Origin of the sequence: Micromonospora sp. NPDC005254 (assembly GCF_042872525.1) — a bacterium.
In the GTDB taxonomy this organism is placed as follows: Bacteria; Actinomycetota; Actinomycetes; order Mycobacteriales; family Micromonosporaceae; genus Micromonospora.
Map to the genome: position 1 here is coordinate 431,500 of NZ_JBIAKM010000006.1, position 92,517 is coordinate 524,016.

General features: G+C 71.1%; 78 protein-coding genes and 1 pseudogene (1 of these 79 only partly in view). 50 read left to right on the forward strand and 29 right to left on the reverse strand.

Going from position 1 to position 92,517, the window contains the following annotated elements; all coding sequences use genetic code 11:
* The 3 genes from ACFYPR_RS20945 to ACFYPR_RS20955 all read left to right on the forward strand — a co-directional run.
* Positions 1–952 carry the 3' end of a S8 family serine peptidase gene (locus ACFYPR_RS20945; protein ID WP_387261765.1) on the forward strand. Its footprint begins 3,461 nt before the window's first position, so only the last 952 of its 4,413 coding nucleotides appear in the window; its start codon lies off the left edge, out of view; its stop codon occupies positions 950–952.
* 220 nt (positions 953–1,172) lie between these two features.
* Positions 1,173–2,351: a helix-turn-helix transcriptional regulator gene (locus tag ACFYPR_RS20950; RefSeq protein ID WP_354861846.1), complete on the forward strand. Its 1,179-nt coding sequence runs from the start codon at positions 1,173–1,175 to the stop codon at positions 2,349–2,351.
* Between the two features lie 265 nt (positions 2,352–2,616).
* On the forward strand, positions 2,617–2,883 hold the full coding sequence (locus tag ACFYPR_RS20955; protein ID WP_387261768.1) for a hypothetical protein: 267 nt from the start codon (positions 2,617–2,619) through the stop codon (positions 2,881–2,883).
* Between the two features lie 179 nt (positions 2,884–3,062).
* Here ACFYPR_RS20955 and ACFYPR_RS20960 read toward each other — a convergent pair whose 3' ends face one another.
* A complete protein-coding gene (locus ACFYPR_RS20960; protein WP_355066443.1) occupies positions 3,063–3,563 on the reverse strand; it encodes a winged helix-turn-helix domain-containing protein in 501 nt (166 codons plus the stop codon).
* Between the two features lie 567 nt (positions 3,564–4,130).
* Between ACFYPR_RS20960 and ACFYPR_RS20965 the strand changes: the two genes are divergently transcribed.
* A complete protein-coding gene (locus ACFYPR_RS20965) occupies positions 4,131–5,000 on the forward strand; it encodes an LLM class F420-dependent oxidoreductase (protein WP_355066444.1) in 870 nt (289 codons plus the stop codon).
* A gap of 126 nt (positions 5,001–5,126) precedes the next feature.
* Here ACFYPR_RS20965 and ACFYPR_RS20970 read toward each other — a convergent pair whose 3' ends face one another.
* A complete protein-coding gene (locus tag ACFYPR_RS20970; protein ID WP_387261772.1) occupies positions 5,127–7,388 on the reverse strand; it encodes a catalase in 2,262 nt (753 codons plus the stop codon).
* 183 nt (positions 7,389–7,571) lie between these two features.
* Between ACFYPR_RS20970 and ACFYPR_RS20975 the strand changes: the two genes are divergently transcribed.
* The 12 genes and pseudogenes from ACFYPR_RS20975 to ACFYPR_RS21030 form a co-directional block, all read left to right on the forward strand.
* Positions 7,572–8,468 carry an alpha/beta hydrolase family protein gene (locus ACFYPR_RS20975; protein ID WP_387261775.1) on the forward strand — a complete coding sequence of 299 codons (897 nt, stop codon included), beginning with the start codon at positions 7,572–7,574 and terminating at the stop codon, positions 8,466–8,468.
* Positions 8,469–8,599: 131 nt separating this feature from the next.
* On the forward strand, positions 8,600–9,382 hold the full coding sequence (locus ACFYPR_RS20980; protein WP_387261778.1) for an ABC transporter ATP-binding protein: 783 nt from the start codon (positions 8,600–8,602) through the stop codon (positions 9,380–9,382).
* Positions 9,383–9,440: 58 nt separating this feature from the next.
* Entirely contained in the window at positions 9,441–10,163 is a 723-nt protein-coding gene (locus tag ACFYPR_RS20985; RefSeq protein WP_354861834.1) for an ABC transporter ATP-binding protein, read from the forward strand.
* A gap of 28 nt (positions 10,164–10,191) precedes the next feature.
* Positions 10,192–11,070 (forward strand): branched-chain amino acid ABC transporter permease, encoded by an 879-nt coding sequence (locus ACFYPR_RS20990; protein ID WP_355066448.1) that lies wholly within the window; start codon positions 10,192–10,194, stop codon positions 11,068–11,070.
* Positions 11,067–12,182, forward strand: a complete 1,116-nt coding sequence (locus ACFYPR_RS20995) for a branched-chain amino acid ABC transporter permease (protein WP_354861831.1) — start codon at positions 11,067–11,069, stop codon at positions 12,180–12,182. Before ACFYPR_RS20990 ends, ACFYPR_RS20995 begins: the two co-directional genes overlap by 4 nt.
* A gap of 84 nt (positions 12,183–12,266) precedes the next feature.
* Positions 12,267–13,553: an ABC transporter substrate-binding protein gene (locus ACFYPR_RS21000; protein WP_387261781.1), complete on the forward strand. Its 1,287-nt coding sequence runs from the start codon at positions 12,267–12,269 to the stop codon at positions 13,551–13,553.
* Between the two features lie 133 nt (positions 13,554–13,686).
* On the forward strand, positions 13,687–14,454 hold the full coding sequence (locus tag ACFYPR_RS21005; protein WP_387261784.1) for an SDR family oxidoreductase: 768 nt from the start codon (positions 13,687–13,689) through the stop codon (positions 14,452–14,454).
* A 94-nt stretch (positions 14,455–14,548) separates the two neighbouring features.
* Complete coding sequence (locus ACFYPR_RS21010) at positions 14,549–15,160, forward strand: TetR/AcrR family transcriptional regulator (protein WP_387185359.1); 612 nt, start codon at positions 14,549–14,551, stop codon at positions 15,158–15,160.
* A gap of 53 nt (positions 15,161–15,213) precedes the next feature.
* Positions 15,214–18,000, forward strand: coding sequence for an AAA family ATPase (locus ACFYPR_RS21015; RefSeq protein WP_387261787.1), 2,787 nt, complete (start codon positions 15,214–15,216; stop codon positions 17,998–18,000).
* 60 nt (positions 18,001–18,060) lie between these two features.
* Entirely contained in the window at positions 18,061–19,209 is a 1,149-nt protein-coding gene (locus ACFYPR_RS21020) for an acyl-CoA dehydrogenase family protein (protein ID WP_354861153.1), read from the forward strand.
* 16 nt (positions 19,210–19,225) lie between these two features.
* Positions 19,226–19,690, forward strand: a complete 465-nt coding sequence (locus ACFYPR_RS21025; RefSeq protein ID WP_354861155.1) for a MaoC family dehydratase — start codon at positions 19,226–19,228, stop codon at positions 19,688–19,690.
* 129 nt (positions 19,691–19,819) lie between these two features.
* Positions 19,820–20,080 (forward strand): annotated as a pseudogene (locus ACFYPR_RS21030) (helix-turn-helix domain-containing protein); the annotation flags it as partial.
* Between the two features lie 288 nt (positions 20,081–20,368).
* On the opposite strand, the gene ACFYPR_RS21035 reads toward ACFYPR_RS21030, so the two are convergent.
* Positions 20,369–21,025 (reverse strand): hypothetical protein, encoded by a 657-nt coding sequence (locus ACFYPR_RS21035; RefSeq protein ID WP_387261791.1) that lies wholly within the window; start codon positions 21,023–21,025, stop codon positions 20,369–20,371.
* Between the two features lie 247 nt (positions 21,026–21,272).
* Complete coding sequence (locus ACFYPR_RS21040; RefSeq protein ID WP_363940309.1) at positions 21,273–21,689, reverse strand: VOC family protein; 417 nt, start codon at positions 21,687–21,689, stop codon at positions 21,273–21,275.
* Between the two features lie 73 nt (positions 21,690–21,762).
* On the opposite strand from ACFYPR_RS21040, the gene ACFYPR_RS21045 reads away from it, so the two are divergent.
* From ACFYPR_RS21045 to ACFYPR_RS21055, 3 genes are all read left to right on the forward strand, one after another.
* The gene (locus ACFYPR_RS21045) at positions 21,763–22,437 is read left to right on the forward strand and encodes a hypothetical protein (protein WP_355066456.1); all 675 of its coding nucleotides are present in this window, start codon (positions 21,763–21,765) and stop codon (positions 22,435–22,437) included.
* Positions 22,438–22,826: 389 nt separating this feature from the next.
* The gene (locus ACFYPR_RS21050) at positions 22,827–23,210 is read left to right on the forward strand and encodes a hypothetical protein (RefSeq protein ID WP_363940311.1); all 384 of its coding nucleotides are present in this window, start codon (positions 22,827–22,829) and stop codon (positions 23,208–23,210) included.
* A 641-nt stretch (positions 23,211–23,851) separates the two neighbouring features.
* Positions 23,852–24,598: a DUF6193 family natural product biosynthesis protein gene (locus ACFYPR_RS21055; RefSeq protein ID WP_387185342.1), complete on the forward strand. Its 747-nt coding sequence runs from the start codon at positions 23,852–23,854 to the stop codon at positions 24,596–24,598.
* A gap of 154 nt (positions 24,599–24,752) precedes the next feature.
* On the opposite strand, the gene ACFYPR_RS21060 is transcribed toward ACFYPR_RS21055, so the two are convergent.
* The 3 genes from ACFYPR_RS21060 to ACFYPR_RS21070 all read right to left on the reverse strand — a co-directional run bounded on the left by ACFYPR_RS21060 (position 24,753) and on the right by ACFYPR_RS21070 (position 28,278).
* Positions 24,753–25,952, reverse strand: coding sequence for a cellulose binding domain-containing protein (locus ACFYPR_RS21060; RefSeq protein ID WP_363938613.1), 1,200 nt, complete (start codon positions 25,950–25,952; stop codon positions 24,753–24,755).
* Positions 25,953–26,218: 266 nt separating this feature from the next.
* Entirely contained in the window at positions 26,219–27,229 is a 1,011-nt protein-coding gene (locus tag ACFYPR_RS21065; protein WP_387261794.1) for an acetylxylan esterase, read from the reverse strand.
* A 14-nt stretch (positions 27,230–27,243) separates the two neighbouring features.
* Positions 27,244–28,278, reverse strand: a complete 1,035-nt coding sequence (locus ACFYPR_RS21070; RefSeq protein WP_387261797.1) for a LacI family DNA-binding transcriptional regulator — start codon at positions 28,276–28,278, stop codon at positions 27,244–27,246.
* A 315-nt stretch (positions 28,279–28,593) separates the two neighbouring features.
* On the opposite strand from ACFYPR_RS21070, the gene ACFYPR_RS21075 reads away from it, so the two are divergent.
* The 6 genes from ACFYPR_RS21075 (at position 28,594) to ACFYPR_RS21100 (ending at position 37,675) form a co-directional block, all read left to right on the forward strand.
* Positions 28,594–30,984, forward strand: a complete 2,391-nt coding sequence (locus ACFYPR_RS21075) for a glycoside hydrolase family 3 N-terminal domain-containing protein (RefSeq protein ID WP_387261800.1) — start codon at positions 28,594–28,596, stop codon at positions 30,982–30,984.
* A 9-nt stretch (positions 30,985–30,993) separates the two neighbouring features.
* On the forward strand, positions 30,994–31,986 hold the full coding sequence (locus tag ACFYPR_RS21080; RefSeq protein WP_354861172.1) for an ABC transporter permease subunit: 993 nt from the start codon (positions 30,994–30,996) through the stop codon (positions 31,984–31,986).
* Positions 31,983–32,921: a carbohydrate ABC transporter permease gene (locus tag ACFYPR_RS21085; protein ID WP_354861174.1), complete on the forward strand. Its 939-nt coding sequence runs from the start codon at positions 31,983–31,985 to the stop codon at positions 32,919–32,921. The genes ACFYPR_RS21080 and ACFYPR_RS21085 overlap by 4 nt, the downstream gene beginning before the upstream one ends.
* A 45-nt stretch (positions 32,922–32,966) precedes the next feature.
* Positions 32,967–34,610 (forward strand): extracellular solute-binding protein, encoded by a 1,644-nt coding sequence (locus ACFYPR_RS21090; RefSeq protein WP_355066464.1) that lies wholly within the window; start codon positions 32,967–32,969, stop codon positions 34,608–34,610.
* Positions 34,611–34,806: 196 nt separating this feature from the next.
* Entirely contained in the window at positions 34,807–35,493 is a 687-nt protein-coding gene (locus tag ACFYPR_RS21095) for a hypothetical protein (protein ID WP_387261803.1), read from the forward strand.
* A gap of 43 nt (positions 35,494–35,536) precedes the next feature.
* Positions 35,537–37,675 (forward strand): alpha-glucuronidase, encoded by a 2,139-nt coding sequence (locus ACFYPR_RS21100; RefSeq protein ID WP_387261806.1) that lies wholly within the window; start codon positions 35,537–35,539, stop codon positions 37,673–37,675.
* Positions 37,676–37,721: 46 nt separating this feature from the next.
* Here ACFYPR_RS21100 and manD read toward each other — a convergent pair whose 3' ends face one another.
* Positions 37,722–38,930: a D-mannonate dehydratase ManD gene (gene manD / locus ACFYPR_RS21105; RefSeq protein WP_354862453.1), complete on the reverse strand. Its 1,209-nt coding sequence runs from the start codon at positions 38,928–38,930 to the stop codon at positions 37,722–37,724.
* A gap of 295 nt (positions 38,931–39,225) precedes the next feature.
* Between manD and ACFYPR_RS21110 the strand changes: the two genes are divergently transcribed.
* Both ACFYPR_RS21110 and ACFYPR_RS21115 read left to right on the forward strand, forming a co-directional pair.
* Positions 39,226–40,599: a PHB depolymerase family esterase gene (locus ACFYPR_RS21110; RefSeq protein WP_387185317.1), complete on the forward strand. Its 1,374-nt coding sequence runs from the start codon at positions 39,226–39,228 to the stop codon at positions 40,597–40,599.
* A gap of 33 nt (positions 40,600–40,632) precedes the next feature.
* On the forward strand, positions 40,633–42,042 hold the full coding sequence (locus ACFYPR_RS21115; protein ID WP_387261808.1) for an endo-1,4-beta-xylanase: 1,410 nt from the start codon (positions 40,633–40,635) through the stop codon (positions 42,040–42,042).
* A gap of 156 nt (positions 42,043–42,198) precedes the next feature.
* On the opposite strand, the gene sthA is transcribed toward ACFYPR_RS21115, so the two are convergent.
* From sthA to ACFYPR_RS21135, 4 genes are read right to left on the reverse strand one after another with little or no spacing between them, the layout of a single operon-like run.
* Positions 42,199–43,602, reverse strand: coding sequence for a Si-specific NAD(P)(+) transhydrogenase (gene sthA / locus ACFYPR_RS21120; protein WP_387185311.1), 1,404 nt, complete (start codon positions 43,600–43,602; stop codon positions 42,199–42,201).
* Between the two features lie 53 nt (positions 43,603–43,655).
* Entirely contained in the window at positions 43,656–43,787 is a 132-nt protein-coding gene (locus ACFYPR_RS21125; protein ID WP_354862445.1) for a hypothetical protein, read from the reverse strand.
* A 37-nt stretch (positions 43,788–43,824) separates the two neighbouring features.
* Positions 43,825–44,463 (reverse strand): response regulator transcription factor, encoded by a 639-nt coding sequence (locus tag ACFYPR_RS21130; RefSeq protein ID WP_354862443.1) that lies wholly within the window; start codon positions 44,461–44,463, stop codon positions 43,825–43,827.
* A complete protein-coding gene (locus ACFYPR_RS21135) occupies positions 44,460–45,662 on the reverse strand; it encodes a histidine kinase (protein WP_363940457.1) in 1,203 nt (400 codons plus the stop codon). The genes ACFYPR_RS21130 and ACFYPR_RS21135 overlap by 4 nt, the downstream gene beginning before the upstream one ends.
* A gap of 147 nt (positions 45,663–45,809) precedes the next feature.
* Between ACFYPR_RS21135 and ACFYPR_RS21140 the strand changes: the two genes are divergently transcribed.
* Positions 45,810–46,568, forward strand: a complete 759-nt coding sequence (locus ACFYPR_RS21140; RefSeq protein WP_387261812.1) for an ABC transporter ATP-binding protein — start codon at positions 45,810–45,812, stop codon at positions 46,566–46,568.
* On the forward strand, positions 46,565–49,099 hold the full coding sequence (locus ACFYPR_RS21145) for an FtsX-like permease family protein (RefSeq protein WP_387261814.1): 2,535 nt from the start codon (positions 46,565–46,567) through the stop codon (positions 49,097–49,099). Before ACFYPR_RS21140 ends, ACFYPR_RS21145 begins: the two co-directional genes overlap by 4 nt.
* A gap of 165 nt (positions 49,100–49,264) precedes the next feature.
* Here ACFYPR_RS21145 and ACFYPR_RS21150 read toward each other — a convergent pair whose 3' ends face one another.
* Together ACFYPR_RS21150 and ACFYPR_RS21155 are read right to left on the reverse strand one after the other, a co-directional pair.
* Positions 49,265–50,128 (reverse strand): alginate lyase family protein, encoded by an 864-nt coding sequence (locus tag ACFYPR_RS21150; protein WP_387261885.1) that lies wholly within the window; start codon positions 50,126–50,128, stop codon positions 49,265–49,267.
* Between the two features lie 123 nt (positions 50,129–50,251).
* Complete coding sequence (locus tag ACFYPR_RS21155; protein WP_354859095.1) at positions 50,252–50,674, reverse strand: DUF2000 domain-containing protein; 423 nt, start codon at positions 50,672–50,674, stop codon at positions 50,252–50,254.
* A gap of 50 nt (positions 50,675–50,724) precedes the next feature.
* Between ACFYPR_RS21155 and ACFYPR_RS21160 the strand changes: the two genes are divergently transcribed.
* Positions 50,725–51,552, forward strand: coding sequence for an AraC family transcriptional regulator (locus ACFYPR_RS21160; RefSeq protein ID WP_355137716.1), 828 nt, complete (start codon positions 50,725–50,727; stop codon positions 51,550–51,552).
* 85 nt (positions 51,553–51,637) lie between these two features.
* Here ACFYPR_RS21160 and ACFYPR_RS21165 read toward each other — a convergent pair whose 3' ends face one another.
* From ACFYPR_RS21165 to ACFYPR_RS21185, 5 genes are read right to left on the reverse strand one after another with little or no spacing between them, the layout of a single operon-like run.
* On the reverse strand, positions 51,638–52,603 hold the full coding sequence (locus tag ACFYPR_RS21165; protein WP_354859101.1) for a zinc-binding alcohol dehydrogenase family protein: 966 nt from the start codon (positions 52,601–52,603) through the stop codon (positions 51,638–51,640).
* Positions 52,600–52,962 (reverse strand): hypothetical protein, encoded by a 363-nt coding sequence (locus ACFYPR_RS21170; RefSeq protein ID WP_363942725.1) that lies wholly within the window; start codon positions 52,960–52,962, stop codon positions 52,600–52,602. The genes ACFYPR_RS21165 and ACFYPR_RS21170 overlap by 4 nt, the downstream gene beginning before the upstream one ends.
* Complete coding sequence (locus tag ACFYPR_RS21175; RefSeq protein WP_139583672.1) at positions 52,959–53,822, reverse strand: extradiol ring-cleavage dioxygenase; 864 nt, start codon at positions 53,820–53,822, stop codon at positions 52,959–52,961. Before ACFYPR_RS21175 ends, ACFYPR_RS21170 begins: the two co-directional genes overlap by 4 nt.
* A gap of 32 nt (positions 53,823–53,854) precedes the next feature.
* Positions 53,855–54,625 (reverse strand): citryl-CoA lyase, encoded by a 771-nt coding sequence (locus ACFYPR_RS21180; RefSeq protein WP_354859107.1) that lies wholly within the window; start codon positions 54,623–54,625, stop codon positions 53,855–53,857.
* Positions 54,610–55,746 (reverse strand): CoA transferase, encoded by a 1,137-nt coding sequence (locus ACFYPR_RS21185; RefSeq protein WP_354859109.1) that lies wholly within the window; start codon positions 55,744–55,746, stop codon positions 54,610–54,612. Before ACFYPR_RS21185 ends, ACFYPR_RS21180 begins: the two co-directional genes overlap by 16 nt.
* 195 nt (positions 55,747–55,941) lie before the next feature.
* Here ACFYPR_RS21185 and ACFYPR_RS21190 point away from each other — a divergent pair, with 195 nt between their 5' ends.
* The 4 genes from ACFYPR_RS21190 to ACFYPR_RS21205 all read left to right on the forward strand — a co-directional run bounded on the left by ACFYPR_RS21190 (position 55,942) and on the right by ACFYPR_RS21205 (position 60,207).
* Positions 55,942–57,378: an amidohydrolase family protein gene (locus ACFYPR_RS21190; RefSeq protein ID WP_387261817.1), complete on the forward strand. Its 1,437-nt coding sequence runs from the start codon at positions 55,942–55,944 to the stop codon at positions 57,376–57,378.
* Between the two features lie 3 nt (positions 57,379–57,381).
* Positions 57,382–58,185, forward strand: coding sequence for an IclR family transcriptional regulator C-terminal domain-containing protein (locus ACFYPR_RS21195; RefSeq protein WP_354859114.1), 804 nt, complete (start codon positions 57,382–57,384; stop codon positions 58,183–58,185).
* Between the two features lie 76 nt (positions 58,186–58,261).
* Complete coding sequence (locus ACFYPR_RS21200; protein WP_354859169.1) at positions 58,262–58,846, forward strand: DinB family protein; 585 nt, start codon at positions 58,262–58,264, stop codon at positions 58,844–58,846.
* Between the two features lie 110 nt (positions 58,847–58,956).
* Positions 58,957–60,207, forward strand: coding sequence for a DUF222 domain-containing protein (locus tag ACFYPR_RS21205; protein WP_387261821.1), 1,251 nt, complete (start codon positions 58,957–58,959; stop codon positions 60,205–60,207).
* Between the two features lie 13 nt (positions 60,208–60,220).
* Here ACFYPR_RS21205 and ACFYPR_RS21210 read toward each other — a convergent pair whose 3' ends face one another.
* Positions 60,221–60,475, reverse strand: a complete 255-nt coding sequence (locus tag ACFYPR_RS21210; protein WP_387261823.1) for a hypothetical protein — start codon at positions 60,473–60,475, stop codon at positions 60,221–60,223.
* A gap of 143 nt (positions 60,476–60,618) precedes the next feature.
* Between ACFYPR_RS21210 and ACFYPR_RS21215 the strand changes: the two genes are divergently transcribed.
* Complete coding sequence (locus tag ACFYPR_RS21215) at positions 60,619–62,199, forward strand: DHA2 family efflux MFS transporter permease subunit (protein ID WP_354859121.1); 1,581 nt, start codon at positions 60,619–60,621, stop codon at positions 62,197–62,199.
* 54 nt (positions 62,200–62,253) lie between these two features.
* On the opposite strand, the gene ACFYPR_RS21220 is transcribed toward ACFYPR_RS21215, so the two are convergent.
* Entirely contained in the window at positions 62,254–62,424 is a 171-nt protein-coding gene (locus tag ACFYPR_RS21220) for a DUF5709 domain-containing protein (protein ID WP_387261826.1), read from the reverse strand.
* Between ACFYPR_RS21220 and ACFYPR_RS21225 the strand changes: the two genes are divergently transcribed.
* Positions 62,401–63,144, forward strand: coding sequence for a YqjF family protein (locus ACFYPR_RS21225; RefSeq protein WP_387261829.1), 744 nt, complete (start codon positions 62,401–62,403; stop codon positions 63,142–63,144). The genes ACFYPR_RS21220 and ACFYPR_RS21225 overlap by 24 nt on opposite strands.
* A gap of 19 nt (positions 63,145–63,163) precedes the next feature.
* Here the strand turns inward: ACFYPR_RS21225 and ACFYPR_RS21230 are convergent, their stop codons facing one another.
* Positions 63,164–64,141: an aldo/keto reductase gene (locus ACFYPR_RS21230; protein ID WP_387261831.1), complete on the reverse strand. Its 978-nt coding sequence runs from the start codon at positions 64,139–64,141 to the stop codon at positions 63,164–63,166.
* A 138-nt stretch (positions 64,142–64,279) separates the two neighbouring features.
* Here ACFYPR_RS21230 and ACFYPR_RS21235 point away from each other — a divergent pair, with 138 nt between their 5' ends.
* From ACFYPR_RS21235 to ACFYPR_RS21270, 8 genes are all read left to right on the forward strand, one after another.
* Positions 64,280–64,750, forward strand: coding sequence for a dihydrofolate reductase family protein (locus ACFYPR_RS21235; RefSeq protein WP_387261833.1), 471 nt, complete (start codon positions 64,280–64,282; stop codon positions 64,748–64,750).
* A 161-nt stretch (positions 64,751–64,911) separates the two neighbouring features.
* Positions 64,912–65,775 carry a hypothetical protein gene (locus ACFYPR_RS21240; RefSeq protein WP_387261836.1) on the forward strand — a complete coding sequence of 288 codons (864 nt, stop codon included), beginning with the start codon at positions 64,912–64,914 and terminating at the stop codon, positions 65,773–65,775.
* Positions 65,776–65,893: 118 nt separating this feature from the next.
* Positions 65,894–67,294 (forward strand): cellulase family glycosylhydrolase, encoded by a 1,401-nt coding sequence (locus ACFYPR_RS21245; RefSeq protein ID WP_387261837.1) that lies wholly within the window; start codon positions 65,894–65,896, stop codon positions 67,292–67,294.
* 252 nt (positions 67,295–67,546) lie between these two features.
* Positions 67,547–70,213, forward strand: a complete 2,667-nt coding sequence (locus ACFYPR_RS21250; protein ID WP_387261888.1) for a glutamate--cysteine ligase — start codon at positions 67,547–67,549, stop codon at positions 70,211–70,213.
* Positions 70,214–70,311: 98 nt separating this feature from the next.
* Positions 70,312–72,090 (forward strand): N-acetylglutaminylglutamine amidotransferase, encoded by a 1,779-nt coding sequence (locus tag ACFYPR_RS21255; RefSeq protein WP_354859142.1) that lies wholly within the window; start codon positions 70,312–70,314, stop codon positions 72,088–72,090.
* Positions 72,091–73,926 carry a S9 family peptidase gene (locus tag ACFYPR_RS21260; RefSeq protein ID WP_387261839.1) on the forward strand — a complete coding sequence of 612 codons (1,836 nt, stop codon included), beginning with the start codon at positions 72,091–72,093 and terminating at the stop codon, positions 73,924–73,926. It begins immediately after the preceding gene.
* 17 nt (positions 73,927–73,943) lie between these two features.
* Positions 73,944–74,486, forward strand: coding sequence for a hypothetical protein (locus tag ACFYPR_RS21265; protein ID WP_354859146.1), 543 nt, complete (start codon positions 73,944–73,946; stop codon positions 74,484–74,486).
* A gap of 71 nt (positions 74,487–74,557) precedes the next feature.
* Positions 74,558–75,112: a dihydrofolate reductase family protein gene (locus tag ACFYPR_RS21270; RefSeq protein ID WP_354859149.1), complete on the forward strand. Its 555-nt coding sequence runs from the start codon at positions 74,558–74,560 to the stop codon at positions 75,110–75,112.
* A gap of 36 nt (positions 75,113–75,148) precedes the next feature.
* Here the strand turns inward: ACFYPR_RS21270 and ACFYPR_RS21275 are convergent, their stop codons facing one another.
* On the reverse strand, positions 75,149–78,190 hold the full coding sequence (locus tag ACFYPR_RS21275) for a BTAD domain-containing putative transcriptional regulator (RefSeq protein ID WP_387261842.1): 3,042 nt from the start codon (positions 78,188–78,190) through the stop codon (positions 75,149–75,151).
* A 59-nt stretch (positions 78,191–78,249) separates the two neighbouring features.
* On the opposite strand from ACFYPR_RS21275, the gene ACFYPR_RS21280 reads away from it, so the two are divergent.
* Entirely contained in the window at positions 78,250–79,017 is a 768-nt protein-coding gene (locus ACFYPR_RS21280) for an alpha/beta fold hydrolase (protein WP_387261845.1), read from the forward strand.
* A 130-nt stretch (positions 79,018–79,147) separates the two neighbouring features.
* Here the strand turns inward: ACFYPR_RS21280 and ACFYPR_RS21285 are convergent, their stop codons facing one another.
* Both ACFYPR_RS21285 and ACFYPR_RS21290 read right to left on the reverse strand, forming a co-directional pair.
* Positions 79,148–79,336, reverse strand: a complete 189-nt coding sequence (locus ACFYPR_RS21285) for a hypothetical protein (protein ID WP_354859154.1) — start codon at positions 79,334–79,336, stop codon at positions 79,148–79,150.
* 137 nt (positions 79,337–79,473) lie between these two features.
* On the reverse strand, positions 79,474–80,415 hold the full coding sequence (locus ACFYPR_RS21290; RefSeq protein WP_387261848.1) for a GlxA family transcriptional regulator: 942 nt from the start codon (positions 80,413–80,415) through the stop codon (positions 79,474–79,476).
* A gap of 53 nt (positions 80,416–80,468) precedes the next feature.
* Between ACFYPR_RS21290 and ACFYPR_RS21295 the strand changes: the two genes are divergently transcribed.
* Together ACFYPR_RS21295 and ACFYPR_RS21300 are read left to right on the forward strand one after the other, a co-directional pair.
* A complete protein-coding gene (locus ACFYPR_RS21295; RefSeq protein WP_354859158.1) occupies positions 80,469–81,065 on the forward strand; it encodes a DJ-1/PfpI family protein in 597 nt (198 codons plus the stop codon).
* Positions 81,058–81,294 carry a hypothetical protein gene (locus ACFYPR_RS21300; RefSeq protein WP_354859160.1) on the forward strand — a complete coding sequence of 79 codons (237 nt, stop codon included), beginning with the start codon at positions 81,058–81,060 and terminating at the stop codon, positions 81,292–81,294. Before ACFYPR_RS21295 ends, ACFYPR_RS21300 begins: the two co-directional genes overlap by 8 nt.
* Positions 81,295–81,309: 15 nt before the next feature.
* Here the strand turns inward: ACFYPR_RS21300 and ACFYPR_RS21305 are convergent, their stop codons facing one another.
* Positions 81,310–81,951 carry a GNAT family N-acetyltransferase gene (locus tag ACFYPR_RS21305; RefSeq protein ID WP_387261851.1) on the reverse strand — a complete coding sequence of 214 codons (642 nt, stop codon included), beginning with the start codon at positions 81,949–81,951 and terminating at the stop codon, positions 81,310–81,312.
* A gap of 171 nt (positions 81,952–82,122) precedes the next feature.
* Between ACFYPR_RS21305 and ACFYPR_RS21310 the strand changes: the two genes are divergently transcribed.
* Both ACFYPR_RS21310 and ACFYPR_RS21315 read left to right on the forward strand, forming a co-directional pair.
* Entirely contained in the window at positions 82,123–83,976 is a 1,854-nt protein-coding gene (locus tag ACFYPR_RS21310; protein ID WP_387261854.1) for an adenylyl cyclase, read from the forward strand.
* Positions 83,977–84,410: 434 nt separating this feature from the next.
* On the forward strand, positions 84,411–84,974 hold the full coding sequence (locus ACFYPR_RS21315; protein ID WP_387261857.1) for a hypothetical protein: 564 nt from the start codon (positions 84,411–84,413) through the stop codon (positions 84,972–84,974).
* Between the two features lie 68 nt (positions 84,975–85,042).
* Here the strand turns inward: ACFYPR_RS21315 and ACFYPR_RS21320 are convergent, their stop codons facing one another.
* The gene (locus tag ACFYPR_RS21320; RefSeq protein WP_387261860.1) at positions 85,043–86,317 is read right to left on the reverse strand and encodes a rod shape-determining protein MreC; all 1,275 of its coding nucleotides are present in this window, start codon (positions 86,315–86,317) and stop codon (positions 85,043–85,045) included.
* A complete protein-coding gene (locus ACFYPR_RS21325) occupies positions 86,310–86,831 on the reverse strand; it encodes a SigE family RNA polymerase sigma factor (protein WP_387261863.1) in 522 nt (173 codons plus the stop codon). Before ACFYPR_RS21325 ends, ACFYPR_RS21320 begins: the two co-directional genes overlap by 8 nt.
* 735 nt (positions 86,832–87,566) lie before the next feature.
* On the opposite strand from ACFYPR_RS21325, the gene ACFYPR_RS21330 reads away from it, so the two are divergent.
* Complete coding sequence (locus ACFYPR_RS21330) at positions 87,567–89,954, forward strand: discoidin domain-containing protein (RefSeq protein WP_387261866.1); 2,388 nt, start codon at positions 87,567–87,569, stop codon at positions 89,952–89,954.
* Positions 89,955–90,244: 290 nt separating this feature from the next.
* Here ACFYPR_RS21330 and ACFYPR_RS21335 read toward each other — a convergent pair whose 3' ends face one another.
* Positions 90,245–92,170: an ATP-dependent endonuclease gene (locus ACFYPR_RS21335; RefSeq protein WP_387261869.1), complete on the reverse strand. Its 1,926-nt coding sequence runs from the start codon at positions 92,168–92,170 to the stop codon at positions 90,245–90,247.
* Between the last annotated feature and the right edge of the window lie 347 nt (positions 92,171–92,517).

Below are 92,517 nucleotides of genomic sequence, written 5' to 3' on the forward strand. Positions count from 1 at the left end.
GGCATGTCTGCCGATGTCGAACACGGTGGTCCGCTACGACCCGGGCACCGACGCCTGGGAGACGCTGGCGAACTACCCGAAGTCGGTGGCCTTCGCCTCCTGCGGCGGGATCGACGGCGTTCTCTACTGCACTGGCGGCAACGACGGCACCGCGGCGCAGAAGGCCAGCTACGCCTACGACCCGGGTGCCAACACGTGGACCGCCATCGCCGACGCGCCGACGGACAACTGGGCCAGCTCGTACGCGGTGGCCAGCGGCAAGCTCCTCGTCGTGGGCGGTTCGCAGGGCGGCGCCATCAGCAACGCCGGCTTCGCCTACGACCCGGCCACCAGCTCGTGGTCGAACCTGCCGAACGCCAACACCGCCCGGTACCGGGGTGGCGCGGCGTGTGGCTTCTACAAGATCGGTGGCTCGTCGGGCAGCTTCAACGCGGCACCGGACAGTGAGGTGCTGCCGGGCTTCGAGGGGTGCGTCGAGGCGGCGGCCGACGTCAGCTGGATGACGATCGACAAGTCGACGGTCACCCTCGCGCCGGGTGAGAAGGTCACGGTCACCGTCGGGATGACGGCGAACGTGGACCAGCCGGGCACCTACTCGGGTGCGGTCACGATCAAGGAGAACACACCGTACTCGGTGGCGCCGGTGGCGGTGACCATGACGGCGACGCCCCCGAAGACCTGGGGCAAGCTGATGGGCACGGTGACCGGGACCAGTTGCCAGGGCGCGACCTCGCCGATTGCCGGCGCGGTCGTCCAGGTCGACTCGTGGGCGATGTCGTGGACGTTCGCGACCGACAGCGCCGGCAAGTACGCCTACTGGGTGGACCGTCGGAACAACCCGCTCACGATGATCGTCGCCAAGGACGGCTGGAAGCCCCAGACCCGTCAGACGAAGATCAGCACCACCACTCCCGCGGTGGAGAACTTCGCGTTGGCGCCCATCCGGTGCTGACACCTGAGCGGTAGCACCACCGATCCGGCCCGCCTGGTCCTCGACCAGGCGGGCCGGACCAGCTTCGATCGGCCGGTCAGGAGCGCTCCTGGCGAGCCGGTCGTTGCGCTACAGCGATGGGTGACCGGACGCGATACTGCGGGTAGCGTGAGCGCTGGTGGTGCCGCCGGTTGTAGCGGTGGGCGGCCCACCCCCCAGACCGCTACCTGGGAGCACAGCCATGACGTCCCACGTCGACCCGCGCTTCGGCAACACGCTTCGTCAGCTCCGCGAGCAGTCCGGGCTGTCCCTGCGGGCCCTCGGTCAGCTCACCCACCGGGGCAAGAGCCACCTGCACGAACTTGAGGCCGGCAGCAAGGCACCCACCGTGGAAACCGCCCAGCACCTTGACCAGGCACTGCACGCCAACGGTGCTCTTGTCCGCCTCGTGCGCGCGCCCGTCGACCACGAAGCCGAAGCCGACGAACTGCTCCGGCGGGTCGCTGCTTGCGACGTCAGCGCCGAAACCCTCGCCCGCATCGAGCGAGGCGTGGACGACCTCGCCAGCCTGTACCCCACGACCGCGCCGGTCGACCTGCTGCCGATGGTGCGTCAGCACCTCGCCTATGTCACCCGACTACTCGGCGGCCGGGTCACCCTCGCCCAGCAACGGCGTCTCGTCGTCGCGGGCGGCTGGCTGGCCGTACTGAGGGCCACCGTGCACATCGACCTGCAACAGCCGGGCGCCGCCGCCGCGCACCTCACCGCGGCATCCGGGCTCGCCGGCCACGCCGAGCATCCGGAGATTCAGGGTTGGTGTCTGGAGACGCGGGCGTGGGAGGTGCTGACCCTCGGCGACTACCGGGGTGCCCTGGACCTGTCGCGGCAGGCGCAACAGGTGGCGCCTGTCGGCAGCTCCGCGCACATTCAGGCGACCGCGCAGGAGGCGCGGGCATGGGCGCGGATGGGCGCGGTCCGTGAGACGCGTCGGGCACTGGACCGGGTGGAACGCTTGACTGCGAACCTGCCTGTCCCGGAACGGGCGGAGCACCACTACCGGTACGACCCGGCAAAGGCTGAGGCGTACGCGGCGACGACGCTGGCGTGGGCAGGTGACCCCGCCGCCGAGCGGGTCGCGCGGTCCGTGCTGGCCCACCTGGATCCGCGCGGCGACGGCGGTGAGCGGCCCCGGCGGGCGGCATCGGCTCGACTGGACCTCGGGCTGGCGTTGGTGACCGCCGGACGACCGGATGAGGCGTCGGTGTTCGCCGCGGAGGCGGTCGCGTCGGGGCGAGTGGTGCCGTCGAATTGGTGGCGGGCGCGGGAGGTGTTGCGCCGGGTCGAGCGGACGGGCGCACCGGAGGCTGCCGACCTGCGTGACGTGTACGAGCAGTTCGACCGGACCAGCACGGGCGAGTAGCGGACAGGATCGGTTGACGGCGGACAGCCGCGTCCTCCTGACCGCAGGCAACCCTCCGTAGCGTCATGTTTACGGGATCAGTGGCCGGTGTGCTGTCGGACGTGATGTGGGCGCTCAGCGCCGCCGGTCCCGCCAGGGAGGGCAGGGGCGCCGTGCCGGATATGACCGGCCGACTCTGCTCCGGAGGCGAGGGGCGAGCGATGATCCGCAAACTGGTATCCACTCTGACCGGCCGACCAGCTCACCACTACGACGGGTCGGTCCGGTGACCGCCCGGAAGATGCCCGGCCCCGGCACCCGGATGTCGGTGCGGCCTACCGAGTGGCAGCCCAGCCCTGGCATCGAGGGCCAGACACACCACGACATCGTCATCGTGTCCGTCCACGAATCTCATGACCCGCGCTTCGCCTGGGTGTACGGCCACGGCCCGGACTGTGCGTGGGAGTCCGCCGACTGCTCGCAGCCGTTCTGCTTCGAGGTGCTGGTCAGCGTCGACGTTCTTGCCGCCGCAGCGGCCGGTGCGAGGCCATGACCGCCCCCACGCTCGCCCGGTTGGAGGCGCGATGGCGGCGGACCCTCATCGAGCACCAGGCCGTTGCCGGTCGCTGCCCGGTCTGCGGGACGCGGGGCCGCTGCCGGGAGTGGGCGGAGGCGTTCGGTCAGCTCGTCGCCCACGACCTGTTTCTCCCCGGTGCTCGTCGGCGCGGTGTGTCAGACGGGGGCGAGCCGGAAGCCGACGCCGCGGACCGCGTGGATCGTGGCGGCGGCGTCCAGCCGGGCGAGCTTGCGGCGCACCCGACGGACGACCGAATGCATGTCGGACCCACGGCCGAGGTGCCGGTTGCCCCAGACCTTGAGGTGCAGTCGCTCGTAGGTCCAGATCTGCCCGGGAGCGTCGACGAGGCAGAGCAGGACGTCGTGTTCCAGCCGGGTCAGGTCGATCTCCTGATCGCGCCAGCACACCACCCGGCGGTCGGAGTCGACGCTCAGATCCGGCGGCGGCTGCGGGCGTGGCGCGGCCTCCGTGCGCACGGCCGGGACGGGAGGAGGTACGGGGGGCAGCTCGCCCACCCCGAGGAACTCCCGTGCCTGGTCGACGTTCGAGACGATCAGGAAGGCGTCGGTCCCGCCGAGCAGACGGGCCAACTGCCGGCGCTCAGCCGGCGAGGACGCGATGCCGATGACCAGCGAGGCGACCGGAATTCCCTGCATTGCCCAACCCCTTCCGGTTCCCCACGAACACTCCGGATGGTTTTCGCACCGCCGAGGACGACCATCGATCGGCGTCCTGACCCTAGTGGTGGCTCGTCTCGGCTGGGTAAAACATGGTTGCATGTAAGCATGTGAATGACGGTCGAGGTCACAGCCGTGCGGACGGCTTGGCGACAACAAGGGGGGTTCGGAGAGCGGGATCGCCGCTTTTTTCCAATGGTGACCGGCGGTTGTGACAGAACGAAGACAATCCACGGACGGCGTCCGGACCTGGCGGGACGAGCATGGTCGACGTGTCCCACGGATCGTCGTACCCCGTCGGTCGGTCGTCGCCCGGCTCCGCGCGGGCGCTGTCGTCCGGCTCCGCGCGGGCGCTGCCGTCCGGTCGCGTCGCCGCGCCGCCCGGTCTCCGGCTGCTCGGAGCTGCCGTCTGCTTCCTGCTCGCCCGGGTGCTCACCGGCGTGCTGTTCGTCCGGCGGGTCGCTGGACACCGACCAGACCATCTTCGCGGCGAAGCGTCGGGCACGCGGCCGACCACTACTAGGCTCGATCGCGGAGGTGCCGAACATGAAGCTCGGGCTGCACTACTGGACTTTCTCGACTCCGGCCGATCCGGCCGCCATCGCGCCGACCCTCACCGAGGCGGCGACCATCGCCGACCAGGCCGGCGTGGCCTCGTTCACGGTCATGGACCACTTCTTCCAGATGGAGGCGCTGGCCCCGGCCGAGGAGCCGATGTTGGAGGCGTACACGACGTTGGGCTTCGTCGCGGCGCAGACCCGTCGAATGACGCTCGGTGTGCTGGTCACGGGCGTGATGTACCGCTATCCGGGGCTGCTGGCCAAGACCGTGACGACCCTCGACGTGCTCTCCGGGGGCCGGGCCCGGCTCGGCATCGGGGCGTCCTGGTACGAGCGGGAGCAGCGCGGGCTCGGCGTGCCAGTGGTGCCGGTCGCCGAGCGGTTCGAGCGGCTGGAGGAGACGCTGCGGATCTGCCGGCAGATGTTCAGCGACGACAACGGGCCGTTCGACGGGCGGCACTACCAGCTCACGGAGACGATCAACTCGCCCCAGCCGTTGCGCCGTCCGCACCCGCCCATCATGATCGGCGGCAGCGGCGAGAAGAAGACGCTGCTGCTGGTCGCCCGGTACGCCGATGCCTGCAACCTGTTCGGCACCGGCGCCGAGGGGATCGCGCACAAGCTGGACGTGCTGCGCGGGCACTGCGCCGCCGAGGGCCGCGACTACGACAGCATCGAGAAAACCGTGCTGGCGTCCAAGCCGCCGCTGGAGGATCTCGACGCGTTCCTCGCCGAGGTGTCCGACTATGCCGCGCTCGGCGTCACCGAGGTGCAGGTCACGCCGGACCGGCACCCCGTGGAGTTCGCCCGGCGGCTCGGCGACGAGGTGCTGCCGCGGCTGGCCGACATCGGCTGACACGGAACGGGTTGGGTTAGGCGCGCGTGGTCGACGAGCCGCCTGCGGCGATCGACCGGCTGCTCGCCCACGACGACGAGGGCCGCCCTCCCGCCGAAGCGGGGGACGGCCCTCGTCGGTGACCGGTCAGCCGACCGAGGCGGGGAACCTCTCCCACACCCGGTGTGCGGCCATCAGCTGCTGCACCTCGGTCAGCGCCTCGGCGCCCGAGCCGGCGGACACGATGCCCGGGGTGCCGGCCACCCCGGCCTGCTCCAGCACGGTGACGCCGGCGCCCCAGGCGCCGATCGCCTTGGCGTGCCGCCAGCACTCCTCGACCAGGAGCAGCACGCGGGGATCGACGGTCGCCGCGTCCGGCCGGCCGGCCTTGGCGTCCCGGGCGGGCAGCGCGTCCGGTGCGGGCACCGGCGCCCCGGCCAGCAGGAGCGCGTCCAGCTCGACCGACCGGCCGGTGGCGAAGGTCCGCTGGACGGGCATGTCGCCCACCATGCCCCCGTGCGGGGCGATCAGCAGCGGCACCATGCCGGCCTCGAACACGGCCCGGCGGACCTCGCCGACGCCGTCCAGGTCACCGTCGGGGTCCACGACGATCCCGACCGTGCGACCGTCGGCGGGCCATGCCCCGCCGACCTGCGACAGGGCCGGGCTCGGCGCGACGTCGGCCAGCGGCACCGTCGGCTGCGGCGCGGGCAGTCCCAGGCCGGTGGCGACCTGCTCGCACAGCACCGGGTCGATGTTGGCGAGGCACTGGAGCTGGCGCTCCTTGATCGCCTGGTGGTAGCACTTGCCCAGCTCGAAGGTGTACGCCCGGATGATGTGCTCCTTCTCGACCGGCGACATGCTCAGCCAGAACAGGCGTACCTGGCTGTAGTGGTCGTCGAACGACGCTGGGTTGGCCCGAACCTTGGGCGCCTGCGCCACGGTCACCGGCACGTCGAGGAACGCGTTCTCGGCGTCGCCGGCCGGGAAGGGGTTGCCACCGTCGAGCGAGTTCGGCCGGTACGGCGCCACCCCGGCGTGCACGGCGTGCTGGTGGAAGCCGTCGCGCAGCATGTCGTTGACCGCGGCGTGCGGGCGGTTGATCGGGATCTGCGCGAAGTTCGGCCCGCCGAGGCGGGTGAGTTGCGTGTCGACGTACGAGAAGAGCCGGCCCTGCAACAGCGGGTCGTTCGTGACGTCGATGCCCGGCGGCAGGTGGCCGAGGTGGAAGGCGACCTGCTCGGTCTCGGCGAAGAAGTTCGTCGGCGTCCGGTTGAGGACCAGCCTGCCGATCGGCTGCACCTCCGCCAGTTCCTCCGGAACGATCTTCGTGGCGTCCAGCAGGTCGATCCCGGCGAAGGTCTCCTCGGGAGTGTCGGGGAAGACCTGAATGCCGAGTTCCCACTCGGGGAACGCGCCGGCCTCGATCGCGTCGTAGAGGTCCCGGCGGTGGAAGTCGGGGTCGATGCCGCCGAGCAGCTGCGCCTCCTCCCAGGTCAGAGAGTGCACACCGAGCTTCGGCTTCCAGTGGAACTTCGCCAGCACCGTCTCCCCGGCCTCGTTGACGAGGCGGAAGGTGTGCACACCGAAGCCCTCCATCGTCCGGTACGAGCGCGGGATGCCCCGGTCGGACATGTTCCACATGGCGTGGTGCTGCGCCTCGGTGTGCAGCGAGACGAAGTCCCAGAAGGTGTCGTGCGCGCTCTGCGCCTGCGGGATCTCCCGGTCGGGGTGCGGCTTCGCGGCGTGGATGATGTCGGGGAACTTGATGGCGTCCTGGATGAAGAAGACCGGCATGTTGTTGCCGACCAGGTCGAAGGTGCCCTCGTCGGTGTAGAACTTCGTCGCGAAGCCACGGGTGTCCCGGACCGTGTCGGCCGAGCCGCGCGACCCGAGCACTGTGGAGAACCGGACGAAGACCTCCGTCTCGCGCCCCTTCTTGAGGAAGCCGGCCCGGGTCACCGCCTCGGCGGTGCCGTAGGCCGTGAACACCCCGTGCGCGCCCGCGCCCCGGGCGTGCACCACACGCTCCGGAATGCGCTCGTGGTCGAAGTGCGTGATCTTCTCGCGCAGGTGGTGGTCCTGGAGCAGCACCGGCCCCCGGGGCCCGGCCTTGAGCGAGTGGTCGGTGTCGCGCAGTCGCGCCCCGTTCGCCGTGGTGAGGTACGCGCCCTGCTGGCCCTTCGCGGCCGCCGGCACGCCGGTCTCGGCGCCGGTCGGCGTACGGGTCTGCGGTTGGCCCTGCTCCGGCTTCGGCGGCAGCGGGTCGTGGGGCGAGGTCGGTTCCTCGACGGGTGGGGGTGCGCTGCCCGGGGCGCCGGGCACCTCGGGCGTCAGAGCGTCGGCGATCTTTTCGGAGGCGGTCTTCACGACGTTCTTGACCGCCTCGGCGGGCTTGCTGGAATCCACTGGTGTGAACCTCTCCATGGAGCGTTTGGGCAGGCCCCTGCACCCCTACCCCTGGTTGGAGGGTCGAAACGCGCAGAAGATCCGATCTGCGGGCGGGACTGGTGATTTCACCGATGCGGGGGCCGAGCGGAGCGGCGAAGACTGACGAACGTCGATATCGCTCGACTCTAGGGAGTGCCCGACGTGTCGTCACCAACCACCACCCGTCCCCGTTTCGCGCCCGCTCGCGCCGTCCGGCTCGCGCTGGCCGCCACCCTGCTCGCCGCCGGTGTCCTCGCCGGACCCGCCCCCGCCCAGGCGGCCAGCCCGTACGAGCGGGGCCCCGCCCCGACCACCGCGATCCTGGAGGCCAGCCGCGGCCCCTTCGCCACCGCCTCGCAGAGCGTGTCCTCGTTGAGCGTCACCGGCTTCGGCGGCGGGGTCATCTACTACCCGACCAGCACCAGCGAGGGCACGTTCGGCGCCGTCGCCATCTCGCCCGGCTACACGGCCGCGTGGTCCAGCATCAGCTGGCTCGGGCCGCGGATCGCCTCGCACGGCTTCGTGGTGATCGGGATCGAGACCAACAGCCGGTTCGACCAGCCGGACAGCCGTGGCCGGCAGCTGCTCGCCGCGCTCGACTACCTCACCGAACGCAGCTCGGTGCGCAGCCGCATCGACAGCAGCCGCCTCGCGGTCGCCGGCCACTCGATGGGCGGCGGCGGCAGCCTGGAGGCCGCCTCGGCGCGGCCGTCGTTGCAGGCCGCGGTGCCCCTCGCGCCCTGGAACACGGACAAGAGCTGGTCCGAGCTGCGGGTGCCCACGCTGATCATCGGCGGCGAGAGCGACACGGTCGCGCCTGTCGCGTCGCACTCGGTGCCGTTCTACACCAGCATCCCGGCCTCGGCCGAGAAGGCGTACCTGGAGTTGAACGGCGCGAGCCACTTCTTCCCGCAGACGGTCAACACGCCGACGGCCCGCCAGATGGTGGCCTGGTTGAAGCGGTTCGTCGACGACGACACCCGCTACGAGCAGTTCCTCTGCCCGGGCCCGAGCGGGTCGGCGATCGAGGAGTACCGCAACACCTGCCCCAGTTACTGAGCGGGTCGGGCCGGGGTGGTCGCCGTTGGCGGCCGCCCCGGTCGCGTCAGCGCATCGAAGGTCTTGACGCCATAACCGAGAAACGTACACTGCGAGTGTAAATAACACCCGCCACGGCAGAGGGATGGGTGATGGAACGCGGGCTCGAACTGCACGGCATCGGCGTCCGTTTCGGCGGCCTCACGGCCCTCGACGACGTCTCGCTGCGAGTGCCACCCAACCGGGTGGTGGGCGTGATCGGGCCCAACGGCGCCGGCAAGACCACGTTGTTCAACGTGATCTGCGGCTTCGTGACGCCCCAGACGGGTTCGCTCACTCTCGACGGTCGTCCGCTGCGACCACGGCCGCACCGGCTGACCAGACTCGGCATCGCCCGGACCCTGCAGGGGACCGGGCTCTTCGCCGGTCTCAGCGTCCTGGAGAACGTGATGACCGGCGCGTCGCACACCGCCCGCGCCGGCTTCGGGTCGGCGCTGCTCGGGCTGCCCCGCAGCGACCGCGACGAGCGCCGGCTGCGCGAGCACGCCCTGGACGTCCTCGACGACCTGGGGATCGCCCGGCACGCCGACGCCGCGCCGGGCACGCTGCCCTTCGCCGTACGCCAGCGGGTCGCCCTGGCCCGCGCGCTCGCCGCGCGGCCCCGGCTGCTGCTGCTCGACGAACCCGCCGGCGGCCTCGGCGCCGACGACATCGCCGAGCTCGCCGAGCTGGTGCGGCAGCTCCCCAAGCGCGACGCCGACCCGTGCGCGGTGCTGCTCGTCGAGCACCACATGGACCTGGTGATGGCCGTGTGCGACGAGCTCGTGGTGCTCGACTTCGGCCGGGTGATCGCCGCCGGCACGCCGGACGAGATCCGCGACGACACGACGGTCGCCGACGCCTACCTCGGTGCCCTCGTCGAGGAGACCTCGTGAGCGCGAGGACTGCGCGGGGCGCGCGAGCCGGGCGGTCGCGAACGAAGGAAGGCCCAGCGTGAGCGCGGCCGATCTGCTCGTGGTGCGGGGGCTGGTGGCCGGTTACGGTGCCGCGCCGGTGTTGCGGGCGGTCGACCTCACCGTGCCGGCCGGCACGATCGCCGCCGTCGTGGGCGCCAACGGCGCCGGCAAGACGACGCTGCTGCGGGCGCTCTCCGGCATGATCCGTCCGGCCGCCGGCCAGGTCGTCCTCGCGGGGGAGGACCTGCGGGGTACGCCGGTGGAGCAGCTCGTCCGGCGCGGCATGGCGCACGTGCCGGAGGGGCGGGGCGTGATCAGCGAGTTGACTGTCGACGAGAACCTGCGGCTCGGCGGGCTGTGGCGGCGGGACCGTGCGGACGCCGGCCGCGCCCTCGACGAGGTCTACCAGCTCTTCGAGCCGCTCGCCCGGCGTCGCCGGCACCTCGGCCACCAGCTCTCCGGTGGTGAGCGGCAGATGCTCGCGCTGGGCCGGGCACTGGTCGGCCGGCCGCGCCTGCTGCTGCTCGACGAGCCGTCGCTCGGCCTGGCACCCCGGGTGGTCGCCCGGACCATGGCGCTGCTGCGCCAGCTGCGCGACCGCACCGGCCTGACCGTGCTGCTCGTCGAGCAGAACGTGCGCAGCGCGCTCGCCGTGGCCGACCAGGGCGTCGTGATGTCACTGGGCCAGGTGGTGATCGCCGCCCCGGCGGCCACGCTGCGCGACGACGACGACCTGCGCCACGCGTACCTCGGCTTCTGACCCACCTCGTCCCCTGGAGGGAGGACTGTTGGACCGCTTCGTCTTCCTCACCGTCGACGGTCTGTCGCGGGGCGCGGTGTACGCCGCGTTCGCGCTGGCGCTGGTGCTCATCTGGCGGGCGGCGCGGGTCGTCAACTTCGCCCAGGGGGCGATGGCCGTCGCCGCCGCGTACGTCGCGTACTCCGTGTCCGCCGCGACCGGCTCCTACTGGCTCGGCTTCCTGGTCGCGATCGTCGCCGGCCTGCTGCTCGGCGCGCTGGTGGACCGGGTCGTGATGCGGCACGTCGACCACGCGTCGCCGCTCAACCCGGTCATCGTCGCGCTCGGGCTGGTGCTGGTGCTCCAGGCCGTGCTGGGCATGGTGTACGGCAACGAGTTCCGCCCCGCCGACGTCCCGTTCAGCCGGTCCGCCCTCACCGTCGGCGGGGTGGCCGTGCTGTCGCCGTACGACCTGTTCGTCTTCGCCACGATCGGAGTGGTGGTCAGCGCGTTGGCCTGGATGTTCGCGCGTACCGCCGTCGGGTTGCGGATGCGCGCGGCGGCCTTCGCGCCGGAGGTCTCCCGCCTGCTCGGGGTCAACGTCGGCGGGATGTTGACGCTCGGCTGGGCGCTCGCCTCCGGCGTGGGCGCGCTCGCCGCGATGCTTGTCATCCCGACCGAGTTGGGCCTGCACCCGCACGCCATGGACCTGGTGTTCGTCTCGGCGTTCACCGCGGCGGTCGTCGGCGGGCTGGACAGTCCACCGGGGGCGGTGGTCGGTGGCCTGGTGGTGGGTCTGCTGCTCTCCTACGTCAGCGGGTACGCCGGCAGCGACCTCACCCCGCTGGCGGTGCTCGTCCTGCTGCTGGCGGTGCTGCTGGTCCGGCCCGGCGGGTTGTTCGCCCCGGTCGCGGCGAGGCGGGTGTGAGCGCCACCCGGGCGGCCCTGCCGCCGAGGCAGCGGCCGGCCCAGACCGGCGACCGTCCGGTCGACCGCGGGCGACGCGGCTCCACGCTGCTGCGGCACCTCGCCGTGCTGCTCGCCGTGGGGCTGGTGCTGGTGGCGGTCAGCTACGCCGTCGAGCCGTTCCGCAACTTCCAGCTCGCCACGGTGGCGGCGTATCTCTGCGCCACCGCCGGGTTGACCGTCCTCACCGGGCTCAACGGTCAGCTGTCGCTGGGGCACGGGGCGTTGATGGCGACCGGCGCGTACACCGTGGCCCTGTGCCAGAACGCGTTCGCCGACCGGGGGTTGACCGGCGGTTGGCTGTTGCCGCTGTCGCTGGTCGCGGCGGTGCTGGGCACGGTCGCGGTCGGCGCGGTGGTCGGTGTGGCGGCGGCCCGGCTGCGCGGGCCCTACCTCGCCGGGGTGACGCTCGCCGTGGCCGTCGTGGTGCCGGCGTTGGCCGTCACCTTCGACGGCGTGTTCAACGGCGAGCAGGGGCTGTCGGTGCCGGTGGAGCCGCCGCCGATGGCGCTCGGCGCGTACTTCCCGTACGAGCGGTGGCAGCTCTGGCTCTCGGGCGCTGCCACCCTGCTGGCCCTGCTGCTGGTGGCGAACCTCATCCGCAGCCGGTACGGGCGGACCTTCCGGGCGGTCCGCGACGACGAGGTGGCGGCCCGGCTCGCGGGCATCCACGTGGCCCGCACGCAGGTTCTCGCCTTCGTGGTCAGTGCCGCCACCGCCGGGCTCGGCGGCGGACTGCTCGCGATGCTCGCGCAGAGCGTCTCGCCCGGGGCGTTCTCGCTGACCCTGTCACTCTTCCTGCTGATGGCGGTGGTGATCGGTGGCCTCGGTCGCCTCGCCGGCGCGCTGTGGGGGGCCGTGCTGCTGGTCGCCCTGCCCGATCTCACCCATTCCGTGACCGAGCTGCTCACCCTCTCGCCGGCGGTGGCGCAGCGGCTGGAGGGCAACCTCCCGCTGGCGATCTTCGGCGGCACGCTGATCGTCGTGATGATCGCCGCGCCCGGCGGTGTGCAGGGTCTGCTGTCCCGTCTCGGCCGAGGGCTGCGGGCCCGCTGGCCGGCGCGGCGTTCCTGAGCTGTCCCCGGCCCGGCCTCGGCCGGGCGCCTCACCACCACACCGTTCCCAGAAGAACCGGACCGAGAAAGGTCGGTGTTTCCCATGCACCGTACGGCACGACGCGGTCTCGCGATCGCCAGCACCATCGCCCTGCTCGTCACCGCCGCGGGCTGTGGCGGCGACGACGGCCCCACCTCCGGCGGGGGGTCGGTGCCGGGAGTCACCGACACCGAGATCGTCGTCGGCACCCACATGCCGCTCACCGGGCCGGCCTCGGCCGGCTACTCCAAGATCGCCCCGGCGACGAAGGCGTACTTCGACTACGTCAACGCCAACGGCGGCGTGCACGGCCGGAAGATCACCTACAAGATCATGGACGACGGCTACAACCCGGCGAACACCCAGCAGGTGGTACGCCAGCTCGTCCTGCAGGACAAGGTCTTCGCCATCCTCAACGGCCTGGGCACGCCGACGCACACCGGTGTGCTCGACTTCCTCAAGACCAACCGGGTGCCCGATCTCTTCGTCGCCTCCGGCAGCCGCAGCTGGGACCAGCCCGACAAGTATCCCGGCACGTTCGGCTTCAACCCGGACTACACGATCGAGGGCAAGATCCTCGCCAACTACACGAAGGCGAACCTGGCCGGCCAGAAGGTCTGCTTCCTCGGTCAGGACGACGACTTCGGCCGCGACAGCCTGGCCGGCGTGGAGAAGGTGCTCGGCGCCGGGGCGGTGGCCGTCAAGCAGACGTACGTCACCAGCAACACCAACGTCGCGCCGCAGATCGGCGCGTTCAAGGCGGCCGGCTGTCAGGTCGTCATGCTGGCGACCGTGCCCGGCTTCACCGCGCTGTCCATCGGCACCGCCGCACGGCTGGGCTTCAAGCCGCAGTGGCTGGTCTCCAACGTCGGCGCCGACCACCCGACCCTGGCCAAGCAGCTCGGCGCCGCCGCCCCGCTGCTGGAGGGCATGGTCGGCACCAACTACCTGCCGATGCAGAACGACACCGCGAACCCGTGGATCCAGCTCTTCACGAAGATCAACAAGACGCACAACGGTGACGCGCCGTTCGACGGCAACACCGTCTACGGCATGTCGGTCGGCTACCTCTTCGTGCAGGTGCTGCTCGCCGCCGGCAAGGACGTCACCCGCGAGAAGGTGCTCGACGCGGTCCAGAAGGGCGGCTTCCAGGGCCCCGGGCTCGCGCCGCTGCGCTTCTCCGCCGACGACCACTCCGGCTACGGCGGGCAGCGGTTGAGCCGGGTGAGCGGGGGAGTGCAGAGCTACTTCGGGCCGACGTACGAGACCGACGACGGGGACGGGCCGGTCACCGAGTACAGCGCCCCGCCGGTCGCGCCACCGGCGAACGGGGTGCCGACCGTCTCCTGACGAGCCCGCCATCGCCTCGTACGACCCGGGGGTCACCGCCTCCGGGTCGTACGAGCGTGCCCGGATTCCGTGCGCGGCGCCGACGGGTGCCGGCCGTTGACCGACACCGATCAGTCCTCCTACTATCTGCACTGTGGATGCAATTTCAGGTCGACTCGCGGGTCGGGTCGCCATCGTCACCGGCGCCAGTCGCGGGATCGGCCTGGCCATCGCCCGACGACTCGTCGCCGAGGGCGCCCGGGTGGGTCTGACCGCCCGCCGTCCCGAGGCGCTCGCCGACGCGGTAGTCGCCCTCGGCGGCCCCGCGTACGCCGTGGCCGTGCCCGGCCGGGCCGACGACCCGGAGCACCGGGCCGAGGCGGTGCGGCAGGTCGGCGCGGCGTTCGGGCCGGTGGACCTGCTGGTCAACAACACCGGCATCAACCCCGTGCACGGCCCGCTGATCGAGCTGGACCTGGCCGCCGCCCGCAAGATCCTCGACGTCAACCTCGTCGCCGCGCTGGGCTGGGTACAGGAGGTCTGCGCCGCCGGCATGACCGAGCGGGGCGGCTGCGTGGTCAACGTCTCCTCGATCGCCGGCCTCGCGCCGTCGCCGGGCATCGCCCTCTACGGCGTGAGCAAGGCCGCGCTCAACCACCTCACCGCCAGTCTCGCCGTCGAGCTGGGGCCGACGATCCGGGTCAACGCCGTCGCCCCCGGGGTGGTCAAGACCCGCTTCGCCGCGGCGCTCTACGAGGGGCGCGAGGACGAGGTCGCGGCGCGGTACCCCCTCGGTCGGCTCGGTGTCGCGCCGGACGTGGCGGGCGCGGTCGCCTTCCTGGCCGGCCCCGACGCCGCCTGGATCACCGGACAGACCATCGTCTGCGACGGTGGCGTCACGCTGGCCGGCCGGCCCGGATGACACCTCCCGTGCGCGCTCGGAGGTGCCTGATCATCGCCTGTCTAGACTCGGCGGGGAGCCGGGCGACGTCGTGGCGGTGAAGGGGCGGGGGCGGATGAACAGGGTCGAGGCCCCGGGGCGGGTGGACGGGCGGACGGCCCGGGCCGAGCGCACCCGGGCAGCCATCGTCGAGGCGCACCTGGCACTCATCGCCGAGGGCGACCTGCGGCCGACCGGGGAACGCATCGCCGAACGGGCCGGCATCTCACTGCGCACACTCTGGACCAACTTCAAGGACATGGAGACGCTCTTCGAGGCGAGCGGCGCCGAGGTGCTGCGCCAGCAGGATGCCGCCTACCGGCCGATCTCGCCCGCGTTGCCGCTGGCCAAGCGGGTCGACGCGTACTGCCGGCAGCGGGCACGGCTGCTCCAGCTCATCGCGCCGTCGGCGCGGGCCGCGCAGATGCGCGAGCCGGTCTCCGACCAACTGCACCGCAACCGCCTCAAGCACATCGACCGGGTGCGCGACGAGGTCGAGCACCTCTTCGCCGCCGAGCTGACGAACGCCGGGCGGGGGCGCGAGCAGCTGCTCAACGCGGTGGTGGCGGCGAGCATGTGGCCGGCCTGGTCGATGCTGCGCTACGGCCTCGGGCTGGGCGTGGACCAGGCCCGCGCGGTGATGTCCCGGACGGTGGGCGCGCTGCTGGCCGAGGTCGCGACCGACTGATCCCGGCTCGTCCCCTCTTTCCATCCGGTGATCGATGGGTGACACTGGGACGCATGGTTACTGCATACTCAGTGCAAATAACCGTGTTGCGCGGCCGGGACGACCAGTGCCGAGCCATCCGGACTCTGCTCGACGGCGTGCCCGACGGCGGTGGGGCTCTGCTCCTGCACGGCGAGCCGGGCTCGGGCCGGACGGCGCTGCTCTCCTACGCCCAGCGGTACGCGAAGGACTGCACCGTCCTCGCCGGCGCCGGGCTGCCCGAGGAGGCGACGCTGCCGTACGCCGGCCTGCAACGCCTGCTCGATCCGGTGCTCGACCGGGCCGCCGCCCTGCCCGAGCCGCGACGGCACCTGCTGCGCCGGGCGTTGGACGGCGAGGGCTGCCGGCCCGAACGCCGGCTGGCCCTGTCGGTGGCCGTCCTCGGTCTGCTCGCCGCGGCCGCCCGGGAGCGCCCGCTGCTCGCCACCATGGACGACGTCGACCGGGGTGACCCGCAGACCGCGCAGGTGCTGGCCTTCGTCGCCCGCCGGCTACGGCACCTGCCGGCGGCCGTCCTGCTCACCGCGGACGTCGGCACCACCGTCGACGGCATCGCGGCGCACCGGCTGTCGCCGCTGGGCGAGCGGGACAGCATCGCCGTCCTCACCGACCGGCTACCCGAGCGACCCGCCGCGCCGGTCGCGGCCACGCTCGCCGCCGTCGGTGGCGGCAACCCGCAGGCTCTCGTGGACCTCACCGAGGTGCTGAGCCCCGGGCAGTGGCGCGGGGAGGAGCCCCTGCCGGCCGCGCCGCCGGCCGATGGCGCACTCGCCCGCGCCTACCGGGCCCGCCTCGACCGGCTGCCGCCGGACACCCGCCGGATGCTGCTGCTCGCCGCGCTCGACGAGTCGGACGAACCGGCGACCTTCGTTCGCGCGGCCGACGCCGCCGGCCTGGCCGTCGAGGCGCTCGCCCCGGCCGAGGCCGCCGGCCTGGTTCGGGTCGAGCCCGGGGGCGTCACGTTCGCGCAGCCGCTGGCCCGCACGATGGTCGCGGCCGGTGCGCCGCTGGCCCAGCGGCGGGCCGCGCACCGGCTGCTCGCGGAGGTGCTCGACCCGCACGGGCAACGGCTGCTGCGGGCGATGCACCTCGCCGCCGCGACGGCGGGCGCCGATCCGGCCCTCGCCGCCGAGTTGGAGCGGGCGGCGGCCGGTGGTCGCGACGGCTGGGCCGTGGCGTCGGCCGCGCTGTGCCGGGCCGCCGCGCTCAGCGACAGCCCGAGCGACGTCGCCGCGCGTCTGCTCGCCGCCGCCAGGTACGCCTGGACCGCCGGGCAACCCGGCCAGGCGCGGCTCCTGCTCGACCGCCTCCGCGCGACCTGCGCGGACCCGACCGTCACCGGGCACGCCGGGCTGCTGCGCGGCGAGCTGCAACTGCGCTGCGACGACGCCGCCGGCGCGGCGGCCACGCTGCTGTCCGCCGCGCGTACGGTGGCCGGGACCGACCGCGCCGTGGCCATGGAGGCGCTGGCGCGGGCCGGCGAGGCCGTGTGCTTCGCCGGCGACCAGTACCGGTACGCGGAGGTGGGCCGCCGGGCCGCCGCCCTGCGGCACCCGAACGACCCGCCGGCCGTGGAGCTGGCGGGATGCCTCGTCACCGGGGTGGCCGCCACGCTGCGGGGTGACCACGAGCGGGCCGGGCCTGCGCTGCGCCGAGCCGTCGTGCTGGGCGGCCGGTTGGCCGGGCCGGCGCTGACCCCGACCGCGCTCACCTGCGCGGCGGCGGCCGGGCTGGTGGTGGCCGTGGACGGCGCCGCGCACCGGCTCGCCGAGCGCGCCGTCGGGTTGGCGCGGGAACGGGGCGAGCTGTCCATGCTGTCCCGGGCGTTGGAGCTGCGCGCGGTAGCCGAGTACTGGCTGGGGCGGCACGAGGCCGCGGCGGAGACCTCCCGCGACGGGCTGCGGGTCGCCCGCGCCACCGGGCAGTTCAACTGCGCCAACGTCCACCTGGGCCTGCTCGCCGTGCTGGCCGCCGTCCGGGCCGACCGGGAGACCAGCCTGCGGCGGATCCGCGAGATCGGCCCGACGCCGACGCCGGGCAGCCGACCACACGCGCTCGCCGGGTGGGCGCTGGCCGTGCTCGACCTCGTCGACGGTCGGCACGCCGAGGCGGCGGCCCGACTGGCGTCGCTGGCCCGGCTCAACACCGGCCGGGGTCAGGTGCTGGTCCAGGTGATGGCCACCCCGTACCTGGTGGAGGCGGCGGCCCACCTGCCGCACCGGCCGGCGGCGACAGCCGCGCTCGCGGCCTTCGACAGGTGGGCGAGCAGCACCGCGAGCCCGCTGCGCCGGGCGCTCTCGGCCCGGTGTCACGCGCTGCTCGCGCCCCGTGGCGGCGTCGAGGCGGAGCAGGAGTTCCGGACCGCGCTGCGACTGCACCCGACGGAGGATGGCGCCTTCGAACGGGCGCGCACGGAGCTGCTCTTCGGTCAGGACCTGCGGCGCAGCCGGCGTCCGCGGGACGCACGGGGGCACCTGCACCAGGCCCGGGAGACGTTCACGTTGCTCGGCGCGGATCGCTGGGCCGAGCAGGCCACGGCCGAGCTGCGCGCCGCCGGGGAGTCGGTCGGTCCGCCGGACCTGCCAGCGGCGCGGTTGCTGACCGGTCAGCAACTGCGGATCGCGCAACTGGTCGCCGAGGGCGCCACCAACCGGGAGATCGCCGCCCGGATGTTCCTGTCCACCCGTACGGTCGACCACCACCTGCGCAACGTCTTCCACCGGCTGGGCATCCGCTCCCGTACCGAGTTGGCCCGGACCTTCGCCGCCGAGCCGCACGCCGGTCTGGCGTCCGACCGGTGAGCGCGGCCCGGGCCCGGTCCGGTCTGGACGACGTAAACTATCACCGCTAGTTTATGCGTCATGGAGCTCACCCTGTCCGCCGAGCAGACGGCGGTCCGTCAGCTCGCCGCCGAGTTCGCCGACCGGGAGTTGACGCCGCACGCCGCCACGTGGGATCGGCGCGAGTCGGTCGACCCGGCCATCGTCGGCAAGCTCGGCGACCTCGGCTTCCTCGGGCTGACCATCGCCGAGTCCGACGGCGGCTCCGGCGGCGACCACCTCACGTACTGCCTGGTCCTGGAGGAGCTTGGCCGGGGCGACTCGGCCGTGCGTGGCATCGTGTCCGTCTCGCTCGGCCTGGTCGCCAAGTCGATCGCCGCCCACGGGTCGGCCGCGCAGCGGGCCGAGTGGCTGCCCCGGCTCTGCTCCGGCGCCGCGCTCGGCTGTTTCGGGCTGACCGAGCCGGACAGCGGATCGGACGCCGCCGCGCTGCGCACCCGCGCGCTCCGCGACGGCGACGACTGGCTGCTCACCGGCACGAAGACGTTCATCACCAACGGCACAACCGCCGACGTCGCCCTGATCTTCGCCCGCACCGGCGGTCCCGGCCACCGGGGCATCACCGCGTTCCTGGTGCCCACCGACAGTCCGGGCCTGACCCGGCGCGAGATCCACGGCAAGCTCGGCCTGCGCGGGCAGGCCACCGGTGAGCTGCGTCTCGACGACGTGCGGGTGCCCGACACCGCCCGCCTCGGGGCCGAGGGCGCCGGCTTCCGGCTGGCCCTGGCCACCCTCGCCAAGGGGCGGATGTCGGTGGCGGCCGGCTGCGTCGGCATCGCCCAGGGTTGCCTCGACGCGGCGGTCGGCTACGCCGGGCAGCGGACCCAGTTCGGCAAGCCGATCGCCGGGCACCAGCTCGTCCAGCAGCTGCTCGCGGCCATCGCCGTCGACACGGCGGCCGCCCGCCTGCTGGTCTGGCAGGTCGCCGACCTGATCGACCGCGACCAGCCGTTCGCCACCGAGGCGTCGATGGCGAAGCTCTTCGCCAGCGAGGCCGCCGTCCGCGCGGCCAACAACGCGGTCCAGGTCTTCGGCGGGTACGGCTACATCGACGAATACCCGGTCGGCAAGTACCTGCGCGACGCGCGGGTGGCCACCCTCTACGAGGGCACCAGCCAGATCCAACAGCTCCTGATCGGACGCGCGCTCACCGGCGTCAACGCCTTCTAGCTCTAAGGACACCCGGATGCGAGTCTTCACCTCCGTCGACGAGCTGACCACCGCGGTCGGCGAGACCCTCGGGCCCGGCCCCTGGCAGCGGATCGAGCAGGACCGCGTGGACCTCTTCGCCGACGCCACCGACGACCACCAGTGGATCCACATCGACCCGGTACGCGCGGCGGCCGGGCCGTTCGGCGCCACGATCGCGCACGGCTACCTGACCCTGTCGCTGTTGCCGACGTTGGCCGGTCAGCTGTACCGCGTCGAGGGGGTCGCGATGGGAGTCAACTACGGGCTGAACCGGGTGCGCTTCCCCGCGCCGCTGCGGGTCGGCGCCGCCGTGCGGGCCACCGCCGTCATCGCGGAGGTGTCACCGGTCAGTGGTGGGGTGCAGATGGTCACGGCGGTGACCGTGGAGAGCGACGCCGGGGGCAAGCCAGTGTGCGTCGCCGAGACGGTGAGCCGCCTCTATGGCGAGGCGGGCCGCTGAGCGGTCGTCCGGACGGCATAGCTGTCAGGCGCTGAGGGTGCGTCTCCGGGCGCGGAGCGTGACGGGCTACGCACAAGGACGGTACCTTCGACATGGCGGCCCGCCGGTGTAGAGGCCGGCGGTGCCGCCATTCCCGTCCTCTACCGGGAGCACCGCCATGACGGCCCACGTCGACCACGCTTCGGCGCCACACTCCGGCAACTTCGTGAGCAGGCCGGCCTGTCCCTGCGGGCGCTCGCCCAGCTCACTCACCGCGGCAAGAGCCACCTCCACGAACTGGAGAATGGCAGCCAGGCAGCCACCTTCGAGACCGCTCGCCACCTCGACCAGGCGCTCAACGCAGGCGGCAGGCTCGCCCGCCTGGTCGCCGCTCCCGTCGACCACGAGGCTTCTGACCGGTGGAGTGGCCGACCGACACCGCGGCCGGTCGGCCGCTCGCGCATGGCCCCGTCGCCGTGCATGGGCTGGAGTCCGGTGGAACGTCGCCGACTGTCGGCGTACGGGTCCAGGTGCACAAGCAGGTGCGGCTGGAGCGTCGAGAGGTCGACGTTCCAGAAGGGGCGACGACGTCTGTCGAGCACCTTCCCATATCGCCTGACGGACCGCCCTGCCGACGACATCCGTCACCGCTGAGGGTGGTCGCGCTCGCGCCCGACCAGCGGCAGATGAGTTACACGTTCAAGGCTGCTCGGGCAGGAACGGCGCGAAGTGCTCGGCCACTAGGTCGGCCACGGCTTCGGCGTCCCGTGATCCGTCGACCTCGATGACGCGGACCCCCAATCGGTGCGCGTTGCGGACCGCGTCTGCGGCGATCAACCGATCACGCTCGACGCGGTTGCGTTGAGCGAGTTGCGAGTCGCTGACCTGATGACCGAGGGCGCCGGCACGGGGTAGCCGAGCGACCTGGCGTTGCCGGAACTCCTCGGCCGCGACCATGACCACCATCCGGCCGATAGAGCCGGCGACCGGCGCGACCAGTTCTGGGCGTAGCCCCCAGCCCTCAGCAAGGATGGGCCGAGGGGAGACGAGGGCACGCAGGTCGTCTTGCACCCACTGGAAACGGTCCGGGAAGTCGGCGATGACCTGATCTGCCATCTCCTCTGGCGTTGCTTGGATCCAGACTGCCTCCCAGTCCGGCCCGGTTGGGGACTCGCCGCGACGGACCCGCTGTGCTATCCGCCGATCATCATGGCCGCGAGCGTCGTGGTAGTCGTAGTGGTAATGGGTGAGGCCGCACCGCTCAGCGAGAATGCCAGCGACAGTGGATTTGCCGGCCCACTGGCCGCCGCCGATCCACAGGGCGCGTTGGAGCGTGGTGACGGGGTCCCATCTCATGTGTCACAGCGTGGAACCACCGCGCTACAAGATCAAGTCTTGTTCTTCGTCCGAGGACCTGATTATCTGAAGATAGGCCGGGCGGCACTTGATGCCAGGTGACGAGGGAGTCGACACCGCGACCTGCCATACCAGCGACATCTGTGAGCGCTGAACCCTGGATGACCTCTCATCGGCAGATCCGCGCACACTCAGCGGCACATCAGGACGTCTGACCTGGGCGCCTCGACTGACAACTGCGGCGACGTCATGCGCATCCGAGGAGGTCCCACCGGTTGCCGGCGATGTCGAGGAAGACCGCGACCCGGCCATAGGGCTCGGCCCTTGGCTCCCGGACGAAGGTGACACCGGCCTCGGCCATCCGTCGGTAAGTGGCGTCAAAGTCGTCGACTCGGAGGAAGAACCCGACTCGGCCGGCTACCTGGTTACCAGTTGCGGCACGTTGGTGTTCTCCGTCGGCGCGAGCGAGGAGAATCCCGGTCTGGGCACCCGGCGGCCGGACGACGACCCAACGCTTGGGCCGCCCGTCAGTGGTCAGCGATGGGGAATCCTCGACGAGATCGAAGCCGAGTATGTCGGTGAAGAACGCGATCGCGGGTTCGTACTCGTCAACGATCAGGGCAACCAGATCGATCTGCACCACGGCAGCGTACGCAGGGTCCATCGTGCTCGCCGCCCACCCCGAGCGCTGTCGTCGTCGGCACGATCCGGCGCGGCGACCTGGTTAGATTCATGCCGTGACGAAGGTCGACGAGTTGCTGGCGACCGCTGCGGCCGATTCGTACGCAGATGCTTGGGACTCGCTGTACGAGAAGGCGTGCCACGAAGGTTTCTCCGAGGCGGACGAAGCCTTCCTGATCCCGCGGTTGGCCGACCTCGCGGGCCGGTACGCACCGGCCGGCCGCGACAACGTTCTGATGCTTGCTGGCAAGATCGCAGCGGATCTTGATGAGGCTAACTGGCCGCGATACGCCGAAGTGTTCGCAACCATGCACCGGCTGACCAACGACTGGCTTGCCACACCGACCGACCGGCACTCGTTCGTCTTCCGTCTGCAGGCGGTGATGGCGCTGGAGGGTGACGAGCTCTGGGGGGCGGAGCTCGATCGGATCGTGCACGACGAGATCGAGGTCGAGTGCCCGCAGTGCGAGACGTCGCTGTTCGTGGCCTTCGGCGAGGATGGGTGTTTCGCCACCCACGAGGACTACGCCACGAAGCCGGACGTCGAGCAGACACCGCTACTGCCGACCGAACCGGACGAGTTGAACGGCGTCGGTCAACGGCTGCATCTGATGAGCGTGCAGGCCGGGCAGCAGTCCGTCGCCATTGCCCTCACCTACCTGTTCGGCCGTGCCACCTGCACGCAGTGCAGCACGACGTTCCGAGTGTCCGAGCAGGTCTTCCGGTATTGACCTGGGTGAGCCGTGACCCTGGCGACGCGGGCCTGGCCGACGGCCCGCCGAGGTACGCCTGCGCGATCCGACATACGACTTTCGACAGATCCGCGCACACTCAGCGGCAGATCCGGATGCCGTCAGTCGGACGCCCGGTCACGGAACTCGGCCGGACCGACATAGGGGTACCGCCTGGATTGCACCACGGCGCGACGATATCGACCCGAGCCCGAATACGGCTACACCAATTCAGTCCCGCGGATACGCCGAGTAACGCCCGGACGCGGCAGAAGAGGTCGCGCGACGAGTAGGGGGCTAGCGTGATTGAATCGTGCGATGTATCGGCGCGAGTAAGAGGAACTCGGTGGCCCATGATGGACGAGTTGGATGAGACGTGGAGGTGGTCCGTGTTGGACGATCCCGCCGTCATCTGGAACCGTGCCTGCGACTATGGGGCTGACGGTGAAGCGCCTGAAGGAACTCCGCTGGGGATTGCGCACCTTTCCTTCCTGCTACGTGTCTACAACTCGGCCATGGGCGGCGGCTTGGGCTTCGCCGTGGAAGTCAACGAACCTTTCCGCCTGAGACGGGCGATCGACGCGATGCGCTACTTCCGCCTGTCCGAGCTTGCTGACCTCCTGGCTGACGTCTTGAACCATGAGTCAGATGTCGAATACGCTGGATCGCGGGAACGTCAGTTCTATGACCTTCTCGGCCCAGCGGATGAGAATCTGGATAAGGCGTTCAGAGCCAAAGCGGCCGAGGCTCCTAGCGACTTCGGTCTTCGATAAAGTCCGCCGGCTCAGGCCGAGTGTTCTGTGATCTGTGCACTCATCTCGGCTACTTGTTTCATTGACCTGCGACCGTGGCCCGGCCCGGCCAGGCTTCGGTCGAGGCACCCGGGCTGTCGTTCTCATTTCGGTTGCCCACGCTGGTCGTGTGGCTCTCATTTGGCCTGCGCGGCCCGGGCGTCGCCCCATGGCGGGGAGAGGCTCAAGAGGGGTTTGCTCGGCTCGAAGTAGCGTTGCCCTCCCGGCTCGACAACCCAGGTGGATCGAGCATCGGAGGACGCGGTGAGTGGCACGTCAGATCGTGTGGTCAGCGGGATGGACCCGCACAAGCGCTCGGTAACGATCGAGGTCATGGCCCGCGACGAGACCGTCGTCGGCGGCGGCCGGCAGCGGGCCCGGGAGGACAACGGGGAACGACAACTGGCTCCAGCGCGACCGACCCTCATCCCCCAGCCGGCTCTTCGGAGAAGTCACTTCCTGGACCCGCCGAAACCCAGGATAGAACTCTCCTCCTGGCGGTGTCTTGACAGAGAGGGGAGCCATGACCACGCGGATCGCGGCAAGAGCGGGTGCTTCGAGTCGACTCGATCCCGGCCGTCTCGCGGCTGTCCCGGCAGCGTGGTGGGGCAGAATCGTGAGCCGTGCCGACCTACCCCGATCCTGTTGTTCTCTATCCGGAGGTTGCTGCCGAGGGCAGCCTTGCGGCGGCGTTGCGAGCCGTCGCCATCCGGCAAGGGCTGTCCATTCGCGTGCCGGTTACGGCGTCCAATTCGTTGCATGGCGCTGTCGTTCCGACCACCCTCCCGCATCGTGAGGAGTTGAAGGTGTCCGCCAGCTACGTAGAGCGGCGGTGGTCTATTCGCAGTTGCGAGCGCGACCAAGGTCTGGCCTTGATCGAAGGAGACACGGTGGATCTCGGTCAGGTGGCGCGAGCCGCGCAGGCCTGGCATGACGGAGCGCACCTGACCGAGATCCCCCAGGCTGCGTCGTTCGTGAAACTGACTGGACGGTTCGAGGTGCCCGACCGCGATCCGGCAGGGCTGGTCGAATCGGAGTGGCGGCACCTGCGTACGGAGGCAGCGGAGGTGAACTGGCCCGAGTACCACGCGCTCATCGAGGCCGCGTACGCCGAGCCAAGGCTCCGGCAGCTCTACCCGTTCACCAGCCATTGGTCTCTGCGGTTCTCCACCAGCACCCGGCCCAGCCTCTCCCGTGATCTCCTGGTGTGCTTGCATGCCGGGCGAGGCAAGGACTACATCGTCACGATGGGCTACATGGGACAGGAACTCGGTGAGACCGCTACAGCGGAGGAGGCCGTGTCATTGGCCGCGCGCAACCTGCCCGCCGATCTCAGTCCGGTGAGGTACGGCGCAGCCGAACAGAGCTAGTACTTCTCCGCCAGGCCATCCGCGCGTGGGCAGATCCGGACGCCGAGCGGCGCGGCGCTCGGCGTCCGACCGTTACGCGTCCTGAGCCACCCGTACCTGCGGGGGCGGCGAGAAGAAGCCTCGCCGCCCCCGCGTCCCGCGTCGGGTACGAGGGTCAGGCGACCGCGCAGGCGGTGCCGTTGAGCGTGAAGGCGGACGGCCGACCGGCGTTGCCGGTGTGGGTGGCCTGGAAGCCGATGTCGACCGACGTGTTCGGGGCGATGGTGCCGTTGTAGGAGACGTTGCGTGCGGTCACCGCCCCGCTCGACGGGGAGTAGGTGGCGTTCCAGCCGCTGGTGATGGTCTGGCCGTCGGGCAGCGTGAACGCCAGGGCCCAACCGTTGACCGCGCTGCTGCCGGTGTTGGTCACCGACACGGCCGCGGTGAGCCCGCTGTTCCAGGCGTTGACCGTGTACGTGACCCGGCATCCCCCGGACGGCGGGGGCGTGGTCGGCGGCGCGGTGGTGGGTGGCGCGGTGGTGGGCGGTGCCGTGGTCGGCGGTGCCGTGGTGGGTGGTGCGGTGGTGGTCGGTGCGGTGGTCGGCGGCGTGTCGCCCCCGATGCTGCCGGGCACCGTGCGCAGGGCGTCGTACCAGGCGACGGCCATCTTGCGGTAACCCGTGGCGTTGGGGTGTACGCCGTCGGCCAGGTCGCTGAGCGTCAGCGCGCGGTACATGTCGACCAGGTGGACGCGCTTGCCGGCGGCGGCCCGGGTCTGCACGATCCCCGGGATCGCCGCGTTGTAGCCGCGGACCTGGGTGTCCGCGCCGGACTTCGGGATGATCGTCGCGACGAACACCTCCGCGTTCGGTGCGGTGTTGGTGATGCGATCGACCAGGGTGGCCAGACGAGCCGGGGCGCCGGACGTGTCCCCGTACATGTCGTTGGTGCCGATGTGCAGCAGCACGGTCCGCGGGTTCGTGGCCCGCAGCCAGTTGACGACGTTGGCGTCGATCTGGGCGATCGTCCACCCGGAATGGCCCTCGTGGTCGTGGTCACCGAGGCTGGCCGGGCCGTTGAACCCGGAACCGACGAAGTCGATCCGGTATCCGCCGGAGACGAACCGCTGCCAGAGTTCGATCCGGTAGCCACCGGCGACGTTGAAGCCGTCGGTGATCGAGTCGCCGAGGGGCATGACACGTACCCCGCCGTTGGACTCGGCGCTCGCGGGCGCGGTCGCCACCGGGACGGCCGCGGTCATGGCCGCGACGGCGGCCAGGGCCGCCCACCACAGTCGGGCCCGGCGGGGCCTCGACGTCGTCGCGGTGGTGGCGGGCGGCGGGGGGACGGGGTTGCCAAGGATCGGTCTGCTCATGGGGCTTCCTCAGGTGGTGGGGGCACGACATCGGCGGCCCACCGACGAGGCGGAACCGCGCGGTACGCGAGAGTGAGCTGCGCGAGGACCAGGAACCCGGACGTCATCCCGCTGGTCGTACGCTCTGGTCATCGACGGTCGGAGCGACGGATCGATGAGCCCTGGCCGGGATGTGCCCTGCACCCCGCCTGGACGCACCATAGCTTGTTATCGCTAACACCGGCAATGCATCGAACGTGGGCGATGGTCGGGAGTGGACGAGGCGGTCAATCCTGGCCCGTCACCTCGGTCGGCGCGAGCCTCGCGGCGAGCCAGCGCAGCTGCCGCCGGACGTGCACGGCCTCGCCGCCCTCATGGCCGTTGAACGGGTAGACGTGCATCTCCCGCTGCGGTGGGACGGGCCGTCCGGTCGCGGCGCCGTACTGGTTGTAGGCGGCGAAGCCGGTGCTCGGCGGGCAGACACTGTCGCGCAGGCCGACGCCGAAGTGCGCCGGCGCGGTGGCCCGCCGGGCGAAGGTCACCCCGTCGACGTAGGACAACGTGCGCCGGACCGCGTCCTCGGCCTCCCGGTGCACCGCCAGGTACCGGCCGATCTCACCGTACGGCGACACGTCGCTGAGCGTGATGGCGCGCTGGACGTCGCAGAGGAACGGGGCCGTCACCAGCACCGCAGCGAGGTCGTCGACGAGGCCGGCCAGCGCCAGGGCCAGGCCGCCGCCCTGGCTGTTGCCGACCACGGCGACCCGGCTCGCGTCGACCCCGGGCAGGGCGCGAACCGCCTCGACGGCCCGGACCGCATCGGTGATCAGCCGTCGGTAGTGGTAGTCGTGTGGGTCGAGGATTCCCCAGGTGGCCGGCCAGGGGCCACCGGGCTTGCCGTGCGGGTCGGCGGTGTCGCCGGCGCCGTGCTGCCCCGCCTGGCCCCGGTTGTCCATCAACAGGTGCGCGTACCCGGCGACCGGCCAGGTCAGTCGCTCGTGCGGCAGGCCGCGTCCGCGCCCGTAGCCGGCGTACTCCACCACGGCGGGCAGCGGTCCGCGCACACCCGCCGGGCGGGTGTACCAGGCTCGCACCGGGTCACCGCCGAAGCCGGCGAACGTGACGTCCCAGGAGTCGAGCAGGCGCAGGTCGGTGGGTTCGGAGCGGACGTCCACGAGCACCGCACGGGTGGCCGCCTCGGCGAGGGTGCCACGCCAGAACTGGTCGAAGTCCTCGGGCTCGGCGACGGTCGGCACGTATCGCTCAAGCTCGGCGAGGGCGGGGTCGGAGTACGGCACGGTTCCTCGCAGGGTCAGAGCTGTTGGGCGGGGGGTGCGGTGCTCTCCCGGACGACCAACTCGGTCACCAGGTCGATCCGGCTGGTCGCCGGGGCGGTGCCGCCGACCAGGCCGAGCAGCATCTGGGTGGCGATGCCCGCCATGTCGCGCAGCGGCTGGTTGATTGTGGTGAGAGCCGGATCGGTCCAGGTGGCGACCGGCAGGTTGTCGTACCCGATCACGGAGAGGTCCTCGGGGACCCGCAGGCCGCACTGCCGGGCGGCCCGGAGCACCCCCATGGCCTGCGTGTCCGAGCCGGCGAAGATCGCCGTGGGGCGGTCCGGCCGGTTCAGCAGCTCGAGCCCGTGGGCGTGCCCGGCCCCGGCGGAGAAGCTGCCGTAGCGGACCAGCTCGCGGTCGACGGTCAACCCGATCTCCTCGTGCGCGTGCTGGAAGCCCGCGGCTCGGGCCCGGCTGCACAGCACGTCGGGCGGCCCGGAGATGACGGCGTTTCGGCGGTGGCCCAGCTCCAGCAGGTGTCGAGCGGCGAGCAGGCCGCCGTTCCAGTTGTTCGACCCGACCGTGGGCACGGAGGCCGAGGTCGCGCTGTCGGTGTCGATCACGACGAACGGGACGCCCTGGCGTCGCAGCTGCTGTTGCTGCGTCTCGGTCAGGTGGCAGAGGACGAGCAGCACACCCAGCGGGCGTTGGCTGAGCAGCGTGTCGAGCCACCGTTGCGGTGGGCGGTGCGCGCCGTCGAGTTGGGAGACCGCGAGGCCGATGCCGGCGATGCTGGTGACCGCCTCGGCGCCGCGCAGGACCTCCATCGCCCAGCCGGTGTCGAACTCGTGGAACACGAGATCGATCCGCCCCGCGCCGGGCGATCGCCGGGCGCGGCGCTGGTACCGGTGACGGTCGAGACTCTCCTCGACCCGTGCCCTGGTGCCGGGGGCGACATCCTCGTGGCCGTTGAGGACCTTGGACACCGTGGCGACCGACACGCCGACGTCGTGGGCGATCGTCGCGATGGTGGTGGAGGCGGGTGGGTCGAGCGGGCGGTGCTCTGTCATCGCAGCCTCATGCAGCGTCGAAATTTTCGGAAGACCTTAACACGATCAGTCGGTCAGGACGGTCGATGTGGCCGTAGCTCAGGCGCGGCTGCGGCGGTTCCCGGGCCCGGTCATGACCGAGCGCAATGGCCAGTGCCACTGACCGTACGAAGGAGCCGTTCCGCGACCGATCGAGCCCCTTGACTACATCCGGGCGGTGGACTTAGGTTGCCGAAAAGGTTGCTTGGGTTTCCGGAAAGTTTCGGATCGCACACGTCCGCCACGGACCGGTCCCACGAGGGTGCGGGAACGTGGCCGGAGCTAAGGGGTCTCGGCATGAGAAGTCAGCTGCCCGCCGACGGCGAACCGACGTCCCGCGACGCCACACCGTGGCGCGACGCGCGGCTGTCACCGGCCGAGCGGGCCGAGGCGCTGCTCCCGCTGATGTCGGTGCAGGAGAAGATCGCCCAGCTCGTCGGCGTCTGGGTCGGCGCCGACGCCTCCGGCGAGGGCGTCGCCCCACACCAGTCCGACATGGTCGCCGAGACGCCGGCCTGGGACAGCGTCATCTCCCACGGGCTGGGCCAGCTCACCCGGCCGTTCGGCACCGCGCCGGTCGACCCGGTGCTCGGCGCCCGGTCGCTGGCGGCCTCCCAGGCGCAGATCGTCGCCGCCAGCCGGTTCGGCATTCCCGCCCAGGTGCACGAGGAGTGCCTCACCGGGTTCGCGGCCTGGCGGGCCACCGTCTACCCGACCCCGCTGGCCTGGGGCGCGTCGTTCGACCCCGACCTGGTCGAGGAGATGGCCGGCCGGATCGGCCGGTCGATGCGCGCCGCTGGCGTACACCAGGGGCTCGCGCCCGTCGTCGACGTCACCCGCGACTACCGCTGGGGCCGCACCGAGGAGACGATCGGGGAGGACCCGTACCTGGTGGGGACGACCGGCGCGGCGTACGTGCGGGGCCTGGAGAACGCCGGCGTGGTCGCCACCCTCAAGCACTTCGCCGGCTACTCCGCCTCCCGGGGTGGCCGCAACCTCGCCCCGGTGTCGATGGGGCGCCGCGAGCTGGCCGACGTCATCCTGCCGCCGTTCGAGATGGCCCTGCGCCTCGGCGGAGCGCGGTCGGTGATGAACTCCTACGCCGAGATCGACGGCATGCCGGCCGCCGCCGACGAGCACCTGCTGACCGGGCTGCTGCGCGACGAGTGGGGTTTCACCGGCACCGTGGTCGCCGACTACTTCGCCGTGCGGTTCCTGCAGACTCTGCACGGTGTCGCCGAGGGCGCCGCCGACGCCGCCCACCTGGCCCTGCGCGCCGGGATCGACGTGGAACTGCCCACCGTGGACGCCTTCGGCGACGCGCTGGTGGAGGCGGTCCGCGCCGGCGAGGTCGACGAGGCGCTGATCGACCGGGCGTTGCGTCGGGTGCTGATCCAGAAGATCGAGCTCGGCCTGCTCGACGAGGACTGGCGCGAGGTGCCCGACGACGTCGCGGACCTGCGCCTCGACGACGAGGCCAGCCGGGACGTCGCCGTACGCCTGGCCCGCGAGTCCGTCGTCCTGCTGCGCAACGACGGTGTCCTGCCGTTGCCCGTCGCGAGCCGCGTCGCCCTGGTGGGTCCGGTCGCCGACGACCCGATGGCCATGCTCGGCTGCTACTCCTTCCCCAACCACGTCGGCGTCAACCACAGCGACCACGGCCTCGGCCTGGACATCGCCTCGCTGCGCGAGGAACTGGCCCGCCGCGTCCCCCTGCTCACCCACGAGCCGGGCTGCGCCATCACCGGCGAGAACACCTCGGGCATCCCGGCCGCGGTCGCCGCGGCCACCGCCGCCGACGTGTGTGTGCTCGCCGTCGGCGACCGGGCGGGAATGTTCGGCCGGGGCACCTCCGGTGAGGGCTGCGACGCCGCCGACCTGCGGCTGCCCGGGGTGCAGGCCGACCTCGTGCGGGCCGTCCTCGCCACCGGCACCCCGGTGGTGCTGGTGCTGATGACCGGCCGGCCGTACGCGCTCGGCCCGGAGTTCGACGCCGCGGCGGCGGTCGTGCAGGCGTTCTTCCCCGGCCAGCTCGGCGGGCAGGCGCTCGCCGAGGTGCTCATCGGCGCGGTGAACCCGTCCGGGCGGCTGCCGGTCAGCGTTCCCCGCGACGCCGGCGGACTGCCGGGCACCTACCTGTCGCCGCCGCTCGGGCACCGCAACAAGGTGTCCTCCATCGACACGACCCCGGCGTACCCGTTCGGCCACGGCCTGAGCTACACCAGCTTCGAGTGGTCCGACGCCACGGTCGTGCCGTCGGCGGATGGGGATCGGGACGAGACGACGGACTGGCCGGTCGACGGCGAGGTGCGGGTGCGGATCACCGTCCGCAACACGGGTGACCGGGCCGGCACCGAGGTGGTGCAGCTCTACCTGCACGACCCGGTGGCGCAGACCACCCGCCCGGTGATCCGGCTCGTCGGCTTCGCCCGGGTGCCGTTGGAGCCCGGGGCGGAGGCGCACGTGACGTTCGGCGTCCCGGCCGACATCGCGTCGTTCACCGGTCGGTCCGGTCGGCGCGTCGTCGAGCCCGGCGCGGTGGAGCTGCGGTTCGGTCGGTCGAGTGGGGGGATGGCGGCGGCCCTGCCGCTGCGGCTGACCGGGGCCGAGCGCGAGGTCGGGCACCAGCGGGAACTACTCACGTCGGTGCGGATCGAGCCCCTGGTGGCCGTACCGCACTCCGCATAGGAGGCGAGGATGACATCCGGAACGTTACGGCCACCGCCACCGGCGCCACCCGGCCCTCCGGCGGCGGTCACCGTCGGGGCCCCGCCCGCACCGCGCCGGCGCCGCACCTGGCGGCAGGCGCTGCGCCGGGACTGGCAGCTCTACTCGCTCGCCATCCTGCCTCTGCTGTTCTTCCTGGTCTTCCGGTACCTCCCGATGATCGGCAACGTCATCGCGTTCCGACGGTTCAAGCCCGGCGGCAGCATCTTCGGTGAGTACTGGGTGGGGCTGCGGTACTTCCGGATGTTCCTCACCGACCCGACGTTCTGGGACGTCTTCACCAACACGCTGGTGCTCGGGACGCTGACCCTGCTGTTCTGCTTCCCGCTGCCGATCGTCCTGGCGCTGCTGCTCAACGAGGTACGCGCCCGCCGCCTGCGGCGGTTCGTCCAGTCCGTGTCCTACCTGCCGCACTTCCTGTCGATCGTGATCGTGGCGGCCATGGTCATGCAGCTGACCTCGGTCGACGGCACCATCAACCAGATCGTGCAGGCCACCGGCGGCGACGCGGTGCCGTTCCTGCAACGAGCCGAGTGGTTCCGGACCATCTACGTGTCGTCCGAGGTCTGGCAGACGGTCGGCTGGGGCACCATTCTCTACCTCGCAGCCCTCACCACCGTCGACGACGACCTGTACGAGGCGGCCCGGATCGACGGCGCCAACCGGTGGCGGCAGACCTGGCACGTGACGCTGCCGGGCATCCGCCCCACCATGGTGACGTTGCTGATCCTCAACATCGGCAGCTTCATGGCGGTCGGGTTCGAGAAGATCCTGCTGCTCTACAACCCGCTGACCTATCCGACCGCCGACGTGCTCTCCACGTACCTGTTCCGGATGGGCTTCGGGTCCAGCAACTTCAGCTACGCCGCCGCCATCGGGCTGTTCGAGGCGGTCATCGGGCTCACGCTGGTCCTGACGGCGAATCTGATCGCCCGCCGCACCGTCGGGACGAGCCTGTGGTGACCGTCGACGCCACCGACACGGCCAGCGGCAGCGGCCTGCCCGCCCGCGCCCGGCCGCGCGGAATCCGCCCGAGCCGGGGCTACCGCGTGTTCCAGGCGTGCAACGCGGTAGTGCTCACCATCGTCGTGGTGGCGACGCTGTTCCCGTTCGTCAACGTCGTGGCCCGCTCGCTCAGTGACGAGCGGTACCTCATCGCCGGCAAGGTCAACCTCGTGCCGCGCGGGTTCAACCTGGACACCTACCGCCTCGTGCTGAACGACTCGCTGTTCTGGACGAACTACCGCAACACCGTCTTCTACACGGTCGTCGCCACGGCCATCTCGATCGTGCTGACCACCTGTTACGCCTACGTGCTGTCCAAGAAGCACCTCCGGGGCCGTACGGCTCTGATCGGTATCGCGGTGTTCACCATGTTCTTCACCGGCGGCCTGATCCCCAACTACGTGCTGGTCACCAGCTTGGGCATGAAGAACAGCGTCTGGGCCATCGCGGTGCCCAACGCGATCAACGTGTTCAACCTGCTGGTGATGAAGGCGTTCTTCGAGAGTCTGCCCACCGACCTGGAAGAGGCCGCGGCCGTCGACGGCCTCAACACGTACGGCATCCTGCTGCGCATCGTGCTGCCGCTGTCGAAGGCGATCGTCGCCACGATGGTGCTGTTCTACGCCGTGGCCTTCTGGAACTCCTGGTTCGCCGCCTTCCTCTACATGGACCAGCAGGAGCTGTGGCCGGTGACCGTCTATCTGCGCAACCTGATCGCGGGGGCCACCGGCGCGGAGAACGTCGGCGTCATCTCCGAGGCCGACGAGGTGCAGGCCGACGCGACGCTCAAGGCCGTGACGATCGTGCTCACGACCCTGCCGATCCTCGTGGTCTACCCCTTCGTCCAGCGGTACTTCGTCCGCGGCGTGATGCTCGGCGCCGTCAAGGGCTGACCGGCACGTCCACCATGTCCCTCCACCGAACCCGAAAGGACCGCCATGCTCCACCGATCGTGGCGTCGCGCCGCGACAGCGGCAGTTGCCGCTCTGCTCGCGGCCAGCAGCATCGCCGCCTGTAGCGAAGATCCGTCCGACAACAAGGACCTGTCGGAAAACCGGGCCGGTGCGATGGCCGACTACGGCATCGGCAAGCAGTTCAAGGCGAGCGAGCCGGTCTCCTTCTCCATCCTCTACAACAACCATCCGAACTACCCGCTGCGCGAGGACTGGCTCTTCTGGAATGAGCTCAAGTCGCGGGCCAACGTCACGCTCTCGCCGGTCGCCGTGCCGCTGAGCGACTACGAACAGAAGCGCAGCCTGCTGATCGGCGCCGGCGACGCTCCGATGATCATCCCGAAGACGTACCCCGGCCAGGAGGACGCCTACGTCTCCTCCGGGGCGGTCCTGCCGGTCAGCGACTACCTCGACCTGATGCCGAACCTGCAGGACAAGATCTCGCGGTGGAACCTCAAGCCCGAGATCGACACGCGGCGTCAGGAGGACGGCAAGTTCTACCTGCTGCCCGGCCTGCACGAGAAGCCCTGGCAGGACTACTCGCTGGCGATCCGGACCGACATCCTCGACGAGTTGCACCTGACGGCCCCGAAGACCTGGGACGACCTCTACACGGTGCTCAAGGCCATGAAGGCCAGGTACCCGAACGTGTATCCGTTCTCCGACCGGTGGAGCAAGCCCAACCCGGCCGGCAACCTGCTCAACATCCTGGCCGTGTCGTACGGACTGCAGGGCGCGGGCTGGAACTTCCAGCACACCTCCTGGGACGCGAACGCCAAGAAGTTCGTCTACACCGGCGCCACGGAGCAGTACAAGCAGATGCTCCAGTACCTCAACAAGCTGGTGTCGGAGAAGCTGCTCGACCCGGAGAGCTTCACCCAGACCGACGAGCAGGCCCGGCAGAAGCTCGCCAACAGCAAGTCCTTCGTGATCAGCGCCAACGCGCAGGCCGTCGTGAACGACTACCGACCCGACCTCGCCAAGACCAACCCCAAGGCGACGATCGCCAAGATCCCACTGCCGATCGGGCCGGCCGGTGAGGTCAACCCCGCCAGCCGGTTGGAGAACGGCGTGATGATCTCCTCGAAGGCCCGCGAGAGCAAGAACTTCGTGGCGATGATGCAGTTCATCGACTGGCTCTGGTATTCCGACGCCGGCCAGGAGTTCGCCAAGTGGGGCGTCGAGGGAACGACGTTCGTCCGGGACGCCGCCGGCAAGCCCAAGCTGGCGCCCGACGTCAACGTCATCGGCCTGAACCCGAAGGCGTCCAAGCACCTGCAGAAGGACTTCGGCTTCTACAACGGCGTGTTCGCCTACGGCGGCAAGCCGGAGCTGGTGCAGGGCTTCTTCTCCCCGGAGGAGCAGGAGTTCCAGAAGGTGCTCAACGCCCGTCCGCCGGTCGCGGTGCCGCCGCCGCACCCCCTGACCGACGATGAACGGGAGCAGGCGTCACTGTGGGAGACGCCGCTGCGTGACCACGTCTACCAGGCGACCCTGCAGTTCGCACTCGGCCAGCGCGACTTCTCCCAGTGGGACGCGTACCTCGCCGAGTTGAAGGGCAAGAACATGGACACCTACCTGGCCATGATCAACAAGGCGTACGACAGGTACCAGAAGGACCACGGCTGACCGTCGGCCGGTCCGGTGGTGCCCGTCACGACCGGACCGGCCGAGCACCGTCAGCCGCGCACCGCACCGAAGAGGACCAGATGACGCGCATGACCGTGTCGGCGGATCCGCAGGGCCGACTGTCCGATGCCTGGCGCTTCGCCGTCGGCACCGGCCGCGCGTACCTCGACCTCGGCGCCGAGCCGGGAGAGCATCGATGAGCACCGCGCACGCCGGGCGGCAGTTCGGCGACGGGCCCCTGTCCCGGTTCGCGTCCCGCGTCTACACGCTGCTCGTGGTCGAGGTGCTGCTCCTTGTCACCACGCTGCCCGGCCTGCTCCCGCTGCTGCTGCTCGGCCGCGACCCCAGCAACCTGCCGCTGGCCGCGCTCCTGCTGCTGCCGGTCGGTCCGGCGGTCTGCGCCGCCCTGTACGCCCTGCGCCACCAGCGGCCCGACCTGACGGACCTGCGGCCCGCCGCCCTGTTCGGGCGGGGCTACCGGATCAACGTCGGGGGCGCGCTGCGGGTCTGGGCGCCGACGTTGCTGTGGCTGACCGTGCTCGCGCTGAACCTCGCGTACCGGGGCGCGGTCGGCCTCGGGAGGTGGTGGGTGGTGCCGCTGGTCCTGATCGCGGTCGGGGTGACCCTCTGCGCGGCGAACGCGCTGGTGATCACCTCGCTGTTCGAGTTCCGCACCCGCGACGTCCTGCGCCTGGCCGTGCACTTCCTCGTCCGTACCCCCGGGGTCACCGTCGGCAACGCCCTGCTGCTCGCCGCGGCGGCCGGGGTCACCGCGGTCTTCTCCGAAGCGGTCCTGGCGCTGCTCGCCTCGGTCGTGGTCCTGGCGGTCCTGCGCGTCGGCGACCCGATGATCCACCTGATCCGGAAGGAGTTCACCGCATGAGCCTGTCCGCGACCGCCGAGGTGCGCTTCGGCCGGGAGGACGCGTGAACGCGCACGAGTCGATGGACCTGGAGGAGCCGGTGTTCGTGGCAGAACCGCCCGACATCGAGCAGCCGCGCGTGTACCCCGCCTGGCTTCCACCGGAGGCCTTCCGGGCGCTCGGCGCGCGCCGCGTCCTCGTGCACGGCGACGGGCTGCTCGTCGACACCGTCCTCGACGAGGTGACGCGCGCCTGCACGCGCTACGGCGGGCGGGTCTGGCATTCCCCCTCCTGGGACGTCGACGCCGACCTGGTGCTCACCCTGCGCGACGCCGACGAGCTGCCCAGCTCCGCGGTCGAGGCGGCGCGGTCGGCGGGGGAGGCGGCGCTCGTCGACCTGGGCGACGGTGCGACGCTCGGCGACGAGGGGTTCCTGCTGGCCCGCGCGGGCGAGGTGACGGTGGTGCTGGCCGACGCGCCCGCCGGCCTGCTGTACGGGCTGTTCCACGTCGTACGGCTCTGCGCAGCGGCGTTCGACCCGGCCCGTCCACCGGAGCTGCACCGGCCCACGCTGCGCCGACGGATGCTGAACCACTGGGACAACGTGGCCGTGCACCCGGTGATGGGTCAGGTCGAACGGGGGTACGCGGGCGGCTCGATCTTCTGGGCCGGTGGCCGTCCGCGCGGGGATCTGGCTCGGATCCGGGAGTACGGGCGGCTGCTGGCCGCCAGCGGGATCAACGCGATCTCGGTGAACAACGTCAACGTGGGTCGCGTCGAGGCGCTGCTGCTCACCGACCGGCTCGGCGACGTGGCCGAGATCGCGGACGTGCTGCGCCCGTACAACATCCGGGTGCACCTGTCGGTCACCTTCGCCGCGCCGATCGTCCTCGGTGGACTGTCCACCGCCGACCCGTTCGACGACGAGGTACGCGCCTGGTGGGCGGCCACCACCCGGCGGGTGTACGAGCGCATCGACGACTTCGGCGGCTACGTGGTGAAGGCCGACTCCGAGGGGCAACCCGGCCCGTTCACCTACGGGCGTGACCACGCCGACGGGGCGAACCTGCTCGCCGAGGCCCTCGCCCCGTACGGGGGAGTGGTGCACTGGCGGGCGTTCGTCTACAACCACCACCAGGACTGGCGGGACCGCTCCACCGACCGGGCGCGGGCCGCGTACGGCCACTTCGCCCCGCTCGACGGGCGGTTCCGCACCAACGTCGTCCTCCAGGTGAAGTTCGGCCCGGTGGACTTCCAGACGCGCGAGCCGGTCTCGCCGGTGCTGGCCGCCATGCCGGCCACCCGGATCGCCGTCGAGCTGCAGGTCACCCAGGAGTACACGGGTCAGCAGCGGCATGTCTGCCACCTCGGGCCGTGCTGGGGCGACGTGCTGCGCTTCGCGCCCTGGGGCCCCGGCGGGCGGACGATCGCCGACGTGGTCACCGGGGAGGCCGGCAAGGGCGGTGGCCTGGTCGCCGTCGCCAACACCGGCGACGACCCCTTCTGGACGGGGCACCCGCTGGCACAGGCCAACCTCTACACGTTCGGCCGGCTCGCCTGGGATCCGCGCCTCGATCCGACGGCGGTCCTCGACGAGTGGATGACGTTGACGTTCCCGCCGTCGGCCACCGCCGAGCCGGAGCTGGTGCGGCGGACGCTGCACGAGATCATGGACGACTCCTGGCGGACGTACGAGCGGTACACCGCCCCGCTGGGCGTCGGCTTCATGGTCCATCCCGGCGACCACTACGGCCCCGACGTCGACGGGTACGAGTACTCGCGGTGGGGCACCTACCACTTCGCCGACCGTGACGGCATCGGCGTGGACCGCAGTCGCGCCTCGGGCACCGGTTTCGCCGGCCAGTACCCGCCCTACTGGGCCGAGGTGTACGAGTCGCCGCGGACCTGCCCGGACGAGCTGCTGCTCTTCTTCCACCACGTCCCGTACACGCACGTCCTGCACAGCGGGTCCACAGTCATCCAGCACATCTACGACACCCACTTCGCGGGCGTCGAGGAGGTGGCGGTGATGCGGCAGCGGTGGCAGACCCTGAACGGGATGATCGATCCGGCCGTGTACGAACGGGTGGCCGAACGCCTCGACGAGCAGGTGCGCTGCGCCGCCGAGTGGCGGGACCAGATCAACTCGTACTTCTTCCGCAAGTCCGGGGTGCCCGACGCGCGGGGGCGGCGCATCCACTGATCCGGCCGGCCCGATCGGGCCGGCCGGAGCACCGGCGCTGTCGCGCTCACCAGGGGTGTACGGTCCCGTCCTCCAACCGGTTCACCGGCAGGTACGCGGGCGCGTACGGGTAGCGGGCCGCCGCCTCCTCGTCGATGTCGACGCCCAGCCCGGGAGTCTCGGCGGGATGCAGGTAGCCGTCGGCGTAGTGGTAGCCGTGCGGGAACACCTCGTCGGTCTGCGCGGTGTGCCGCATGTACTCCTGCAGGCCGAAGTTGGGGATCGAGATGTCGAGCTGGAGCGCGGCGGCCATGCACACGGGCGACAGGTCGGTGGCGCCGTGTGAGCCGCTGCGGACGTGGTGCAGCGCGGCGAGGTCGAAGATGCGCCGCAGGTGGGTGATGCCGCCGGCGTGCACCACCGTGGCCCGGATGTAGTCGATGAGCTGTTCCCGGATGAGCTGCGCCGCGTCGAAGACGCTGTTGAAGACCTCGCCCACGGCGATCGGGGTGGTGGTGTGCTGCCGGATCAGCCGGAAGCCCTCCTGGAGGTCGGCGGGGACCGGATCCTCCATCCAGGTCAGCGCGTAGGGCTCCAGACTCTGGCCGAGCCGAGCCGCCTCGATGGGCGTGAGCCGGTGGTGCACGTCGTGCAGCAACCGCAGGGTGGGGCCGAACTCGTCGCGGACCCGGGCGAACACGGTGGGCACGTGGGTCAGGTAGCGCGGCGTCGACCAGGTGGCCTCACTGGGCAGCGCCGCGTCGGCCGGCTCGTAGAAGAGCTTGTCGGCGCTGACCCCGTACGTCTTGGGCAGGCCCGGCACACCGCACTGCACCCGGACCGCCCGGTAGCCGAGGTCGACGTAGCGGGCGACCTCGACCAGGACCTCCTCGACGGTCTCGCCGTTGGCGTGGCCGTACACCGTGACGCCCTCGCGGGACCGACCGCCGAGCAGCTGGTAGACCGGCAGGCCCGCCACCTTGCCCTTGATGTCCCACAGCGCGGTGTCCACCGCGGCGATCGCGCTCATCGTGACCGGCCCGCGCCGCCAGTACGCGCCCTGGTACAGGTACTGCCAGGTGTCCTCGATCCGCGCCGGGTCCCGGCCGATCAGCAGCGGCGCCACGTGGTCGGACAGGTACGACGCGACGGCCAGCTCCCTGCCGTTGAGGGTGGCGTCCCCGACGCCGGTGACGCCCTCGTCAGTGACGATCTTGAGGGTGACGAAGTTGCGGCCCGGACAGGTCACGATGACCCGGGCATCGACGATCTTCACGCGATCTCCTTCGTGCCTACGGGGGTCGTAGGGGGGTGCACACGAGGACGTTCTGCTTACCGGGAACGTGCCGATAATATCCCGCCGGCGGCCGGCGCCGAACGGTTCGGCGGGCCCGCACCCGTGCGCAGGTGGCCGCCCAATCCCTTGCCCCGAAAGGTTTCCGGAAGCCTTGACAATCGAGTGTGCTCGATCGAAGCTGACATCGGTCACGCGAGCCGCGGTCACGGTCGGGCGAAGGGCAGTCCTCGACTAACCCCCTTCCATGCGCCATTCTCCCGAGGAATCGCGAACCATGACACTGAAGACAAGGCTGCTCGGCGTCCTCACGGCGGTCGCGACAGTCGCCGCCGCCGCGCTGGCGTTCGCCACCCCCGCATCAGCCGCGACGCTCACCCAGGTGACCGGCTTCGGCAACAACCCCACAAACCTCCAGATGCATCTGTACGTCCCGGACCGGGTCGCATCCCGGCCAGGAATCCTGCTCGCCCTGCACTACTGCACCGGAACGGGCCCCGCCTTCTACTCCGGCACGCAGTACGCGTCCCTCGCCGACCGGTATGGATTCATTGTCATCTACCCGTCGGCGACGCGCAGCAGCAAGTGCTGGGACGTGGCCTCGCCGCAGGCGCTGCGCCGAGGTGGCGGCAGCGACCCGGTCGGGCTCGTGTCGATGATCGATTACGTGAAGCAGCGGTACTCCGCCGACCCGGACCGCGTCTTCGCCACCGGCACCTCGTCGGGCGCGATGATGACCAACGTCATGCTCGGCGACTACCCGGACGTGTTCGCGGCGGGCGCGTCGTTCGCCGGGGTGCCGTTCGCCTGCTTCGCCACCGGGGGCAGCTCGGAGTGGAACAGCGAGTGCGCGAACGGGCAGTCCATCAAGACCGCGCAGCAGTGGGGTGACCTGGTCCGCGGGGCGTACCCCGGCTACACCGGCCGGCGACCGCGGATGCAGATCTGGCACGGCACCAGCGACGAGACGCTGCGCTACCCGAACTTCGGCGAGCAGATCAAGCAGTGGACGAACGTCCACGGTCTGAGCCAGACCCCGACGTACACCGACTCCCCGCAGTCCGGGTACACCCGCACCCGGTACGGCAGCAGCGGCCCGATGGCACCGGTCGAGGCGATCAGCATGCAGGGCGTCACGCACAACATCCCGGTCGACGCCGCCCAGGTGATCCGCTTCTTCGGCCTGGACGGCACGACGCCGCCCCCGACGACGCCCCCACCGACGACGCCGCCGCCGACGACTCCGCCCCCGACCACGCCGCCCCCGACTACGCCGCCACCCACCACGCCGCCCCCGACGACTCCGCCGCCGACCACGCCGCCGCCGAGTGCGGGCGCGTGCCGCGTCGGATACACGGTCAACGCCTGGAACTCGGGTCTCACCGCGAGCGTGACCATCACCAACACCGGAACCGCCGCCGTCAACGGGTGGGCGCTGACCTTCACGCTGCCCAGCGGCCAGACCATCACCAACGGCTGGAACGCCACCTACTCCCCGACGAGCGGAGCGGTAACCGCCCGCAACGTCTCCTACAACGGCACCATCGCGCCGAACGCGTCGGTCGAGATCGGTTTCCAGGCCACCCACACCGGCGGCACCGGCAAGCCCTCGTCGTTCGCCCTCAACGGGGCCACCTGCGCGGTCTCCTGACCACCCACCACCATCGACAAACGGAGTCGCACGATGAGCAGAACGAGATGGAAGGCGGCATCGAGAGCCGTGATCGCGCTGAGCGGCGCGGGCGCTCTCGCCGCCGGCATGGCGCTGGTCCTGGTGACGCCCGCGTCCGCCGGAACCACCCTGGGCGCGTCCGCGGCGGAGAAGGGCCGCTACTTCGGTACGGCGGTGGCCGCGAACAAGCTCTCGGACAGCGCGTACACCACGATCCTGAACCGCGAGTTCAACATGGTGACGGCCGAGAACGAGATGAAGATCGACGCGACCGAGCCGCAGCAGGGTCAGTTCCGCTACACCCAGGCGGATCCGATCGTCAACCACGCACGCAGCCACGGAATGCAGGTACGCGGGCACACCCTGGCCTGGCACGGCCAGCAGCCGGGGTGGATGCAGGGCATGGAGGGCACCGCGCTGCGCAACGCGATGCTCAACCACGTGACGCAGGTGGCGACCCACTACCGGGGACAGATCTATTCCTGGGACGTGGTGAACGAGGCGTTCGCCGACGGCAACTCCGGTGGCCGTCGAGACTCGAACCTGCAGCGCACCGGCAACGACTGGATCGAGGCCGCGTTCCGCGCCGCGCGAGCGGCGGACCCGGGCGCGAAGCTCTGCTACAACGACTACAACATCGACAACTGGACCTGGGCAAAGACCCAGGGCGTCTACAACATGGTGCGGGACTTCAAGTCCCGTGGCGTGCCGATCGACTGCGTCGGATTCCAGTCGCACTTCAACAACGACTCCCCGTACGCCAGCAACTACCGCACCACGCTGTCGAGCTTCGCGGCGCTGGGCGTGGACGTGCAGATCACCGAGCTGGACATCCAGGGCGCTCCGGCGAACACGTACCGCGCCGTGGTCGAGGACTGCCTGGCGGTGCCGCGCTGCAACGGCATCACCGTGTGGGGCATCCGCGACAGCGACTCGTGGCGGTCCTCGCAGACGCCGCTGCTGTTCAACAGCAGCGGGCAGAAGAAGGCCGCGTACGACGCCGTGCTCGCGGCGCTGAACAGCGGTACCAACCCGACGACCCCGCCGCCCACCACTCCGCCGCCGACGACGCCTCCGCCCACCACCCCGCCGCCCACGACGCCTCCGCCCACGACCCCGCCGCCGGGGCAGACCGGCTGCTCGGCGTCGGTGACGGTGAACCAGTGGAACGGCGGCTTCGTGGCGAACGTACGGGTGACCGCCGGCTCGTCGGCCCTCAACGGGTGGACCGTGACGCTCACGCTGCCGTCCGGCGCGACCGTCACCAACGCCTGGAGCGCCGACCGCAGCGGTAACAGCGGCACGACGAACTGGACGAACGTGTCCTACAACGGCCAGGTCGGGGCCGGACAGTCCACGGAGTTCGGCTTCCAAGGCACCGGCACCGCCGGCACCCTGACCCCCACCTGCGCCCCCCGCTAAAACCCACCCAACCCCACCCCACCCGGTCCCACCCCCGCTCCACCCTCGTGATCAAGAGGTTTGCGTCACCCGTCCTGGCGTGTCCCTGACGCAAACCTCTTGATCACCGGGGCCGGGGCCGGGGCCGGGGCCGGGGTTGGGGGTGGGGGTCCGGAGTCAGCCGTCGATGCGGGTGATGTTGCGGATCTTGTTGGACGCGTCCAACGCGGCCACCTTGTACGCCTCGGCCAGGGTCGGGTAGTTGAACACGGCGTCGACCAGGTAGTCGATAGTGCCGCCGCAGCCGATCACCGCCTGCCCGATGTGGACGATCTCGGTCGCCGCGGTGCCGAACACGTGCACCCCGAGCAGCCGGCCGTCCTCGGGGGAGACGAGCAGCTTCAGCATTCCGTACGAGTCGCCCACGATCTGGCCACGGGCCAGCTCGCGGTAGCGCGCGATGCCCACCTCGAACGGCGTCGACGAGTCGGTCAGCTCGGCCTCGGTCTGGCCGACGAAACTGATCTCCGGGATGGTGTAGATGCCGATGGGTTGCAGGCCGTGCATCTCCCGGATCGGCTCGCCGCAGGCGTGCTGCGCGGCCAGCCGACCCTGCTCCATCGAGGTGGACGCCAACGCCGGGAAGCCGATCACGTCGCCGACGGCGTAGATGTTGTCGACCGGGGTGCGGTAGTTGGCGTCGACAGCGATCCGGCCGCGCCGGTCCGCCGCCAGCCCGGCCGCCTCCAACGCCAGGTCGTCGGTCTGGCCCTGCCGACCGGCCGAGTACATGACGGTGTCCGCGACGATCTTCTTGCCGCTCTTGAGGATGCACAGCGCCGCGGTCTGGTGCTTCTCCACCGCGGCGACCTCCTCGCCGAAGCGGAACGCCACGGACAGGTCGCGTAGGTGGTATTTGAGTGACTCGACCACCTCCTCGTCACAGAACTCGAGCATCCGCTCGCGGCGCTCCACGACGGTCACCTTGGTGCCGAGGGCGGCGAACATCGACGCGTACTCCATGCCGATCACACCGGCGCCGACCACGACCATGCTGCGGGGGACGGCCTGGAGGTTGATGACGCCGTCGGAGTCCACGATGGTCCGGTCGTCGAAGTCGACGCTGTCCGGGCGGGCCGGGCGGGTGCCGGCCGCGATGATGGCCTTGTCGAACGTCACCTTCGACTCGCGCCCGGAGCCGGCGTCGACCCAGATGGAGTGCGCGTCCGCGAAACGCCCGGTCCCGGTGATCATCGCGACCCGGTTGCGGGCGAGCTGGTTGCGGATGACGTCGGTCTGTCGGGTGATCACGTGCTGGGTGCGGGCGGCCAGGTCGCTGACCGTGATCTCCTCCTTGACCCGGTAGCTGCTGCCGTACAGGTCGCGCTGGCTCAGGCCGGTCAGATAGAGCACGGCCTCCCGCAGCGTCTTGGACGGGACGGTGCCGGTGTTGATGCACACCCCACCGATCATGTCGCGGCGGTCCACGATGCCGACCCGCCTGCCGAGCTTTGCGGCGGCGATCGCGGCCTTCTGACCGCTGGGTCCGGAGCCCAGCACCAACAGGTCGTAGTCATACACGATCGTTAGCGTCGCAAGATGTCGCCATCGACGCCAGACCCCGGACGTGAGCGTTACTTGTCTGCCACCACGCAGATGCCGCCGTTCAGCGTGACCTCCTCCGGCACCTGCGTCCCGGTGGCGACGACGCCCAGCGACACGGTGCCGCCGGGCCTGATCACCGCGTTGTGGCCGGTGTTGCGCACCCGCAGATAGCTGTTGGTCGGCCGGTCGGGTCGTCGTTCAGCGGACGAGGCGGCGTTCCCAGGCCCAGGCGGCGATCTCGACACGGTTGCGGGCCGGGAGCTTCGTCTGCACGCTGGCGAGGTGGGTCTTGACGGTGCCGACGGCGATGAAGAGCTGGCCGGCGATCTCCGCGTTGGTCAGGCCCCGGGCGACGAGCTTCACGACGTCGAGTTCCCGCGGGGACAGGCCGGCGTCGTCCCGCGGCGCGCTGGGCGGGCTGAGGTGCTCCAGCAGTCGTACGGTGATGGACGGGCTGATCAGCGCGTCGCCGGAGACGGCCGCGCGGACCGCCTCGACGAGCAGCGCCGGGCCGGAGTCCTTCAGGAGAAAGCCGCAGGCGCCGTTGGACAGCGCGGTGTGCACGTACTCGTCGAGGTCGAAGGTCGTCACCACGACCACCCGCACCGGGTCGGCGACGCCCGGCCCGGCGAGCAGGCGCAGCGCCTGCAGGCCGTCGAGGCGGGGCATCCGGATGTCCAGCAGCACCACGTCCGGGCGTAGCCGCCGGACCATCTCGACGGCGGCGACCCCGTCGGCGGCCTCGCCGACCACCGTCATGTCCGGCTGCGCTCCAATGATCATGCCGAAGCCGGTCCGGACCATCGCCTGGTCGTCCGCGATCAGCACCCGGATCATCGGGCCACCGCCGATCGCAGTGGGAACGCGGCGTCGAGCACCCAGCCGCCGGAGATGCCCGGCCCGGCGGTGATCGTGCCGCCGAGGGCGCGTACCCGCTCGGTGAGGCCGAGCAGGCCGAAGCCGTGCCCCCGGGCGGGAGCGGTACGCGGGGTCGCGCCGTCGTCGGCGACCCGGACCAGGAGCCAGTCCGGCGTACGACGCACGGACACGGCCACCGACCGGGCGTCCGGGGCGTGCTGGCGGGCGTTGGTCAGCCCCTCCATCACCACTCGGTACGCCGAGGTCGACACCTCCACCGGCAGCTCGTCGAGCGGGCCGTCGACGTACAGCCGGGCCGGTGCGTTCGTGGTGTCGTTGTGGCCCTGCAGCAGCGGCGCGAGGTCGGCCACGCCGGCCAGTGGGGCCAGCGGCGCGTCCGGCGGGGCGTCCGGATTGCGCAGCACGCCGACCATCCGTCGCATCGAGGCCATCGTCTCGGCGCCGGCCCGCTCGATCTGCTCCAGGGCGACGATCACCCGTTGCGGGTCCTGCTCGGCGACGAAGCGGGCGCCCTGCGCCTGCACCACGATGCCGGTCACGTGGTGGGCGATGAAGTCGTGCAGGTCGCGGGCGAACTCGGCGCGCTGCTCGGCCCGTACCAGCGCGATGGCCCGCTCCCGCCCGGCGGCGACGACGCGCAGGTAGATCCCGACGGCGGCGGCGCCGATCGCGGCGAGCGCCTGGAGCAGCCCGAAGATCACGTAGACGTAGTCGGCGCCGGCGCGCAGCGGCAGCGCGGCGGCAGCGAGCGCGGCGAGCACCGCCGCCCACGGAGCGAGCCGTGCGGCGGCCCACCGGGTCACCACGAACACCACCGCGATCATCCCGGCGGACTCGGCCAGCCCCCAGCTGCCGCCCAGCAGATAACTGCCGCTCGTGCTGAGCACCAGGAAGCCGAAGGTGACGGCGAGTGAGGTGGCGCCGAGCACGAGCGCCGCGAGCGGCAGGGAGCGGGACCCCTGCCGGTGCACGGGCAGCCAGACCACCGCGGTCATCAACGCCAACCCCACCTGCACGAGGGCGCGCAGGGCTTCGGCCGCGCTCACCCCGGTGTAGAGGCCGTACCGCAGGTCGAAGGCACCGAGCAGGGCCAGCGCCGCCAGACCGGCGAGCTGGCCCAGGCGTACCCACCATGTCGAGAATCCCGGCGCGTTCATCGTGACCCAGCGTAGCCAGGCGGACGGCGCGGGCAGATCGGCCGAAAGACAGACCCGGCGTGGGCGTTCCCCGACCACGGACCGATGCGGCTCCCACCCGGCGCGGGCGAGGCTTCCCGGGTCACATCGCAGCCACTGGAGGAACCCATGACAACCCACGCCCCGCCGCCGACCGGGCAGGCCGCCGTCGCCGCGGTCGACCTGGTGAAGGTGTACGGCAGCGGCGACACCGCGGTCCGCGCCCTGGACGGCGTCTCGGTCGGCTTCGGTCGGGCCGAGTTCACCGCGATCATGGGCTCGTCCGGGTCCGGCAAGTCGACGCTGATGCACTGCCTGGCCGGCCTGGACACGGCCACCTCCGGCCGGGTCCTGCTCGGCGGCACGGAGCTGACCGGTCAGTCCGACCGCACGCTGACCCGCGCACGCCGCGACCGGATCGGCTTCGTCTTCCAGTCGTTCAATCTGCTGCCGCAGCTCACCGCCGCGCAGAACATCACCCTGCCGCTGGACCTCGCCGGCCGGGAACCCGACCGTGACCTGCTCGCGCACCTCGTCGACGTGCTGGGCCTCGGGCAGCGGCTCGGGCACCGGCCCAGCGAACTCTCCGGCGGCCAGCAACAGCGGGTGGCGGTGGCCCGGGCCCTGGTGTCGCGGCCCGAGGTCGTCTTCGCCGACGAGCCGACCGGCAACCTCGACTCCCGCTCCGGGGCGGAGGTGCTCACCATCCTGCGCGACTCGGTACGCGACCTGGGCCAGACTGTCGTCATGGTCACCCACGATCCGATCGCGGCCGCGTACGCCGACCGGGTGGTGCTGCTCGCCGACGGCCGGGTCGCCGGCGAGATCGCCGAGCCGGACCAGGGCTCGGTCACCGACGCGCTGCGCGAGCTGGCGGCTCCCGCGTGAGGGCGACGGTGTTGCGTACCCAGGTGAGCGCCGCGGCCCGACGCCCGGGTCGACTGATCCTGACCGGCCTGGCGATCCTCGTCGCGTCGTTCGTCGTCTTCGGCACCGTGCTGGCGCAGGACATCACCGAACGGACCGCGCGGGACAACCTCAGCGGCACGCCGGCCGCCACCGACCTGGTCATCGGTGACCCGCAGCAGCCGCCGCCCACCGTGGCGGCGCTGCGTGACGTCCGCGCCCTGCCGGGTGTCACCGAGGCGGTGGGCCGGACGACGCTCGGTGTCTCCCTCGCGGAGGGCTACCTCAACCTGCGGACCGACCCGGGCGCGGGCCCGCTGGCGACGGTCCGCCTGGTCCAGGGCAGCTACCCGGACCGGCCCGGCGAGATCGCGGTGACCCGCCGCACGGTCGAGCGGCTGGGGTTGGCGGTCGGCACCGTGACCACCGGGACGGGCGGCGACCTCACCACCGGGGCGCCGCTCACCGTCACCGGCGTGGTCGACACTCCCGACGACGGGGGCTTCGACGCGTACGCCCCGGACGACGCGGTGGCCGCGTGGGGTCACGTCGGCACTGTCGAGCGGATCGACGTGCGGACAGCTCCCGGCGCGGCGGAGGCGGTTCGCGACCGGGTGACCACGGTGGTCCCGGCCGATCAGCCGATCCGCTCGGGCGCCGAGGTGCGCGACGCCGAGGCCGACGCGGCGGCCGAGCAGGTGGGGAGGCTGTTCGCGCTGGTCGGAATGTTCGTCGCGGTCGCGGTGGTCGCTGCGGCGCTGGTGGTCACCTCGACGTTCCGCATCGTCTTCGCCCAGCGGATGCAGCACCTCGCGCTGCTGCGGGCGGTGGGCGCGGGCCGGAGCGGGCTGGTGGTCGCGCTGACCGCCGAGGGTGCCCTTACCGGGCTGGTCGCGGGTGTCGTGGGGGTCGTCGGCGCCCTCGCCGCCGGGCAGGTCCTCCCCATGGTCCTGCGCGCCTGGGGCATGGCGGTCTCGTCGCCGGGCCTGTCGCTGGGGGCGGCGGTCGCGGTGGTGCTCGGCGCGGTCGTCCTCACCGTGGTGGCGGTGCTGGCGCCGGCGTTCTCCGCCGCCCGGGTCTCGCCCCTGGAGGCGCTGCGGGCGGCGAGCGTGACCGCCGGGCGGCGCGGCATCGCGGCGCCGCGTCTGGTGTCCGGCGCGCTGCTGGTCCTCGGCGCGTTGCTGGCCGCCGTCGCGGCGGTGCGGCGGCTGCCGACGCCGGATCAGGAGTCCTACGACCCGAGCGCGGCGCTGCTGCTGCTGGTCACCTCGGGAGCGCTGGCGTTCTTCGCCCTGGTCGCCCTCGGGCCGCTGCTGGTGCGCCCGGTGCTGGCCGTGGCGGGTTGGCCGTTGCGCCAGGTCGGACCGCTGGGGCGGCTGGCGGTCGGCGGGATCGGTGGGACGCCGCGGCGGGCCGCCGCCGTCTCCGTCGTGGTCGCGCTCGGCGTGACCCTGATCTCCGGGGTGGTCATCGGCGGCGCGTCGATGCGGGTCGTCGCCGATCGTGACATGGCGCTCTCCGCGCCGGCCGACTTCGAGGTGTCCGCCGGTGACGGTACGACCCTGCCGGTCGCCGTGGTGACGAGGGCGCGGGCGGCGAGCGGCGCGCTGACCCGGGTGGTGCCGTACCGGATGGTCCACGACGTCGCGTTGCTGCGGGGCGCCGAACGGCTCGGCGACACCGAGTCCGGATACTCGACCACCGACCTCGACATGTCGGCGCTGCCGACCACCGCGGACCTGGACGTGGCACAGGGCACCCTCGCCGACCGTGGACCTGGCCGGATCGTGCTCGGTGACTGGGTCGCCCGCAACGCCGGGCTGCGGGCCGGCGACACCGTGACACTGGCCCGCGACGGGCGGACGGTCGACGTACGGGTGGCGGCGGTCCTGCCCGACCGTGGCCCCCTGTACGCGGGCATCCTCGCCGACCGTGCCGACCTGGACCGGATCGGCGGGCCGACGGCGTACACCGGTCTGCTGGCCGACGCGGCGCACGCGGGCGAGGACGGCCGCACCGCCGGGGTGCGGGCGCTGCGGCAGGCGATCGGGAACGGCGCCGGGCTGGGCATCGCGGTGCTCGCCGACGAGCGGGATCGCAACGACGCGGTGCTGAACGCCCTGGTCTGGATCACTGCCGGCCTGGTCAGCCTGACCGTGCTGATCGCGGTCGTCGGCGTGGGGTCCACGACCGCGCTGTCGGTCGTCGAGCGGGTCCGCGAGTCCGGGCTGCTGCGCGCCGTCGGCCTGTCCCGGGCGGGGCTGCGCACGATGCTGACCGTCGAGTCCGGCCTCTACGGGGTGATCGGCGCGAGTTTCGGTCTGCTGCTCGGCGTCCCGTACGCCTGGTTGGCGGTGCGGGCGCTCGGGCTCAACGCGCCGCTGTCGCTGCCGGTGCTGTCGCTGGTCGGGCTCTTCGCGGCGCTGGTCGGGCTGACCGCGCTGGCCGGCGTGCTGCCGGCGCGGCGGGCGTCGCGGGTCAGCCCGGTGGTGGCGTTGGGCGTCGAGGGCTGAGCGCGCCCAGGTGCGGGGGCGGGGGGGGGGGGGGGGGGGGGGGGGGGCCCGGCCCCCCCCCCCCCGGCGGGGGGGGGGGGGGGGGGGGGGGGGGGGGGGGCCCCCCCGGGGGGGGGGGGGGGGGGGGGGGGGGGGGGGGGCCCCCCCCCCCCCGCCGCGGCGCGGTCAGTTGGGGTTGCTCGCGTGGGTCAGCGTCTCCCAGGCGACGAAGAGGTTGTTGGTGCCGGCGGGTCGCTGTTGCAGCGTGAGGGTCTGCGTGTTGGTCATGACGGTGCCCAGCCGGTTGCTCAGCGCGTTGAAGCCGACCTCGGTGACGGGGCCGAGGCCCCGGGTGAGGGTGCCGCCGCAGAGCCAGGAGGGTGCCGCCTCGCCGAGTTGGTAGCGCGAGTGCAGGCCGAGCGCCTCCCGCAGCCGCTCACCGACCTGCGGGTACAGGTCGCGGCCCTGGATGCGGGAGGTCTCCGCGACGTGCGAGATGGCGGAGATCCCGTACCCGGTGTGGACGAAGTCCCGGCAGGTCTCCTGCGCGAGGCCGGCGACGAAGGTGGACTGGCCCTGCCAGTAGCCGATGATCTCCGAGCTGGTGTCCAGGCCGCTGCCGGGCACGGTGTACGGCAACGCGCCGTCGCTGGGCAGGTAGATGAAGGCGCGGGTGCGGTTGAGGAAGCGGGTGACCGCCGCGTCGTAGGCGGCGCTGTCCTCCAGGAAGACGGCGATGCCGACGGCGGCCTCCATCATGGTCAGTTCCCAGTTGCCGTTGCTGTTCGAGCCGTTGCGGACCACCGGCAGGTAGACGTTGCGCAGCATGGTGGCGAACCGGTTGGCGTTGGGCCAGCTCCCGTAGGTGTACTTGATGATCTCGGCGGCCCGGGGCCAGGTCGAGGCCGCCCAGCCGGTCTGCAGGGGTCCGTTGCTGCCGGTGTGCGAGGTGATCGTCGCCGACCAGGCGTCCATGATCTGGATCGCCTTCTGCCCGTACCGGGAGTCGCCGGTGAGGTACCAGGCGAGCGCGTCGGTGTACGCCGCGATCGCGTCCTCGCGCTCGTCCGTGCAGCCGTTGTTGGGGTTGGAGTAGGAGCCGCACTCGACGACGGCGCGGGGCGCCGGGAGTCGTACCCATTGATATCAATGTCTTCGCCGCGCCGGATGGGCTCACGGGTGCATGGCCGCGCCCTTGAGGACCTTGTCCACCACGGTGCGCGGCGCGTGCAGGGCCAGCCCCACCAGGTCGAGCTTCTCCCGGCCGACCGCCTGCACGGCGGCCCGGTTGTCCCGGTCGTTGCCGGTGGCGAACAGCTCGGACGTGAACACCGCGAGCCGCAGCCCGCGAGCGAGAGCCCGCGAGTGCGCGTTGGTCAGGGTCGCCCGGTCGCCGGCGAAGACCAGCACCGGCTGGCCGAACATCGGCAGGTACGGGGTGCCGTCCGCGTCGCGGTACTCCTCGCCCAGCAGCTCCGGCTCGGCGTGCGCGACGCCACTGACCAGAAAGGCGGTGACGTTGAGTCGCTGCCAGCCGACCAGGTCGTTGCGGAGCAGCACGGCGATCTTGGTGGGAAATCGGATCGGTTCGGTCATGGCGTCGAGCCTGCCGGTGCCGACACCCACCGGTCTTGTACGTTCTTAGCGTGGCCACCCGCCCGGCCGGCTCGCAGGTCAGCGCGTGGCGACCCGCCGTCGCCGGGGTCGCCGAGGTCTTCCACGCCCATTTCGTGGACCACGCGTACCCACGGCACGTCCACGACGTGTGGACGCTGCTGATCGTCGACGACGGCGCGGTCCGCTTCGACCTCGACCGGCACCGGCACGGCGCGCTGCGCACATCGGTCACCCTGCTGCCGCCGTACGTGCCGCACGACGGCCGCTCCGCCACGGCGAGCGGCTTTCGCAAACGGGTCCTGTACCTCGACACCTCGGCCCTCGCCCCCGACCTGGTCGGCCGGGCGGTGGACGAACCGGACCTGGCCGATCCGCGTCTGCGGGACCGGATCCACCACCTGCACCACGTGCTCGCCACGCCGGGTGAGGAGTTCGAGGCCGAGAGCCGACTCGCGCTCATCCTGGACCGGCTGCGCACGCAACTCCGCGGACGGGCGCCGGTCAGCACCGCGCCGGGGATGCCCGGCCTCGCCGACCGGCTACGTGAGCTGCTGGACGCCCGGACCGTCGACGGCGTCACACTGCGCGAGGCCGCCGAGCTGCTGCACGCCCACCCGACCCACCTGGTCCGGGCCTTCACACGCGCACACGGGCTGCCACCACACTCGTACCTGACCGGTCGCCGGGTCGAGCTGGCGCGTCGCCTGCTCCTCGCGGGTCAGCGCCCCGCCGAGGCCGCCACCGCCGCCGGGTTCTTCGACCAGGCGCACCTGAGCCGTCACTTCCGGCGTTTCCTGGGCGTCAGCCCGGCCCGCTACCCGGCGGCCCCCGGGCTCAGAGGCGCTGACCGCCGATGACCGCGAGCAGCCGCAGCTTCTCGTTGCTCTCCGAGCCGGGCACGGCGGTGAAGCTCGGCGGGGGTGTCGTGCATCCGGTCGAGGCTCAGAGCGCGAGGACGATGCGGCCGGCGGCGGTGCCGGAGCTCTGGCGTTCCCAGGCATCGGCGACCGAGTCGAACGGCACGATCTCGTGGTCGACGGTGAGCCGGCCGGCTGCGGCGTGCCCGGCCACCAGCGCCAGCGACGCCGCCCGATCGTCGGTCGACAGGCCGTTGTTGGTGTAGCCGACCATGCGCAGCGACCCGCCGCGCAGCACGGCCGACTCGATCGGCGCGGTCGCGTCGGCCGCGCTGCCCAGGTTGACCAGGCGGCCACCGGGGCGCAGCACCCGCAGCGCCGCCGCGGCCGGCACACCGAACACCGGATCGAGGACGAGGTCGACCGGGCCGTCGGCGCCGTCCCGCAGCCGCTCGGCCATCGACGCGACGTCGTCGTCGGGAAGCAGCGGGATCGCGACCGCCGCGCCGAGCTCCTCGGCACGGGACCGCGCCGCCGCCGAGCGGGCCACCGCGACGACCCGGCGGGCCCCGCCGAGCAGGGCCAGCTGGATGGCCGCCTGGCCGACCACACCACCGGCGCCGAGCACGACGACCTGGTTGCCGGCCGCCAGGCCACCGGCGTACGTCAGGGCGGCGTGCGCGGCGACGGCGGAGAGGCCCAGGGCCGCGAGCAGGGTCAGCGGTACGCCGGTCGGCAGCGTCACCACGTCGGCGGCGGGCACCGCGACAGTTGTCGCCATGCTGCCGTCCACCCCGGACCGCATCCCGGCCGACGTGCCGAACCAGACGGGCGTGCCGTCGACGAGACGGCCGACGCCCTGCACACCCGGCACGTACGGGGTGGCCGGCCTGCCGAAGTAGCTGGTGCCGCTGGCACAGAGCACGTCCAGCGGGGTGATCGGCACGGCCTCGACGGTGACCGTCAGCTCGCCGTCGGCCAGCTCGGGGGCCAGTCGCTCGACGACCGTCGGTGGGGCGCCGCAGGTGGTGAGCACTGCCGCGCGGATCACGTCGCGATGTCCGGGTAGGGCATCGAGAAGTGGGCCAGCCGCGCGCCGTACGACTTCTGGTACTCCAGCGGCTCGGTGTTGTCCCGCTCGAAGAGGGCGATGAAGAGCGTCAGGGTGAGGAACGGGTGCGCCCCCAACTCGAAGAGCTTCACGTGGTCGTGGTTGGCCAACGCCTCCCGCTCCGTGTCGTCGAAGCGCAGCCAGGTGCTCGCCTCGCCGGTGTGGCAGTTCAGCACCGTGTTGGCGCACTCGGCCTCCCACCAGGCGACCAGCTCGCGCGCCTCGCTGCGGTAGCGCTCAACCAGGTCGGGGTCCCGGTCGACCATGAACAGGAACTTGTTCAGCAGGTACTTGCTCACGCCGCTGCTCCGTTCGGGTACCAGGTGAAGTACGCCTCCATGGTGTGGAACAGGTCGAGGGTGTCGACGTAGTCGGCCTTCACGCCGGCGCCGGCCACACCCATCATCAGCATGAAGTCCATGAAGCCGTGGGTGGCGTTGCCGGGCGAGTGCAGGCTGTCCAGGGTGACCTCGCGTAGGCACCCGTCGAGGTCCCCGTTGGCGATCCACTCGACGGCCCGCCTGTCAAACTCCGGGTCCGGGCCGTGCGGGCCGAACTGCCGGGGGCCGCCCAGCTCCAGGGAGAGGTGACCGGTGCCGATGACGGCCACCCGCAGGTGCGACGGCCAGGACTCGACGATCTCCCGGATGGCCGCACCGAGCTGGACGAAGCGCTTCGGCTGCGGCAGCGGCGGAGCGAAGATGTTCGTGTAGATCGGCACGATCGGCAGGTCGGCCTCGGGCCGCAGCGTGATGATCGGGCAGGTGATGCTGTGGTCGATGCGCAGCTCGTTGCTGAACGCCAGGTCGAAACCGGAGTCCAGGCCCGCCCGCAGGATGTGCGCGGACAGGTCCTCCTGGCCGGTGAGCAGCATCCGCGGCAGCCCGAACTCGCGCTCCTCGTTGTACCAGTTGGCGTCGTAGAAGGGCGCCTTGCCGACCAGGAACTGCGGCATGTTGTCCAACCAGAGCTGGTGGAAGTGGTCGGAGCCGACCATCACCAGCACGTCGGGTCGGGCCCGGGTCAACGTCTCCCGGAAGGCCAGGATCTTGCGGGTCCACTCGTCGGCGAACGGTGGCCGGTCCTCGCCGGTCGCGGTGCTGGCCCGGTAGTAGAAGGGGTGGTGGGTGGAGGCGATGACCGCGACGATGGAGGCCATTCCCACTCCTTTCGGGGGCGGAAGAGGGGGAGTCAGGGTTCGTAGACGGCGTTGCGGTCCACGGTGCGGTAGATGTCCATGCCGAGCGGCCGACGGCGCTCCTCGGCGAGGTGCCCGAGCAGCCCCGCCGCGCGGGCCAGCAGGGCGAAGCCGCGCAGCATCTCGACGGGGAGCCCGAGGTCGGCGAGCGCCGCGCCGCACACCCCGGCGCCGTTGAGCGGCAGGGTACGACCGAGCACCTGCGGGTGTACGCGGCCGATCGCCTCGAACAGCCGCAGGTGCTGGCCGTGCAGGCCCTCCTCGGTGGCGATCCGGATCAGCACGGGGGTGCGCGGGTCCTGGTCCTTGTGCACGGGGTGCCCGAGGCCGGGGACCAGCCGGCGCTCCCGCTTCGCCCGGGTGACGGCGTCGAGGGCCAGCGCGTCGTAGTCGGTCACGTCACCGGCCTGCGCGAGCGTGTCGGCGAGGAACCGTCCACAGTCCTCGGTGACGCCGAGGAAGCGGGAGCCGCCGCCGAGCAGCCCGGCGGCGAGCGCGCCCTGCAACGACTCGGGCGCGGACAGGTACGTCAGTCGGGCGGCGATGGCCGTCGGGGTGAAGCCGTGGTCGGCGAGCGCCACCAGCACCGCCTCGAAGACCCGTACCTCGCCGGGGGTGGGTCGGCGGCCGGCGACCAGCCAGTACGCCAGCTCGCCGAAGCCCACCGTGCCCATCAGGTCGGCGGCCAGGTCCTGCCCGAGCAGGGAGATGGTGGTCGGGTCGGAGGTGCCGATCCCGGTGGGGAAGCTCAGCTCTTCAGCCACGCGCGGATCTCCTCGCCGTGTTCGTCGAGCCCGGGCGGCGGCAGCTCGTACCGGGCCGGGGTGTCGGAGAAGGTGATCGGGTTGCGGACGCCGGGCACGGCGCCGACGGTGACGACCGGGTCGAGCCCAAGCTCCTCGGCGAGGGCCACGCCGCCGTCGATGGTGTTGATCGGCGCGCAGGGGACACCGGCGGCGAGCAGGTCCCGGAACCACTCGTCCTTGGTCCGCTTGGCGAGCCGTTCGACAAGCAGGGGCCGCAGCTCCTCCCGGTTGGCGGTGCGGTCCTGGTTGCGCCCGAAACGCCTGTCGTCCGGCAGGCCGGGCAGGTCGAGCACCTGGCAGAGCTTGCGGAACTGCCCGTCGTTGCCGGCGATGACGATGAGTTCGCCGTCGGCGGTGGGCAGTGGCTCGTACGGGAAGAGGCTGGGGTGCGCGTTGCCCATCCGGAACGGGACGGCGCCGCCGGCGACGTAGCCGCTGGAGTGGTTGACCAGGCCGGACAGCGCCGAGCTGAGCAGGTTGACCTCGACGTGCTGTCCGCGTCCGGTCTCTCCACGATGGTGCAGCGCGGCGAGGATGCCGATGCTCGCGTGCAGCCCCGCCATCACGTCGAAGACCGAGATCCCGGCCCGGTATGGCGAGCCGTCCGGGTCGCCGGTGAGGCTCATCAGGCCGGAGATCGCCTGCACCATCAGGTCGTAGCCGGGGAAGTCCCGCCCGGCGCCGGTGCCGAAGCCGCTGATGCTCGCGTACACGATCTTCTCGTTGTTCGCGGTGACGGTGTCGTAGTCGAGGCCGAACCGGGCGAGGCCGCCGGGCCGGAAGTTCTCGATCAGCACGTCGGCGCGGCGGGCCAGCTCCTGGGCGGCGGCCAGGTCGTCCGGCTGTTTGAGGTCCAGGGCGACCGACCGCTTGTTGCGGTTGATGCCGAGGTAGTACGTCGAGACGCCGTCGCGGGTGGGTGGCATCCAGGTGCGGGTGTCGTCGCCGCCCGGGCTCTCCACTTTGATCACCTGTGCGCCCAGGTCCGCCAGGAGCATCGTCGCGTACGGCCCGGCGAGGATTCGGGAGAAGTCCGCGACGAGCAGGCCGGCCAGCGGCCCGGTCGATTGCTGCACCATGTTTCCGCCCGTTCTACGGACACCTGTCCGCCGAGTCAGCTTGCGGCACCACGCGAGCACTGTCAACGGGCAATTCATCGCGATGAAACACGCTCTTGACACGAATCGTGGCCGGGACCACACTTGCGCCACTCGGGCTGGCCGCACAGCGGACAACAGTCCGGAAAACTCGTACCCGGAGAGGAATGGGTGGCGATGAGCGCAACCGACCGGCCGGTGATCTTCCGCAACGGCCTGGTTCTCACCATGGACGACGCCCACACGGTGCTGCCCGGCGCCGACGTGCTGGTCGTCGGCGACCGGATCGCGGAGGTCGGCGTCGGTCTCACCGCGCCCGACGACGCCCTGGAGATCGACGCGACCGACGGCATCCTCATGCCGGGCATGGTCGACACCCACCGGCACATGTGGCAGACCGCCATGCGCGGGTACGGCGCCGACTGGACGCTGACGCAGTACTTCGTCTGGTACTACCTCGAATCCGGCAAGCTGTTCCGCCCCGAGGACGTGTACGCGGGAAACCTGCTCGGCGCCATCGAGGCGATCGACGCCGGCGTGACCACCACTGTCGACTGGTCACACGGCCTGCAGACGCCCGATCACGCGGACGCGGCCGTCGACGCCCTCGAAGCGGTGCCGGGCCGGTTCGTGCTGGCCTACGGCAACATCCAGCAGGGGCCGTGGGAGTGGGCCACCTCGCCGGAGTTCCGCGACTTCCACCGCCGGCGGATCGACGGCGGCAAGCTGGCCGGCTTCCAGATGGCGTTCGACGTCACCGGCGATCCCGCGTTCCCCGAGCGGGCCGCGTTCGAGGTGGCCCGGGAGTTGGGCGCCGCGGTGACCACGCACGCCGGCGTGTGGGGCGCCACCAACGACGACGGCATCCGGCTCATGCACGAGGGCGGCTTCATGACCCCGTCGACCGTGTACGTGCACGCGGCCACGCTCACCCACGACTCGTACAACCGGATCGCCGCGACCGGCGGCTCCGTCTCCGTCTCCACCGAGAGCGAGCAGAGCGCCGGGCAGGGGTACCCGCCCACCTGGCAGCTGCGCCACCACGACATTCCGGTGTCGCTGTCGATGGACACCAGCGTGTGGTGGAGCGGTGACCTCTTTTCGGCGATGCGGAGCACGCTCGGCGCCGACCGCTCCCGTGAGCACCTGGAGGCGCACGCCAAGCAGGACACGATCACCCACTGCCACCTGCGCGCCGAGCAGGTCGTCGAGTGGGCCACCCGGGGCGGCGCCCGTGCCCTCGGCATGGACTCCACGGTCGGCGCCTTGACCCCCGGCCGGCAGGCCGACATCGTTCTGATCAAGAACGACGCCTCCCCGGTGATGTTCCCGATCCTGAACCCGCACGGTCACGTCGTCTTCCAGGCCCAGCGCGGCGACGTGCACACCGTGCTGGTGGGTGGCCGGGTCGTGAAGCGGGACGGCCGCCTCGTCGGTGTCGACCTGGCCGCCGCGCGGGCCCGGGTGGCGGCGACCATCGACCACCTGCGCGAGACGATGGGGGAGGAGGCGTGGCAGCGTGGCATGAACCCGGACGTCCCGGAGACCGCCATCCTGGAGAACCCGTACCAGTACACCGAGTGGGACGCCGGCCCGGCCCAATGGAAGCATTAGGACATGAGTGACAACGGAAGGGGCGCCGGGCCCGACTTCATCGAGGCTCTCGCCCGTGGCCTCGACGTCCTGCGCTCCTTCCGTCCCGCCTGCCCGTCGATGACGCTCAGCGAGATCGCCGCCGCCACCGGCCTGGCCCGGCCCACCGTCCGACGCATCCTCATCACGCTCGAGTCGCTGGGCTACGTCCGCGCGGTCGGCCGTGGCCACGCCCTCACCCCGCGCGTCCTGGAGCTGGGGATGGCGTACGTCAACGCGCTGAACATGTGGGACGTGGCCCGCCCGCACATGGAGAAGCTCGTCGCGCAGACCAACGAGTCGACCTCGATGGCCCAGCTCGACGGCAGCGACATCGTCTACGTCGCCCGGGTGGCCGTCCCGAAGATCGTCACGCTCGGTGTCACCATCGGCACCCGCTTCCCCGCGCCCGCGACGTCGATGGGCAAGGTGCTGCTCGCGGCGCTGCCACCGGAGACCCTGGCCGCCGTACTCGCTGAGCCGACGCGCTCCGGCATCACGCCACGCTGGCAGCCCTCGCCCGGCGAACTCGACGCGGTGCTGCGGGAGGCTCGGGCGAAGGGCTGGGCACTCGCCGACCAGGACCTGGCCCCGGGAATCCGGTCCGTCGCCACCGGCGTGCGCGACGGCGACGGGCGGGTCGTCGCGGCGATCAACGTGACCGTGCACGCGGCCGAGACCTCACTGGAGACCCTGCGCGAGGAGCACCTTCCGAGGTTGCTCCGCGCGGCGGCCGACATCGGGCACGACTGGGCGCTGACCGCCGCCGTCCCGGTGGTCACCGCCTAGCTGCGCTTCGGGTGCCCATGAGCTCCGCGGATCGTCCGGGGCAACGCCGACACCAACAGATGCCATAGTGCCGGCGATGAAGGCAGACCTGCACAGCTACTTGAAGGGCGGCCGCGACTCGCTGCTGTGGAAGCTCGACGGGCTCGGCGAATACGACATTCGGCGGCCGTTGACCCCGACCGCGACCAACCTGCTCGGTCTGGTGAAGCACTCGGCGGCCATGGAGATCCTCTACTTCGGCGTCGTGTTCGGCCGACCGTTCGAGCAGGAGCTGCCGTACATCGGCGATGGTGCGGAGACCAATGCCGACATGTGGGCGAGCGCGGATGAGACCCGCGAGGAGATCGTCGAACTGTATCGCCGCGCGATCGTCCACGCCGACACCACCATTGACGCCCTTGCGCTGGACGAGGTCGGACGCGTGCCGTGGTGGGGCGACGCAGCGGTCACGTTGCACCACGTCCTGGTCCACGTCATCGCGGAAACCCAACGGCACGCCGGCCACGCCGACATCGTGCGCGAACTCATCGACGGCGCGGCCGGGCTGCTGCCCAGCAACGACAACCTGCCCACCGGGGACGAGTCATGGTGGCTGGACCACCGCCGGCGAGTGGAGCAGGCAGCCCTCGACGCCAGCAAACTCCCACCGATGCTGCCCTAGCCGGGCGGTGGGCGCCCTGGTCCGAGCGTTCCGGGATGATGGCGGACTGCCCCCGCGACCAATCGATCATGGTGAGTGAAAGTGTCGTACACCCGTTCTAGTCTCGGGTCATGGTCGAGGAGTTGGCGCAGGCAGAGGACGCGATCGCAGCCTGCGCCGACGCCGCCGCCTGGGCTCTGCCCGAGCAGGAGTTGATCGCGGCGCTCGACGCCGCGCACCGCATTGAGCAGCGCCTCGCCGCCGTGACTCTCGCCCTGGTCCGTGAGCTCGACGGCCGTGGCACGGCCCGCACCCAGGGCGCGTCGTCCACCGCGGTGTGGCTGCGCGAACGGCTGCACCTCACCATCCCGGCCGCCCGCCGGCTCGTCGATTTCGCCGCCGCCCTCGACGCCGCACCGCCCGCCGTGCGGGACGCCCTCGCGGCCGGGACGGTCACCGCCGAGCAGGCCCGCGTCATCACCGACACGATTGGCGCGGCGGCGGCGTCGGCCGGCGCCGAGGCCGCCGACAAAGCCGTCGGTGTTCTGGTGCAGTGGGCCGGGCAGTTCGACCCCACCCTGCTGCGCAAACTCGGCACCCGCATCCTCGACCACGTCGCACCCGAGGCCGCCGACGCGGTCGCCGCCGCGGCACTCAAGGCCGAGACCGACCGGGCTGCGCGCGACCGGCACCTCACCATCTCCGAACGGACCGACGGACGACTGCGGCTCAGCGGCATCCTCGACACCGAAACCGCCGGCCTGCTGCGCGCCGCCATCGACCCGCTGACCGTGCCCACCGGCCCCGACGACGCACGCAACCCCGGCCAACGGCGGCATGACGCCCTGGCCGACGTGTGCCGCCTCGCCCTGCGCACCGGCGAACTACCCGACAACGGCGGCGACCCCGCCCAGATCGTCGTCACCACCAGCTACGACGGGTTGACCCGGCAGTTGGGCAGCGGTTCCCTCGACATCGGCCCGCAACTCACCCCCGAGACGGTGCGTCGGCTCGCCTGCGACGCCGCGATCCTCCCCGCCGTCCTCGGCAGCGCCAGCCAACCACTCGACGTGGGCCGACAACGCCGCCTCATCACCGGACCCCTACGCCGCGCACTCGTCCTGCGCGACCGAGGCTGCGCCTTCCCCGGCTGCGACCGACCACCACGCTGGTGCGACGCCCACCACATCCACCACTGGGCCGACGGCGGCACCACCACCCTCCACAACGCCGTCCTCCTCTGCGGCCACCACCACCGACACCTGCACCACACCGACTGGGTGGTGCGCCTCGGCGGCGACGGCCACCCCGAATTCGTACCACCCGCCTGGCTCGACCCCGACCAGATCCCCCGCCGCAACCAGTACCACCGACGAACGTAACCACCACCACCGATCACCCGGAAAAGCAGGCCGACCGAGTGACGCCGCTCACGTTGGTCTCCATCGCCGTGCGTCCGACCGCGAGGTCGACCGTGGTGGGTTCCTGCGGCATTCCGCCGGTCACGCCGGCGTTGTTGACGAGCACGTCGAGGCCGCGAGTGTGACGACGGTCAGCCCAACGACCTGATTGCCAGCCCCACGACCTGGTCGCCACCCCGACGACCGGCTGTAAATCCACGGCCATTCGGATGCGCGGCCGGGCGGTCACGAATCCGGCGGCAAATCGTCACCACCGGCGGTTAGTCTTCCTGCGCGCGTCGTCGTCCTGGCACGCCGCGCCCCGCGCCTGGTCGGCGCGGCTTCGCCGCCACCGCCCACCAATGGCCGGCTCAATCGACTTCAGGAGAATTTGTGACACAGCAATCCGTCGCGACATCGGACAAACTCGACGCCGCGGTGCTCAAGGTGGCCGGCGTCGTCGTCCTCGGCGCGATCATGTCGATCCTCGACGTGACGGTGGTCAGCGTGGCGCTGCCCACATTCCAGAACGAGTTCGACGCGTCCTACGCCCGCGTCGCGTGGACGATGACCGGCTACACCCTCGCCCTGGCCACCGTGATCCCGCTCAGTGGCTGGGCCGCCGACCGGTTCGGCACCAAACGGCTCTACATGGTGGCGCTGGCGCTGTTCACGATCGGGTCGGGGCTCTGCGCCACCGCCGACTCGATCGGCGAGCTGATCGGCTACCGCGTGCTGCAGGGCCTCGGCGGTGGCATGCTCATGCCGCTGGGCATGACCATCATGACCCGCGCGGCCGGGCCCCACCGGATCGGCCGGCTGATGGCCGTCCTCGGCATTCCGATGCTGCTCGGGCCGATCGGCGGCCCGATCCTCGGCGGCTGGCTGATCGACACCGCGAGCTGGCACTGGATCTTCCTGATCAACCTGCCGATCGGTGTCGTCGCGCTGATCTACGCACAGTTCGCGCTTCCGAAGGACGCGCCCGAGCCCTCCGAGTCCTTCGACTTCGTCGGCATGCTGATGCTCTCGCCGGGTCTCGCGCTGTTCCTCTACGGCGTCTCGTCGCTGCCGGAGGCGGGCACCTTCGCCGAGGCCAAGGTGTGGGCGCCGATGCTGGTCGGCGGCGCGCTGGTGGTGGCGTTCGTGCTCTACTCGTTCAAGCCCCGGCACCCGCTGCTCGATCTGCGGCTGTTCCGCAACCGCAGCCTGACCATCGCCTCGGTGACGCTGTTCGTGTTCATCATCGCGTTCATGGGCGCCGGCCTGCTGTTCCCGAGCTACTTCCTGCAGGTGCGCGGTGAGTCGACGCTGGCCGCCGGCCTGCTGATGGCCCCGCAGGGCATCGGCGCGATGCTCACCATGCCGATCGCGGGCACGCTTGCCGACCGGGTGCCGATCGGCCGTACCGTTCCGTTCGCGTTGGCGCTCATCGTCGTCGGGTTCTTCAGCTTCACCCAGGTCGACCCGCAGACCTCGTACTGGCTGCTCGGCGGGTCGCTGTTCGTGATGGGTCTGGGCATGGGCGGCACGATGATGCCGATCATGACGTCGGCGCTGCGGACGTTGCAGGCGCAGGAGGTGGCCCGCGGCTCGACGCTGGTCAACATCCTCCAGCAGATCGGCGGCTCGGTCGGCGCCGCCGTCATGTCGGTGATCCTCACCAACGAGCTCAACGGATCCCGGCCGATCCCCGGACTGGTGGACGAGAGCGGCAAGCCGATCACCGAGGCCGGGCTGGCCATCGCCTCCCAGCAGCGGCCGGAGCTGCTGCAGCAGATGCCGGTGGACCCGTCGATCATCGAGCGCGGGCTCGACTTCGCCGCGAAGTCGTTCGCCACCACGTTCTGGGTCGCGTTCGCGCTTGTCGTGCTCACGTTCATCCCGGCCGCGCTGCTGCCGCGCCGGCGTCAGCCGGCGCAGCTCGACGACCCGCAGGGCGAGCAGGTCAAGACGCCCGTCGTCATCCACTGACCGACCCGCCGCGCTCAGCGTCCCTTCCGGATGCTGAGCGCGGCGGGTACGGCGTCAGCGCAGTGGACCGTCGCCGGGTCCGTCCGGGTCCTCGACCAGGTGGATCGCCGCTTCCTCCGCGCTGACGGCGCCCGTGTCGATCCCGTCCCAGGCAACCGAGTCGGCCTCGTCGTCCTCGCGGACGCCGGGCAGGATGAGGGGGTGGACATCGAACCGGTCGACCACTCACCCCGGCAGGTGTTCCCCTGGTCGATGCTGCGGCAGCGCTGGGAGGACCTCACCTTCCTGCACTGGGCCGTCGACCCGGCACTCGTCGCGCCGCTGCTGCCCGCCGGCACTCGTCCGGACACGCTGGACGGTGTGAGCTACGTCGGCCTGATCGGCTTCCGGATGGTCGGGCTGGGCTTCGGTCGCGGCCCGGGGGTGCCGTACTTCGGCACCTTCGCCGAGACGAACGTCCGGCTCTACTCGGTCGACGACACCGGCCGGCGGGCCGTCGTGTTCCGGTCGCTCGACGCGTCCCGCCTGGTGCCGGTGCTGGTGGCGCGGGCGACGCTGCGTCTGCCGTACCTCTGGTCGTCGATGCGGCTGGACCGCGACGGCGACCGACTCACCTACCGGTGCCGGCGTCGCTGGCCCGGCCCGGCGGGTACGACGAGCCGGATGGCGGTCCGGGTGGGGGAGCCGATCGCCGACCCCGCCCCCCTGGACCATTTCCTCACCGCCCGGTGGGGGCTGCACACCCGGGCGTACGGTCGCACGCTGCACCTGCCGAACTGGCATCCCCGCTGGCCGCTGCACCGCGCCGAGCTCCTGCACCTGGACGACGGGCTGGTCGCCGCCGCCGGGCTGCCGGCGCCGGTCGGACCGCCGGTCAGCGTGCTCTACTCGCCCGGTGTCGGGGTGCGGTTCGGCCCGCCGGTGACGCTCCGGCGGCCCGGCTGAGCGCCGGGCCGCCGGACGCTCAGTAGCGACCGCCCTCGGGGGCGGGCAGCGCGTCCAGGTCGGCCAGTTCCTCGGCGCCGAGCTGCACGTCGCCGGCTGCGCAGTTGTCCAGCAGGTACTTCGGCGTCTTGGTGCCGGGGATCGGGATGACCCGGTCACCCTGGGCGATCACCCACGCGAGCGCGACCTGCGCGGGAGTGACGCCGGCCCGGTCGGCGATCTCCCGGACCCGGGCGACGATGGCCAGGTTGGCCCGCAGCGCGTCCTGCTGGAAGCGCGGCAGGCCGCGTCGGAAGTCGTCGGCCGGCAGATCGTCGAACGACGAGAACCGGCCGGTCAAAAAGCCCCGGCCCAGCGGGGAGAACGGCAGGAAGGCGATGCCGTGCGCGACGCAGTACGGCAGAACCTCGGCCAGCGGGTCCCGGGTCCACAGGGACAGCTCGGACTGCACCGACGCCACCGGGTGCACGGCCTGGGCCCGCGCGATCTGGTCCACCGTCACCTCGGACAGGCCGATCTGACGGGCCTTGCCCGCCGCGACGACCTCGGCCATCGCGCCCCAGGACTCCTCGATGGGCACCTCGGGGTCGACGCGGTGCAGCTGGTACAGGTCGACATGGTCGGTGTCGAGGCGGCGCAGGCTGTCGTCGATCGCCGCGCGGATGTGCTCCGGCCGGCCGTTGTTGCCGATCTTCGGCGAGTTGCCGGGGCCTCCGGTCAGGGACGTGGCCACCAGCCCGACCTTGGTCGCCAGGACGGCCCGCTCCCGGTGGCCGTCGGCCAGCGCCCGGCCGACCAGTTCCTCGTTGGTGTACGGCCCGTACACGTCGGACGTGTCGATCAGCGTGGCGCCCAGGTCCAGCGCCTGCCGGATCACCGAGATCGAGGTGTCGTCGTCGCGGGGGCCGGTGATGTCGTATCCGTGGCTCATGCCCATGCACCCGAGGCCGATGACGCCGACCTCGGGCCCTGCACTGCCCAGCGTGGTGGTTCTCATGGGCACCACGCTACGACCGTCCTCCGCCTGCCGCCCGGCGGCGTCCAACGGCGGTCCATCCCGGCTCATGGCAGCTTCGAGCACCTCTTCCAGTGGTACGGCAGCGGCGACGTCGAGACGCCGACGGCCAACCCCGAGATGACGTTCCGGACGTCCGCCGCGAGCGCCCGCCACCTGCGGGACCTCACCGAACGAACCGGCGCGCTTGTCGTCGGCCGGCGGCTGTTCGACATGACCGGCGGGTGGGGCGGCCGGCACCCGATGGACGTACCCGTCGTGGTCGTCACGCACACCGTGCCGCAGGGCTGGGAGCCGGAGAATGACTCGTTCGTCTTCGTCACCGACGGCATCGCCAGCGCCATCGACCGCGCGAAGGCGCTCGCCGGTGACAAGGAGGTCGGCGTCAACGGCGGCACCATCGCGGCCCAGGTCGCCGCGGCCGGCCTGCTCGACGAGGTGCACGTCGACCTCGTCCCGGTCGTGCTCGGCGCCGGCATACCGTTCTTCGCCGGCCTGACGATCGCGCCGCTGCACCTCGACGGCCCCTTCCGCGTCGTCGAGGGCGACGGCGTCACGCACCTGGCCTACCGCGTACGCCCGGCGGCCTGACCACCTCGGGGCCGGGCGTCGTGGGGCGAGGAGGTGGACCGCGTACCGAACGCGCCGTCGCAGTGGGCGCGGGTGGTGACCATCGGGGCGACCTAGAATCGACGAGTCTCACTGCTTTTGGCGGTGTGGGCTGGGGGCGACCACGAAGGGCGGTGCGCACGATGGGACCGGACGAGCGGCGACGGTTGTTCGAGCAGGCGCGGGAGCGTTCAACGCGACAGGACACCTGGGCGGAGGCGGACCGGTTGTGGGTCCGGGTGATCGAGGCGTACCGGGAGGCTGTGCGCGGTCCGGGTGGGGTCCGCGAGGACCAGCAGCAGTTGGCCCGGGCGCTGTGGCGGCACAGCATGCTGCTCTCGGCGCGCGGCAGGGCCGCCGACGGGATGGCGCCCGGCGGCGAGGCGGTGGTCGTCTTCGAGCGGGTGTACGACGCCGTGGTGGCCGAGGGCGGGAACGTGGCGGCCGCACCCCGGGACGACGCCCTCGCCGAGCTGATCACCGCACTGGTGGACCTGGCCGAGGTCTCGTTCGCCGCCGGTCAGCCCGCCACGCGCAGGGACCTGCTGGAACGGGCCGTGACGGTGGGTCTGACCTCCGCCGGATCTCCGCCGTCCGCCGGGCCCCGCACCCGGGAGGCGATGGGCACGGCCTACCACAACCAGGCGACGGCGCTGCTGCACCGGCACCTCACGCGGCCGTCGTCGGGCGACGGTGCCCAGGAGGCGGCGCTGGCGGCGTCGCGGGCCTGCGAGCTGCGGCAGGGGCTGCTCGACCTGGCGCGTCCGCTGACCTTCTGGGAGATGGCCAACACCTACGGGGTGTACGCCCAGTGCCTGGTCCTGATCGGCGACCTCGACCGGGCGGCCATGGTGCTGGCGATGGGCAACCGCTTCGTGGAGACGCTGGGCCCGGCCGCCGCGGAGCCCGCCCAGAAACTGCGGGTCGCGGCCGAGATGCTGGCCCGGGAGAAGGGTGGGTCGGGGGACGCGACCGGTTCGCGCCGTTGGGGCTGGCGGCGGGGTTGACCTGCCGAGCGGCGGGCACCGGCGCGCCCGTCTTGCCGGACATCGTCGTTGATCGATACTGTGCGTAAAGGCGCCGCCCCGCCTCAGACCATCACCGTCGAAGAGAAGCGGGTTCCGCATGCGCACACTGAGACTTGTCACGTCGCTGGCCGTCGCCGGCCTGCTCGCCGGCGCGGTGGCGATGATCGCCACGCCGGCCAGCGCGGCAACCGTCGTGTTCTCCGTGACCAACAACTGGGGCAGTGGCTATCAGGGCCAGGTCACGGTCACCAACGACACCTCCGCGCCGATCAGCAGTTGGCGGGTCGAGTTCGACCTGCCGGCCGGGTCGAGCATCAGCCAGTCGTGGAACGCCCAGCAGGTGACCTCGGGCAACCACTACACCTTCAGCAACGTGTCGTGGAATGGCACCCTCGGGTCCGGCGCCTCGACGTCGTTCGGCTTCCTCGTCAACGGCTCCGGCACTCCGGTGAACTGCACCGTCAACGGCAACAGCGTGTCCTGCACCGGCGGCACCCCGCCCACGACCCGGCCGCCCACCACCCCGCCGCCCACCACCCCGCCACCGACCACTCCGCCGCCCACGACCCCGCCGCCCACCACACCGCCGCCGACGACCGGCACACCCGTGCAGCGGTACGGGCAGCTGCGGGTCTGCGGCACCACGATGTGCGACAAGTTCGGCGCGCGGGTGCAGCTGCGCGGCGTCAGCAGCATGTGGCTCAACTGGGAGACCGCTCCCTACGCCGAGAACCTGTCCGCGCTGACCTGGATGCGCGACAACTGGAACCTCCAGGTGATCCGCGCGGCGATGGGCGTGGAGCCGGCCGGGGCGTACCTCAGCGATCCGGGCAGGGCGCGGGCGCAGGTGGAGACCATCATCAACAACGCGGTCACCGCCGGGGTGTACGTGATCGTCGACTGGCACGCGCACGAGGCGCAGAACAACCAGTCCCAGGCGGTGGCGTTCTTCGGTGACCTGGCACGTCGCTACGGTCACCTGCCCAACGTCATCTGGGAGACGTGGAACGAGCCGTTGCAGTTCAGCTGGACCGGCGTCATCAAGCCGTACCACCAGGCGGTCGTGTCCGCGATCCGCGCCGCCGACCCGGACAACATCGTCGTGCTCGGGACGCCGACGTGGTCGCAGGACGTGGACGCCGCGGCGGCCAGCCCGGTTGCTGGCACCAACCTCATGTACACGCTGCACTTCTACTCCTGCACCCACGGCGGGTCACTGCGCGCCAAGGGCGACGCGGCGATCCGGGCCGGCCTGGCGCTGTTCGTCACCGAGTGGGGCGCCAGCAACGCCGACGGCGGCCTCGACGGCCGGGCCTGCCTGCCTGAGGCGCAGTCCTGGATCGACTGGATGAAGGCGAACAACATCTCCTGGACCGCCTGGAAGCTCGACGTCGGCACCGACACCACCAACCTGCTCAGCCCCGGCGCGCCGGTGACCGGCGGGTGGAACAACTACCTGCACGGCCACGCGCCGTTCGTGGTCGCCAACATGAGGTGACCCGGCCGCGCGCTTGATCAACTCCAGATCGCCGATGTCGGGGTATCCGGGCCAGTGGGATGCCCCGACATCGCCGATCCCGTGTCGATCACGGGACCAGGTGTCCGAAGAGGATCAGCGGCGCCCCTCGTCGGTGCGCGGCCACGGGGGCAGAACGGTGCGTCACCTTAACGCGCCGGAAACGCCCCCGGTACCAAACCTGGGAACGCTCGTCGGACAGTCGAGACCACCGACACGCGAACCGGGGTGACCATGGTCGACAACACCACGAACGCGGCGACCTTCGACGGGCCGGTGGGCCGGTCCGGCAACGGTCGGGCCGTGCCCACGTCCCGTCCCGCCCCGGCGATGGCGGTGCACGACGACCCGGCCGACCTCGCCACCATCGGCGTGGAGGAGGAGTTCCACGTCGTCGACCTGCACACCCGGGAGCTGGTGCCCCGGGCCGGGGAGCTGCTCGACCGGCTGCCGGCCACGTCGTTCACCGCCGAGCTGCACCGCAGCGTGGTGGAGACCAACACCGCGGTCTGCCGCACCCTGGACGAGATCCGCGCCGAGCTGACCCGACTGCGCCAGTCGGCGGTCCAGGTCGCCGACCGGGCCGGCCTGGGCATCGTGGCGGCCGGCACGGTGCCGCTGCGCGCCGACGGCGACCCGAGCGTCACCCCCACCTCGCGCTACCGACGGATGCTCGACGAGTACCAGATGCTCGCCCGGGAGCAGTTGATCTGCGGCGCGCAGGTGCACGTCGGGGTCTCAGACCGGGACCTGGCGGTGGCCGTCACCCGGCGGGTGCAGCCCTGGCTGCCGGTGCTGCTCGCCCTGTCCACCAGCTCGCCGTACTGGATGGGTCAGGACAGCGGCTACGCAAGCGTCCGCTCGCTGGTCTGGCAGCGCTGGCCCACGGCCGGTGACCCGGGCGAGGTGACCAGCGCGGCCGACCACGAGGCCCTCGTAGCCGAGCTGATCTCCTCGGAGACCATCACCGACCCCGCGATGATCTACTTCGACGTTCGGCCGTCGGCGCACGTGCCCACCGTGGAGCTGCGCATCACCGACGCCAACGCCGACGTGGAGACCATCGTCCTGCTCACCGGGCTGTTCCGGGCGCTGGTGCGCCGGGAGGTCGCCGCCCTGCGCGCCGGAGTCGAGCGCACCGCCGTCCGGCCGCCGGTCCTGCGCGCCGCCGTGTGGCGGGCCGCCCGCTCCGGGCTGGAAGGCGACCTGCTCGACCTGCCTCGCTCGGCCCGGCCGGTGCCGGCCGCCGAGGCGGTCGGCCGCCTGGTGACCGACCTGCGCCCGCAGTTGGAGGCGACCGGTGACTGGGAGCAGGTCCGCGAGCTGACCCGGTACGCGCTGGAGCGCGGCAGCTCCGCGGCGCGGCAGCGGCGGGCGTACGAGCGGCGGGGCCGGTTGGCCGACGTGGTCGACCTGCTGCTCGACGAGACGCGGGGCCGGGTGCGTACGCCCCTGCCCGGTGTGCCGCCACCGCCCGCGCTGTCCGCGTACGCCGATGCGGGTGACGAGGTCTTCGGCCCGGACGGGCCGGAGCCGACGTTCCGTCCGCTGCTCGCCGCCCTGCGCACCCTCGGCGCCGCTGGCCTGCGCCAACGCGAGCACGACCGGGACGAGGAGCAGCGCGCCCGGGGCGTGACGTTCAGCGTGGCCGGTGAGGCCAGCACCCGGCTCTTCCCGGTCGACCTGGTGCCCCGGGTCGTGCCCGCCGACGACTGGCGGGCGCTGCGGACCGGCCTGGTGCAGCGCGCCCGCGCGCTCGACGCGTTCCTGCGCGACGTGTACGCCGACCGGGCGGTGGTCGCCGACGGGGTCGTCCCGGCCTGGGTGGTGGAGTCCTCGCCGGGGCTGCGCCCGACCGGTGCGCTGATGGGCCGGCGTGGCGCGCGGGCCCAGGTGTCCGGAACCGATCTCGTCCGCGACCCGGCCGGCGGCTGGTACGTGCTGGAGGACAACCTCCGGGTGCCCTCGGGCATCGGCTACGCCGTGCAGAACCGCCGGCTCACCCGGGCGGTGCTGCCCGAGCTGCCGGTGCCCGATGACCTGCTGCCCGCCGACGAGACACCCGCGATGCTGCACCGGGCGCTGCTCGCCGCCGCCCCCGCCGCCGCGGATGACCCCGCCGTGGTGGTGCTCAGCAGCGGTCCGGGCGACCCGGCCTGGTTCGAGCACCGGCTCCTCGCCGACGAGATGGGCGTGCCGCTGACCGAGAGCAGCGACCTGCTGGTGTCCGACGGCCGCGTCCACCTGGTCCGGGAGGGCCGCCGCAGCCAGGTCGACGTGCTCTACCTGCGGATGGACGAGGACGCGTTGCTGCACGCCCCGGGCGCCGACGGCGTGCCGCTGGGCTGGCCGCTGCTGGCCGCGGTGCACGCCGGGCGGCTCACGCTGGCCAACGCGCTGGGCAACGGCGTCGGCGACGACAAGGCGCTGTACGCGTACGTGCCCCGGCTCATCGAGTACTACCTGGGGGAGAAGGCGCTGCTCGGCGACGTGCCGACGTACCTGTGCGGGCTGCCCGAGCAGCGCGCCGAGGTGCTGGGCCGGCTCGACGAGCTGGTGCTCAAGCCGGTCGACGGGTACGGCGGGGACCGCGTGGTGATCGGCCCGCACGCCGAGGCCGAGGAGCTGGACGCCGTCCGGGAGCAGATCCTCGCCGCGCCGCACCGGTGGATCGCCCAGGAGGTGGTCGCGCTCACCACCCACCCGGTCTTCGACGGTACGGCCCTCGCGCCGCGCCACGTTGACCTGCGGGCGTTCGTGTTCCTCGGCGAGACTGCGGAGGTGGCCCCGGTGGCGCTGACCCGGGTCGCGCCGGCCGGAAGCATGATCGTCAATTCCTCGCGGGGAGGTGGCTCGAAGGACACCTGGCTCCTCGGCGGAGCCGGGGAGCCCCCGGTGTAACCCACGCTTGATGCGGATGTCATCGGGACGCAACCGGGTCCACCAAGCCTGGACCGGTCAGCGGCCCGAGCGAACCGAGCCGATGAGAGGTGTGTGCCATGTGCGGTATCGGAGGCGAGTTCCGCCTCGACGGGGCGCCACCGGATCAGGCGGCGCTGGAACGGATGCTCCCGGTCCTGTCCTCCCGGGGCCCGGACGGCGAGGGGCGGTGGCAGCACGGCCCGGCGGCGCTGGTGCACCGCCGGCTGCGCATCATCGATCTGTCCGACGCCGGCGCCCAGCCGATGGTCGATCCCGAACTGGGCCTCGCCATGGTCTTCAACGGCTGCATCTACAACTACCGGGAGCTGCGCGACGAGCTGACCGCCGCCGGCTACTCCTTCCGGTCCACCTCGGACACGGAGGTGATCCTCAAGGCGTACCACCGGTGGGGGACGGCCTGCGTCGAGCGGTTCTACGGGATGTTCGCGTTCGCCCTGGTCGAGCTGGCCACGAACACCCTGGTGCTGGCGCGCGACCGGCTCGGCATCAAGCCCCTCTACCTGGCCGAGACGCCGGGCCGGATCCGCTTCGCGTCGACCCTGCCGGCGCTGCTCGCCGCCGGTGACGTGGACACCGACCTCGACCCGGTGGCGCTGCACCACTACATGAGCTTCCACTCGGTGGTGCCACCACCGCGCACCATCCTGGCCGGCGTCCGCAAGCTGCCCCCGGCCACCGTACGGGTGATCACCGGCGACGGCCGCAGCACCGACACCGTCTACTGGCGGCCGGAGTTCACCCGCGCCGCCGCGCCGGCCATGTCCCCCGACGAGTGGCAGGAACGGATCATGGCGGCGCTGCGCACCGCCGTACGCCGGCGGATGGTCGCCGACGTGCCGGTCGGCGTGCTGCTCTCCGGCGGCCTGGACTCCAGCCTGATCGTCGCCCTGCTCGCCGAGCAGGGCCAGACCGGCCTCGCCACCTTCAGCATCGGCTTCGAGGCGGCGGCGGGGGAGAGCGGCGACGAGTTCCACTACTCCGACCTGGTGGCCCGCGAGTACGACACCGACCACCACCAGATCCGCATCGGCGCGGCCCGGTTCGTGCCGGGAGTGCACGAGGCCATCGCGGCGATGAGCGAGCCGATGGTCAGCCACGACTGCGTGGCGTTCCACCTGCTCTCCGAGGAGGTCTCGCAGCGGATCACTGTGGTGCAGTCCGGGCAGGGCGCCGACGAGATCTTCGCCGGCTACGACTGGTACCCGCCGATGGCCAACGTGGCCCGCGCGGACGCCGTCGAGGCGTACGCCCGGGTGTTCTTCGACCGTCGCCACGACGCGCTCGCCGGGCACCTGGCGCCCGAGTGGATGCTCGACCGCGACGCGAGCCTGGAGTTCGTCACCGCCCACTTCGGCGCGCCCGGGGCGGACACCGCGCTCGACGCGGCGCTGCGCCAGGACAGCCTGGTGATGCTTGTCGACGACCCGGTCAAGCGGGTCGACAACATGACGATGGCGTGGGGGCTGGAGGCCCGGGTGCCGTTCCTCGACCACGAGGTGGTCGAGCTGGCCGCCGCCTGCCCACCGGCGCTCAAGCTGGCCCAGGGTGGCAAGGGCGTGCTCAAGGCCGCGAGCCGGGGCATCGTGCCCGACGCGGTGATCGACCGGCCGAAGGGCTACTTCCCGGTGCCCGCCATCCGGCACCTGTCCGGCCCGCTGCTCGACGACGTCCGTGACGCGCTGACCGCGCGGCCGGCGCGCGAGCGCGGCCTGTTCCGCAAGGACTACCTGGAGGAGTTGCTGGACGCGCCGAACGCCCGGCGGACCACGTTGGGCTCCAACGCGCTCTGGCAGCTCGGGCTGCTGGAGCTCTGGTTGCAGCGGATCGGGGTTTAGATGAGCGTACGGATCGAGGTGCCGCGGCGGGTCCGACCCGTGCGCCACCGGCCGGCGGTGACCCTGCCCCCCGGCGAGGACTTCGCGCCCGCTCCGTCGCCGGACGGCCGACGGGTGGCGTACCTGTCCGACCGGGCCGGAATCCCGGCCGTCTGGGTCCGCGACGTCGACGCGGCCGAGGCCGTCGCGCTGCCCAGCGGCGACGAACCGGTCCTGGCGGTGAGCTGGTCCCCGGACGGGCAGTGGCTGGCCTGCGTCGTCGCGCCCGGCGGCGCACCCCGCACCGAGCTGTGGGTGCTGCGCCCGGACGGCACGCAGCGCCGCCAGGTCGCCGGGTTCGGCCGCCGCAGCGCAGCCCTGTCGGGTTGGCTGCCCGACGGCGCGCTGCTGGCGGTCACCGAGACCGCCGAGCGGGGTGCCGCCGTGCTGGTCGACGCCGGCACTGGGCACCGGCGGGTGCTCGCCGAGGGCGACCTGCTCACCCTCCTGGACGTCAGCCCGGACGGCGGGTCCGCCCTGCTGCGTCGCGGTCCGCGTAACGCCCGCTGGCTGGAGCTGCTGGACGTGGCCACCGGCGACCGGGTACGGCTGCTGCCGGACACCGGCCGGGGCAGCACCGACCAGGGCTGCTTCGGCCCCGACGGGACGAGCGTGCTGGCGCGTACCGACGCGTTCTCGGAGCTGGCCGCGCTGGTGCGCGTCGACCTCGCGCGACCGACGCTGGCCCCGACGCGGCTCGCGGCGCGTCCGGACGCCGAGCTGGAGCACGTCGCGCTCTGCGCCGACCGGCGACGTGCCGCGCTGTTGTGGAACACCTACGGCGGGCGCAGCGAGCTGAGCCTGCTGGACCTCGCCAGCGGCGTGCAGCGGGCCGTCGCCGCCCCGGGTGAGGTGCTCGACGGCGCCGTCTTCGCCGCCGACGGCGACCTGCTCTGCGTCACCGCGCAGGGGCCGGTGCAGCCCCGGGAGGTCTGGCTGGTCGATCCGGTGACCGGCACGCCCCGCCCGCTGCGGCCGGACACCGGCGCCGCGCGTACGGGCGACAGCGGTGTCGCCCCGCAGCTTGTCGACCTGCGCGCCCGCGATGGGTTGCCGCTGTCCGGCTGGCTCTACCGCCCGCCCGGTCCGGGCCCCTGGCCGACCGCGATCAGCCTGCACGGTGGCCCGGAGGCGCAGGAGCGTCCCGGCTACAACCCGCTGTTCCAGGCCCTCGTCGCGCAGGGCGTCGCGGTGTTCGCGCCCAACGTGCGCGGCTCGTCGGGTTTCGGCCGCACCTTCGTCGCCGCGGACAACCTCGCGGGCCGCTACGGGGCCATCGCCGACGTGGCGGCGTGCGCCGACCACCTGCTCGACAGCGGTGTCGCGATCCCGGGCCGGCTCGGCTGCCTGGGCCGCTCCTACGGCGGCTACCTGGTCCTGGCGGTGCTGGTGAACTTCCCGGGGTTGTTCGCCGCGGGTGTGGCCGAGTGCGGCATCTCGGACTTCCGTACGTTCTACGCCGGCACCGAACCGTGGATCGCCGCCGCCGCCGTCAGCAAGTACGGCGACCCGGTGCGCGACGCCGACCTGCTGCGGGACCTGTCGCCGATGACCCACATCGACCAGCTCGACGTGCCGGTGCTGCTCATCCACGGCGCCAACGACACCAACGTGCCGGCCGGCGAGTCGGCGCAGGTGGCGCGGGCCCTCGCCGCGCGGGACGTCCCGCACGGGCACCTCGTGCTCACCGGCGAGGGGCACGACTTCCTGGCCCGCGACAACGCCGAGACGGCGCGTACGGCCACCACCGCCTGGCTCACCCGGCACCTCGCCGCGACGCCGGCCACCCTCGGCTGAGGCGTTATCCTGCGCCGGTGGACGTCACGGAGCAGGGTGAGCGGCTGGCCGCCGACCTGAGCCGATGGCTGACCGACGTGACCTTCGTCGACCTGGACACCGACGAGGTGACCGCGCGGATCATCGACGCGGTGGTGGGGTGGGGTCAGGCGCACCGCTGGCGGGTCTACCGGCGTGCGCCCAGCGTCGTACCGCTGCCACCGCCGATGCAGCAGCGACACTCCGTCCTCGACGTGGCGTGCGCCCGACCGGACGGCCCGCCGGTGGTGATCGAGGTCGACCACACCGACCGGGCGCGTACGGTGCAGAAGCTGACCGCCGAGGCCGACGCCGGCCGGATCCCGATCTGGGTGCGCTGGGGCGTCGGCCGCTTCACCGCGCCGCCACCGCCGGTGCGGATGGTGACCGTCGAGGTGACCCGCCGCGCCGGGCCGGCCGGGCGCGGACGCCTGCACAGCCGCACCGGCGACCGGCCCGCGCCGGCGCACTCGCCCGGCGGCGGCACGGCGGCCCCGCAGGCGCTGCCGATCCCGCTGACCGACCCGGGTAAGGGCATCTGAAGCGAATCGTAAGCGGAGGCCTGCAGTGTTCCGGGTGTCAGCAGAACACGACAGACACCCAGGAGATTCCGATGCGCAAGCTCATCAACTCGACCTACCTCACCCTCGACGGCGTCATCGAGAACCCGGTGTGGACCGGCCCGTACTTCGACGAGGAGTCCATCGTCGTAGCCGGCGAGCTGACCGACGGGGCGGACGCGATGCTGATGGGCCGGGCCACCTACGACGGCATGTCCGTCGCCTGGCCGCAGCAGGACGAGAGCGACCCGATGACCGGGGCCGCCTACTTCAACAACGTCAAGAAGTACGTCGCCTCGACCACCCTCACCAATCCCACCTGGAACAACACGGAGGTGCTCCAGGGCGACCTGGTCGAGGCGGTCACAGCGCTCAAGGCCCAGGACGGCAAGAACATCATCCAGTACGGCTTCGGCTCGGTCACCGCCCAACTGATCACCGCGGGCCTGGTGGACGAGGTCCGCTTCTGGATCCACCCGGTGCTGCAGGGCACGCCAAGCCTGACGGTGCCGCTGACGGACTTCACGGCCTCGTTCGACCTCGTCGACACCCGGGTGCACAAGAGCGGCGTGATCGTCGCCTCGTACCGGCCGAAGTCGGCGAGCTGAGCGGCTGAGCGGCGAGCTGAGCGACTGAGCGGCTGATCAGAGCTGGGCCCGGGCCTCGCCCGGGCTCAGCTTCGCGCCCTCGGCGACCAGCGCGTCGAACCGTTCCCGGCCGAGCACGGCGAGCACCCGCTCGGTCACCCGGTCGGTGTCGTCGCGCTCCGCCGGCGCGGCCGGAACGCCGGCGGCCTGCCGGGCGGCGGCCGCGACGCCGAGCAGCCGGGCCGCAACCTCGGGCGACCGCACCGCCGACGCCATCCCCTCCAGCGGGCCGAGCACGTCGCGTGCGGTGGCCATCGCCTCGGCGACGTCGAACGCCTCGAGGTGCAGGGCCAGCGCGGCGGCGGGGTCGCCACTCTGCTCGACCGCGTAACCCAACTCCACGAGGACCATCGGCAGGTAGAGCGCCGGCTGGGCCTCGTTGCGCCCCTGCTCGGCGAGGCGGGTGAGGTGGGTGGTGGCCAGGTCGAGCTTGCCGTCGCGGCGGGCGGCGAAGCCGAGGCCGAGCTCGGCAAAGACGATCGCGCTCGGCGAACCCTGTTCCACCGCCAGCTGGTACGCGCGCTCGGCCAGCTCCCGGGCCTGCGCGTAGTCGCGGGTCTGCACCGCGATCCAGGCCAGCCAGGACAGCTTGCCGGCCACGTGCGGCCACAGCCCCAGCTCCTCGGCCCAGCGCAGCCCCTCCCGGTGCAGGGCTGCCGCGCGTTCGTACTCGCCGCGAATCTCGGCCAGCCCACCCACCCAGTCGCTCGCCTGGAGGCGGCCCCACCGGTCATCCACCTCGGCGAACAGCGCGGTGCTGCGCGTCGCCGCGCTCTCCAACGCGGCCAGGTCACCGCCGGCGTGCGCGATCATGGCCCGGGAGCTGAGCACTGCGGCCTCGGTCCACGGATCGGTGGCGGCGGTGGGCAGCAGCTCCGACGCCAGCGGCAGGTCACTGCTCCCGAGTACCGCGTTCGCCGCGAACCAGACGGCTCGGGCGTCGGTGACACCGGCCAGGACGGCGCGCACCTCGGCCGGTGGGATCTGCTCGCCCTGCAACAGCGCGAAGCCGATCCGCCAGGCTGCGGCGCGGCTCTCCTGCGTCGGATCGCCGGGCGTCGCGAGGGCTCGCCGCGCCTCGGTGAGCCGGCCCCGCAGGTACCAGTACCAGCTCAGCGCGACGGCCAGCCGCAACCCGCCGCCGTGCACCAGCGCCGCGCGCAGGTTCACCGTCTCCGCGTCGAGCAGCGCCAGCCACCGCTGCTGGTCGGGGCCGCGCAGCTGCGGGTCGGCCTGTTCGGCCAGGTCGGTGTAGTACGCGGCGTGCCGCGCCCGGGTGTCGTCGGCGTCGACCAGGTGGTCCAGGCAGAACGCGGCGACCGACTCGAGCAGCCGGTAACGGGGGCTGGTGCCGGAGTCGTCGAGCACCACCAGCGACCGGTCCACCAGGCGGGCCAGTGTGTCGAGGTCGGTCCGGCAGACGAACTCGGCCGCCTCCGGGGTGCAGCCGTCGCCGAACACCGCGAGCCGGGCCAGCACCGCGCGGTCGGCGTCGTCGAGCAGGTCCCAGCTCCAGCCGATCACCGCGGTCAGCGTCCGCTGTCGCGGCGGCACGTCGCGCTGAGACGTGGTGAGCAGCCGGAACCGATCGTCGAGCCGGTCCACCACACCCCGCAGACCCAGCGCGCGGACGCGGGTCGCGGCCAGCTCCAACGCCAGCGGCAGGCCGTCCAGGCGACGGCAGAGCTGGGCGACCGCCGGCGCGGTGCGCTCGTCGAGTCGGAAACCGCGGTGCTGGGCGGCGGCACGGGCGGCGAACAGCCGGGCCGCCGCCGAGCGCCGCACCGCGTCCGGGTCGCTGTCCGAGGGCAGCGACAGCGGGGGTACCTCCCAGAGCAGCTCCCCGGTCAGGCCGAGTGACTCCCGGCTGGTGGCCAGCACGTGCACCCCGGGCGCGTCGCGCAGCAGCCGGGCCACCAGCGCGGCGACCGGCTCGATGACGTGTTCGCAGTTGTCCAGCACGAGCAGCAGGTGTCGCGCCCGCAGCGCCGTGACGAGTCGGTCGGTGGCCGACAGGCTCGTGCCGGCGGCCTCGCGGGCGTCCAGCGCGCCGAGCACCTGCTCGGCGACGCCCGGGTCGCCGGCCGGCAGCGGCGCCAGCTCGACCAGCAGGACGCCGTCCGGAAAGGACTGGCCGCGGGCGGTCTCGGTGGCCAGCCGGGTCTTGCCGACGCCGCCCGGCCCGATCAGCGTGACCAGGCGCTGCGCGGGCAGCAGGGCTCGCAGCTCGGTCAGCGCCTCGGCCCGGCCGACCAGCTCGTCGAGCTGGGCCGGCAGGCTGTTGCGGATGATCGCGGCCTTCGGCGGCGCGCTCAGGCCGGCGTCCTGTTCGAGGATCCTGCGGTGCAGGGCGACCAGTTCGGGGCCGGGGTCGAGGCCCAGCTCGTCGGCGAGCCGGTCCCGCAGGTCGGCGTAGCTGTCCAGGGCCTCGGACTGGCGACCGGCCGCGTACAGCGCCCGCAGCTGCACCGCCCGCAGGCCCTCGCGCAGCGGGTGTCGGGCGACCAGTTCGGCCAGGTCGGCCGCGACCAGGTCGTGTTCACCCCGGGCCACCCGGGCCTCGGCGAGCCGCTCGTGCACGGCGAGGTGCTGCTCGGCGAGTCGGGTCGCCTCGGCGCGGACGAACTCGGCGTCGGCCACGTCGGCGTACGCCTCGCCCCGCCACAGCCCGAGGGCCTCGGTCAACCGGTCGACGTCGGTGTGCCGGGCCAGCTCGGCGAACCGGTCGGCGTCGACAGTGCCGGCCCGCAGCAGGTAGCCGGGAGCGCGGGACTCGACCAGGTCGCGGGCGCCCGGCTCGGCGTCGTTGAGCGCCTTGCGCAGCTGCGACACCCGCACCTGGAGCGCGCCGGCCGGGTTGGCGGGGGAGTCGTCACCCCACAGGTCGTCGATGAGCCGGTCGGCGGAGACGACCTGGTTGCGGTTGGTCAGCAGGTCCGCCAGGAGGGCGCGCACCTTGGTGCCGGGCACCACCACCGGCTCGCCGGCGTCCGTCGTGACGGCGAGCGGCCCGAGCACCCCGAACTGCACGGCGGACATCTTAGCGCCGGTAAGACGACCTGAAGCAGACCGTAAGCGCGCCGGCGCACCGTGTGGGCATGGAGATCTATCACGAGACACATGGCAGTGACGAGGGCCGGCCGCTGGTGCTCATCCACGGCGCGCTCTCCGGCATCGGCACCTCGTTCGGCACGATCCTGCCGTTCCTGGCGAAGTCGCGGCGGGTGATCGCCGTGGAGTTGCAGGCGCACGGCCACACCCCGGACGTCGACCGTCCGCTGACCGTGGAGCACTTCGCCGCCGACGTGGTCGAGCTGCTCGACCGGTTGGGTGTCGAGCGGGCGGACGTGTTCGGCTGGAGCATGGGCTCGGCGGTGGCGCTGCGCCTGGGCACCGACCACGCCGAGCGGGTCGGGCGGCTCGTCCTCGCCTCGGTGAGCTTCGACGAGGACGGCCTGCACCCCGGGCTGCTCGACGGGATCCAGGACCTGCAACCGGAGCATCTGCACGGCTCGGAGTTCCACGAGGAGTACCTGCGGACCGCGCCGGACCCGGCGGGCTGGGCCACCCTGGTCACCAAAATGAAGGTCCTGGACGCGAACCTGCCGCGCTGGACGTCCGAGCAGATCCGGGCCCTGGCCGCGCCCGCCATGATCGTGCTGGCCGACTCGGACATCGTCCAGCCCGAGCACGCGGTGCGGATGTTCCGGCTGCTCGGCGGCGGGGTGCCCGGCGACCTGACCGGTCTGCCGGCCTGCCGGCTGGCCATCCTGCCGGGCACCACCCACACCACGATCCCGCAGCGCGCCGACTGGCTGGCCCCGATGATCGACGAGTTCCTGGCCGAGCCGGTGCCAGCCCGGTGACCCACACTCCCAGCGGCCCCGGGGCTGCGGCGTCGATCATGGACTTGTGGTGGCCACCTTAGCCACCACAGTCCCTTTTGCGCACCACCACAACTCCATGATCGACGGAGCGAGAGGCGGAGCGGGTGGGTTACTGCTGTTCGGGGGAGCGTCGGAGCCACAGCCAGACGCCACCGAGGCCGCACGCCACGCCGAGAACCACGATCGCCGTTCGTGCCGCCAGCGGGGCGTCGTCCAGGAACGGCGCGGCCTTCGAAGCGGCCAGGCTGAGCAGTGCGACTACCAGCAACAGTCCCGCGATGATCCGATCACGCGTCATGGTTGCTTTGTATAGCAGCAACACGCCCAAGCCCTTCGGTGCGCCCCCCACGCCGATCTTGCACTTTCTGCGGTGATATAAGGCGCGAAAGCCGCGTGACAGCCGCACAAAGTGCAAGATCGCGGGAGGCGCGGGGTTCAGGGGTTGAAGGCTTGGCGATAGGCGGTGGGGGTGGCGGCGAAGGCCCGGCGGAAGTGGGCGCGCAGATTGGTGGCGGTGCCCAGCCCGGTCCGTCGGGCCACCTCGTCGATGGTGACCGTGCCGTCTTCGAGCAGGCCACACGCCGCACGAAGTCGTTGCTGCGTCAGCCAGGCCTGCGGGCTCATGCCGAAGCGCCGCCGGAAGTTGCGGTGCAGCGTACGGGTCGACTGGTGGCCGCGCCGGGCCAGGTCCCCGACGGTCAGTGGCAGGTGCAGGTGGGCGTTCGCCCATTCGGTGACCACGGTCAGGTCAGAGGCATCGGTGGGTTGGAGGGGGATGAACTGCGCCTGACCGCCGGCCCGGTGCAGGGGAGTGACCATGACGCGGGCGCGCTCGATGGCCGCCGTCTGGCCGTGGTCCCGGCCGACCAGGTAGAGGCACAGGTCGAGGCCGGCGGCCAGCCCGGCGCTGGTTAACACCTGTCCCTCGTCGACGTACAGCGCGTTCGCATCGACGGTGACCGTGGGGTGTTCGCGGGCCAGCGCCTCGGCGTGGACCCAATGGGTGGTGGCCCGCCGGCCGTCGAGCAGCCCGGCCTGGGCGAGCGCGAACGCGCCGGTGCAGATCGACGCGACACGAGCACCCCGTTCGTACGCGGCGACCAGGGCGTCGAGCGCTCGGGCCGGCGCGGCTCCGCGCCTGAAGCCGGGCACGATGACGGTGTCCGCGTTGCGCACGGCTTCAAGACCTGCGTCGACGGTCATGCCGAGTCCCGCCGTCGTGGTCGGCACGGCGCCGCCGTCCGGGGAGCAGACGACGGTCGTGTACCGGCCCTGGCCCTCGTGACCGAAGACGTGCGTCGCGATGGTCAGGTCGAAAGCGACGACCGGCGGTAGGGCGAGTACGGCGACCCGGTGCGTGGCGGATTGCTTGTGCACAGTGGCAAGAATGCCACTCGTCAGGGCCGACGACCGGACGAGATCCTGGCCCGGTGCGAGTAGAGATCGTGGTTTTCGATGGCTTCGACGAACTGGACGTGTTCGGACCCTTCGAGGTGCTGGCGATGGCGGGGTTCACCGTCGAGCTGGTCGCCGTCGAGCGACCGGGGCCGGTACGCAGCATGCGGGGGGTCCAGCTCAATGTGCCGGTGGTGCTCGGGCAGGCCGACGGTGTCGTCGTACCGGGCGGGGGATGGCTGAATCGGGCCGCTGCGGGGTCCTGGGCGCAGGCGCAGCACGGGGTGCTGCCTGCCCGGCTGGCCGCGCTGGCCCCCTCGACGCGCTGGATGGCGTCGGTGTGCACCGGTAGCCTCCTGCTCGCCGCCGCCGGACTGTTGACCGGCCGGCGCGCGACCACCAACCGCAACGCCTACGAGGAGTTACGGGCGTACGGCGTCACTGTCCTCGATCAGCGGGTGGTCGACGACGGCGACCGCATCACCGCAGGCGCGCTCTCCGCCGGGCTGGACCTGGCCCTGTGGATCACGGAACGCGAGATGGATGCAGCCACTGCGGACCGGGTCGCCGCGACGATCGAGTACCAGCGAGCGGTCGGAACCGTCGGCGGCACAATGGTGGACGGTGACTGACGATGCCCTGGCCGCGCCCGCCATGATTGTGCTGGCCGACTCGGACATCGTCCAGCCCGAGCACGCGGTGCGGATGTTCCGGCTGCTCGGCGGCGGGGTGCCCGGCGACCTGACCGGTCTGCCGGCCTGCCGGCTGGCCATCCTGCCGGGCACCACCCACACCACGATCCCGCAGCGCGCCGACTGGCTGGCCCCGATGATCGACGAGTTCCTGGGCGCGGACCTGTAGGGGCGCCCGGAGAGGCTACTTCTCCAGGAGCAGCGCTTCGGCGCCCACCGGTCGGAAGCCGGCCGCCTGGAAGGCACGCACACTGCGCGCGTTGCCGGCGGCCTGCTGTGCCCAGACCGGCTGCCCGTCGGGCACCAGGTGCCGGGCGGCGGTCGCCAGCGCCCGACCCAGGCCCCGGTGGCGAACGTCCTCGTCGACCTCGATCGCCGCCTCCCAGCGACCCGCCACGCCACGGCCGAGAACGACCACGCCGCCCTCGGCGGCCCAGACCCGGACGTCGTCACGGCGTTTGCGCGCCCGGGCCTCGCGGGGATGGTCGGCGTCGGTCAGCTCGCGCAGCGCGAGCGGGGGAGCGCCCGTGAGCGGGGAGGCGACGGTCAGCAGGTCGATGGTGTCCGTCGACCGTCCGGTGCGGTCGAGCAGCGCGCTCAAAAAACGCGGATTCATCGTGGCCGCCAGAGCGTCGCAGTCGAGGGCGGCCAGGGTACGGCGGACCCAGTCGGGGTCCTCGTCGGTGAACACCACGGAGTGGGCGGTGAACGCGATCACCCCGGCGTCCCGACGGCTGTGCTGCGGCACGATTGTGGTCCCGCCGTCCGGCGGCGGGAAGTGCCCGCGTGCCGCCGCGTCCAGGACGTCGGCCAACGTGCCACCCACGATCGTCGCCTCCTTGAGTTGCGAGCCACCGTCCATTCTCACCGGTCCGGCCCGAAGTTCGCCGTCCCCGGTCATGGCGTGGGGCCGCCGGACCGGGTAGAAACACCAGAGAGCGCTCTCACGCCCCAGCTGCGCCGGGAGTACGCCCCGGTCGCGGAGAGGACGAACCACATGACAACCCCGTCCCGACGTACCCTCCTGCTCGCCCTTCTGGTCACCACCGCCCTCACGACGACCGGCACCGCCGCCACCGCCGGCCGCCCGACCCACGGCACACCCGACTTCGGGCCGAACGTGACGATCTTCGACCCGACCATGCCGGTCAGCGAGATCCAGCAGACCCTCGACGCCGCGCACGCCCGGCAGGTCGACAACGAGATGGGCACCGAGCGGCACGCCTACCTGTTCAAGCCGGGCGCGTACGGCACGGCCGAGCAGCCGTTGCAGGCCAAGGTCGGCTACTACACCGAGGTCGCCGGCCTGGGCGCGTCGCCCACCGACGTCGCCGTCAACGGCAAGCTGGAGGTCTACAACCGTTGCCTGGCCGACGGCGGCACCGGCAACTGCCTCGCGCTGGTCAACTTCTGGCGCACCCTGTCCAACCTCTCGCTCACCGTCAACGCCGCCGGCCAGGACGGCTGCCGGTCGACGGCGAACTTCTGGGCGGTGTCCCAGGCGGTCTCGATGCGCCGGCTGAACATCACCGGCGGCGGGCTGTCCCTGATGGACTACTGCACGGCCGGTCCGCAGTACGCCAGCGGCGGCTTCATCGCCGACTCGCGGCTGCCGGCCACCACCAACGGCTCCCAGCAGCAGTGGCTCACCCGCAACAGCGAGATCGCCGGGTGGTCCAACGCCGTGTGGAACCAGGTCTTCGCGGGCGTCGAAGGCGCACCGGACGACGCCACGTTCCCGGACCCGCCGTACACCACCCTCGACACCACGCCGGTGAGCCGGGAGAAGCCGTACCTGTACGTCGACGGCAAGGGCCACTACAACGTCCGGGTGCCGGCGGCGCAGCGCGACAGCCGGGGCGTCTCGTGGGCGAACGGGATGACCCCCGGGCGGACCATCGGGATCGACGACTTCTTCATCGCCAAGCCGTCCGACCCGGTTCGCGTCATCAACAGCCAACTCGCACGCGGCAAGCACCTGCTGCTCACCCCCGGTGTCTACGACATCGCCCGGAGCATCGAGATCCGGCGGGCCAACACTGTGGTGCTCGGCATCGGCCACGCCACCCTCACCGCGGTGAACGGCGCCGTCCCGCTGGACGTGGCGAACGTCCCCGGCGTCATCGTCGCCGGCGTCACGATCGACGCCGGCACCGTCGAGTCGCCGGTCCTGCTGCGGGTGGGCCGGCAGCACGGGCACGACGCCAGCAGCCCGGCCAACCCGACCACGCTGTCCGACGTGTACTTCCGGGTCGGCGGCCCGCACATCGGCCGGACCAACACGGCGCTGGAGGTCAACAGCGACAACGTGCTCATCGACCACACCTGGGTGTGGCGCGGCGACCACGGCGTCGAGGGCTTCACCGCGGGCGTCAACGGCGACACCGACCGCTGGCGCACCAACACCGGCCGCTACGGCGCTGTCATCAACGGCGACCACGTGACCGCCACCGGCCTCTTCGTCGAGCACTTCCAGCGCTACAACACCGTCTGGAACGGCGAGCACGGCACCACGATCCTCTACCAGAACGAGCTGCCGTACGACCCGCCGACGCAGGCCGACTGGATGAACGGCCCGGTCGAGGGGTTCGCCGGCTACAAGGTCGGCGACCGGGTGCGCCACCACGACCTCTACGGCGGCGGGGTGTACGTGTTCAACCAGAACAACCCGTCGATCCACACCGAGAACGGCTTCGAGGTCCCGAACCGGCCGGGCGTGCGACTGCACCACATCATGACCGTCAACCTCAGCGCGGGCACGATCGACCACGTGGTCAACGGCGTCGGCGACGCGGCCGACACGACGAAGGTCGGCGTGCCGGTCTACATCGCGCAGTACCTGAGTTCGTAGCGCTCGGGGACCTGCGCACACGGGGGCGGAGCCGCACCGGCTCCGCCCCCGGCCGCCGCCCGCGCCCGCGGCCAGCGGCTGGGTCGCCCACCGGCGATGACCCCGGAGAAGGTCGCGTACGCGCTTGCGCTTCTCCGACGTCAACAGACTCATGCCAGCCGACTGTTGAGCTGCTCGCGCAGGCCTTCCTCGCGTCGGCACGTTGCCGGAGCCGCCTCCCGAATCACCTTCTCACGCAGAGATTCCTGACAATACCACATGTCCGCCGGACATGTTAACCCGATGCTGGCGAAAAATCGCACAAAGATTGACCGTGGTCGTTCTTGTAGTGAAGGCTCGTTTAATGGCAGGGTCGAAGTATCACATAAACCGCACGGGACGATCACAGAGTGTCACACTCGTTAGTGAAGCGGTCTCTTGGAACCATCGCCGCCGTGACCACAGGGTTTCTGCTATTGGCAGCTCCGGCTGCTCAAGCGGCACCTGAAACCGGATCGGCCGGCAGCGAGCCGGCGAAGCCGACAGTTAGTGCCGCCGAGATTGCGGCGAACAATGCCGCCGTGTGGGCGTCGCTGCCGCCGAACGTGACCATGACGGTTACCGGGACGATGCCCAAGCTTCAGGGCCCGATCGACCACTACACTCAGAACGGCCCTACGGTCACGACGGGAATGACTCCTTTCGCGGTGTCCGCAATCCCGTACTCCTTCACTTTTGATGGAGTGTGGAGCCTGAAAGGCCGAGACTTCAAGTCCACGAAGACGAGCTTCTGCAAGGACATTGAAGCTACGTGGGATTACCCTGAGGAGTCGTGGCATCAGTTTAAGGTCAGCCTTTCGGCGGGCGGGACTATCACCGTTCCGACTGACGGCGTGACGCGCACCTGGTGCTGGTCGAACGTTCCAACGAACACTACTTTGTATTTCGACTATTATTCCACGAATAAGTCCGGTGGCGACATCGCAAAGGCTTCCGGCAGCGGCTCGGTCCACTACTGACCTGCACACCTGTTGAGGATGCGCGGAGGCGAGTTGCCTCCGCGCATCCTTGCGTCGGCAGGCCGCCGTCAGGGGGCGTATGGCGTCATGATCGACAATCTAGTCAGGTTGGCAAGGTCGGCTGTTGGCCTAAGCTCCACCGTGGTCGCGCCTGCCGCCTTGTCCGCAGAGGCTCGCCCGATCGTGACAGCGCCAACCTTATTGCTCTGCTGGGACGGATCCGGCATCAAGACACGGTTGGTCCGGTAAACCTCACCGTCTGCGGGAACGTCTTCCATGACCAATTTTCCGCCGGTGCCGCGTACGGAACCCGGAACATTGCTGATATTCGTGTACACCTGGCCAGCGAATCCGGCGCTGGTAACGAGGTCGACAGTGGCTTCGCTGCGGACGGGATCGACCGCCGTTATGCGTCCGACCAAACCTTCAGCGACGACGGCTAGTTGCCCCTCTCGGACTCCCTGATCCTTCGAAAACGCCACGATCATCTGTTGGTCGTTCCTGCCGACTACCTCAGCGGGTACGGCCCGCGCATCGCCGTCCACACCGTCCTCACCAGGTACCTCGAACACCTTCGTGAAACTGGCGAACGGTCGCTTCGGCTTGATGAATCCCGCGATCGTCGTCGTCTGCGCCGTCGCAGCGATCGGGAATCGTTTTACAACAAGGCGACTGGTGGGTCCGCCCGGTTCTTGTGTCATTTCATCATCGACTGCGGTATTCGACACCCGCACCGCTGTTACGCCCGGCATGGCGAGGGCGATGGCGTAGGTGCCCGCGGAGTCGTTACTAACCTCGCCGGCGGCTCCGGACAACCGTGGACTGACCAGACTTATCACCTGAGTCTTCACCGGGTCGGGCGCCGGCCGATCAACCCGCATCCGCAAGGCGTCCGCCGCACCAGAATCACCAGTGAAGAACGCCAACCGCGCGTGGCCCTGCTTGTCGTATGCCTGCAGGACGACCACCGTCGAGCGCAGGCGTGGATGGCGTGTCGCGACAAGGGCCCGAACATCAGTGTGCGGGCCTGCCGAGTTGGTGCGGTCCCAGACGCTGGTGGCCTCACGTACCAGGCCAGCGTCCACGTCTCCCACCGCGGACCAGCCCAGAAATGGGCCATCTGGTGGTGATGCAGCGAGGTGCGGTGTGGACTCGAATCCGACAACCCGAAACATCGTGACCAGCACCGCCAAGCACATTGCAGCTGCGGCTCCGGCGGTGATACGCCGCCGCCCGCGACGCCGCTTTGCCCGCCGCATGATTTTGCCTTCATAGCCCTCGGTCGGTACCACCGACTCGGCCAGGTCCGCCAAGCCGTCACGCAACTCGGTCGTGTTATGCATAGCGCACCTCTTGATCAGCAGCTGCGTCGGCCTCAACCCACCGCGTACGCAGAGTCTGCAGGCCCCTTGATGAAAGACTCTTGACCGTGCCAACCGAACAACCCAGTACTAGCGCCGTGTCCTGCTCGGACAGGTCCTCGTAGAAGCGCAGGACGACGGCGGCACGCTGTCGTGCTGGCAGCCCGTCCAACGCCCGGCGGAGCAAGTCCCGCTGTTCCACCCGCACGTACTCGTCGCGTGCCTGACTCTCCACCAGCCGCCCCAAGGGCTGTTCCCACCAGGATCGGCGCCGCCTCCAGGTCACGAAGGTGTTGACTAGGATGCGCCGAACGTAGTGATCGATGCCTTCTGAGTGTTGCAGTCGAGACCACGCCACAACCGTCTTGGCCAACGTCGTCTGGACCAGATCCTCGGCTTTCCCTCGGTCTCCGCACAGCAGGAAGGCGGTCCGGAGTAGCGATCCGTAACGCGCCCGTACAAAGGCTGTCACCTCCTTATCCTCGCGATCGTGCATCAGCCACCCGCACCCTCAGTTTCAATCTCACGGCCACTACTTACGCTCTCGACCCCAGCGAACGTTGCCGTGACTCCGGAGATTTCTGCCGATCGGTTATCTCGACCCGCCCGCCGTGACGGCGATGCGTAGAAGGAGCCGCCCAGTGCTATGCAGGCCAAGCCGGCAGACCATGGGCTCGGCCAATCGCGGAGCGGCTGGGCCACCGAGACGCTTCTGGTGTATGAGCAGGGCCGCAAGCCGATGGCCGTAGTGGTGACCACTGGCAGCGCGGCGACAGCCGACAGGTCAGCCCCATGCTGGCTAAGGGTGCGTGTGGCCCGGGCCGGGAGCGGCCGGCCGCTAACCCGGCCGGACACGGTGCTGTCCGAGAAGGCATACACGTCCACGGCAAACCGGGCCCACCTGCGTCGCCGCGGCGCCCGAGAGTACATGGGCCGTGTTATACACCGGACTTTTCACCTGTCGAAGCTGCCGCACCACAAGCCCCTCGATGACTACAACTCCAGCTTCCAGTTCGACCTGGCCCCCCGCACGGTTCCGCGGCCCTGGCCGAGTTCATCCCCACGATCATCGTGGCCAACGCCAACGAAGACCCGCCACACGTTCTGTGACCGGTTGATACCTTCCAGTTGGATGGACGAATATTTCATCGATCAGTCCTACTCTTGCGGGACGGCGTACGCTGCTGCCACGATGGCCGTCAATGCCTTCCGTCCCGAAGGAGTGGTCGTCATGGCGGTCTCCCGCCGCAGGTTCGTCACGTCAGTGCTGGCCGGGTCCGCCCTCGCCGCCACCTCCACCACCGAGCTGCTCACCACCCTCGCCAGCCCCGCGTACGCCGCCAGCCCGGTAGGCGACGTGGTCGGCAAGGTGACGGTCGGCTACCAGGGCTGGTTCAGCGCTCCCGGCGACTCCGCGCCCATCGGCGGCTGGTGGCACTGGAGCCGCGACCGCTTCCAGCCGCCGTCGCCGTCCAACACCACAATCGTGTCCTGGCCGGACATGCGCGAGTACACGCGCAGCTATCCCACCGCGTACCCCAACCTCGGCAACGGCTCGCCGGCCACCCTCTTCTCCTCCTACGACCAGCAGACCGTGGACACCCACTTTCGCTGGATGCAGGAGTACGGCTGTGACACCGCCGCGCTGCAACGGTTCAACCCGACCGGCGACGAGGGGCCGACCCGCGACGCGATGACGCAGAAGGTCCGCGCGGCGGCCGAGCGCTACGGCCGCAAGTTCTACATCATGTACGACGTCACCGACTGGCTGACCATGCAAGCGGACATCAAGACCGACTGGACGACGAAGATGTCCGCGCACACCGCGTCGAGCGCGTACGCCCGCCAGAACGGCAAGCCGGTCGTCTGCATCTGGGGCTTCGGCTTCAGCGAATCCAGCCGGCCCTTCACCCCCGGGCCGTGCCTGGAGGTCGTCAACTGGTTCAAGGCGCAGGGCTGCTACGTCATCGGTGGCGTGCCCACCTGGTGGCGGCAGGGCATCGAGGACTCCCGCCCCGGCTTCCTCGACGTCTACCACGCGTTCCACGCGATCTCGCCGTGGATGGTCTACCGGGCCAGGACGGTGGAGGAGCTCGACTCGTACTACAACAACGTCAACGTCGGCGACATGGCCGACTGCGCGGCGCGCGGCATCGACTACCTGCCCTGCGTGATGCCCGGCGACCTCGCCGGTGGGCACCGCAAGCACGGCGACTTCTACTGGCGGCACATCTACAACATGGTCCGGCTCGGCTCCCAGGGCCTCTACGTGTCCATGTTCGACGAGTACAACGAGGGCAACCAGATCGCCAAGACGTCCGAGACCCAGGCCACCACCCCGGCCGGCGCGAACATCCGCGCCCTGGACGAGGACGGCGTCGCCTGCTCCTCCGACTACTACCTGCGCATCACCGCGGACGGCGGCCGGATGCTCAAGGGGCACCTCGCGCTCACCGCCGTACGCCCGACGCCGCCGACGCTCGGCACCCCGCCGCCGGCCAGCGGAAACCTGGCCGCCGGCCGGTCCGCCTCGGCGAGCAGCCAGAACGGCCCCTTCCCGGCGTCGAACGCGGTGGACTCCGACGCCGGCACGTACTGGGAGAGCGGCGGCGGCTCGTTCCCGCACTGGTGGCAGGTCGACCTCGGCGCCAGCCACCAGGTCAACAAACTCGTGGTGCGGCTGCCCGCCAGCTGGGGCGCGCGTACCCAGACCATCACCGTGCTGGGCAGCGTCGACGGCAGCTCCTTCGCCACCATCGCCGGGGCCTCCGCGTTCACCTTCGACCCGGCGACCGGCAACACCGTGACCCGCACGCTGACGACCACCACGGCCCGCCACATCCGGCTGAGCATCGCCGGCAACACCGGCTGGCCGGCGGGCCAGCTCGCCCAGGTCGAGGTGTACGCCGCCAGCGGCACCACGGACAACCCACCGACCGCCCCGAGCGGCCTCACGGTGACCGGCCGGACGGCGAGCAGCGTGTCCCTGGCCTGGACAGCGTCGACCGACGACAACGGCGTGACCGGCTACCAGGTGCGCCAGGGCGGCACCGTGGTCAGCACGGTCACGGGCACCACGGCGACCGTGAGCGGCCTTGCCGCGTCCACCTCGTACACCTTCACCGTCACCGCGCGCGACGGCGCCGGCAACACCTCGGCGGCCTCGAAGGCGGTCACCGTCACCACCGACGCCCCGGCTAACGCCGACCTCGCCCGCGGCCGGTCCACCAGCGAGAGCAGCCACGTCCAGAGCTACGGCTCGGGCAACGTGGTCGACGGCGACGCGAACAGCTACTGGGAGAGCGCCAACAACGCCTTCCCCCAGTGGGTACAGGTCGACCTGGGCGCGACGCGCACGGTCGGACGGGTGGTGCTGAAGCTGCCGCCGTCATCGGCGTGGGGTGCTCGTACGCAGACGCTTGCCGTCACGGGCAGCACGGATGGTGCGAGCTTCGGGACGCTGGTTTCCTCGGCGGGGCGGACGTTCGACCCTTCGACGGGCAACTCGGTGTCGCTGACATTTGGTGCCGCGCAGACCCGTTACGTGCGGGTCACCGTTACCGGTAATACCGGCTGGCCGGCCGGGCAACTGGCGGCGCTGGAGGTGTACGCGAGCTGACCGGACGTGGGGCGGCCGCCGGACGCCGACCGGCGGCCGCCCATCTCCCGAAAGGGTAGATTCTGTATGCGCAGCCCCCCGTACGCATAGGAGGATCTGTGAGATCCAGCCGGGTGTGGCCCGGTGCCCGCACCGTTGATTATCAGCAGGACCGGTAGGTGGCTGGGAATCGGCACGACCCGCCTTTGCCATCTGCCGGGTGCAGGTCGAGCGTCTTGCCGCAGGCCGCGTAGCGCCTTAGCCGACCGCGCTCCCCACGTACTGCTCCAGCTGCACCGACGCAACACATATCAACAACTACCCGTACGCGGTGACTGCGTCGGGAGATGCATATTGCGTGACGGCGGGCTGTCGCCTCGGAGATCTGCGACGGCCTTAAGAATTTCAGTAATCTCGGAAGGTATATCTTCTCTTTTGAATGCTTCTGCGAGTCGCTCGTTTCCAAAACTGGCGCCGAAAGTTGACTGAACAACTTGTCGAATCTTCGAGAGTAGTGTCTTCCCGGGCAGAACAGACAGTCGGGTTTCAAGTGTGGGCCACGCGGCTTCCATCACCTCGCGTGCCCGGCTGTTTGCTTCGGCGACGCCGGCGCGGCGATTGTTTCTGGTGAACTCATCTCCGATATATCGCTGTGCGATTCTGTCGGTTGCAGGGGTGCGAAGGTCATCGCACACGTTCTCGATAATGTTCAAGATGTCATCGTTCGAGATTGAAACCGGCGCTCCTCTCTCTCTGCAAACGTCCTCGATGACGCGCCGGAGCACAGAAGGTTCGACGAGATAGCTCTCAATGCAGTCGCGCTCGAAGATGTGAAGAGGGCGCTTAGCCTCAGTCATCTGTGCATTGCGATATTCGGCTAGTCGACCGTCGCGATCCTTAATTTGCAATGTACTGAGGTTGACTCCGAGTACACCCTCAAGGACATCGAGTTGCTGCAAATGGCCTTCGCTATCGGATCCCCCGGTCTGTACGATGACAACTCGGTCATCTCCAGTCAACGCTCGGATTTCCAAAGTCGCTGCGAAGCGTCCCAAAATCGCCTGATCTGTGGTGCCCTCAACGAATAGACATTTCCGGTTCGAAACCAGTGCATAGGCGTCCACGTTGTCGATAGCGCCGAGAGATTTGAGAATTGTCACGGGAGTGACCGCGTATGTAGCGGCCTCGGCCGCCTGTGCCCCGCTCTCGATCAGGATCAGCCTGCTCGGATCAACGAAATTGATGATCTCCTTGCTGTGGGTCGATAGAACCACCTGAAACTGTTGGGTTCCCGCTACCTCGTCAAGGATTTCTACCACGACTCTTTGCAGTGCTGAATGCAGATGAGCATCTGGCTCGTCAAGCAACAGTACGCTTGCATCGCGCGTAAGGATAAATGCGAGCATTTGCACTACTTGAACGAAGCCTGCCCCTGCCGAATACAGGTCGTGCCGCGTGCCATCATCATCGGCGTAGTCCGCGCTGACGAACTGGTCGAAGGCGCCGTCGAATTCAACGCCCGTTAGGCGGGCGTTGAAGCGTTGGCTAAGAATTTCCTGAAGTTGATCGAATCGGTCGGGGCTTTCCTGGCTTAGAAGAACAAGCAAGTTTCTGAGAACTTCGTTGTGCCGACCCGCACTAATGAGACCTCTCTGTCGCGCGGCGGTTCGATACTCCTCGTCTCGAACGATTCCAACTGAGCTCGGCACCCACACCGCAGGTTGCGCGAGTAGGGCGCTCAGAATTTCATCGTTGGCCCGTTCTTGGCTTTCAATCTTACTATTTATGCTACCGAAGATCGATCGAACGCCGAACTCGATTTTCGTCCCGTTGTCAAACTCCGCACCAACGATGGCGGGAACGTTAGCATTCCCGCGCCTGGTAATGCCGTGATAGAAAAGGTCGCGCGGGGTCGCGACAGGAAGAATCGCCGGATTTAGGAGCTTCCCTCGGTCCCGCACGCGGTCGCCAGAAGCATGCACTTTTAATAGCGAGTAGAAGAGGTCGATGCCTTGGAGGAGGGTCGACTTTCCCGCGTTGTTTGCGCCAGCTAGGACGTTGAATCGACCAAGCCGGACTTCAAATTCCTCGAAGCCTTTGAAATTGCGAAACCAGACCCTTCGGATGTGTGGTGCGGCTTTTGTGGACGCTGGTGGCGGGCTAACGAGCGACTTTGGAACACGTTCGCCGGAGATTCTGGTCTCGTCATCCAGGTTCACCCCCGACTCGACATCCATGTCTTGCTCACTGAAGAGGGTGGCAGGGTCGTCATTAGCCGTCACACATCGCAACCTATCAGTCGACGTCGCGTCCCGGGTGGTCCACTCGGCTGAGGTTGCTGTGGCACGGTCGGGCAGGCCGAGAGTGTCGCACTTAGCAACAAGCCACCGGCGCTCACGATCCGCAGTGGCCGGGACGGTCGACGTTGAGGAACAAGGGGTATGCCAGCGCGGAGTCGCACGGCACACAGACGCGTCGGTTCGGTGTTGTGGGCCTGCCCCGTTTTGACGGACATCCGAGAACAGGGGACCTGGGGTCTCCGGGAGGATGTCCATCATCATGGAGAGCATGGGGAAGAAGCGGC

What these genes read in the sequence shown, in the direction of transcription:
- ACFYPR_RS20950 (WP_354861846.1), top strand. Translation starts at nt 1,173, where the DNA reads ATGACGTCCCACGTCGACCCGCGCTTCGGCAACACGCTTCGTCAGCTC.
- ACFYPR_RS20960 (WP_355066443.1), bottom strand. Translation starts at nt 3,563, where the DNA reads ATGCAGGGAATTCCGGTCGCCTCGCTGGTCATCGGCATCGCGTCCTCG.
- ACFYPR_RS20965 (WP_355066444.1), top strand. Translation starts at nt 4,131, where the DNA reads ATGAAGCTCGGGCTGCACTACTGGACTTTCTCGACTCCGGCCGATCCG.
- ACFYPR_RS20980 (WP_387261778.1), top strand. Translation starts at nt 8,600, where the DNA reads ATGGAACGCGGGCTCGAACTGCACGGCATCGGCGTCCGTTTCGGCGGC.
- ACFYPR_RS21000 (WP_387261781.1), top strand. Translation starts at nt 12,267, where the DNA reads ATGCACCGTACGGCACGACGCGGTCTCGCGATCGCCAGCACCATCGCC.
- ACFYPR_RS21010 (WP_387185359.1), top strand. Translation starts at nt 14,549, where the DNA reads ATGAACAGGGTCGAGGCCCCGGGGCGGGTGGACGGGCGGACGGCCCGG.
- ACFYPR_RS21015 (WP_387261787.1), top strand. Translation starts at nt 15,214, where the DNA reads ATGGTTACTGCATACTCAGTGCAAATAACCGTGTTGCGCGGCCGGGAC.
- ACFYPR_RS21020 (WP_354861153.1), top strand. Translation starts at nt 18,061, where the DNA reads ATGGAGCTCACCCTGTCCGCCGAGCAGACGGCGGTCCGTCAGCTCGCC.
- ACFYPR_RS21025 (WP_354861155.1), top strand. Translation starts at nt 19,226, where the DNA reads ATGCGAGTCTTCACCTCCGTCGACGAGCTGACCACCGCGGTCGGCGAG.
- ACFYPR_RS21035 (WP_387261791.1), bottom strand. Translation starts at nt 21,025, where the DNA reads ATGAGATGGGACCCCGTCACCACGCTCCAACGCGCCCTGTGGATCGGC.
- ACFYPR_RS21040 (WP_363940309.1), bottom strand. Translation starts at nt 21,689, where the DNA reads ATGGACCCTGCGTACGCTGCCGTGGTGCAGATCGATCTGGTTGCCCTG.
- ACFYPR_RS21060 (WP_363938613.1), bottom strand. Translation starts at nt 25,952, where the DNA reads ATGAGCAGACCGATCCTTGGCAACCCCGTCCCCCCGCCGCCCGCCACC.
- ACFYPR_RS21070 (WP_387261797.1), bottom strand. Translation starts at nt 28,278, where the DNA reads ATGACAGAGCACCGCCCGCTCGACCCACCCGCCTCCACCACCATCGCG.
- ACFYPR_RS21075 (WP_387261800.1), top strand. Translation starts at nt 28,594, where the DNA reads ATGAGAAGTCAGCTGCCCGCCGACGGCGAACCGACGTCCCGCGACGCC.
- ACFYPR_RS21080 (WP_354861172.1), top strand. Translation starts at nt 30,994, where the DNA reads ATGACATCCGGAACGTTACGGCCACCGCCACCGGCGCCACCCGGCCCT.
- ACFYPR_RS21090 (WP_355066464.1), top strand. Translation starts at nt 32,967, where the DNA reads ATGCTCCACCGATCGTGGCGTCGCGCCGCGACAGCGGCAGTTGCCGCT.
- ACFYPR_RS21095 (WP_387261803.1), top strand. Translation starts at nt 34,807, where the DNA reads ATGAGCACCGCGCACGCCGGGCGGCAGTTCGGCGACGGGCCCCTGTCC.
- ACFYPR_RS21110 (WP_387185317.1), top strand. Translation starts at nt 39,226, where the DNA reads ATGACACTGAAGACAAGGCTGCTCGGCGTCCTCACGGCGGTCGCGACA.
- ACFYPR_RS21115 (WP_387261808.1), top strand. Translation starts at nt 40,633, where the DNA reads ATGAGCAGAACGAGATGGAAGGCGGCATCGAGAGCCGTGATCGCGCTG.
- ACFYPR_RS21130 (WP_354862443.1), bottom strand. Translation starts at nt 44,463, where the DNA reads ATGATCCGGGTGCTGATCGCGGACGACCAGGCGATGGTCCGGACCGGC.
- ACFYPR_RS21135 (WP_363940457.1), bottom strand. Translation starts at nt 45,662, where the DNA reads ATGAACGCGCCGGGATTCTCGACATGGTGGGTACGCCTGGGCCAGCTC.
- ACFYPR_RS21140 (WP_387261812.1), top strand. Translation starts at nt 45,810, where the DNA reads ATGACAACCCACGCCCCGCCGCCGACCGGGCAGGCCGCCGTCGCCGCG.
- ACFYPR_RS21155 (WP_354859095.1), bottom strand. Translation starts at nt 50,674, where the DNA reads ATGACCGAACCGATCCGATTTCCCACCAAGATCGCCGTGCTGCTCCGC.
- ACFYPR_RS21175 (WP_139583672.1), bottom strand. Translation starts at nt 53,822, where the DNA reads ATGGCCTCCATCGTCGCGGTCATCGCCTCCACCCACCACCCCTTCTAC.
- ACFYPR_RS21185 (WP_354859109.1), bottom strand. Translation starts at nt 55,746, where the DNA reads ATGGTGCAGCAATCGACCGGGCCGCTGGCCGGCCTGCTCGTCGCGGAC.
- ACFYPR_RS21190 (WP_387261817.1), top strand. Translation starts at nt 55,942, where the DNA reads ATGAGCGCAACCGACCGGCCGGTGATCTTCCGCAACGGCCTGGTTCTC.
- ACFYPR_RS21195 (WP_354859114.1), top strand. Translation starts at nt 57,382, where the DNA reads ATGAGTGACAACGGAAGGGGCGCCGGGCCCGACTTCATCGAGGCTCTC.
- ACFYPR_RS21200 (WP_354859169.1), top strand. Translation starts at nt 58,262, where the DNA reads ATGAAGGCAGACCTGCACAGCTACTTGAAGGGCGGCCGCGACTCGCTG.
- ACFYPR_RS21205 (WP_387261821.1), top strand. Translation starts at nt 58,957, where the DNA reads ATGGTCGAGGAGTTGGCGCAGGCAGAGGACGCGATCGCAGCCTGCGCC.
- ACFYPR_RS21230 (WP_387261831.1), bottom strand. Translation starts at nt 64,141, where the DNA reads ATGAGAACCACCACGCTGGGCAGTGCAGGGCCCGAGGTCGGCGTCATC.
- ACFYPR_RS21235 (WP_387261833.1), top strand. Translation starts at nt 64,280, where the DNA reads ATGACGTTCCGGACGTCCGCCGCGAGCGCCCGCCACCTGCGGGACCTC.
- ACFYPR_RS21240 (WP_387261836.1), top strand. Translation starts at nt 64,912, where the DNA reads ATGGGACCGGACGAGCGGCGACGGTTGTTCGAGCAGGCGCGGGAGCGT.
- ACFYPR_RS21245 (WP_387261837.1), top strand. Translation starts at nt 65,894, where the DNA reads ATGCGCACACTGAGACTTGTCACGTCGCTGGCCGTCGCCGGCCTGCTC.
- ACFYPR_RS21250 (WP_387261888.1), top strand. Translation starts at nt 67,547, where the DNA reads ATGGTCGACAACACCACGAACGCGGCGACCTTCGACGGGCCGGTGGGC.
- ACFYPR_RS21255 (WP_354859142.1), top strand. Translation starts at nt 70,312, where the DNA reads ATGTGCGGTATCGGAGGCGAGTTCCGCCTCGACGGGGCGCCACCGGAT.
- ACFYPR_RS21260 (WP_387261839.1), top strand. Translation starts at nt 72,091, where the DNA reads ATGAGCGTACGGATCGAGGTGCCGCGGCGGGTCCGACCCGTGCGCCAC.
- ACFYPR_RS21270 (WP_354859149.1), top strand. Translation starts at nt 74,558, where the DNA reads ATGCGCAAGCTCATCAACTCGACCTACCTCACCCTCGACGGCGTCATC.
- ACFYPR_RS21275 (WP_387261842.1), bottom strand. Translation starts at nt 78,190, where the DNA reads ATGTCCGCCGTGCAGTTCGGGGTGCTCGGGCCGCTCGCCGTCACGACG.
- ACFYPR_RS21280 (WP_387261845.1), top strand. Translation starts at nt 78,250, where the DNA reads ATGGAGATCTATCACGAGACACATGGCAGTGACGAGGGCCGGCCGCTG.
- ACFYPR_RS21285 (WP_354859154.1), bottom strand. Translation starts at nt 79,336, where the DNA reads ATGACGCGTGATCGGATCATCGCGGGACTGTTGCTGGTAGTCGCACTG.
- ACFYPR_RS21310 (WP_387261854.1), top strand. Translation starts at nt 82,123, where the DNA reads ATGACAACCCCGTCCCGACGTACCCTCCTGCTCGCCCTTCTGGTCACC.
- ACFYPR_RS21320 (WP_387261860.1), bottom strand. Translation starts at nt 86,317, where the DNA reads ATGCATAACACGACCGAGTTGCGTGACGGCTTGGCGGACCTGGCCGAG.
- ACFYPR_RS21325 (WP_387261863.1), bottom strand. Translation starts at nt 86,831, where the DNA reads ATGCACGATCGCGAGGATAAGGAGGTGACAGCCTTTGTACGGGCGCGT.
- ACFYPR_RS21330 (WP_387261866.1), top strand. Translation starts at nt 87,567, where the DNA reads ATGGCGGTCTCCCGCCGCAGGTTCGTCACGTCAGTGCTGGCCGGGTCC.
- ACFYPR_RS21335 (WP_387261869.1), bottom strand. Translation starts at nt 92,170, where the DNA reads ATGGATGTCGAGTCGGGGGTGAACCTGGATGACGAGACCAGAATCTCC.